Genomic DNA, 107,041 nt, shown 5'->3' on the forward strand with positions numbered 1-107,041 from the left:
ACCGTGCCTGCTCCCACACTGCGACGCCTCGCGAGCGCGCCCCTCGTCAGGAGCAGATCTGGGTAATGATATAGCCAAGGTTGATGCGCCTGTCAAGAACAAAGTAAGAACATGAGATTGTCCTCACCACACCCGCGCCGTCATCACCGGCCTCGTGCCGGTGATCCCGATCGGAAGAGCGCGGCGCTTCACAGCAGCGGGATGGCCGGCACAAGGCCGGCCATGACGGGGAGAGGATGGACGCGGAGCGCTCGTCTCCTATCCCACAGCCCTCATCCTGAGGAGCAGCGAAGCTGCGTCTCGAAGGAGGCTCCAGCGCGCACGGGAGACGCCCTCGTCCTTCGAGACGGTCGCACAGCGACCTCCTCAGGATGAGGGCTGTGGGGGCACGGCAGCCGGGGATGGCCGGCACAAGGCCAGCCATGACGCGGAGTGTTGCAGCAGAAGTGTCATTCTGACCAAGACAAACAGCATGCCATTCGGCTTCAAAGCCCATGGTCTCCAAGTGCCATTCGAGAACTTCAGGTGCTCCCTGAATGGAGCCGAATTTAAGCAAAACGGGGTGCGACAGAATTGAGCAGGAACTTTTTTCGTAGAAAGTCGCGAAAAAATATACGCGGCAAAACAAGACCTTAACTTCTTGTTAACGATTACATCGCTCCGGCCCCACCGCCTGTAGCCCCTTCGGGGTGCTTCTCAGGGCCATGAAGGTTTGATAGGTTCCTCTCCATTCAAAGGGGTATTTATCCCCTTCAGAAATAGGGGGCTCCGATGAATCTGGCATCGAACCTGGACTGGGCGTCCAAGCTCAACATCGCTGCTGTCTGCGCATCCTTTTCCTTCATTCTCGTCGTCGTGACAGGTCTCTTCTAGGATCGCGCCTGACTGCCCGAAACCTTGTTTTTTATTCTTCCACGCTGCCGCTTCGGCAGCGTTTTCATGTCTCCGGGCAGGCTATGTCCGTGATGCTCCAGGACATGACGTTGATCTCCATCTGACACTGCGCCAGTTTGGGACCCTCGGCCGTCTTGAGACAGACCTTCTCCCCGACGGCGAACATCTTTCCCTGCGCGCGGCAATAGCACTCGAGCGGATTGTGAGAGGGGGCCTGGGCCGTCTGGACCGTAGGCATCTCGTGGGCCAGGGCCGGGGCTGCCGCAACGAGACCGAGAAAGACAACAACGCTGCGCATGAGACGCCTCCGTATGTCGTTTCACGGAAGATGCTCATCCCGTCGCAAGGCCGCGTCAAGCCTCGATCAGCGCCATCGCTCCACCGCCCGGTCGTCGGCCTCCTTCGCCTCGACCCAGGCTCCGACGGTCCCGTCCTTGAGATGCTCGCGCTTCCAGAACGGAGCGTGGGTCTTCAGATAATCCATCAGGAAGGAGGCGGCCTCGAAGGCGGCCTGCCGGTGGGCGCTGGCCGCGAGGACGAGCACGATCTCCTCCCCCGGCCCGATCTTGCCGAAGCGATGGATGACCGTGAGGCCCAGAAGCGGCCAGCGGGTCAGCGCCTCATCGGCGATGCGTCCGATCTCGGCCTCCGCCATGCCTGGATAATGCTCGAGTTCGAGGGCCGTGAGCCGCCCGCCCTCGTCCCGGCACAGGCCCGTGAAGGCGACCACGGCACCGATATCCGCCCTCCCCCGGGTCAGAACGGCCGTCTCGTCGGCGGTATCGAAGGGTTCGGCCTGGATGCGGATGGTTGCCGTCATCGGTTTTGAACTAGAGCATCGGACCCGAAAGTGGACTTGCACTTTTGGGATTCACCCGATGCTCTACTCTCTGAAGAGCGCATCGTTCGGGGCGGAAAACCGGGTCCACTTTTCCGCACGATGCTCTAGCCTCCCGTCATCGGCGGGAAGAAAGCGATCTCCCGGGCGCCGGCGATCCGGGCGTCGGGCTTCACGTGGACATGGTCGACGGCGGCGCGGACGACGCCCTCGTTCTCGAAGGCATATTCGTATTCCTCGCCCCGGCCCTTCAGCCAGCGCACCAGATCGGCCACCGTATCGATGCCCTCCGGCAGGGCCACCTGCTCGTCGGTCTTGCCGACCCGCTCGCGCACCCAGGCGAAATAGACGAGCTTCATGACCCTAGCCCTCGTCCACGAGATGACGGATGCCGTTCTTGAAGTAGTCCCAGCCCGTGTAGATCGTCAGGATGGCGGCGATCCAGAGCAGGATCGTGCCGATGAGGATGTTGTTGGGCAGCACCGTCTCGCCGGCAGGACCTGCGATCAGGAAACCCAGGGCCACGAGCTGGAGCGTCGTCTTCCATTTGGCCACCCGGCTGACGGGTACGCTCACCTTCAGCTCGGCCAGGAACTCCCGCAGGCCCGAGACCAGGATCTCGCGGCAGAGGATGACGATGGCGGCCCAGAGCGCCCACCCCCTGATGGTGCCGTCGGCGACCAGCATGAGCAGGCTCGCGGCCACCAGAAGCTTGTCGGCGATGGGGTCCAGCATGCGCCCCAGGGCCGATTGCTGGGAAAAGGTCCGTGCCACATAGCCGTCGAGGTAATCGGTGATCGCCGCCAAGGCGAACACGAACAGGGCCAGCCAGCGGGACCAGTGGTCCTCGGGCCAGAACAGGAGACCGACCACGGCCGGCACCGCGACCAACCGACCGTAGGTCAGCATGTTCGCAAGGTTGAAAGCCTTCGAGCGGCCCAAGGAGGAAACGGTCTTCATGACACCTGCAGGAAGCATAAGGATGGTCCGTCCGTCAATCGGAGGGGCTGCCGTTGCGCACCGCCGCTATTCCGCACGCACGGCAATGTGAAACGAGCCTGTCCGCTCCAGCCGATATCCATGTCTATCCCCGCTCGTGGAAGAAGTCGTAGACCGCACGGGCCGTTGCGGCATTCACCCCGGGCGCCTTCATCAAGTCCTCCAGGGCTGCCCGCTGGATCGCCTTGACGGTTCCGAAATGGTGCAGGAGCGCGCGTTTGCGAGTGGGCCCGATGCCGGCGATCTCATCGAGCGGGTTCTTCACCAGCTCACGCTTGCGCTTGGCCCGGTGCGCCCCGATGGCGAAGCGGTGGGCCTCGTCGCGCAGGCGCTGCACGAAATAAAGCGCGGGATCCCGCGGCGGCATCTTGAAGGGCGGCTGGCCCGGCTTGAAGAAGGTCTCGCGCCCGGCATCGCGATCTCGCCCCTTGGCGATGCCGACCAGGGCCACGTCGTCCTCGCTGACGCCCACCTCGGCCAGGGCCTGCCGCGCCGCCTCCAGCTGCCCCTTGCCGCCGTCGATCAGGACCAGATCGGGCCATGCGGGAAAGGAATCGTCGTGGGTCTGATGGTCGGCCTCGCCGCGCGGCTCCTCCTTCACCAGGCGGGCGAAGCGGCGCTGCAGCATCTCGCGCATCATGCCGTAATCGTCGCCGGGCTTCAGGTCCTCGGACTTCATGTTGAAGGTGCGGTAATGCTGCTTCATGAAGCCGTTGGCGCCCGCCACCACCATGGCGCCCACCGCGTTGGTGCCCATGATGTGCGAGTTGTCGTAGACCTCCACGCGCCGCGGCGCCTTCGACAATCCGAAGGCCTGCCCCAGGGACACGAGAAGCTTCTGCTGCGAGGACGTGTCGGCAAGGCGTCGGCCCAGCGCCTCGCGGGCGTTGCGCAGCGCATACTCGATGAGCTGGCGCCGCTCGCCGCGCTGGGGCGCGTGGATCTCGACCCTGGTCTCGGTCCGGGTGGACAGGGCCGCCGCCATGAGCTCGGCATCCTCGATCTCGTGGGAGAGCAGGATCAGCCGGGGAGCGGGCTTGTCGTCGTAGAACTGCGCCATGAACGAGCTGAGGACCTCCTCGCGGCTCATCGACTTGTCGGCCTTCGGGAAGTAGGCCCGGTTGCCCCAGTTCTGCCAGTTGCGGAAGAAGAACACTTCCACGCAGAACTGTCCGGCCTGCTCGTCGAGGGCGAAGACATCCGCCTCCTCCACCGACTGCGTGTTGATGCCCTGCACGCCCTGGATGGCCGACAAGGCAGCCAGACGGTCGCGGCAGCGCGCGGCGCGCTCGAATTCCAGCTCCTCGGCCGCGGCTTGCATCTCGTCCGTGATGCGCTGCTTCACCGCGTTCGACTTGCCCGACAGGAATGCCCGCGCCTCGGAGACCAGCTCGGCATAATCCTCGCGCGAGATCTCGTTCGTGCACGGTCCCGAGCAGCGTTTGATTTGATAGAGCAGACAGGGCCGCGTGCGGTTTTCGTAATAGCTGTCGTTGCACGAGCGCAGCAGGAACGCGCGCTGCAGGGCATTGATGGTGCGGTTCACCGCCCAGACGCTGGCGAAGGGTCCGTAATAATCGCCTTTGCGCTTCCTCGCGCCGCGATGCTTCACGAGCTGCGGCGCCTCATGGTCGGCGGTGAGCAGGATGTAGGGCAGCGACTTGTCGTCACGCAGAAGCACGTTGTAGCGGGGCTTGAGCTGCTTGATGAGGTTGGCTTCGAGCAGCAGCGCCTCGGTCTCCGTCGCCGTGGTGACGAACTCCATCGAGGTGGTTTCGCCGATCATGCGGGCGATGCGGTTGGAGTGCGCCTGCCCCCGCGCATAGGAGCCGACCCGGTTCTTCAGGCTCTTCGCCTTGCCCACATAAAGCACGTCGCCCTTGGCATCGAGCATGCGGTAGACGCCGGGCGCATTGGGAAGGGTGGTCCAGAAATGCCGGATGACCTCGGTGCCGCGCTGGACCGAGCCCGGATTGGCCTCCAGGTCGAACTCGACATCCGAACCGCTTTCGACGGCGACGGATTCGTCGTCTTCCTCATTGTCCAGAATATCGGGTGGAACGTCGTTGGTGGTGTTGCGACTCATGGGGGAGATTTAGGCATTCCCGGCCGCGCAGGAAAGTCCTTCTGCCGGGGGCGTTACTCGTGCCCGCATCAGATCGAGGGGAGCGCGACCTTGAAGAGCGGAGTTCGCTCAGCGGTTGGCCGATCAACGTCCAACCCGCGATACGTCATCACCGGCCTTGTGCCGGTGATCTCAATTGGAAAAGCATGGCGCTTCACGGCATCGGGATGGCCGGCACAAGGCCGGCCATGACTGGGGGAGCCAGGGATCAGACGATGGCGAAGTCGAGATGGCTCAACTTGAGGTTCTTCGCCAGCTTGGCGATCTCGATGGCTTCCTTCGCGCCGGAGCCGTCCGCATCGTAGGACAGAATGCCGGTCTTCTTGTCGTAGACGATATAGTCGTTCTTATCCCCGGCCTGCTTGCCGAGCTTGAGGAACTTCTTGTTCAGCACGGCGGGCGCCGTTTCCGTCCCGGCCTTTCCGAGCTTCTTGAAGATCGCGTTGTCGAGCCAGATCTTGTCCTCGCCCGGCTTGAAGTCGGTGATCGTGTCGAAGTTCACCTTACGATCGGTCTTGGCTGTGCCGAGTTTGGAATTGAACACGAACACGTCCGCGCCGTTCAGGCCCGTGAGCTTGTCGTTGCCGTAGCCGCCATAGAATTTGTCGTCGCCCTCGCCGCCAACGAGCACATCCTTACCTTTGGTGCCGAGGCGCGTGAACCCGAATGAGCCCGATGGATCGGTTTCGGGAGGAGCCACATATCCTGTGCTGAAGACTTGGAAGTGACTCGTGTACTGGCCTTGCGCGAAGTTTAACCAGCCCACCAATAGGCTGCCGTCCTTCAGAACCTCCATATCTAGACCGTATTGCTGGCCGTCTCTGCTCTGATGCGCGAGGATTGGCGCCGTAACGACTGAGCCTGTCGCCGAATAGGTGCCGATGTAGGCATCCATATTACCTTCATCAACATCCGCGATGCCTAGTATGAAGCCTCCCTCAGGCAATGCCTCAATTCTGTCTATATAGCTAGAACCATCTGCATCTTGGTGGAGGATCACCTCCCCCCCTATGAGCGCTCCGGTCGAGCTGACTATTTGCCCCTTGATTGCCTTCGACCCACCTAAATATGCCTCATCCCATGCAACAACGAAATTGCCATTCGCGAGACCAACAACTGAGGCTCCGGGAGATACGTGACCTACTTGTCCAGGAGCTACAACGTCTGGCAGGTTCTTGATAAGGGTCTCGGTCGCCGTGCCACTGGGAAGCCGCAGATAGGCCTTGATGACAGTTCCCGTTTCGGATACGGCAGCCTCCTCGACCACCGTGACAAAGCCGCCGCCTCGCAATCCGGCAATCGAATTCTCATCCCAGGCTGAAATGTTAGAAGTCGTGCCGGGGTTACCATTGCGGTCGAAGATGATGGTATTGGTGCCCCCATCTTCATAGCTCATCGCATAGCCACCATTGGCAAGGGTCGTAAGCCTTGGGAAACTTGCATTGGTCGAACCGATCTGGATGGGAGCTTTGAAGGCCGATCCGTCCGAATTGAATATCCCTGTTTCCGCGTAGGAAGTTGCGAGAGATCCGTCAGGCTTATATTCCCAAGCAACTGCGAAGCGTCCATCTGGAAGGGCCTTGACTGCACGGGAATCAATGTTTCCGCCGGTAAAAGATTTTATGAGAAAGCTCTGACCAATCGCTACTCCGGCAGGAGAGTAAACTTGGCCGATATAGTCTTGGGCATCCGCGCCGGACCTGACTTGAAGGACAACAATATTTCCGTCGGCAAGGACTGCGAAAGGGGTGTAATTGTTTTCCGAAGTGCTTTTCTGCCATTCGGGTGCGGTACGGGTCAAGGTCATGTTATTTAAACTCCTGTCTGATATATAACATCATTATGTTTTAGCTTGGCAGAAGTCTACTTTTCGCTGGTTTCCTTTCGCAGATGGCCTGCCTAGACCGCCCGCCGCATCCGGTCTAAACGGCTAAGCTCCTGCGAATTCAGCGGAGCCAAATCATGCGCCTGTCGATCGTCACGTCAGCCGTCGTCGCGGCCCTGGTGGGATTCGGCAGCACGATCGCCATCATCATCGCGGCCGCCCAGGCGGTGGGGGCCGATGCGGCGCAGACCTCGTCGTGGGTGGCGGCCCTGTGCCTGTCCATGGCGGCGACCGCCGGGTACTTGAGCGTCCGCTACCGAATGCCCGTCGTGACCGCCTGGTCGACGCCCGGTGCCGCCCTAATCGCGGCCTCGACCGGGATCTCCATCCATGCGGCGGTGGGCGCCTTCCTCCTGGCCGGCGGCCTGATCGTGCTGGCGGGTTTCATCAGGCCGTTCGGGCGGATGATCGAACGCATTCCCACGTCCATTGCCGCCGCGATGCTGGCGGGTGTCCTGCTGCAGTTCGTGGTGGGCGTCTTTCAGAGCGCCCAAGGCGCGCCGGGCCTCGTCCTGCCCCTGGTCGGCATCTTCCTGGTGGTTCGCCTGTTCAACCCGGCGCTCGCCGTGCTGGCGGTGCTTTTCGTCGGCCTCGGCATCGCCTTCGGGGGCAGTCTGGCCCGGCCGCTCACGTCGGACCTCACCCTCTCCACCCTCACCTTCATCGCCCCCGCCTGGGACCTCACGGCCCTGATTGGGCTCGGCCTGCCCCTGTTCCTGGTGACCATGGCCTCGCAGAACCTGCCGGGCTTCGCGGTGCTCAAGGCCTCCGGCTACGAGCCACCCTCCAGCCCGATTCTCGCCGTGACGGGCTTGGCCTCGATCGTCACGGCCTTCTTCGGCGCCCATACGAGCAACCTCGCGGCGATCTCCGCCGCGATCTGCACCGGGCCCGATACGCACCCGGACCCGAAGAAGCGCTGGATGGTCGGCCCATTCTATGCCTTGAGCTATCTCGTCTTCGCCGCGTTCAGCGCCGCCCTCATCGGCCTGATCGCCGCGCTGCCGCCCGAACTGATCAAGACCGTCGCGGGCCTGGCCCTGATGGGAGCCTTCATGGGCGCGCTGAGCTCCGCCCTCTCCGAGGATTCCAAGCGGTTTCCGGCCATCGTCACCCTCGTGGTCACGGCCTCCGGCCTCACCCTGTTCGGCATCGGCTCGGCCTTCTGGGGACTGGTGGCCGGTCTCGTGACGCTCGGGCTCGATTTCGTGGCCCTCGCCTTGCGCCGACGCGGCTGATCTGGACGGCGGCCTCCGTTAAGCTTAATACTTCGTTACGAAGAACAAGAACGGGGGCTCTCATGGCGGGGACGAAGCATGCGAGGCGGCTGGCCGCCCTGGTCCTGACGGCGGCCTTGGGAGCCTGCCAGGGGCCGCTCGGCGGTTCGCCGGAAGGTGTTCCGGTGGCCCTGGAAAGCATCGATGGGGCTCCGGCCCCCATCCGCACGGCCCTCGTCGACGAACTGACCAATGCCGCCACCGACCGCAAGGTCGATCTCGTGGGTGCCAGCGCCCAGGCGCGCTACCGGGTCCGCGGCTATCTGTCGACCTCGACGGAAGATGGGGAAACCAAGGTGGCCTATGTCTGGGACGTGTTCGATTCCCAGAAGCGCCGGGCCAAGCGCCTGGCCGGATCGAGCCCCGTCCCCGCAGCCTCGATCTCGGCGCTCGACAAGGCCGCGCTCGCAAAGCTGGCGCAGGCCAGCATGGACGAGATCGCCGAGTTCCTGACGGCTTCGAAGTCGGAAACCGCCTCTGGAGCTGCGGCCGCGCCCGAAGCACCTATTCAGACGGCGGAGGTCTCAGGTGAGGAACCCGCAGTGGCGATGCAGTGAGTGCATGGCAACACGCCAAACTTGCAGCGGATTGGAAGCCTTCCGTGTATTGTGACGGCTTCGTAACGCTGCTAAGAGCCTTGCGCCCAGCCGTGCAGGGATTATGGCATTGCGCAGCGGGTGTTATCGGTCACTCGAAGCCAAAGTTGCTTGCATGAAGCTCGTTGCGGGAAATTCCAATCGTCCGCTGGCGGAGGCCATCTCCGCCTATCTCAATGTTCCGTTGGCCAAGGCCCAGGTCAAGCGCTTCGCGGACATGGAAGTCTTCGTGGAGATTCAGGAGAATGTACGCGGCGAGGATGTCTTCATCATCCAGTCGACCTCGTTCCCCACGAACGACCACCTGATGGAGCTTCTGATCATCACGGACGCGCTGCGCAGGGCCTCGGCCCGCCGCATCACGGCGGTGATCCCCTATTTCGGCTACGCCCGGCAGGACCGCAAACCCGCCGCCCGCACCCCCATCTCGGCCAAGCTCGTCGCCAATCTCATCGCCCATGCGGGCGTCGACCGGGTGCTGACGCTGGATCTCCATGCGGGCCAGATCCAGGGCTTCTTCGACATCCCGACCGACAACCTCTTCGCCGCCCCGACCCTTGCGCGCGACATCAAGGAGCACCTCGAGGGCGGCAACCGCATGGTGGTCTCGCCGGACGTGGGCGGCGTGGTGCGCGCCCGCGCGCTCGCAAAGCGGATCGACGCCCAGCTGGCCATCGTGGACAAGCGCCGCGAGCGCCCCGGTGAGTCCGAGGTGATGAACATCATCGGCGACGTGTCCGGCCGCTCCTGCATCCTCGTCGACGACATCGTCGATTCCGGCGGCACCCTGGTGAACGCGGCCGACGCCCTCCTGGCCAACGGAGCCAAGGAAGTCTACGCCTACATCACCCACGGCGTCCTCTCCGGCGGCGCAGTGGCCCGCATTGCGGGTTCGCGCCTGAAGGAGCTCGTGATCACCGATTCGATCATGCCGACCGAAGCCGTGAAGGTCGCTCACAACATCCGCGTGATCTCCATCGCGTCCCTCATGGGCGAGGCCATCGGCCGCACGGCGACGGAAAGCTCGGTGTCGAGCCTGTTCGATTAGGCGAGCGTGCTTCCTTAAGATTCCTTGCCGGGACACCGGGGAAGCTCTCCCCTTGTCATGGCCATCCCCGGACTTGATCCGGGGATCAGTCCCGGCCCTCCCGCTTCTGTGAAGCGCCGTGCCTGTCCAATCGAGATCACCGGCACGAGGCCGGTGATGACATGAGAGAGCCCATGTCGGACGAGCCCCCTCAATGCCGCCGGATCGCCGGCTCCGTGCCGAACCTGGAAAAATCCTCAGGTTTGAGTTCCCGCATCTCGCCACGCACATACAGCATCCAGCGTCCGTCCTCGGTCTGATAGATGGCATAGAGAGGGTTGCCGTGAACGGCCTCCCCATGGCTCCGAAAGGCGAGGACGACTTCCTTGAAGATCTGCATCAGGCAATAGCAGGCTCCCAGCATCATGGCCGGAAGCGAGATCAGGCACAGGGCCTTGATCCAGTCCGAGGATGCATGAAATTTCGACAATGCGTCGGCCAGAACGCTGTAGGACGGGTCCATTGGCGGCTCCCCAGTGAAGCAGCCACCAGCGGAATGCTGGTGGCCGGGAGCTGATAGACCGCCTGAAGACGGCCGCATTGACCTTTGGGCTTTCGCCTTGGACATGCGCCAACACCTCCCGGCCATAGGGCGAGGAGGCATCGTTTGCGGTCGATGCCGACGACCGCTTCAGGAGGGGCTATCAGACCCCGGAACCGGGTGCGCCCGTCTCTGTCATGGAGATAACACGCGAAGGTGGTGAGGGGTCAATGGTCGGTAAGGCAGTCCCTCTACGTCATGGCCGGCCTCGTGCCGGTCATCCCGATCCGGTGAGACTCGGCGCTTCAATCGATCGTGATCACCGGCACAAGGCCGGCCATGACGTCGGTGGGGCTCCCCCTCTCCGCGCCATTCCCTCTGACCAAGCGGCTTTCTTGCATTCCAGGGCGCTTTCCCCTATAAGCCGCCTCGCGCCCGCTCGACACCCTTGGAGGCACGGGCGCGGACCTCATGGCCGCCGGCTGGTTCTTCAAAGAGCCCGGGCGGCCATCGGTTTTTAACCACCATTTTAAGGACCACGACCATGAGCGAAATTAAGCAGATCAAGGCCGTGGCGCGCGACCGGGCCGGCAAGGGGGCCGCCCGGGCCGTTCGTCGCCAAGGCCAAGTTCCCGCCGTCATCTACGGAGCCGGCCAGCCGGCCCAGGCGATCGCCCTCGACTTCAACCAGACCAAGCAGCTGATCTTCGCTGGTCACTTCCTCACGACGATCTTCGAGATCGACGTCGACGGCAAGACGGTCCGCGCCATTCCGCGCGACTACCAGCTCGACCCGGTGCGCGACTTTCCCGTGCACGTCGACTTCCTGCGCCTTGCGCAGGGTCAGGCGATCAAGGTCGTGGTTCCGGTGCACGTGGTCGGCCAGGAGAAGAGCCCGGGCCTGAAGCGCGGCGGCGCTCTCCAGATCGTCGAGCACTCGGTGGAACTGCTCGTTCCGTCCGACTCGATCCCGGACTACATCGAGGCTTCGGTCGATGGTCTCGACATCGGCTCCTCGATCCACCTGAACGACATCAAGCTGCCGAACGGCGCCAAGGCGACCTCGGCCGAGAACGTCACCCTCGTCACCGTCGTGGCCCCGACCGGCCTGAAGGAAGAGGAAGCGGCTCCGGCAGCTGCCGAAGGCACTGCCGCCGCCTAACTGGCGCGATCGGGCGTTCAAGCCCATCGATAGGCTTCGACGCTCCGACCGCAAGGCCGGAGCGTTTCTTATGAGCAGGACAAGCGATGCGCCTCTTCGTCGGCCTCGGCAATCCCGGATCGCGCTACGCCAGGAACCGCCACAATATCGGTTTCATGGCCGTGGACGAGATCGCGCGTGCGCACAACGCAGGGCCCTGGCGCAAGCGTTTCCATGCGGAAACGGCCGACGCGGTGATCGGCGGCGAGAAGGTTCTGCTGATCAAGCCGCAGACCTACATGAACCTGTCCGGCCAGGCGGTGGGAGAAGCGCAGAACTTCTTCAAGATCCCGCTGCACGACGTGACGGTCTTCTACGACGAACTCGACCTCCCCCCGGCCAAGCTGCGCGTGAAGATCGGTGGCGGCAATGCCGGCCATAACGGCCTGCGCTCGATCTCGGCCCATTGCGGCAACGATTACCGCCGCGTGCGCCTCGGCATCGGACATCCGGGCCACAAGGCGCTCGTGCAGAATCACGTGCTGGGCGATTTCGGGAAGAGCGAAGAGGCCTGGGTCAACGACCTGTGCCGGATCATCGCGGACAACGCCGCCCTCCTCGCCAAGGGAGAGGACGGAAGTTTTCAGAACAGGGTCCACCTCGCCATGGAGGCAAGAGGCTGGACGGACGTGAAGCGGCCCGGCGAAAAGGCCGCTGATCGTTGAGATTTCACGCCGGCGCTCGACCGGCCAGACACAAGGAGTGAGGCCATGGGCTTCAAGATGGGCATCGTTGGCCTGCCGAACGTGGGCAAGTCCACCCTCTTCAACGCGCTGACGCAGACCGCGGCCGCGCAGGCCGCCAATTATCCGTTCTGCACCATCGAGCCCAATGTGGGCGACGTGGCCGTGCCGGACGAGCGGCTCGACCAGCTCGCTTCCATCGCAAGCTCGGCGCAGATCATCCCGACCCGCCTCACCTTCGTGGACATCGCGGGCCTCGTGCGCGGCGCTTCGCGCGGTGAGGGCCTCGGCAACCAGTTCCTCGCCAATATCCGCGAGGTCGACGCCATCGCTCATGTGGTGCGCTGCTTCGAGGACACGGACATCACCCATGTCGAGGGCAAGATCGACCCGATCGCCGATATCGAGACCATCGAGACCGAGCTGATGCTGGCCGATCTCGACAGCCTCGAGAAGCGCGTCACCGCGCTCGAGAAGAAGGCCAAGGGCAACGACAAGGAAGCCAAGGAAACCCTCGACCTCGTCAACCGCACCCTGCCGCTTCTTCGCGACGGCAAGCCCGCCCGGATGGTGGAGCGCAAGCCCGAGGAGGAGCGCCTGTTCCAGATGCTCGGCCTCCTGTCCTCCAAGCCGGTTCTGTACGTCTGCAACGTCGAGGAAGCCTCGGCCGACAAGGGCAACGAATTTTCTGCGCGCGTGTTCGAGCGGGCCAAGGAGGAAGGCGCCAAGGCCGTGGTCGTCTCGGCCAAGATCGAGAGCGAGATCGCCGTTCTGCCGCCCGACGAGCAGAAGGAATATCTCGAAGCCGTGGGCCTTGAGGAGCCCGGCCTCAACCGCGTGATCCGCGCCGGCTACGAGCTGCTGGGCCTCATCACCTATTTCACCGTCGGTCCCAAGGAAGCCCGCGCCTGGACGATCACCAGGGGCACCAAGGCTCCTGCCGCCGCCGGCGTGATCCATACGGATTTCGAGAAGGGCTTCATCCGCGCCGAGACCATCGCCTATGCGGACTACACCGTCCTCAAGGGCGAAGCAGGCGCGCGCGATGCGGGCAAGCTGCGGCTGGAAGGCAAGGAATACACCGTGCAGGACGGCGACGTGATGCACTTCCGGTTCAATACCTAAAACCTCGGGCGTTCCTTCCTCATGGCCGGCCTCGTGCCGGCCATTTGCGTCCTGACCACCACGGTTCCATCCGTATTCTGAAATGCTGGTTTGCGAACCCACACCAACCTGAGCCCTCATCCTGAGGGCCGCCACAGGCGGCGTCTCGAAGGACGAGGGCGCCTCCCGTGATCTCTGGACGATCCTTCGAGACGCCTGCTGCGCAGGCTCCTCAGGATGAGGTCGGAGGTGTGAGAAGCGAGATTATCGGCACGAGGCCGGTGATAATAAAAAGGGTCGAGAGCCCCCTCCCCAACCTGACAATTTCCTGAACGCGCGCTTTTTCGTCCGTTCAGGGCCGCCATGCGACAAAGCCCGCATCAAGGATGTGATCCATGCAGGCTTTATTCGATACCTTCGTCTCTCCCGGGCTCGGCCAGGCCGAATTCTTCGTCGGCGTACTCACGGCCTGCGGCTTTCTCATGATCGGCATTTCGGCCCTGCTTCCCAAGAGAGGCGCCGACAAGCTCGAATGGTGGGAACGATAAAGCCCCTTCAGGGGAGGTGCAGCGCCTTCGGTCCGATCCCCAGGCCGATCTGCAGGCTCTCCGCGATGCGGCGCGCCCGGTCCACGAAGAAGGCCGCCACATCCGGCTCGCAGATTTCGCGAGCCGTTGCCTCGAACAATGACAGCCAGCGGGTGAACAGCTCCGGCGTCAGCTGAAGGCCGAAATGCGCCGCCTGGGGCTTGCCCTGGTAGCGGCCGGTCCTGAGCGCAATCGAGGACCAGAAATCCACCATCAGCGCCAAGTGCCGGCTCCAGCGGCCGGACAGCGCCTTGTGGAAGATGGGGCCGAGTTCCGGATCGCGGATCACCCGGTCGTAGAAGGTCTCCACGAGCTCGCGGATCAGCCCCTCCGAGACGCCCTCGGCCGGACTGATGATCGGGATGCTGCGGCCTGTGGCGGCTGAATGGGCCAAGGTACCTTTCTCCTGCTCGATGTGCCCCGGACATGGACGCGCGCCCGGCCTGGGTCAACCTGCCCATAAAGGACGAATTGTCCCTTGCGCGATGATCCAGATCAATCCGGATCGTTCCGAAACCTTGAGCGTTGACGCCTTGTCATCTTCAATGCGACGTCATGCAGCTTCACCATAGACACGACTGGAACCTTACCCCCTCCGAGGCCATCGCCCTTCAGCAGCAGCTGAGAACGGAGGTCGTGTCCGACCGGCCCATCGATCTCGATGCGGTCAGGCTCGTGGCCGGCGTCGACGTGAGCGTGAAGAACGAGCAATCCCAGGCGGCCATCGTGGTGGTCACCTATCCGGGCTTCCTGCCGGTCGAGACCGTGCTGGCGCAGCGCCCGACGCCCTTTCCCTATGTTCCGGGCCTCCTGAGCTTCCGCGAGGGGCCTGTTCTCGAAGAGGCTTTCGAGAAACTGAAATCCGAGCCGGACGTGTTCCTCTTCGACGGCATGGGCATCGCCCATCCCCGGCGCATCGGCATCGCCAGCCATATGGGCCTGTGGCTGCAGCGTCCGACGATCGGCTGCGGCAAGACGCTCCTGTGCGGTCGCTACAAGGATCTGGGCGAGGAGAAGGGCTCGGCCGCACCTCTGGTCGACCGCAAGGAGACCATCGGCGTGGCGCTTCGCACCCGCACGGCCAAGAACCCGATGTTCATCTCCCCCGGGCACCTGGCCGACATCCCCACGGCCGCGGAACTCGTGCTGCGCTGTTCTCCAAAGTATCGCTTGCCCGAACCGATCCGCCTGGCGCACAACGCAGCCGGACAATTCAATCCCCTTCCGGCCTGACCCTAGGGCGATACGCTCAAAACGCATCGATCGAGACCATGCCCCGTTACGCTTTCGAAGATTTCACGCCCGGCTCCACCTGGATGCTCGGCCCCACCATCGTCACGAAGGAGGCACTGCTCGCCTTCGCGCAGGAATACGACGCGCAGCCCTTCCACGTGGACGAGATCGCGGCCAAGGACAGCTTCATCGGTACGCTCATCGCCTCTGGGTGGCATACCTGCAGCATCAACATGCGCCTTCTGGCCGACGAGGTGATTCTCGATTCCACCTCCCTGGGCTCACCGGGGATCGAAGAGGTGAAGTGGCTGAAGCCCGTGAGGCCGGGCGATGCCCTGCGCTCGCGCATGACGATCCTGGAAAGCCGCCCTTCGGCGAGCCGCCCCTCCCTCGGGCTGGTGCGCTTCCAGTTCGAGATGTTGAACCAGCAGGACGAGGTCGTCTTCGCGCAGAAGAACTGGATCATGTTCGGCCGCCGCGATGCGGAACCCGTCAGGGGATCCGGCCCCGGCGCCCTGTCCGCGGCCGCCGCCGCCATGCCGGACCACGCACCCAAGCGGGAGCTGCCGCACATCTCCTCCAATCCGTATTTCGAGGATCTCGTGATCGGCGAGACGGAGGAACTGGGGACCTATACGTTTACCCCCGACGACATCATCGGCTTTGCCCGTCAATTCGACCCGCAGCGCTTCCATGTGGATGCGGAGGCCGCGAAGGACAGCCTGTTCGGCGGCCTCTGCGCTTCCGGCTGGCATACGGCGAGCGTCTGGATGAAGCAGATGGTCGGTTACCGCGACCGCATCCGCGCCTATGCGCTCAGCCATGGGGCGCGGGCCGCGCGGCTCGGCCCCTCCCCCGGCTTCTCCAACCTCAAATGGCTCAAGCCCGTCTATGCGGGCGACACGATCACCTATCGCTCGACCGTATCCTCCAAGCGCGCCTCCGCGTCGCGCCCCGGCTGGGGCCTCGTGTTCCACCACAACACGGGCACGAACCAGCACGGAGACGAGGTGTTCGCCTTCGACGGCATGGTGTTCTGGGAGAGGCGGGACTAACCCGCCCTCGAAGCCTCCGCTCGCGCCTTGGTTTCCTGGTCGAGGATCGTTCTGATCCTGGCGAGAACAGGATGAGCCGACGTGTGCTTCTGCCCGTATCCGAGATTGAACGCGTAGTCGAAATCCGCAGGGTTCCGGCCCTGATTGTGCTGGAGGATCGTCTCCAGCTTGTCGAGCCCCTTGGCGAGGATGGCCTCGGGCGACGAGGCCGCCTCGTATTCCTCCCACAGGGCCAGGATCTCGGCCCGCTTTTCCGGGTGAAGGGCCTTGGTCAGGATGTCCAGATCGGCTCTTTCCTGAGCGGATTTGTCGAAGCCTTCCGTCTGCAGAACCGCGGGAATATCGCCGCTCAGCGCTTCGCCGAGATCGTGAACGATGCAGAGCTTGATGAGGTGCAGAAGATCGATGTTCTCGAATTCGTCCGAGAACACCAGCGCCATCAGGCACAAGCGCCACGTATGCTCGGCCGTGCTCTCGGGGCGCCCCGTCGACGTGTAGCCGCTGCGCAGGGTGCTCTTGAGCCTCTCCGCTTCCCGCAGGAATTCCAGCGTTCCCAGGAGGCGGTCACTTGCCATCTGTGTGGCTCCTTGGTGCCCCTTACTCAATTGTCCCAAGCCTCATCATGAGGAGCGAAGCGTCTCGAAGGACGAGGCGCTTCCAGAGATCACTGGAACCTCCTTCGAGACGCCGCTGCGCGGCTCCTCAGGATGAGGACCATGTGATGACAGATACTCTCTAATGTCCCTCGAAGCTCACGAGGCTGCGTACTTCGACGCCGAGGTCGCGCAGCTTCTTTGCGCCGCCGAGATCGGGCAGATCGATGATGAAGCAGGCGGCGACGATATTGGCGCCCATCTGGCGAAGCAACTGGGTCGCCGCGACCGCCGTGCCGCCGGTGGCGATGAGGTCGTCCACGAGGATCACGCGCTCGTCCTGGCCAATGGCGTCCGTATGGATCTCCATCTCGTCGACGCCGTATTCGAGCGAATAGGCGATCCGCACCGTCTCGTGGGGCAGCTTGCCCTTCTTGCGGATCGGCACGAAGCCCGAGGAGAGCTGGTGCGCGATGGCGCCGCCCAGAATGAAGCCACGCGCCTCGATCCCCGCCACCTTGTCGACGCGCCCGCCCGCGAAGGGGTGGACGAGTTCGTCCACCGCGCGGCGGAAGGCGCGCGCGTCGCCCAGCAGGGTCGTGATGTCCCGGAAGACGACGCCGGGCTTCGGATAATCCGGGATCGACCGGATCGCGGCTTTCAGGTCGGTGATGAGGCGCTGGTCCATGTTTGAGCCTGCCATAGGTGAAAATGTTGAGGTTATCCGAGGAGCTGTGCCATGGCCGAACAACCCTCCCGAACCGTTCTGACCGACATCGACGTCCCCTTTGGAAGCCTTGTTCTCTTCTTCGTCAAGGCTTCACTCGCGGTGATCCCGGCCGCGATCATCGTGAGCTTCATCCTGGCGCTTATCAGCTGGATCGTCGGTGCAATCTTCGGCGTCGGCCACATGGGCTGGATGATGCGCTAGACCGCCGCCTTCAGAACCCTGCCTGCCACTGCGTCGAGCTTCTTCAGAAGCTCGGGATCGCGAGCCGAGGGAGCCGTCATGATGGCGCCATCGAGGGCCCGGTCCGAACCGACGGGACAAGGCTCATGCTCAGCCGGAAAGTCCCGGGCGACGCGGGCGATCAGGCCAGCGACCTTCGTGGCGTTCTGGTGCGCGACGGCGACCACGGAGGCCACGTCCACGTTGTCGTGCTCCTCATGCCAGCAATCGTAGTCGGTCACCATCGCGACGGTCGCATAGGTGATCTCGGCCTCGCGGGCGAGCTTGGCTTCGGGCATCGCCGTCATCCCGATCACGTCGTAGCCGAGATTCTTGTAGGTCATCGACTCGGCATAGGTGGAGAATTGCGGACCTTCGATGCACACGAGCGTGCCGCCGATGGTAAACGGGATCTTCTCGGCCACCGCCGCATCGGCGATGCGCTGGCGCAGCACGGGCCCGACCGGGTGTGCCATGGGCACATGGGCGACGCAGCCCCGGCCGAAGAACGAGCTTTCGCGCCTGTGGGTGCGGTCCACGTACTGGTCCACCAGCACGAAGAAGCCTGGATAATACTCGTCCTTGAACGAGCCGCAGGCCGAAACCGAGATCAGGTCGGTGACGCCGGCGCGCTTCATCACGTCGATATTGGCCCGGTAATTGATGTCGGACGGCGACAGGCGATGGCCGCGCCCGTGGCGCGGCAGGAAGGCGATCTCGGTCTTGCCGATACGGCCGATGCGCAGCACGTCCGACGGCTCGCCCCATGGCGAGTCGATGCGCACTTCGCGCATATCCTCGAGCCCCGGCAGGTCGTAAACCCCCGATCCGCCGATGATGCCTAGAACCGCCTTCGCCATCTCACGTCCTCGCCTGCCTTGGACTCACGGTTCTTCATAGCCGACGGCACGGCTTGCCCCAAGCCTCCCGCTCGCCTAGGCCCCCTGTCCGGTCAGAGGGATTGCGGCGATCTCGTCCGTCACGAGGCAGGGAAAGAGCGTCTCGCGCACGAGCCTGATCTGTCGGACAGGCGCCGTGATGGAAACGGGCAGGCTCTCGATTCGTGCGACCGCGTCGTCCGGTATGGCGGCATTCGTCCGGTAGCGCGCCAGGGTCGAATGGATCAGGTCGTAGATGATCGGCTTCTGGCCCGGCGGCGGCGGGATCTCGTTGACGATCCTCTGACGGATGGCGTCGATCAGGCCGGTCTCCTCGCTGGCGGTTGCGATGATGGCCGTGTTTGTGACCTTGAGGCGGTTGAAGCGCAGTTCCAGGGCCGGATGGCCTGTGCAGAGCTCCTCCAGGATGTCTTTGGCCTGCCGGGCGATGCTACGCCAGTAGGCGTCCTTGTCGAAATCGCCCTTCACCATCACCAGCGGATAGATGGTGACATGCAGCCCGGGCTTCGGACCCACATGCAGGGGCTCGGGCCAGAGTTCCACGAAGCTCCGTTGAACCTCCGCGAAGGCCTCCCTGGTCTCGGGCTCCAGGCTGGGTTGGACATGGTAGGCGAGGCAGGGCAGGCCCCAGATATCGTCGGCGATCGTCTGCAACATGGGATCGGGATAAACTCGGCCTGGCATCCTGTCACTAGCGCATCGTGCGGACCCGGAGGGCCGCGTCAGCGAAAAGTGGACCCGGTTTTCGCTAGCGCGGCCCGCTGGATCCGTCCCGAACGATGCGCTCTTCAAAGAGTGGAGCATCGGATGAATCCCAAAAGTGCAAGTCCACTTTTGAGTCCGATGCTCTAGCGGTTCGGGCAAATCCTTTAGGACAGACCGAAGACTGAGCCGCTTCCGTTGATCTCGATCGGAAGAGCGCAGCGCTCTACGGAAACGGGATGGCCGGGACAAGCCCGGCCATGACGGCAGAGGATGTCATCCCCTTGGCACCAGCCTTAGAGGCTCCCCTTGGCACCAAAAAGAAAAAGGCCCCGCTTCGGGGCCTTGATCCTGGTCTTTAGGGATTGTGCGTCATCGGAGGCGTGGCGTGGCCTTCGACCTCGCCGCCCACCCGGGCCCAGACCTTCTTCTTGGTGAAGTAGAGCAGGCCCGACAGGACGATCAGGAACAGGATGACCTGGAAGCCGAGGCGCTTGCGTGCTTCGAGGTGCGGTTCCGCCGTCCACATCAGGAAGGCCGTCACGTCGCGGGCGTACTGCTCCACGGTCTCGGGCACCTGAGGCTGGCCGGCCTCGTTCTTCGGGTACTCGACCTGGCCGTCGCTGAGCGGCTTCGGCATCGCGATCACGTGGCCCGGATAGTAGTGGTTGTAGTGACCACCCTGGGGCACGGTGAAGCCCTGCGGAGCCTCCTCGTAGCCGGTGAGCAGCGCCGTCACATAGTCAGCGCCGTTCTCGGAATACTGGCGGAACACGTCGGTGATGAACCAAGGGAAGCCGCGCTCGTAGGTGCGGGCCTTGGGCATCAGGGACAGGTCCGGCGGAGCCTTGCCGCCATTCGCCGACGCGGCGGCATTCTCGTTCGGGAACGGAGCCGGGAAGCGATCGGCCGGGCGGCCGGGACGCTCGAACATGTCGCCGGCTTCGTTCGGACCGTCCTGGACCTTGTATTCCGCCGCCAGGGCACGGACCTGGGCCTCGGAGAACTCCGGACCACCGGGCTGGTGCAGGTTGCGGAAGGCCACGTAGTTCAAGGAGTGGCAGGAGGCGCAGACCTCCCGGTAGACCTTGAAGCCGCGCTGGAGCTGGGCCCGGTCGAAGGTGCCGAACGGTCCCTGGAAGCTCCACTTCTGGGCTGGCGGGACCGGGGTCTCGCCGGCCGCGAAGGCCGGAGCGGCCAGGCCGAGGACGGCGGCTGCGATGAGAAGAGTACGCTTCATCATAGTTTCTGTTTCCTCGACTCTCGCGTCAGCCCTTGGAATGCGGTTCGGGATTGGCGCCGGCCGGAATGCCCGCTCCGCCGTTCTGAACGCCCATGACGGATTCGAGGATCGAATTCGGCAGCGGCAGCGGACGCTCGACGAAGCCGAGCACCGGCAGGATGATCAGGAAGTGGGCGAAGTAGTAGACCGTGCAGATCTGGGACGCGATCACGTACCAGCCCTCGGCCGGGCGGGAACCCAGCCAGCCGAGCAGGAAGCACACGACCACGAAGATCCAGAAGAACTGCTTGTAGAGCGGGCGGTAGGCCGTGGAGCGCACCTTGGAGGTGTCGAGCCAGGGCATGAAGCACCAGATCACGATGGCCGAGCCCATGGCGATCACGCCGCCGAGCTTGTCGGGAATGGCGCGCAGGATCGCGTAGAACGGCAGGAAGTACCATTCCGGAACGATGTGCGCGGGCGTCACGGCCGGGTTCGCCGGGATGTAGTTGTCCGCATGGCCGAGATAGTTCGGCATGTAGAACACCCAGTAGGCGAAGAAGATCATGAACACGACGACGGCGAACACGTCCTTGATCGTCGCGTAGGGGGTGAAGGGAACCGCGTCCTTGCCCGACTTGATCGGAATGCCGGTCGGGTTGTTCTGCCCAGGCACGTGCAGCGCCCAGATGTGCAGGATCACGACGCCCGCGATCATGAAGGGCAGCAGGTAGTGCAGGGAGAAGAAGCGGTTGAGCGTCGGGTTGCCCACCGAGTAGCCGCCCCAGAGGTAGCTCACGATGGTCTCGCCGACGACAGGGATCGCCGAGAAGAGGTTCGTGATCACGGTGGCGCCCCAGAAGCTCATCTGGCCCCAGGGAAGCACGTAGCCCATGAAGGCGGTGGCCATCATCAGGAGGAAGATGATCACGCCGAGGATGTAGAGAACCTCGCGGGGCGCCTTGTAGGAGCCGTAGTAGAAGTTCCGGAAGATGTGGACGTAGACGGCGACGAAGAACATCGATGCGCCGTTGGCGTGCAGGTAGCGGATCAGCCAGCCGTAGTTCACGTCGCGCATGATGTGCTCGACGGACTGGAAGGCGAGGCCCGCGTTCGGGGTGTAGTACATCGCCAGGAACACGCCGGTCACGATCTGCGCGACGAGCATGAACACCAGGATGGCGCCGAAGGTCCAGAAATAGGTCAGGTTCCGCGGAACCGGGAACGCAATGAAGGACGAATGAATGAGGCCTGCGATGGGCAAACGGCTCTCGAACCACTTACCGAAGGCGCTCTTGGGAACGTAAGTTGTGGGATGTGCGCTCATGGATATCGCCTGATCGTCGCTTTCAGTTACGCCGTGGCTTCTTGGCCGATCACGATCTTCGTGTCCGACGCGAAGGTATAGGGCGGAATCGGCAGGTTGATCGGCGCCGGGCCGCCGCGGACGCGCCCGGAGGTATCGAAGATCGAGCCGTGGCAGGGGCAGAACCAGCCATGATACTCACCCTGCTGGCCGAGCGGCACGCAGCCGAGATGGGTGCAGTTGCCGTAAACGATGAGCCACTGGGCCTTGCCTTCCTTCACGCGGGCCGAGTCGGGCTGCGGATCGCGCAGGGAGGCGACGTTCACGTCCTCGGCGGCCTTGATCTCCTCGGCCGTGCGGTGACGGATGAAGATCAGCTTGCCGCGCCAGAAAACCTTGACGATCTGCCCTTCGGCAATCGGGGTCAGGTCCACCTCGACGGGGGCGCCGGCAGCCACCGTCGCCGCGTCGGGCGCCAGGGACTGCACGAAGGGCCATACCAGGGTGGCTCCGCCGACAACGGCAGCTGCGCCCGTGGCGATGTAGAGGAAATCGCGCCGTGTCGGCTCAGCGACATGAGTGGTGGTCTCGGCCACTTGGCTCTCCAGCATTGGTCAAAAAACGAGAACCGCGCATCGGCAATACCTTGGGAACCAAGGCATTTGGCACACGAGGTCCACAATGGAACAAGCATGCGCGGCGACGCGCGCGCAATGCGACTGGGAGTCGCCGCGCGGTGGCTCTTTGGCACGGCCAAGCCCGGCTGTCCATAGCCGGATTGGAGTTGTTCCAGCCTGTGGCGCAAAATGCCGCCGCGGTTGCGCCCTCAAGAGCTCCCTTGACGACGGGGCCCGATGACCCGATGAGGGGCCCATGCCCCGTCTCGCCATCTACCAGCCGGACATCCCACAGAATACCGGCACCATGCTGCGCCTCGCCGCCTGCCTCGGCGTGCCGGTGGACATCATCGAACCCGCGGCCTTTGACGTCTCCGACCGGAACCTGCGCCGCTCCGGGATGGACTATCTCAACCACGTGGCGATCACGCGGCACATCTCCTGGCGCACCTTCGAGGACTGGCGGCGGGAATCCAAGGGCCGCCTGATCCTGACCACGACCAAGGGCGCCGTTCCTTACGCCGATTTCGCATATCGGGCCGACGACATCATCCTGGTCGGTCGCGAATCCGCCGGCGTGCCGGAGGAGGTCCACCAAGCAGCCGATGCCCGCGTGGTCATTCCCATGCAGCCCGGCCTGCGCTCCCTCAACGTCGCCGTGACCGCCGCCATGATCCTCGGCGAGGCGCTACGGCAGACGAACGCCTTTCCTCATCCTTCTCTTCCAGAAACCTGAAGCGACATCATGACCGACAAAGCCGACATCGAGCGCCTGCAGACGGAGGCTCCCCGCTGGTTCGCCACCCTGCGCGACCGGATCTGCGCCGCGTTCGAGGCCCTGGAGGACGAGGTGACGGCGCCCCTCCCGGCGGAGGCCTCCGAGCCCGGCCGGTTCCAGCGTACGCCCTGGGAGCGCAAGGACCATAGCGGAGCCCCCGGCGGCGGAGGCGTCATGTCCATGATGCGCGGCCGCGTGTTCGAGAAAGTGGGCGTGCACGTCTCGACCGTACATGGGGAATTCGCGCCGGAATTCCGTGGCCAGATCCCGGGCTCGGATCAGGATCCGCGCTTCTGGGCCGGCGGCATCTCGCTCATCGCCCATCCCTGGAACCCCAATGTTCCAACGGTTCACATGAACACCCGCTTCGTCGTCACCACGAAGGCGTGGTTCGGCGGCGGGGCGGACCTCACCCCCGTGCTCGACCGCCGGCGGACCCAGGACGATCCCGACACGGTCGCCTTTCACCAGGCCATGGAAGAGGCCTGCCGAGCCCAGGCGCCGGAAGGCTCCTACGAAAAGTACAAGACGTGGTGCGACGAGTACTTCTTCCTCAAGCACCGCAACGAGCCGCGCGGCATCGGCGGCATCTTCTACGATTACCACTGGACCGGAAGCCCGGATGAGGACCTGGCCTTCACCCGCCAGGTGGGCGAGGCCTTCCTCAAGGTCTATCCCGAGATCGTCCGGCGCAACGTCACCAAACCCTGGACGGAGGAAGACCGCATCGAGCAGCAGGTGCGGCGTGGGCGCTACGTGGAGTTCAACCTGCTCTACGACCGCGGCACGATCTTCGGCCTGAAGACCGGCGGCAACATCGCGTCGATCCTGTCCTCCATGCCGCCGACGGTGAGGTGGCCTTAAATCCGCTCCAGAACCCGCCCGAGCAGATCCTTCGCATAGGTCTCGTCCGTCCGGCAGCCCTCGGCCAGCCAGGCTTGGCGGGCCTGGGCGAGCAGCTGCCCGATCCTGGGGCCCTTCGGAACACCGCCCTCGATCAGGTCGGCGCCCCGCAAGGGAAAGACCGGCACCGGCTCGGCGCCGGCGTGAAACAGGTCGAGCGCCTCGCGGGCCTCGGGATGCACAACCGGACGCGGCTCTCCCGCCGTGGCAGCGAGAACGGTCCGGAGGGTGTCGAGATCGTGGTCCGCCGCCAGGCGGCGGATGGCGGCGGCGTCCAGGGGCAAGGCCCAGGTCTTGAGCAGGCTCAGGAGGCCGGCATAGGCGGCGAGCTTCTTGTGCTCATCGTTGGAAAGCCGAAGGCGCTCCCGCAGACGCTCCGCATCCTCCTCGACCATGACGGCGAGCGCGGCCAGTCGCCAGATCGGAACGGGATCGTCCCGGTCGGAGGCAGCGACCCGGCTGAAACGCCCAAACTCGGCGACGCCGTCGAGAAGCCACGTGAGGAACCCGTGATCGGCCATGAGGCGGATGGTGTCTTCCGCACGACGGGCGACGATGAGCTTCAGGAGTTCGTGGCGGATCCGCTCCTTCGAGAGGATCGCCAGTCCCTGGCGCTCGGCACCCGACGCGTCGAGCCCCTCCGGGTCCGGATCGCCTTGCGCGTATTCCGCGTGGAAGCGGAAGAAGCGCATGATGCGCAGATAATCTTCGCGGATGCGGGTATGAGCGTCGCCGATGAAGCGGACGCGTCGGGCCCTCAGGTCCGCAACCCCGTCGGTGTAATCGTGGAGCCGCCCGTCCAGGCCGAGCGAGAGCGCATTGATGGTGAAATCGCGCCGCCTCGCGTCGCGCACGAAATCGCGGCCGAAATGCACGACCGCATGTCGCCCATCGGTTTCCACATCCTCGCGGAGGGTCGTGATCTCGTAGGGCTCGCCCTCGACGATCACCGTGATCGTGCCGTGCTCGATCCCGGTCGGCACGGCCTTGAAGCCGGCCGCCTCGGCGCGTGCCGCGATGGCTTCGGGCAGCAGGGTGGTGGTGCAATCCACCTCGGTCACGGGCCTGCCGAGAAGGGCGTTGCGCACGGCGCCGCCCACGATGCGCGTCTCCTGCGCGTCGTCGTTGAAGACCTCAAGGAGGCGGCGCAGCGCCGGGCGTTCGAGAAGACCTGCGAGGGCCCGTTCGTCGAGATTGTCCATCACTCGAAATGTCCCGGTATGACACGCCCGTTCTCAACATGTGTCGGCACATAGGCGCCGGTCCGGCGCTCGTCCACGAGGCCCGTGACGATCAGCGACAGGACCACGAAGCCGAGGCCTGCGATGGTGAGCCAGAGCGACTGACTGCTCCAGTGCGACCACAACAACGGATCGCGGCGGCGGATGACGAGATAGGCACCGAAGAGAACGAAGGGCAGGAAAAACAGTACCAATCCCTGAACAACTGCCCGCGTCATGAACCGTAGAGCCTCTCGTACATGTTGCGGATGATCCCCGCCGTGACACCCCAGATGTAGCGCCCATCGTAGGGCATTGCATAGTAGCGGCGCACCCGGCCCTTCCATTCGCGGGAATGCAGCTCGTGACGGGCGGGGTCCATGAGGAAGCCGATCGGCACCTCGAAGGTATCGGCCACCTCGTCGTGGTTGAGGTTGAGGGTGTAGGAGGGAGAGACCCGCGCCACCACCGGCATGACGAGATAATTCGTGGTGGACAGATAAGCGTCGAGGTAGCCCAGCGGGCTGATGAAACGGCTGTCGAGGCCAATTTCCTCCATGGCCTCGCGGCAGGCCGCCGCCAGGACGGAGGCATCTTCGGGATCGACCCGCCCGCCGGGAAAGGCGATCTGCCCCGAATGCTGGCGCAGATGCGCCGAGCGTTCGGTCAGAAGCAGCATCGGTTCCTCGCGCATGACCACGGGAACGAGGACCGCCGCCGGCTTGGGCGTCAGGGGATGGGCCAGGGGCACGTTGTCGAGGCTGTGATCCCCCCGCGGATTGGCGAGGGCCTCGTCGGGATGCGGCGGTTCGGACCGCAGCCGCTCGACCGCACGGGTCAGGAAATCGGGCGCATCATGGGGGGCAAGGCGCATCAGAGTGCGCCCCATTCGTCGATGGAAGCCATGTGGAAGAAGATACCATTGGCCATGACACCGAAGCTGCCAACGCCGTCCAAGTGCCGTTCCTCACCCATCGCGACGAGATCCAGCGCCAGGGATCGGGTCACCAAAGCCCAGAGTTCACCCCGAACCTTAACGTAAGGCTTCACGCCGCCATGGGCGTCCCGGTCGAAGCGCAAGGGGTGCTCCGGCCCGACCTGCACGAGGTCGTCCACATTGGTGCGGAAGGCGATCTGGCGGCCGTCGCCTTCGCCCTCCACGGCCATCTCGACCGCGAGGAACGGCGCATCCTCGACCGTGATCCCGACCCGCTCGACCGGGGTGACGAGCACATAACGCTCCGGATCCTTGCGCAGGACCGTCGAGAACAGCTTCACGAGAGCCGGGCGGTTGATGGGCGTGCCCATGTAGTGCCACGTTCCGTCGGCAGCGATGCGCATGTCGATCTCGCCGCAATAGGCCGGGTTCCAGCGCTCGACCGGCGGCGGTCCTTTGCGTTTGGCTTCAGGCCCGAGCGCCTCGGCGAGACGGGCCAGGGCATTGCCGGGAATGGGGGATGAATGTTCGGTCATGACGCAAGCGTGAACAGGAATCTTGAACTTATGGATCGACGAACGGCCGCTGATTGTTACTTGCTAGTGCATCGTGCGGAAAAGTGGACCCGGTTTTCCGCATCAACGATGCACACACTTTAGGAAGAAGCATCGGATCCGATCCCAAAAGTGGGTCCACTTTTGGGTCCGATGCTTTAGAGCATAGAGTCCCCGGCTGTCCCGTCCACTCCGTTCCCTCCGATGATGCGGCGCAACGACCCTTGCATCTCGACACGGAACAAAGGCAGACTAGCTACCGGGGGCAATTGCGAACGAGGAGAGTGACCTCATGACGGCCAGCATTGCTCAAGCGCCTACCGCATTGGACGACGCGATCATCCGCAACGCGGAGGCGACCCTTGAGACTGTCGGCCGCGCCCGGGAGGCCATTCACACGGTCATCTTCGGCCAGGAGGACGTGGTCGACCTGACCCTGATCACCCTTCTCGCAGGCGGCCACGGCCTTCTCGTGGGCGTTCCGGGCCTCGCCAAGACGAAGCTCGTGGAGACGCTCGGCACCGTGCTGGGCCTCGACGCCCGCCGCATCCAGTTCACGCCGGACCTGATGCCCTCCGACATCCTCGGCTCCGAGATCCTCGACGAGGGCGCCGACCGGCGCCGCTCCTTCCGCTTCGTGAAGGGGCCGGTCTTCGCCCAGCTCCTGATGGCCGACGAGATCAACCGCGCGAGCCCGCGCACCCAGTCGGCCCTGCTCCAGGCCATGCAGGAGCATCACGTTTCCGTGGGCGGCGAGCGGCACGACCTGCCGCAGCCGTTCCATGTGCTCGCGACCCAGAACCCCATCGAGCAGGAAGGCACCTATCCCCTGCCCGAGGCCCAGCTCGACCGCTTCCTGCTCGAAATCGACGTGGGCTATCCGACCCGCGATGCCGAGCGGCGCATCCTGATCGAGACGACGGGCGCCGATGAGCACAGGCCCCAGGCGGTCATGAATGCCGAGGCTCTCATGAACGCCCAGCGGCTCGTCCGCCGCCTGCCGGTCGGCGAGAGCGTGGTCGATGCGATCCTCGATCTCGTCCGCTCGGCCCGCCCCGAAGGCGACGGCGTCGACGGCGTGACCGACAAGATCCTATGGGGGCCCGGCCCCCGTGCCAGCCAGGCCCTGATGCTGGCGGTGCGCGCCCGCGCGCTGATCGAGGGCCGTGTGGCCCCCTCCATCGCCGACGTGGTGGCGCTCGCCGAACCGGTTCTCAAGCACCGCATGGCGCTGACCTTCTCCGCCCGGGCCGATGGCGAAACGATCAAGAGCGTCGTCGGCCGGCTCACCTCGCGGCTGGCAGGCTAGGATCATCGTCATGGCCCGTGTCCGGGTCCTTCCCGAAAGCGCCCGCTCGCCGGGACGCAGCGAAACCGAGAGCGCGCTCGCCCTGGCCGGCCGCATGCCGCATCTCGTGCTCGAGGCCAGGCGCGTGGCCGCCAACCTCGCGCACGGCATCCACGGCCGCCGCCGCGCCGGCACCGGCGAGACCTTCTGGCAGTTCCGCCCCTTCGTGACCGGAGAGGCGGCGCAGCGGATCGACTGGCGCCGCTCCGCCCGGGACGACCGGCTTTATGTGCGCGAGCGCGAGTGGGAAACGGCCCAGACGGTCTGGTTCTGGATCGACCGTTCCGCCTCCATGGGCTACGTCTCGGATCTGGCGCAGGCACCCAAGATCGAACGCGCCATCGTGCTCGGACTTGCGCTTGCCGACTGCTTCGTCGAAGCCGGTGAACGGGTCGGCATGCTGGGCCTCATGCCGCCGCGCGCCACCCGGCGCATTGCGGAGGCCATGGCCCAGAACCTGGTGAATGACCGCTCCGCCCTCGAGGAGGACCTGCCGCCGCAGGCGCCCGTCGCACCGCAGCACGAGGCTGTGCTGATCAGCGATTTCCTGTCGCCCATGCCCGACATCACCGCCATGGTCGAGGCCATCTCGTCGCGCGGGGCCCGGGGGCACCTCGTGATGATCGTCGATCCCGTCGAGGAGACCTTCCCGTTCCAGGGACAGGCGGTCCTGCACGATCTCGAGGACGGTGTTTCCCTGCGCATCGGCGATGCGATCTCCTGGGGCCGGGCCTATCGCCTGCGGATCGAGCAGCACCGGGAGGAGCTTCAGGCGCTCGCCCGCCGCCGCGGCTGGACCCTGACGATCCATCGCACCGACCGTCCCGCCAGCGAAGCGGCGCTCCGCATCATGACCCTGGTGTCGACGTCGCGCGGCATCGGCGTGGGAGGGCGTTGAACGATGTTCGGCCTTCCCCTGACCTTCACCGTCCCGCTCGTCCTGACGGCCCTTGCGGCCCTGCCAGCCATCTGGCTGCTTCTGCGCATTACGCCGCCGCAGCCGAAGCGCGTGGATTTTCCGCCTCTCAAGATTCTGGCCGACCTGCGGCCCGAGCAGGAGCTGCCCGCGCGCACGCCCTGGTGGCTCCTGCTGCTGCGGCTTCTGCTCGCCGCGTTCCTCATCCTCGCGGCGGCCGGTCCGATCTGGAACCCGCTGGCGGAAGACAACAACCGCTCGCCGCTTCTGATGGTGCTCGACAACGGCTTTGCCGCCGCGCACGACTGGCGCGACCGCATGAACCTCGCTTCCGAGCGCATCGAGGCGGCGGGGCGAAACGGACGCACCGTCGCGCTCGTGGCAACCGCGGAAGCACCCGCCGCCATCGAGCCCACCAGCCCGGCCACCGCTTTGGAGCGGCTGCGCTCCCTCAAGCCCCAGCCGCATCTGCAGGACCGGCAAGCCCATCTCGAGTCCATCAGGCGGTTCCTGGAATCGACGCCCGAGGTCAACATTGTCTGGATCAGCGACGGGGTCGCCGGCGTTGACGGTCAGGGCTTCATCGACGGTTTGGCGCAGATGGCGAACGGGCAGCGGATCACCGTTCTGAAGGAGGAGCGCGCTCCCGCCCTCGCCATTGCCGGCGTGGAAAATGCCGGCGGTCAGCTCAACGTCAGGCTCGTGCGGCCCGAGCCGAACGGACGCGATGCCGGCACGGTGCGCGCCCTCGATCTCAAGAGCCTGCCGCTCGCCGACATGCGCTATTCCTTCGATCCGAATGCAACCGAGACGAGTGTCGCGTTCGACCTTCCGACCGAGATCCGCAACGCCATCGCGCGCGTCGAGATCCTCGGCGAAGGATCCGCCGGTGCCGTGCATCTTCTCGACGAGCGCGGCAAGCGCCGCCGCGTCGGCCTCGTCTTCGGCGGGACCTCCGACCAAGCGCAGCCTCTTCTCTCGCCGCTCTACTACATCGAGCGCGCATTGGCGCCCTATTCGGAGATCCGCAACGGGCGCGGCGCGGTCGCCGACGCGGTGAACCAGCTCATCGACGAGCAGGTGTCCGTTCTCGTGCTCGCCGATGTGGGCGGACTCGATCAGGAAACACTCGGCAAGGTCACGGCCTTCGTCGAGCGCGGCGGCATGCTGCTGCGTTTCGCGGGCTCAAGGCTCGCCGCCGGAAACGACGAACTCGTGCCGGTACGCCTGCGGCGGGGTGGCCGCAGCCTGGGCGGCACGCTCTCGTGGGATACGCCGAAGACCTTCGCGCCCTTCACCCGCGAAAGCCCCTATTTCGGCCTCCCGGTACCGGAGGAAATCGGCATCCGCCGCCAGATCCTCGCGGAGCCGGACGGCGACCTGCCGGCGAAAACCTGGGCGTCGCTCGCCGACGGCACGCCCATCGTCACGGCCGACAAGCGCGGCGACGGCCTGATCGTGCTCTTCCACGTCACCGCCGACACCACCTGGTCGAACCTGCCCCTGTCGGGTCTCTTCGTCGACATGCTGCGCCGGACCACGGCTCTCGCGGGCGCGCCCGGCGACGTGAATGCGGAAGCCCGCAATGCGGAGAACGAGACCGTGGCCCCACGACTGACCCTCGACGGATACGGCATCTACGCCTCGCCTCCGGCGACCGCCCGTGCCATTCCGCGCAACTATGCGGAGCGCGCGACGGGAGAGCATCCGCCGGGCTTCTACGGGCCGGTGGATTCGAGCCTCGCGGTGAATGCGCTCCTGCCGGGCGACCGGCTCGCGCCGCTGAATTACACCCCCCTCAACGCGCGGATCGCTCCGCTCGCCGGAGCGCAGACCATCGACCTGCGCACGCCGCTCTTCATGGTCGCCCTGGCACTCCTGCTCATCGACACCCTCGCGTCCCTGTGGCTCGGCGGGCACCTGTCGAACCTCACCGGCCGCCTGCGCCGGGCCGGTGCGACGGCAGCCATCGTCCTGGGGGCGTTCCTGCTCCTCAACCCGGCCCCCGACGCAAGCGCGCAGGAGCGCCGGTCGTCCATGACGATGGAGAGCACCAATCCGGCACTCGTGACGCGCCTGGCCTATGTCATCACGGGCGACTCGCAGGTCGACGACACGAGCAAGGCGGGCCTGGCGGGACTGACGCAGGTGCTGAGCCAGCGCACGGCCCTGTCGCCCGGCGAGCCCATCGGCATCGATCTGTCGCGGGACGAGGTGGCCTTCTACCCGCTGATCTACTGGCCCATCGTCGCGTCGCGGCCGGCCCCGTCGGAGGCCGCGATCCGGCGGCTCGACGCGTTCATGAAGGGCGGCGGCACGGTGATCTTCGACACCCGCGATGCCTTCGGCAACCGCCCGGACGGCGCCCCGACGGCGGAAGGGCAATACCTGCGCCGGATGCTGGCGAGCCTCGACATTCCCGAGCTCGAGCCCGTGCCGTCCGACCACGTGCTGACCAAGACCTTCTACATCCTCGACAGCTTCCCCGGCCGCTACGCCACGGGACAGACCTGGGTCGAGGCCCTGCCGCCGGCCCCCGAGGGCGAAGCCAGTCGTCCCGCCCGCTCGGGTGACGGCGTCTCGCCGATCATCATCACGTCCAACGACCTCGCTGCCGCCTGGGCCGTGGGCCAGCGGGGCGAGTGGCTCTACCCGGTCGTCGGCAGCGACCCGCGCCAGCGGGAATTCTCGTATCGCAGCGGCGTCAACATCGTCATGTATGCGCTGACCGGCAACTACAAGGCCGATCAGGTGCACGTGCCGGCCCTGCTCGAACGCCTCGGGCAGTAAGGGGATCATCTTTGCTCTCGATCGGCTTCTCCCCCCTTGTCCCGACCTACGCCCTCTGGGCCCTCGGCGCGGTCGTCGCCCTCATGGCGATCCTGGCGCTGGTGTCCCGCGGTCCCGTGGCGATCCTGCGGGCGGTGGCCCTCGGGCTCGTGCTCCTCGCCCTCGCCAACCCGGCCCTGGTGCAGGAGGACCGGGAGAAGGTGAAGGACATCGTGGCGGTGGTCATGGACCGCTCGACCTCGCAGACGCTGGGCGACCGGCCGGCCATGACCGACCGGGTCAGAGCCGAGCTGGAGCGGCGCTTCGGTTCGCTCGCCGACGTGGAGCCCCGCTTCATCGAGGCCGATGACGGCAACGGCGACGACGGAACGCGCCTGTTCACCGCCCTGTCCAACGGATTGGCCGACGTGCCGCCGGACCGGCTCGCCGGCGTCATCTTCGTCACCGACGGCGTCGTGCACGACATTCCCTCCTCCGTGGAAGGCCTCGGCTTCAAGGCGCCGCTCCACGCCCTCATCACCGGCCGCCCGGACGAGCGCGACCGGCAGATCAAGCTTCTGGAAGCGCCGCGCTTCGGCATCGTCGGCAAGGACCAGACCATCCGGGCGCAGATCATGGAGCGCGGCGGCACGGGCTCGGCGCTCGTCACCGTGCGGCGCGACGGGCAGGTCCTCACCCGCCAGCAGGTGCCGGCCGACACGCCCTTCTCCCTCGACGTGCGCATCGAGCATGGCGGCACCAACGTGGTCGAGCTCGAAGTCGAAGGCCTGCCCGACGAGCTGACCCAGGCCAACAACCGGGCCGTCGTTCCCATCGAGGGCATCCGCGAGAAGCTGCGCGTGCTGCTGGTCTCCGGCGAGCCTCATGCGGGCGAGCGGACCTGGCGCAATCTCCTCAAATCCGACGCCAACGTGGACCTCGTCCACTTCACCATCCTGCGTCCGCCGGAGAAGCAGGACGGCACGCCGATCAACGAGCTCTCGCTGATCGCCTTCCCGACCCGCGAGCTGTTCCAGCAGAAGATCAAGGAATTCGACCTGATCATCTTCGACCGCTACGCGAACCAGAGCATCCTGCCGTCCAGCTATTTCGAGAACATCGTGCGCTACGTGCGCGAGGGCGGCGCGATCCTCGTGGCGGCGGGGCCCGAATTCGCCAGCTACGGCAGCCTCGCGCAGACGCGGCTCGCCCCGATCATCCCCGGCCAGCCCAACGGCAGCATCGTCGAACAGCCCTACAAGGCGCACATCACCGAGACGGGCGACCGCCATCCGGTCACCCGTGACCTGCCGGGCTCCGAGCAATCGCCGCCGGCCTGGGGCGAGTGGCTGCGCATCATCGGCTCGCAGGTGCAGTCCGGCGACACCCTCATGTCGGGAGCCAACGACCTGCCGCTCCTCGTGCTGCGCCGGGAGGAGAAGGGCCGCGTGGCGCTGCTGCTCTCCGACCATGCCTGGCTCTGGGCGCGGGGATACCAGGAGGGCGGGCCGCATCTCGACCTGCTGCGCCGTCTCGCCCACTGGCTCATGAAGGAACCCGCCCTGGAGGAGGAGGCGCTTCGCGCCAGCGCCCAGGGACGCACCATCCGCATCGAGCGCCAGACCATGGCCGAGACGGCCGATCCGGTCACCCTGACGGCGCCGAGCGGCGCGGAAAGCAGCATCCCGCTCAACGAGAGCCGTCCCGGCCTCTTCACGGCCCAGGTGGAAAGCCGCGAACTCGGGCTCCACACGCTCCGCTCGGGCGACCTCATCGCCTTCGTGAGCATCGGACCGGCCAATCCGCGCGAGCTGATGGACGTGTTCAGCAATACGGAGGCCTTGAGCGCGATCGCGGAAGCGACCGGCGGGTCGGTGCGGCGGGTCGCCATGGCGGGCGATCAGAGCATCACGGTCCCGCGCATCCTGGCGGTGCATTCCGGCACCCGCCTGTCCGGCGGCGACTGGATCGGGATCAGGCCCAGCGACAGCGCCATCGTCCGCGGCGTGTCCGTCTTCCCGATGGCGCTCGGCTTCGTCGGCCTGGTGCTCCTGATCGGCTCGACGCTCGCCGCCTGGCTGATCGAGGGGCGCCGCAGGGCGTAGGTGGGTCGCAAACCCCGAATGCGGCGTTCGACAAGGACCGGCGATGCGTCCACCACCACGTCATCACCGGCCTCGTGCCGGTGATCCCGGTCCGAAGAGCGCCGCGCTTCACACAATCGGGATGGCCGGCACAAGGCCGGCCATGACGTGGAGGGTAACGGAAGCCGTCGGGTTATTCGTTTGAATCAGGCAGCGGAGTCACCAATCCCTTCGCCCCGGCCATCGCCCCCTCGACCAGCTCCAGGGCCAGGAAGCGCGCGGGATTGACCGGGCCGGGAAGCTGCAGTTGCTGCGGCGGGATGCGCTTGAAGCCGAAGCGGCTGTAATAGGGCTCGTCGCCTACGAGCAGCACCAGGGTATCGCCCTTGGCCCTGGCGGCATCGAGGGAGCGGCGCATCAGGGCCGCGCCGATGCCGCGGCTCTCGAAGGCGGGCTCGACCGTGAGCGGCCCGAGCATCAGGGCCGGGACCTCGCCGGCTCTCACCGGCGTCATGCGCACGGAGCCGACGAGCAGCGTGCCGACCATGGCCGTGAAGGACAGGTCGAGCCGGTGGGACGCCCCTTCCCTCAGGCGCGAGGCGGTGCGGGCGAAGCGCCCCGGGCCGAAGGCGCGCTCGTGCAGGCGCTCGATGGCCTCAGAATCGATGGGTTGTTCGGTGCGGATCAGGAGCGAGAGCTCGGTCATGACGGACTCGGGACGAGGAAACGGGAATGGCGGCTGGATGAATCTCAGCCCTGTCGTCGTCGCAGAATCCGGGTGGTGGTCATGAGCTCGGCGTTTGCTTGATGCGCTAGGCCATAGCAGCGTCGGGAACGCCACGCAAACCCTCTCTTACCAGGTGGCGGAAGCGGGTTGCCCTTTGAGGATTTCGGCTAGGCGGTTGCGCGTGGCCACGGTGGTGCCCTCGGGCAGGCGGTCGAGAGGGAAGAAGCCCGCCTCGGCGATCTCCCGGTCCGGCCGCTTGACCTCCAGCACGTTGAAGCGCCGGATCACGTAGACCAGCACGTGGTCGCGCCGCGAGATCCTGCGGTTGAAGAAGACGCCGAACAGCTCGGGCGTCCCGTCCATGGCGATGCAGGCCTCCTCCCGCAACTCGCGATCGAGGGCGTCGAGAGCCGTCTCGCCGGTCTCGACCCCTCCCCCGGGCAGGTGCCAGCCAGGAACATAGGTGTGGCGGATGAGGAAGACCTGGTTCCGGTCGTCGAGAACCACGCCGCGCACCCCCAGCGTCATGCCGCGGGAAAAGCGCCAATAGGTGTGAAGGCCCCAGGAGACGAAGCGCGCGCCCCTGCGGGGCGGATGGGAGTCAGACATCGAACCAGGCAATCATAACAAGATTACGGAAGGATGAATGTAGTCATTCATCCATTGCATAGCTGTTCCGGCAAATCGGCACGTGACCTGCATTATACGAAGGTCTAAGACAGGGCCAACCAAAGGTGTTCCAATGTTTCTCGCGCTGATCCTGTCCCGTCTCAACCGTTCCGCCCGCTTCTCCTGGTCCCCGGCCCTCAACCTCGAGGACCGTTCGATCTACTCGACCCTGATCCCGGGCGCACAGTACTAATTTCCAAACCCCTCCTGCACTCGCAGAAGGGCTTGGCGAAAGTCCGATCTCCTGTTTAGAATGTTTCTAAACAGGAGCGGGTATGAAGTCTCTGTCCGAATTGTCAGAGCGCGAGGTTATCGCGCTTGCCATCGCCAACGAAGAGGAAGATTCGCGGATCTACCAGGATTTCGCGGACCGCCTTCGTGTCGATTTCCCCGCCTCGTCCGATATTTTCAACGACATGGCCGAGGAAGAGCGGGCCCATCGCAATTCCCTCTACGATTTCTACCGCGCCCGCTTCGGCGAGCACCTCCCGCCCATCCGCCGGGAGGACGTGCGCGGCTTCCTGAAGCGCCGTGCCGTCTGGTGGAGCGCCCATCTCGACCTCGACCGCATGCGCCGCGAGGCGGAGGTCATGGAGCTTCAGGCGGCGAATTTCTACGAAAAGGCCGCCCAGCAGACTCTCGACGTGTCCGTGCGCGAATTGTTCACCAAGCTTGCGGAGGTCGAGCGCGGCCACGAGCGCAAGGCCAGCGAGCTGCACGCCGCACACCTGACCGAGAACGCCGAGGCCGCCGAGGAACATGCCCGCCGCCGGCTCTTCGTGCTGCAATACGTGCAGCCGGGCCTCGCCGGGCTCATCGACGGCTCGGTCTCGACGCTCGCCCCCCTGTTCGCCGCCGCCTTTGCCACCCAGAACAACTGGGAGACCTTCCTGGTCGGGCTTGCCGCCTCCGTGGGCGCGGGCATCAGCATGGGCCTGACGGAAGCGCTCTCCGACGATGGCGAGATCACCGGACGCGGCTCGCCCTGGCTGCGCGGCCTGGTCTGCGGCGTCATGACGGCGGCCGGCGGCCTCGGCCACACCCTGCCCTACTTGGTGCCGGATTCCTGGCCCAACGCCTTCCTCCTGGCCACCAGCATCGCGGCCCTGGTCGTGGCGGTCGAGCTCGTGACGATCTCGTGGATCCGGACGCGCTACATGGAAACACCGTTCTGGAGCGCGACCATGCAGGTCGTGTTCGGCGGCGTTCTGGTGCTTCTCGCCGGTATCTTCATCGGCAGCGCTTGACGCGGGGAGCTGCGCGCGCGAACTCTCGCTTCCGCTCGCATCAATCCGGCCGCCATGTTCCGCATCGCTCACCTGACCGACCCCCATGTGGGACCGCTGCCCCGGCCGCGCCTCAAACAGCTCCTCAGCAAGCGCCTGACCGGCTGGTACAACTGGCATCGCAGCCGGCACGGTCTGCACGACATGGAGCTCCTGGCCGAGCTCGTCGCCGACATCCACGCGCAGCAGCCCGACCACATCACCTGCACGGGCGACACCTGCAATATCGGCCTGCCTGACGAGTGGAAGACGTCGCGCGTCTTCCTCGAAGGGCTGGGCGACCCGTCCCGCGTCACCTTCGTGCCGGGCAATCACGATGCCTATGTCCGTGGCTCGCTCGAAGGCCTGATGCGGGAGATCGCCCCCTGGACCCGGGGCGACGACGGCCGCGAGGGAACCTTCCCCTATCTTCGCCGCTACGGGCCCGTCGCGATCATCGGCCTGTCCTCCGCCATCCCGACCCTGCCGTTCGTGGCGAGCGGCCGGGTCGGGTCGAAGCAGATGAAGGTCGTCGAGGACATTCTGGGCGAGCTGGGCCGCGATCCCGGCTGCTTCCGGATCGTGCTGATCCACCATCCGCCCCATGTCGGCGGCGCCGAAGCGGGGCGCAATCTCACGGATGCGCGGCGCTTCGAGAAGATGCTGTGCCGGGTCGGCGCGGAACTCGTGCTGCACGGGCACAATCACGTGGGCTCGCTCGCCCATCTCGACGGTCCGCGCGGCCCCATCCCGGTCATCGGTGCGCCCTCGGCTTCCGCCCGGGGCGGGACCCTGACCCACAAGGCCGGCTATCATCTCTTCACCATCGGGCGGGACGAGACAGGCTTTCTCCTCACGGCCGAGCTTCGCGGCCTGAAGCCTGACGGGAGCGTCGGAGGCATGGGCATGCTCTCGCTCGCACGCATTCGCAAACCGACGGACAAGCTTTGATCCACAGAGCTCCCCAAGCTTAGCCAATTCCCAAGCTTATCCGCATCGACTGAAGGGTCTCTGTTCGGAGCAAAACTCGCCTGTACTTCTTTCTTCAAGGCCTTCATTCCGCCTGATGCCGGCGCAATCGGATCAATTGGCAATATATCCTTAGCTTTTCTGGAACCGCTCCGGTCGCACTCCGTTGAACGGTTGCAGCAGCCACCCATGCCCTTCGCAAGCCTGCTCGGCTTCGCACGGTGTTCTGCGATTCCGGAAACTGGAGTTAACCCGATGAAGAAGTATCTTCCTCTCGCAGCCTTGCTTGCATCCGTCTCGGCCGTTCCGGCCTCTGCCCAGATCATGGACAGCCAGACCTACCGCACGATGGCGTCCCAGGCGGATGCCTTCGAGATTGCCACGAGCCAGCTTGCCCTCGAGCGCTCGCGCAACCCGGTCGTGCGTCGTTACGCCGAGAACATGATCAGGGATCACGGCATGACCAGCCAGGCCCTGAATGGCGGCCGCCCGGTCTATTCCGCGTCCGGTGAGTTCCTCGGCGGCACCGTGGGCGGCACGCTCGCGGGCGCGGGCATCGGCGCTCTCGTTGGTGGCCCGGTGGGTGCGGCTGTCGGCGCCGGAGTCGGCGCGACGGCAGGAGCCACGGCCGGCGCGGCCACGGCCGGTGCTCCGGGGACGGCCGGCGGCACGGCGACGGGCGCTCTGGCCGGTGCAGGCGTCGGAGCCCTGGTGGGCGGTCCGGTCGGCGCCGCCGTCGGAGCCGGTGTCGGCGCGACCACGGGCGCTGCGGCGGGAACCGCAGCCGATGTGCAGGCGACCGGCTCCGTGACCCCGGTGCGCCTCGGCGTCCCGCTTCCGCCGGACAAGATGGCCATGCTGAACCAGCTCGCCTCGACCTCGGGCCCGCAGTTCGACCGCCTCTATGGCCAGGCCCAGCGCATGGCTCACCAGGAGGCCTTGGCTCTCCACTCGGGTTATGCCCAGGCCGGCAACGATCCGTCCCTGCGCCAGTTCGCGGCCTCGGTGGTTCCGCATCTCGAGCACCACGCGGCCGACGCTCAGCGTCTTCCGGGCGGCACGACCCGTCGCCGCTAAGTCGTTTCGCAGTTGAGCACTTTGGCGGCGGGTCCTCAGGGCCCGCCGTTTCCATGTTCGCCGAAAGCGCTATCCGCATCCTGTCCGCGACCGGTTGCGGTGCCCCTTCGAAGGTGTAGGAAGAGGGCAGCAGGTCCTGAACCCCGGACCTTGTCCCTTCACTCTCCGACCTTCGTGAGCTTCCATGGCCTACGTCATTCCCGCGCCTTCGATTCCCGCCCTTCCCGTTGCCGGCAGCACCGACCTGTTCCCGGTCCGCCGCGTCTATTGCGTCGGCAGAAACTATGCGGCCCACGCGCGGGAGATGGGCGGCGACCCGACCCGCGAGCCGCCGTTCTTCTTCATGAAACCGGCCGATGCGCTCCAGCCTGTCGGGGAAGGCGAAACGGCGGACCATGCCTATCCGCCGAAGACCGGGAACTACCATTTCGAGATCGAGATGGTGGTGGCTCTCGCCAAGGGCGGGCGCGACATCCCCGTCGAGCAGGCCCTCGACCATGTCTTCGGCTATGCGGTCGGCCTCGACATGACCCGCCGCGACCTTCAAGACGAGGCCAAGCAGCTTCGCCGTCCATGGGAGCTCGGCAAGGCGGCCGATCACTCGGGCCCGGTCGGCCCGATCCATCCGGTCTCGCAGGTTGGACACCCGGCAGCAGGATCCATCTCCCTGTCGGTGGACGGGGCGACGAAGCAGACGGCGGACCTGTCCGACATGATCTGGTCCGTCGCCGAGCAGATCGCCTACCTCTCCTCCTATTTCGAACTCGCGCCCGGCGACGTGATCTTCTCCGGCACGCCCGATGGCGTCGGGGCGGTGACGAAGGGCCAGACCATGGTGGGGGCCGTCGAGGGCCTCGGTGAGATCAAACTGCGGGTCGGGTGAGGTCGGCCCCGCCGCCCCTTGCCTTTTTGTCAAGTTTGGCTGTTACTGCGTCACGGTGCGGCCCGGGACGGCCGCCGTTACATCAGGCCTCGGCGCGAGCCGGGGCCCACGAACAAGGGAACGACTATGACATTCGTTAAGACCGTCGGCTTGGCCCTTCTCGGTTCTGTTCTTGCGATCGGCGGAGCCGCCGCCCAGGAGAAGACCGTCAAGATCGCTACGGAAGGCGCTTACGCGCCGTGGAACTTCACCGGTGCAGGCGGCAAGCTCGAAGGCTTCGAGATCGACCTCGCCAACGACCTGTGCGCCCGCATGAAGGTGAAGTGCGAAATCGTCGCCCAGGACTGGGACGGCATCATTCCCGCCCTCACGGCCAAGAAGTACGACGCCATCATGGCCGGCATGAGCATCACCGACGAGCGCAAGAAGACCATCGACTTCGCCGGTCCTTACGCCAACTCCCCGAACGGCTTCCTCGTCGCCAAGGATTCGCCGCTCGCCAAGATGCCGGGCACCGGAGAGGCCTTCAACCTCACGAGCCAGCAGGCCGCCGCCGAGAAGGCCATCGACGCCTACAAGCCGCTGCTGAAGGGCAAGACCATCGGCGTCCAAGGCTCGACCATCCACGCGAACTTCGCCGACAAGTACCTGAAGGGCACGGCCGAGATCCGCGAGTACAAGACCACGGAACAGCATGACCTCGATCTCGCGGCCGGCCGCATCGATGCGGTGCTGGCCGACGCGACAGCCATCATCGGCACTCTCGAGAAGCCCGAGTTCAAGGATTACGCCCTGGTCGGCCCGTCGATCACCGGCGGCCTGCTCGGCGCCGGAGTCGGTGTCGGCCTGCGCCAGGGCGATACGGAGCTCAAGAAGAACTTCAACGAGGCAATCCAGGCGGCGATCAAGGACGGCACGATCCAGAAGCTGTCGATGAAGTGGTTCAAGATCGACACCACTCCCCGGAGCTGATCGTCCAGCATCAAGCTGGGAAAGCACCCTCTCACGTCATCACCTCCCTGGACTTGATCCGGGAACCCAGCCGGTGATCCCAATCCTGAAAGGCATAGCGCCTTTCCAATCGAGATGGCCGGGACAAGCCCGGCCATGACGTGGCAGGTGACCCTCATATCCAAGGCGCGGCTCCGGCCGCGCCTTTTTTGTAGCGAGCAGGCGCAACTGCGACCGAATTCGCCAGCTTGGGCGCTTTATTCAGCATGTTTAGCACTTGCGCGGGCTTGGCTTTTGAATGTTAGCTTCTGGACGCGCGATGAGGGCTGCGACCTTCATCCGACAACAGGATCAGTTGAAGCTGACCAGAGGGAAGACGATGACATTCTTCAAGACATTGGGTCTCGGCCTGTTGGCCTCCGCTTTCGCCATCGGCGGAGCCGCGGCCCAGGAAAAGACCGTCAAGATCGCCACGGAAGGCGCCTATGCGCCGTGGAACTTCACGGGCGCGGGCGGCAAGCTCGAAGGCTTCGAGATCGATCTCGCCAACGACCTGTGCGCCCGCATGAAGGTGAAGTGCGAGATCGTGGCCCAGGACTGGGACGGCATCATCCCGGCGCTCCAGGCCAAGAAGTACGACGCCATCATGGCCGGCATGAACATCACCGATAAGCGCCTCGAGACGATCAACTTCTCGATTGCCTACGCGGCCACCCCGCACGGCTTCGGCGTGATGAAGGATTCCCCCCTCGCCAAGCTGGCCGGGACCGGCACGACGGTAAACCTCGACAAGGATCCGGAAGGCGCCAAGAAGGCGATCGAGGCCTGGAAGCCTCTGCTGAAGGGCAAGACCGTCGGCGTGCAGACCTCGACCGTGAACGCCCAGTTCGTGGAGACCTACCTGAAGGACACGGTCACGATCCGCGAGTACAAGACCACGGAGCAGCACGACCTCGACCTGTCCGCCGGTCGCCTCGACGCGATCTTCGCCGGCCAGGGTGCCCTGAAGGCCACGCAGGAGAAGCCTGAGTTCAAGGACATGGTGATTGCCGGCACGGGGATGCGCGGCGGCCTGCTCGGCCGCGGCGTCGCCGTCGGCATGCGCAAGGAGGACACGGAACTGAAGAAGTCCTTCGACGACGCGATCCAAGCCGCGATCAAGGACGGCACGATCAAGACGCTGTCCGAGAAGTGGTTCAAGATCGACGCGACCCCGCAGGCCTGACATCAGGCATCGGCCCGACGGTGACGAACGCTTTGGGATCCATCCGATCCCTTAGCCTACTGGCAAGAAAGCCCCGGTTCCTGCTACACGGCCCGGGATATGATCCGGCACAGGGCCGGATTTGACGGATCCTGTCTCCCCTCGCCCTCTCGGTGAGGGGAGACATATTCAGGAAAGTTGAAGCGTGCAGCAACTGAGCTATTTCGAGCTCGTCGGGTTCGGCCCCAACGGTTGGGGATGGGCTCTTCTCACCGCGGCGGGGATGACCATCGCCGTCGCCTTATGCGGCTTCCTTGCGGGCTCCGTCGTCGGGACCCTGGTGGCCTGGGGGAAGATCGGCGGCAACCTCGTGATCCGAAGCGTGGCGGACGGCTACACCACCGTCCTGCGCGGCATTCCCGATCTTCTCGTCATCTACCTCTTCTATTTCGGCGGCTCCGCGGCGCTTGGCGCCATCGGCAGCCTGTTCGGGGCTGAAGGTTTCATCGGCGTGCCCGCCTTCGTCACCGGCGCGCTCGCCATCGGCATCGTGTCGGGCGCCTATCAGGCGGAGGTTTTCCGCGGCGCCTATCAGGTCGTGAGCAAAGGCGAGATCGAGGCGGCCCGCTCCGTGGGCATGCACCGCTGGCTGATGTTCCGCCGCATCATCGCCCCCCAGGTCCTGCGCTACGCCATTCCGGGCCTCGGCAACACATGGCAGCTGGTGCTCAAGGAATCGGCTCTGATCTCCGTGACGGGCCTCGTCGAGCTGCTGCGCCAGTCGCATATCGCGGCGGGCTCCACCCGCCGGCCGTTCGACTTCTACATCACGGCGGCGATCCTCTATCTGCTCATCACCTGGGTTTCGACCTACCTGTTCCAGCGCGCGGAGGCTCACTCGATGCGTGGCATGCGGAGGGCTTCCTGATGGACTTCGCCTTCATGCGGGATTGCTTCCTGACCCTCCTGGGCGGGGTGCCGCTGACGCTGAACCTCGCCTTCATGTCGGTCGCGCTCGGTGCCGTCCTCGCGATGCTGCTCGCGCTCATGCGGATGTCGCGGGTCAAGGTGCTCGACTGGCCGGCGCAAGCCTATGTGTTCGTGTTCCGGGGAACGCCCCTGCTCGTGCAGATCTTCCTGATCTATTACGGCCTCGGGCAGTTCCGGCCGACGCTGCAGGAATGGGGATTGTGGACGTTCTTCCGCGAGCCCTATTGGTGCGCGGTGCTGGCGCTCACCCTCAACACCGCCGCCTATGCCAGCGAGATCATCCGCGGCGGCCTGCAATCGGTGCCTCACAACCAGGTCGAAGCCGCCAGGGCCTGCGGCATGTCGGGCTTCCTGCTCTTCCGCCGCATCGTCTTCCCCATCGCGGTCCGACAGGCGCTTCCAGCCTATGGCAGCGAGATCATTCTCATGGTGAAGGCCACGTCGCTGGCATCCATCATCACCATGATGGAAGTGACCGGCCTTGCCGCGAAGCTCATCTCGCAGACCTTCCGCGCGGTCGAAGTCTTCATCGTGGCGGGCCTGATCTACCTCATCCTCAACTTCATCATCACACGCATCATCATGGCCATCGAATGGTGGCTCTCGCCGCATCTGCGCCGCCCCCCGGCCATCGAGCCGCGTCTGGAGGCCGCCCATGTCTAACGGAGTTGCATCCTTGTCGACCCAAACTGCGCCTTCCGAGGCCGCTGCTGCCGTCTCCGTCAACAATCTCCGCAAGAGCTTCGGAAGCCTCGAAGTGCTCAGGGGCGTGTCGCTGAGCGCGAAGGAAGGCGACGTCATCTCGATCCTCGGCGCCTCGGGCTCCGGCAAGTCGACCATGCTCCGCTGCATCAACATGCTGGAGGTGCCCGATTCCGGCGAGATCCGCATCGGCGGCGAGACCATCGGGCTCAGGAAGGGCCGCAAGGGCATGGAGCCCGCCGACCAGCGCCAGGTGGACCGCATCCGCTCACGCGTCGCCATGGTGTTCCAGAGCTTCAATCTCTGGTCCCACATGACGATCCTGGAAAACGTGATCGAGGCGCCGGTGCATGTGCAGAAGCGCCCGAAGGCCGAATGCATCGCCGAGGCCGAGGAGCTGCTGAAGAAGGTCGGCATCGTCGACAAGCGCAACCAGTATCCCTCGCACCTCTCCGGCGGCCAGCAGCAGCGCGCGGCGATCGCCCGGGCGCTCGCCATGCATCCGAAGGTGATGCTGTTCGACGAGCCGACCTCCGCGCTCGACCCGGAACTCGTCGGCGAGGTCCTGCGCGTCATGCGCTCGCTCGCCGAGGAAGGCCGCACCATGCTCGTGGTGACGCACGAGATGGGCTTCGCCCGCGACGTGTCGAACCGCGTGGTGTTCCTGCACAAGGGCGTGGTGGAGGAGGAAGGCGCGCCGACCCAGGTGTTCGGCGCTCCGAAATCCGAGCGCTTCAAGCAGTTCATCTCGAGCCATCGCTAGAACGACGGCCTTGATGACGCGCTCTCCCGTCATGGCCGGCCTTGGGCCGGCTATCTCAATACGGTGAGGCTCAGCGTTTCATATGATCGAGATCACCGGCACAAGGCCGGTGATGACAAGAACGGCGCTGTCTGAAGAAGGCCTGAGAGGCCGCTTCATTACCGCTCGTCCACCCGAACGGCCGTGCCGTCGATCTCGACCGGTCCGCGCTTGGGCGTTCCCAGGTGCTCGTGGATGATCCGAAGGTTGCGCTGGTTGGCCTTGAAGAACACGTCGAATACGTCACCCGCCAGCGGGATGGCACCGATGGCCGTGTCGAACGCCACGTTGCCGATCATGCGCGCGATCTTCCAGCGCGGCAACCCGAGCTGACGGGCCTCCCAGATGATGTAGCTGGCGAGAGCCGCCGAGATCAGATCGCCGACACCGGGCACGAGGCCGAGCACGGCATCGAAGCCGACGCGCCGGTTCAGGCCGGGGATGAGCACGGCGTTGTCGAGCAGTTTGGCAACGAGCGTGACGCGCGCGATCGCGTCGGCCTGCGTCGGGCCGGCAGTCTTGATGGCGTCGAAAACAGCGCTGCGAGCAGTGGTCATTCCGATCTCCGAGCGGCCAATCCCATGACTGGCACAACGGGCACTGATGTGTGCATTCCGGCCCTCTTCTGCAAGATTCAGGCTGCGTTACCCCATAACTCATCCATAATTTCCTCTCATAGGATTCCTTGCAGGACAAAGCTTTTTCCCGCCATCGGCAGCCTGCGGACGCGCAAACCCGGATAGGTGTTCTTGCCTAAGGCCAAGCTCACTTTAGGTCACCGTGCCTAACGCTGCGACCTGAACCGTCAACATCGACCAACAAGCAGCGAGTGCCGTCGGGAGACCCTTTCGGCGTCAGCAACTTTGTGGGGGCTCGGAAAGGGAGAACCTGATGAGCACCGATGCCCAATTGCGTCACGTCGCCAGGGTGGGCGTCGTGACGGGCGCATTCCTGCTGGGGCTCTCCCCGGCCGCGCTCAAGGCCAATGACGGAGACGGCGGGATCGTCCCTCCCGCGCAATATGCCAGCCTGCCGTCCAACGAACGCCTCGACGATGCCGACGTGACCGGAAGCCTGCCGGACGCCAAGACTCTCCCCGGTTTCGCCTCGCTCGTGGCGCATGGAACCATCACGCTGCGCGACAGCGCTCCGACCGATTGCATTCCAGGTGTCTTGCGCGAAGTCGTGGCTTCCGTGGCGGAGAAGTTCGGCCCCGTGAGCGTCGAGTCGACCCATCGCAGCCGCGGCCGCAACTGGCGTGCGGGAGGGGCGCGCCATTCCCTGCACCTCGCCTGCCGCGCGGTCGATTTCCGGGTGCAGGCCCGTGCGCGGGGCGTCATGGCCTATCTGCGGGGGCTCCCCCAGGTCGGCGGCCTCAAGATCTATCGAAACGGCATCATCCACATCGACAACGGAGAGCGTCGTTCCTGGTGACGCTCCATCCAGTCTTGGGTACAACAGCAGGATGTTCGAGAACTTCACGCACCGCCAAATCGAAACCTCCGGGGCCGTCATCAATCTCCGCCACGGTGGAAGCGGACCACCCGTTCTTCTGCTGCACGGGCATCCGCAGACGCATGCCATGTGGCACAAGGTGGCACCGAAGTTGGCCCAAAATTACACGATCGTCTGCGCCGATCTGCGCGGCTATGGCGACAGTTCCAAGCCTCCGACGACGGCGGATCACGAGCCCTATTCCAAACGCGCCATGGCGCGCGATCAGGTCGAGGCGATGCAGGCCCTCGGCTTCGAGCGCTTCGCCATCGTCGGCCACGACCGCGGCGGGCGCTGCGCCTACCGCATGGCGCTCGACCATCCGGACCGGATCGTCGCGCTGTCGGTCCTCGACATCATTCCCACGGCAGAGCATTTCCAGCGCACGGACATGGCCTTCGCCATGGGCTACTGGCACTGGTTCTTCCTCGCCCAACCGCATCCCATCCCCGAGCGCCTGATCGCGTCGGATCCGGACGTGTTCTATCTTCGCCGCGGGCGCTCGCTCTTCGATGAAGCGGCGCTCGCCGAATACCGCCGCTGCTACACCAACCCGGAAACGATCCACGCCATGTGCGAGGATTACCGGGCCGGCGCGACCATCGACATGCGTCTCGACGAAGAGGACCAGAAGGCCGGACGTCGCATCGCCTGTCCGGTGCAGGCCCTCTGGGGCCTGAAGAACGGGCTGGAGCGCTGGTACGACGTTCTCGCCGTGTGGCGCGACTGGGCCGACAGCGTGGAAGGCCACGGCATCGATTGCGGCCATTACCTCGCCGAGGAAGCGCCGGAGGAGACGCTGGCGGCTTTGGAGCCGTTTCTGGCGAGAGCTTTTGCTCGTAAATAGGACCTAAGCCCTCATCCTGAGGGGATTGCGCCAGCAATCCGTCTCGAAGGACGAGGGTGTCTCCAGTGCTCTCTGGACGATCCTTCGAGACGCCTGCCCCGCAGGCTCCTCAGGATGAGGTGAGTGCTTTATGAACCAGCCTTCGCGAACGGCGCGATGGTGATGCCGTTCGCCTCCAGCTTCGCGCGAACCGTCCGCGCCATGGCGACGGCGCTCGGCTCGTCGCCATGCACGCAGATCGTGTCGATCTCGACCGGGATCCGCTTTCCGGACACCGTCGTGATCGCCCTGTCCTGGACGGCGCGGAGAATGCGCTCGGCTGCGAATTCCGCGTCGTGCAATACGGAACCGGGCTTCTTCCGGCTGGTAAGCGTGCCATCGTCCTCGTAGGTGCGATCGGCAAAAATCTCGCGTGCGACGTTCACGCCGATCTGCTCGGACGCCTTCTCCATCAGCAATCCGGGCATGCACACGTTGACGAGGCCGGCGTCGACGCCCCTGATGGCGCGGGCGATGGCGAGAGCGAGATCCATGTCCTCGTTCGCCATGTTGTTGAGCGAGCCATGCGCCTTCACGTAGGTGACCTTGTGCCCTGCAAGCGCCGCGAGAGCCTGCATGGCGCCGATCTGGTAGGCCACCATGCGTTCGATCTCCGCCGGGCTGTCGCCACGGATCACGCGGCGGCCGAAGCCGTGCAGATCGTTGAAGCCCGGATGCGCCCCGATGGCGACGCCCTTCTGCTTCGCCATCTCGGCCGTGCGGAACATGATGGACGGATCGCCCGCGTGATAGCCGCAGGCGATGTTGGCCGAGGAGACGATGTCGAGCATCGCCGCGTCGTCTCCCATCAGCCAGGGGCCGAAGCCTTCGCCCATGTCGCAGTTGAGATCGATGATCATGTCCGTCACACCAGAACAGGTTGGGCCGTCTGCTGGCCTACATGGAAGATGCGCTTGTAGCGCTCGATTTCCGCCTTCGGCCCCATGGCCTTCGTCGGATTGTCGGAGAGTTTCACCGTCGGCCGGCCATTGGCCGAGATGACCTTGCAGACGATGGATATCGGGTCGAGCGCACCGTCGGGAGCGAGGCCGCGAAAATCGTTGGTGAGAAGCGTGCCCCAGCCATAGCCCATGCGCATGCGCCCGCGGAAATGCCGGTGGATCCGCTCGATCACGTCTACATCGAGCCCGTCGGAGAAGATCGCGAGTTTGTCCTTCGGATTCTGTCCGCGCTGGCGCCACCATTCGATGGCCTCCTCGCCGCCCTCGATCGGGTCCTTCGAATCCACCCGAATGCCTGTCCACGACGCCACCCATTCGGGCGCATTCTGCAGGAAGTTCGTGGTGCCGTAGGTATCGGGCAGGATCACGCGCAGGTTGCCCTCGTAATCCTGCTGCCAATCCGCCAGCACCCGATAGGGCGATTCGGCGAGCTCCTCGTCGCTGTCGGTCAGCGCCGCATAGACCATCGGCAGTTCATGGGCGTTCGTGCCCACGGCCTCGACCTCGCGGCGCATGGCGATGAGGCAGTTGGACGTGCCGAGGAAGGATGGACCAAGCCCCTCGATCATCGCCTGCACGCACCAGTCCTGCCACAGGAAGCCGTGGCGGCGGCGCGTGCCGAAATCGGAGATCGACAGGTCGGGAAGCTGCTTGAGCCGCTGGATCTTCTCCCAGACCCGCGTCATGGCGCGGGCGTAGAGGACCTGAAGCTCGAACTTGCCCATGCCCTTGAGCACGCCGCGCGAGCGCAACTCGTTGAGGATGGCGAGAGCCGGGATCTCCCACATGGTGGTCTCGATCCAGCGGCCGTGGAAGGTCAGCACGTATTGGCCGTCCTCCTTTTCGAGCAGGTATTCCGGAAAGCGGAAGGTCTCGAGCCAGTCCATGAATTCCGGCGAGAACATCTGCCGCTTGCCGTAAAAGGTATTGCCGCGCAGCCAGGTGGATTCGCCCCGCGTCAGGGAGAGACTGCGCACATGGTCGAGCTGCTCGCGCAGCTCCCCGATGTCGATGATGTCGCCCAGGCGGATGCGGGTGGTGCGGTTATGAATGCCGAACGTGACCTGCACGTCCCGGTGGCGGCGAAAGATCGTCTGCGCCATCAGGAGCTTGTAGAAATCCGTATCCAGGACGGACCGGACGATCGGGTCGATCTTCCAGGTATGGTTATAGACCCGGGTCGCGATGTCCACCATCGCCTGCTCCTTGCCACTCAAAGGAGGCGAGACAATAGCGAAGGGGCGTCCGGGATGAAAGAGCGCCGGCTACAAGACTTCCATGCAGCCCTGTCAGGGCGGCAGGACATCGACCTGGATCGACGCGTAATAGGCCGCCACATCGGCGATATCCTCGTCCGACAGATCTTTCGCTACAATGTTCATGGATTCGTTCTTGCGGTCGCCCGAGCGATAGGCCTCCAGACTCCTCGTGAGATAGCTTTCGACCTGACCGGCCAGATTGGGCGCTTCCGGGTTCTTCGAGAGACCGTCGAGACCATGGCAGCCCTGACAGGTGGTGAGCTTCTGGCGCCCTGCCCTGGCATCTCCGGCAGAGGCTGGATCGACGGCAAGGCCGCCCAGGAGGAGACCCGCCAGGGCGAGAGCATGGATCGGTTTCATGATTGCTGTTCCGAGGAGAAGCGGGTGCCCCATGTGAGGCGCCCGTCGAGAAGTGCTCAACGTCCTTCGTAGGAGATGCGGTAGACGGCTCCGGCCGTATCGTCCGAGACCAGGAGAGAACCATCGGGCAGCATGGCGACGTCGACCGGCCGCCCGAGATATTCGCCGTTCTCCGTCAGCCACCCTTCCGCAAAGACCTGCGGCTTGTCGGCTGTGCCGTCCGGCTTGATCGGCGTGAACATGATCCGCGCCCCGATCGGCTTGGTGCGGTTCCAGGAGCCGTGCTGGGCCGAGAAGATGCCGCCCTGGTAGGTCTGCGGGAACATCTTGCCCGAATAGAACATCATGCCGAGATCGGCCGCGTGCGGAGCCATCTCGGCCTGCGGGCCGACCACGCCGGCCGGAACCGGATCGTCCTTGTACTCGACCGTCCGGACGGTGCCGCCGCCATAATAGGGGAAGCCGAAGTTCTGTCCCATGTTGGCGATGCGGTTGAGCTCTCCGGGAGGCTGGTCGTCGCCCATGCCGTCGACCTGATTGTCGGTGAACCAGAGAGACTTGTCGGCGGGGTTGAAATCGATGCCGACCGAATTGCGGATCCCCGTCGCGTAGACCTCGCGGTTCTTGCCGTCCTGGTCCATCCGGATGATGCCGCCGATGCCGACCTCCTTATAGAGCCCCATCTTGTCCTTCGGCGGCACGTTGAAGGGCTGGCCGAGCGCGACATAAAGCTTGTTGTCGGGACCGATCCTGCAGACGCGGGCGGTGTGATTGAAGCTTTCCTCCGCCGGCGGGATGAGGTCTCCCTGCTTGGCGACGACGAAAGCCGCCACGTCCGGGCCTTCGTAGAAGAACTCGGCGGCCGGGAACTGCAGCACCCGGTTCTGTTCCACCACGTAGAGAACGCCGTCGCGCGAGAAGCAGACGCCGTTCGGAATCTTGAACGACACCGATGGCGCGAATTGCTTGACCTCGTCGGCCACGCGATCCTTGTCGCGGTCCGTGACCACATAGACATTGCTCTTGCGCGTGCCGACGAAGACCACGCCTGCATTGGGGCCCACGGCCATGTGGCGGGCATCGGGCACGATGGCGTAGAGATCGATCTTGAAGCCGGCAGGGAGCTGGATCTTCTCCAGATTCTTCCGGATGGCGTCGGCGCGGCGACCTTCCTGGGGGATCGGCCGCGGCTCAGCGGTTCCCGTGCTCTGGAACGACGAGAGCTTTTCCAGATTGCCGGTCGGCGTCTGGGTGGCAGGCTGGGCGAAACTCGAGGACGCGAAAGCAACAATCGAAACTGCGGCAAGCAGGACGAACTTCATTGTTTTCTCCCTAAGACTGCCCCCGACGACTTGTTCTGACGAGCGCCGGACTTATGCGATCCGGATCGATTATTGGTTTGCGCAGCATACCTAAGCTTGTCATGGAGAGGTAGATTAAATCGATGCAAAGAAAAGGGGCCGCATGCGGCCCCTGAACATTTCACGCTGCAACAGAAGTCAGCTCAGGTTGACCTTGGCCTGATCGCCGGGTTTGGGCTGCTCGCCGGTGATGGCGGCCTTCGCATAGCCGTAGAGATGCACCAGGGTCGAGGACGGACTGTCCCAATATTCGCCCTTGGCCGGGTGAACGCGGATCAGGGCGATCTGCGGATCGTCCACGCCTTTCGGGAACCAGGCACGCAGGGGCTCCGACCATTTCTTCTCGATCGTCGCCTTGTCGCGCACGATCTCGGCCTTGCCGGTCACCGACACATAGGTCTGGCTGCTCGGATCGGAATAGGCGAGGTTGACCTCGTTGTCGCGGGAGAGTTCCGTCGTCTTGGGCGACTGGATCTGAGTGAAGAACCAGAGGTCGCCATGCTCGTCCGCTTCCTGGTTGTGCATGGGCCGGCTGTGAAGCGTACCGTCCGTATCGACGGTGGTCATCATGGCGATCTTCACGTCCTTGATCAGCTCATAGAGCTTTCCGGCATTCGGATCGTTATGGCCGTGCTGGTGCATCCTCGTCTCCTCGATCTTGCTTGACAGATTCTCGGGAACGATCATCGAAGGCAGAGCCGCGACCGGTCGACCCGGCTCCCGAGGGGTCCGGTGAACAACGGACAAGGTGCAGTTTGGTTCGGGATATTGCCCCCGGGCTGCCGGGAGCGTCTTAACGTACGCGCTCTCGGCCTATACATGAGGAGTAGAAACCTCGGAGCCATTCAGGAGACATCATCGTGGCAATTACCCGTGAGCACGTACTGCAGGCTCTGTCGACCGTTCCGGTCGATGCAGGCGGAACCAACCTCGTCGCGTCGGGCCGCCTGTCCGACGTGGTGGTGGACGATGCGGGCCGGGTCATGTTCTCGATCACCATCGAGCCGTCAGAGGCGGCGGCCATGGAGCAGGTGCGTCAGGCCGCCGTCGCGGCCGTGCAGGGCCTCCCGGCCGTGAAGGGGGTCTTCGCCAGCCTCACTGCCGACAGGCCGGCCGGCTCCGGAGCATCCTCCCCTTCCCCGTCCGCGCCGCAGCATCCGAGGGCCGCGGCCCAACCGAGGAACCAGCGCATTCCGGGCGTGCAGCATGTGATCGCCGTCGCGTCCGGAAAGGGCGGCGTCGGCAAGTCGACCACTGCCGCCAACCTGGCGCTCGGCTTGAAGGCGCTGGGCCTGAAGGTCGGCCTGCTCGATGCGGATATCTATGGCCCCTCCATGCCGAAGCTTCTCGGCATCCACGGCAAGCCGCGCCTGCTCGAGAACCGCATTCTCGAACCCATGCAGGCCTACGGCCTCAAGGTCATGTCCATCGGCTTCCTCGTCGAGGAGGAGGCGGCCATGATCTGGCGCGGGCCGATGGTGATGTCGGCGATCACCCAGATGCTGCGGGAAGTGGCCTGGGGCGATCTCGACGTGCTCGTCGTCGACATGCCGCCCGGCACGGGCGACGCGCAGCTCACCATGGCGCAGGCGACGCCCCTGGCCGGCGCAGTGATCGTCTCCACGCCGCAGGACCTCGCGCTGATCGATGCGCGGCGCGGCGTCTCCATGTTCAAGCGCGTCGAGATCCCGATCCTCGGCATCGTCGAGAACATGGCGACCTTCGTCTGCCCCCATTGCGGCCAGAGCTCCCATATCTTCGGACATGGCGGCGCGCGTGACGAGGCCCAGCGCCTGGGCGTTCCCTTCCTGGGCGAGGTTCCGCTCAACATGACGATCCGCGAGCTGTCGGATGCGGGCCGGCCGGTCGTCGTCGCCGACCCTGATGGGCCGCATGCGAAGATCTACAAGGACATGGCGCAGCAGGTCTGGACGTCGCTTACGGGCGGCGCAGCCGCACGACCCGCGCCGCGCATCGTGATCGAGTGAACGGGTCCGGCATGAGGCCGCCTCCCACTCTCGGTGCTGTGCTTGCGGGAGGCCTTTCGCGGCGCATGGGCGGAGGAGACAAGGTCCTTCGCACCGTCGGCGCGCTCACGCTCCTCCAACACGCCACGCAGCGCCTCGCGCCGCAATGCGACGGCATGATCGTCAACGCGAACGGCGACATCTCCCGCTTCGGGACGTCGCCCCATCCCGTCGTGCCGGATTCGATTGGAGGTCATCTGGGTCCGCTGGCCGGCATCCTGACGGCTCTCGATTGGAGTGCCGCCCATCGGTCCGACATAGAATGGGTCGTCAGCATTCCAGGAGACACGCCGTTCATCCCGCTGGACCTGGTCGGGCGGCTGCATGGCGCGCGTATCGAGTCAGGAGTGCCCCTCGCCTTCGCCTCGTCGGGCACGCAGGTTCATTTCGCCGTCGGCCTCTGGCCCGTTTCCCTGCGGCAGGATCTGCGTCGGGCGCTCCTGGAAAAGGACATCCGCAGCGTCCGAGAATGGGCGGGGCTCCACGGATATGCGCAAGCCTCATGGCCCATCGCGCCGGCCGATCCGTTCTTCAACATCAACACGCCTGACGATCTGGCCGAGGCGGGCCGGCTGGCGCAGCAAGGTGGCGCAGGATGACCGAACTCGATCTATCCGGACTGAAGTGTCCGCTGCCCGTCCTGCGCACGCGAAAAGCCCTGCTCTCCATGGCGCCCGGCGAAAAATTGCACGTCGTCTGCACGGATCCCCTCGCGGGGATCGACGTGCCCAACCTGATCCGGGAAACCGGCGATGTTCTGGAAGAGCAAAAGCAGGAAGCCTCCCGGATCAGCTTCCTGATCCGCAAGGCCGGTCCATCCAAATGAAAAGGCCCGGCATGTGCCGGGCCCGTTCAATCGCTTTTCGATCAAGGATTTTTGCGGAGCGAATCCTTGATGCCGCCGACGGTGTTCTGGATCTTGCCTTCGGCCTTATCCATCTTGCCTTCGGCTTCCATCTTCGAGTCGCCAAGAGCCTTGCCCAGACCTTCCTTGATGCGACCCTTCACGGTCTTCATGCTGCCTTCGGCGCGATCGTTATCCATGGTGCTTCTCCTGAAACTGGACTTCAGTTGAGGCAACGCCGGTCTGAACGGTTGGTTTCAATGAAAGACCGCCTGCGACAATGCTGTTCATGAATGGGTAAAATGACCCACCGTCAATCAAAACCTTGCCTATTATTCGCCCCTATACGAGACACCAATTTATAATTTCGAGTCTATTTCGAACGCACTGCTGTGCAGTCTTCGTGCGAATTCTTCCTTTTGTACGACGAAAGCATCACTCGTTTTCGCATCAGGTCCCCATTCCTTCCCGTCCGGAGTGGGGTGGACAATCAATTTCAGGACACTAATTCGGACCCGTCATTTATATGTTATAAAGTCATACAGGAACTGCCCGTGTCCGCAGCTCAACAACGTCCTCAGCGGCCGCCGCCCAGGACCTCCCGAAACGGGAGCAACCGTACTGTATTGAGGAACTCGGCTCATTCCATGGACCGGGTCGCCCTTCTGGCCCATCAGCTGAGAACGCCACTTTCGGCCATCAATGCCTTGGCTCAAGGCCTGATCCGCCGAGCCGACCGGCTGAGCATCAACGACATCCGGGCAAAAGCCGAGAAGATCTGGCGTGCGAGCCTGCGCCTCGACGAGCTGATCGACACGATCCTGTCCTATACCCGGGCGACCGCCGGCGGGATCGTGCTCAATCCGAGCGAATTCAACCTGGAAGAACTCATCCGCCGAGCGTGCCGCGAACAGGGAGGACAGGAGCCTGAACGCGTGTTCCAGCTCCATGTTCGTGGATTGCCGGAGATCATCATCGGCGACCCGATCCTGTTGGAGCAGGCCCTCGTCATCGTCCTGTCGAACGCCATGAAATATTCCCGGTCCGATCAGCCGATCGATGTCTCGGCCCGCAAGAGGGGCAGCATGATCCGCATCGTTGTCAAGGATCGCGGGATTGGCATCCCGGAGCGGGACCTGCCCTTCATTACGCAGCCCTTCTTCCGTGCTCAGAACGTGAGGAGGCTCCCCGGCACAGGACTCGGCCTGAGCCTCGCCTGGTACATCCTCAAGCTCCATGGCGGAAATCTGGAAATCGAGAGCCACGAAGGGCACGGGACCAAGATCACGATGGTCGTGCCGGAAAAGAATACGACCGGTCTCAGCTATTCCATATGAGCATTGGTCACGGGCGGATGAGAATGCACCGGAAGTCGTTCACGTTCGTGAGGGTCGGTCCGGTCATGACAAGCCTGTCGAGCTGTGCGAAGGCTGTGTAGGCATCGTTCCCGTCCAGGTACGCCGCCAAATCGATTCCCTTCGCGCGGGCGCTCTCGAACAGGGCGCCGTCGAACCAGGCACCCGCATTGTCCTCGGAGCCGTCGATGCCGTCCGTATCGCAGGCGATGGCCGCGATCCTGTTCTCATCCTTCAAGGACAGGGCGAGGGACAGCAGGAACTCGGCGTTGCGTCCCCCTCGCCCCTGCCCGCGCACCGTCACGGTCGTCTCGCCGCCGGACAGCAGGACGCACGGCGCTCTGGCCGGCTCCCCATGCAACAGGACGGAACGCGCGATGCCGGCCATGACGCGCCCGACCTCCCGCGCCTCGCCTTCGAGCGCATCGCCCAGGATGAGCGGCGTCAGTCCCAGCTCACGGGCTCTGGCCGCAGCTGCGTCAAGCGCCATCTTGGGCGTCGCCAGCATATGCACCGCGCCGCCGGCCACAGGTTCGGTGACGGCATTGGACCGGATGGTTCGAAGGACGTGGTCAGGCACGTCGATGCCGTATTTGCGCAGGATTCCGAGAGCCACGTCGGGATCGACACGCTCGGGAATCGTCGGGCCGGAGCCGATGCTGCCGGGATCGTCGCCTGGGACGTCAGAGATCAGATAGGTGACGAGCTGCGCCTTGCCGATGGCCGCCGCAAGCCTGCCGCCCTTGATGGCGGACAGCGACTTTCGCACCAGGTTCATCTCCCCGATGGGCGCACCCGATTTCAACAAGGCCCGATTCAGATCCTGCTTGTCGGCGAGCGTCACTCCTTCGGCCGGCAGCGACAGGAGCGCCGAGGCTCCGCCGGACATGAGACACACGACGAGATCGTCGGGTCCGGCCTCCCGAGCCAGGGCCAGGATGCGCCCGGCGGCCTTCAGCCCGGCCTCGTCGGGGACCGGATGCGCGGCTTCGACTACCTCGATGGTTCGCGTCGGCACCGCGTGCCCGTACCGCGTGACCACGAGTCCCTCACAGGTTCCTCCCACGCGGGTCCAGGCCTCCTCGAAGGCCGCCGCCATGCGGGCCGAGGCCTTTCCGGCCCCGAGGACGATCGTTCGCCCTTTCGGCCGGGGCGGCAGGCGGCCGTCGAACTGGCCGTCCGGGAGCGCCGCCTTCAGGGCGGCATCGAACAGAGCTTTAAGGATTTCGGCATCGTTTGGCATGGCGCCACTTTACGTCAGAAATTCCGCGCGTGAAGCCTGAAGCGGCGGATTGCGCACAAGCAGCCTCCATCCTTGTCAAAGATCTTGGACCTCGCCGCGCGATCATGCTTAAAGACCGGCAATTAGCCGTCTCACGATCTTCTCGCTCTTCCAAGGATGACCATGACGCCCCTCTCACAGATGCCGCTGCAAGCGGCACGCTCCGTTCGCGTGGTGCTGACCGACATTGACGATACCATCACGTCGGAAGGCATGCTGACCGCCTCGGCCTATGGTTCGCTGGAAGAGCTGCATCGCGCAGGCTTCATCGTCATTCCCGTGACGGGCCGGCCGGCGGGATGGTGCGATCACATCGCGCGCATGTGGCCGGTGGACGCGGTGGTGGGAGAAAACGGCGCCTTCTTTTTCCGCTACGACCGCGAGCGCAAAAAGATGCAGCAGCGCTTCTGGGCGAGCCCGGAGGAACTGAAACGCAATCGCGCGAAGCTCGATGCCATCGAGGCAGAGGTGCTCGCAAGCGTCCCCGGTTCGGCTCTCGCCAGCGACCAGGCCTATCGCGTGGCGGATCTCGCCATCGATTTCTGCGAAGACGTTCCGGCCCTTCCGGAATCGGAAGTGGACAGGATCGTGTCCATTTTCGAGCGCGCGGGCGCGCAGGCCAAGGTCAGCTCGATTCACGTGAACGGCTGGTTCGGCGACTACAACAAGCTGAGCATGGCCAAGACCCTTTTGGCCGACGTGTTCGGCATGGATTGGGAAGAGGCCAAGAAGGCCGTGGTCTATGCGGGCGACTCGCCCAACGACGAGCCCATGTTCGCAGCCTTCCCCTTAAGCGTCGGCGTCGCCAATATCGAGGCCTTCGCCCATCGCCTGACCAGCAAACCCGCCTATATCACGAGGGGCCATTCGGGCGACGGCTTCGCCGAGCTCGCACGCCTGCTGCTGGACGCAAGACGCAGGTAAGGAACGGCCCAGATGAAGCTCGTCACCTGGAACATTCAATGGGGCCTGGGCTGTGACGGCAAGGTCGATCTCGCGCGCATCGTCGACGCGGCGCGTTCGTTCTGCGACGCGGACGTGTACTGCTTCCAGGAGATCTCCCACGGCTTCGCCGCGCATGACGGCCATGAGGATCAGCCGGCGCATCTCGCATCGCTCCTGCCCGGCTATGCCGCGATCTTCCGCCCCGCCGTCGAGATGAGGAACGGCGATGGCGGTCCGCAGCTCTTCGGCAACATGATCCTGTCGCGCCTGCCCGTGCAGCAGGTCACGAGCCACATGCTGCCCTGGCCCGCCACCGAGGCGCGCAGCATGCAGCGGCAGGCGCTGGAAGTCGTCGTCGCAGCCGATGCGGGACCGATCCGCGTCACAACCTGCCATCTCGAATATCACTCGCACGAGCATCGCCAGGCGCAAGTCCAGCGCCTGCGGGACTTGTACGAGGATGCCGCGGAGCGGGCCCGGCTTGCGTTTCGCGATGCCTCGGACGGACCTTACCGAACGCTCCCGGCTCCCGTCGGGACCATCATCTGCGGCGACTTCAATATCGAGCCTGACGATCCGCTCCATGCGGAGATGCAGCGGCCCTTCACATCGGATGTTCCGGCTTTCGTGGATGCCTGGACGGCGCGGCACGGGACGAGCCCGCATCCGCCGACCACGGGCGTCGCGGACCATCGGCAATGGCCCCAGGGACCGCATTGCCGCGACTACATCTTCATTTCCGGCGATCTCGCCAATCGGATCGGCGATGTCGCCGTCGACGTGGAAACCACCGCGTCCGACCACCAACCGGTGGCCATCACGCTGGACGCTTAGAAGCATCCGGCAATGTCGCGGGCAATCGCGTCTCAACCGCGCGGGATGCGAACGGCGCAGCGAGTTCGCTCATGACGGCAAGGCGGTTCAAGCTGCCATGCGGTGACGGTCCGCCACAGCCTCGCGGATATGCCGCGCCAGTTCCTGCACGACGTGATTCCCGCCATCGCGCGGCAGGTAGAGATTGACCATGAAAGGCGGCAAGGCCGGCAGGCCCGATTCAGGTCCCAGAACGTCGAAACCGCTCGGCACGGTCGAAGCCATCCAGGCCATCACGGCAATGTCAGCCGCCACCGTCGCCACCTGCGCCGAGGTGTTCGTCACCTCAGAGACCGAACGCCATTCGATACCGGCCTTCTGCAGCGCCTCGCGGATTGGCGCGCGGAAGGCGCAATCCGAGCAGCCGATGGAAACGGGCAGCGGGCGCTGGCGCGCCGCATCGCCGCCGCGAGCGCCGACCCAGACGAGACGGTCCATCACGAGGTTCTGACCGTCGGGATCACAGGCCATTTCGGTGGCGAGAACCACATCGACCTTCCCGCCATAAAGCTTCGAGCGCAGGGACACGCTGGAGCCGCTGTTGAGCGAGATCTGCACGCGGGGATAACGGCGCGCGAAATCCTTCAAGAAGGTCGGCAGATAGGTGGTGATGATGTCGCTCGGAATGCCGAGCCTCACCTCGCCCTCGAATTCAGGCGTCGTCATCTCGGTCCAGATTTCATCGTTGAGGGCCAGCATCCGCTTCGCCCGTCCGAACAGGCGCTCGCCGGCGGTCGTGAGCGTCATGCCGCGCCGGTCCCGGGTGATGAGCTCCTCGCCCAACGTTTCTTCCAGGCGCTTGATCTGCTGGCTCACCGCCGCCTGGGTCAGGTTGAGAACTCCTGTGGCGGCCGTCATGCCGCCGGCATCCACCACCGCTACGAAGGCCCTGAGCAGACTGACATCGAGATTGCGGGCCATGACCGACCTCAATAAATGATCCTTATTCTCAATATAATGAACATTCGTTTCTCTTATGCAAGTAGGAGCCCCATACTCTTTTCATCGAACTTGAGGAGACAGCCATGACAGCCCATGCCACATCCTGCGATTGGACCGCTGAGCAGCCGGCCCCGAAGCCCTCACGGATCAAGAGCCTCTTCGCGGCCCTCATGCACGAGATCGAGGTTCGCCGGGCCCTGCGCCACGTCAGCTCCCTCGACGACGCCATGCTGCACGACATCGGCCTCACGCCCGGCAATATCGAGGATGCCGTCCGGTGCGGCCGGCATTAATCTCCCTGTCTGGGCGCGAATACGGTCACGGCCGCGGGCCGGATCGAGAAATGGGCGGGCGTCTGGGTCACGATCTCGCCATCCGCATTGATGGGCCTCGGCTTGCGCGTGCGGATGTCGAACTCCTTGGCCCGGACGGCCCTCACCTCTTCCCAGGCGCCATGCTGCCCGTGGCGGAACGAGCGCGCCATGAGAGCAAGCTTCCAGGCCCGATCCAGCTCCAGGCTGTAGAGATCGAGATGCTGGTCGTCGATGGCCGCGTCCTTCTCGACCGCATTCCCGCCGCCGTAGAAACGCCCGTTGCCGACCGCGATCTGCAGCGTCTTCACGCGTACGGATTCGCTCTCGCTGATGATCGTGGCCCGAAAGGGCTTGGCCTGCGCCAGCACTTTCAATGCCACGAGCGCATAGCCAAGCCGTCCCCAGCGGCGCTTGATGTCCCGCGTCAGCTTCTGCGCCAGCTCCGCCGACAACCCGAGGCTCGCCACGTTGAAGAAGGGCTCCCCGTTGACGAGCCCGAGATCGATCTTGCGTGTCGCACCATCGGCGATGACAGCGGCGGCGCCGTCGAGGTCGAAGGGAATACCAAGGGTCCGGGCGAGATCGTTGGCCGTGCCCATTGGCAGGATGCCCAAGGGCAGACGGGCCTCGATAACCCCCAAGGCCGCCGCATTGATCGTGCCGTCGCCGCCGCCGACGATGGCGCAATCCACGTCCTTTGCATATCTGACGATCAGGGGGGAGAGATCCTCCCGGCGACCGCACTCCAGATGAACGGGCTCGATGCCATGGTCCTTCAGCCGCTCGATGGCCATGTCGCACTGAACGGCGCCGCTGCGGCTTTTGGTGTTGACGATCATAAGGGCGCGGCGGGACATGGACCATCACATGGATAAGCTTGAGGCGACCTGCAAGGGTCGCCGGCGAAGCGGGGCCGGTGAATAACCCGCCTTCCCGGCTTTCGTTCACATTGCGCACGAAGAAGAGTTGCCATCCTCGATTTTAGGCTCAATAACCCTGCTTCCCAAGGAGGCCCGACGCATGACCCTCACCGTTGCGTTCCAGATGGATCATATCCGAAGCATCAAGATTGCCGGCGATACCGGCTTTGCGCTGATGCTCGAAGCCCAGCGGCGCGGACATCGGGTCCTGCACTATACACCCGACCGCCTGTCCCTGCGCGACGGCACTGTGATCGCTATGGCGGAAACCATCGAAGCGCGCGACGTGGAAGGCGATCATTTCACCCTGGGCGAGCCTGAGCGCGTCGATCTGTCCACCGTCGATGCGGTGCTCATGCGCCAGGATCCGCCCTTCGATCTCGCCTATATCACCGCCACCCATTTCCTCGAGCGCATCCATCCGAAGACGCTCGTGGTCAACGATCCGACCCATGTGCGCAATGCTCCGGAAAAGATCTTCGTCACGCATTTCCCGCACCTGATGCCGCCCACCCTCATCTCCCGCGACAAGCAGGAGATCGAGGAGTTCCGGCGTGAGCACGGCGACGTGGTGATGAAGCCGCTCTATGGCCATGGCGGCGCGAGCGTGTTCAAGGTCGGACGCGAGGATCCGAATTTCGGGTCGCTCTACGACCTGTTCTCCAACCTGTTCCGCGAGCCCTGGGTGATCCAGCGCTTCCTGCCCAAGATCACCGAGGGCGACAAGCGCATCATCCTCATCGACGGCGAGGCGGCGGGCGCGATCAACCGGGTGCCGGCGGCCAACGATATCCGCTCCAACATGGTGCGCGGCGGCGCGGCCAAGCCCACGGACCTGACGCCGCGCGAGCGCGAGATCTGCGAGACCATCGGCCCGGATCTCAAGCGCATGGGCCTCATCCTCGTGGGCATCGACGTGATCGACGGCAACCTCACCGAGATCAACGTGACGGCTCCCACGGGCATCCGCGCCATCAAGCGCCTGGGCGGCCCGGATCTCGCCGTCACGGTATGGGATGTGATCGAGAGCAAGGTGAAGCGCTGACATCCTCCACTGTCATCCCCGCCAAGGCGGCGATCCATAACCGCCGACGGAGCCTTGCTCCATGAGGCCTGCGTTTATGGGTTCCGGGTTCGCCTGCGGCGCCCCGGAATGACAGGAGCGTGTTCTTAAGCCGCCAGTTCCGCAATCACCGCATTGAGCACCGGAAAGCCCTTCGGCGTCACGGCGAGGCGTGAGCCGTCATAGCGGACCAGCCCCTCCTCTTCGAGGATCCGCAGGCCGCGCTGATTGAGCGTCTTGCCGGTGAATGCCTCGAAGCGCCGTGAATCGACGCCTTCCTTCAACCGAAGGCCCATGAGCAGGAACTCGTCGCCCTCGGCCTCGGAGGTCAGGACCTCCTCGTCGATGACCCCATGGCCTTCGCGCTCCACCCGCTCCAGCCAGGTCTCCGGATGCTTCTCCGTGGCGGTCGCGAGCCGCGCATTTCCGGTGACGAGGCGTCCATGGGCGCCGGGACCGATGCCCGCATATTCGCCATAGCGCCAATAGAGCAGGTTGTGGCGGGATTCCGCTCCGGGCCGGGCGTGGTTCGAGATCTCGTAGGCCGGGAGCCCGTGTTTCTCGCACACGTCCTGCGTGATGTCGTAGAGCGCGCGGCCGGTCTCCTCGTCGGGCACCGTGATCTTCCCCGCATCGTAGAGACGCTGATACCAAGTGCCCGGCTCGATGGTGAGCTGGTAGAGCGACAGGTGCTCGACCGCATGGGAGATCGCCTGCTCCAGCTCCGCGCCCCATGCTTGGGGTGTCTGACCGGGCCGCGCATAGATAAGGTCGAAGGAATAACGCTCGAAGATGGAGGCGGCGATCTTCACCGCCCCCAGGGCCTCGTCGACCGAATGCATGCGCCCCAGGCGCTTCAAGTCCGGATCGTTGAGCGCCTGGACGCCGAGCGAGACCCGGTTGATGCCCGCATGCCGGTAGCCACGAAAGCGCTCGGCCTCGACGCTGGTGGGATTGGCCTCCAGCGTCACCTCGGCCCTGGGATCGACGGCCCAGGCCCCGCCGATGGCATCGAGGATCGCACCCACGGTTTCCGGCTTCATCAGGGATGGCGTCCCGCCGCCGAAGAAGATGCTCGTGACCGTCCGTCCCGGAATGCGTGCCGCCGTATGGGCGATCTCCCGCCGGAAGGCCGCCAGAAACCGCTCCTGATCCACCGGCTGATGGCGGACATGGCTGTTGAAGTCGCAATAGGGGCACTTGGAGGCACAGAAGGGCCAGTGGACATAAACGCCAAAGCCCACATCGCGCGTCGGATGATCGATCATAGGGCGTATATGGCAGGTCGGAGGGCGAACGTCACGGGTGCCGGTGTCGCGCAGGACAAGCCTTCGGTGTCGTTCCCGGCCGAAGCGGAGCGAACGGGAAGGGAATCCACTTACACGCTCAGCGCCAGGGGATCCCCTTCCCTCGCCTGCGGCTCGCCGGGGATGACAACGCGCGGACCACTGCAAAGGATTTCCGGACCTCTTCACTCACAAGGTTGTTCTCCTCTACAGACCCTTCCGTTCTGGTCTCCGACGCTGCGGGGCCCTATGATCGGCAGGCAAAGAGTCAGGAACCCACCATGCGGCATTGGCGCGGCCCGTTCGACCGGCAGGGCTATCACCACGGCAATCTGAAGGAAGCGCTCATCGAGGCGGCGCAGCGCTTCATTGCCGAGCGGGGGATCGGTGGGTTCACGCTCGCCGATGCGGCCAAGCTGGTCGGCGTCACGCCGGCGGCGCTCTACCGTCATTTTCGCGGCCGGGACGCCCTTGTGGCCGAGGTCGCCTTCCGCGGCTACGACGAATTGGCGAAGCGGTTGGGCCGAGCCCTGCAGAGCGAGGGCACGGCGCTGGAGCGCTTCACCCGGATGGGCGAGGCCTATCTCGCCTTCGCCGAGCAGGAGCCGGGCTTCTACACGGCGATGTTCTCGGCCAAGCCCACCGACGGGGAGGCTTCCTGCGGCCCCTTCTGGGCCAAGAGCATCCAGAGCGGCGGCAAGCCCGTCGGGAACGCTTTCGATTTCCTGGTCGAAGCCCTGTCTCAGACGTTCCCCGAAGGCTTCCAGAGCGTCGACGTCCGCTTCATCGCCATCGAGGTCTGGGCGCTGTCCCATGGCATCGCCACGCTCGATGCCGCCGGCCAGCTGCCCAAGGGCCCCGGCCTGCCGGACAAGTACGAGTTGCTCCGGGCCGGTGTACTGGCCCTGGTTCATGGCGCCCTGAAGGAGCGCTCGGACACCTCGTCGAAATAATCGAAGAAACCTCTCTTGAAAGCGCCGAAATCGATCCGCATGTTAATGTTGTTAGCATTAACATAGGGACCTCCAATGTCTGACTCTGCCTCCGCCGCCTGGAACGCGGGCCCGCATACGGGCCCCTGGAACAACGGCGCTCAACACCGCCGCTGCGGGCGCAGGCCCGGTCGCGGCCTGGAGATCGCCGGCATCATTCTGGGCTTCATCTTTGTCTGGCCGCTCGCGCTGGCCTATCTGGTATGGAAAATGTGTGGATATCCGAAATACGATGAGGCCAAGGCCTTCGTCCGCGACACCCTTGGCCGAGCGCGGGACGACTTCTTCGCCTCGCGCGGCCCTGCCGGGTTCGGTGGTTTCGCCAGCACGGGCAATGCGGCCTTCGACGAATACCGTCGCAGCGAGCTGGAGCGCCTCGAAGCGGAGCGTCGCAAGCTCGACGAGGAGGCCCGCGACTTCCGCAACTTCGTCGAGGAGCTGAAGCGGGCCAAGGACCGCGAGGAGTTCGACGCCTACATGGCCAAGCGCCGCGGCAACGGCACGACAAACGTCTGATCGGCCTGACAAAATTACTGGAGCGCCCCCCGGGGGGCGCTCCATTCCGTATCTGGCGGATCTGTCCTGACCGCTCAGATCACGAAGAAGTCGCCCGCCCCTACGGCTTTCTTGGGCAGCTTGGCGATGGCGATCTGCGCCTTGGCGCCCGTTCCGTCCGGGTCGTAGTAAAGAACGCCCTTGCCCTTATCCCAGATGATCCGGTCGTCACCATCGTGAGCCTTGGAGCCGGAATAGAAGGCCTTGGATGCCATCTTCTTGGGTGCCGCCATCGTACCGGCCTTGCCGAGGCCTTTGAACACCGCGTCGTCGAGCCAGATATCGTCGTCCTTGGCGCGGAAATCCGTGATGGTATCGACGTTCGTCTTCTTGTTCGGTGCCGTGTTGAACACGAACACGTCCTTTCCGGCCCCGCCCGTCAGGGTGTCCTTGCCGGCGCCACCGGCGAGGGTGTCGTTGCCGCCCATGCCGCTGAAGATGTCGATATCGGCACCGCCCACGAGATAATGGGCGAAGTCATTCCCCGTCACGTTCTCACGGGCGACATCGCCGACCTGCACCGTCAGGGTCTGGGTGTGAGAGAACCCGGTGCTCCCAACCACCTTCACGGTGACCGTGTGGCTCGTGGCCTGCTCATAGTCGAGCTTGAGGCCGTCACGGACCTTGAGCTGCGCCCCTTCGAGCACAAAACGGCCACCCGCGTCGTCGATCAGTTGGTATTGGACGGAGCCAGTCTGTTGTTGGGTCACATTGGCGAGGGAGAGTTCGCCAATGAACGTGCCTGTAGCGGCTGCCTCGGCGATGGGGCCGCCGCCGAGAGCCAGCTGCGGCGGCGCGATACCGGCGAAATGGCCTTGGTAGATGGTGTCCTGACTAGTGCCCGACACAACGGCCCAGGTCACAACCCAGGTTCCGTCGCTAAGAGCTGTCACGGTAGGATGGACGGTAGCGGAATTAATCTCCGCTGTATTCACCTGCTCAGCAGGCCCTACAGCAACCCCGGAAGCGTAGTATACTTGGGCCCAAACCGTGCTGAAGGTCGCTTCATATGTTGTTGACCATACAGTGACCCACCCTCCCCCTGGCAGCGCGGCCACTGAAGAACCGGTGACCTCATAGTCATTATGAGATAGATCGCCGGTGATTTTGATTTCCTGCCCAATTCGACTAAGCGCCATGGTCTCACCCTTCGAAAGGTAGATTTATGGTAACGTTATTTAAAAACGTTACCGTGAGCGCTAGCAGAATTTTCCGCCTGGGTCGAGCGTCAGGTTTTCCAAGCGAGCAGTTGTCGTGATGGCAAATCTCAGGTCCTCCTGAGACACCCGGCCGCCAGCTTCAGGAACGCCCGCGCCCGGTGGGAGAGGCCTTCCGGCTCGGGCTTCGACCAGTCGATGCCGTGCTTCTCCTCCGACGAGATTTCCCCGAAAGTCTCGGAGAAACCATCCGGCTGGAACATGGGGTCGTAGCCGAAGCCTTTGTCGCCGCGCGGGGGCCACACGACTTGGCCGAACACCCGCCCCTCGAACAGCTCCTCGTGCCCGTCGGGCCAGGCGATGACGAGGGCGGAGACGAAATGGGCCCTGCGATCCGTCGCCTCTCGCTTCGAAAGCTCGCGCTCCACCCGCTCCATGGCGGCATGAAAATCTCTCTTCGGCCCGGCCCAATCGGCCGTGAACAGGCCAGGAGCCCCGTCCAAGGCATGCACGCACAGGCCGGAATCATCCGAAAATGCCGGCAAGCCTGTGGCCTTGGCCGCCGCATGGGCTTTGATGGCGGCATTTTCGGCGAACATGTGCCCCGTCTCGTCTGGAACGGGCAATCCGAGTTCGCCCGCCGAGACGGCCTCGATGCCGAACGGCGCGAGCAATTCCTGCATCTCGCGCAGCTTGCCGGCGTTGTGGGTGGCGATGACGACCTTGCCGGTGAGGGGGCGGTGGGTGCTCATGCGATGGCCTTCTTCTGCAGGTCCACGAGTTGTGCCACGCCCGCCTTGGCAAGCCGCAAGAGGCCCAGGAACTCCTCCTCGGTGAAGGGCTTGCCCTCGGCCGTGCCCTGCACTTCGACGATCCCGCCCGAGCCCGTGATGACGAAATTGGCGTCGGTCTCGGCGGCGGAATCCTCCGCATAGTCGAGATCGAGAACCGGCTGCCCCTTGTAGATGCCGCACGAAATGGCCGCCACGGGCTCGCGCAGGGGGTTGATCGAGATGATCGAACGGTTCTGCATCCAGGTGAAGCATTCGTGCAGCGCCACCCAGGCGCCGGTGATGGAGGCGGTGCGGGTGCCGCCATCGGCCTGGATCACGTCGCAATCGACGACGATCTGCTTTTCACCGATGGCCGGCAGGTTGACGACGGCGCGAAGCGAACGGCCGATGAGGCGCTGGATTTCCTGGGTACGGCCAGACGGCTTGCCGGAATTGACCTCGCGGCGGGTGCGCTCGTGGGTGGCCCGGGGCAGCATGGAATATTCCGCCGTGACCCAGCCGCGTCCGGTGCCGCGCAGCCACGGCGGGCCCTTTTCCTCAAGGGATGCGGTGCAGATCACCTTCGTGTTGCCGAAGGACACGAGACAGGAGCCTTCCGCATAACGCGCGACGCCACGCTCCAGGGTGACGGGGCGCAGTTCGTCGGGGGCGCGGTTGGACGGACGCATGGCGGTTTCTCCTGAAAGATCTTGCGATTCCCGCCTGTTTGAGGCCGCGAGAACGATTAGGCAAGCGCAAGGCTTGCCTACGAGGCCTCCGATCCGCACATAATATCGACTTGCAGGGTGGAATTGTGGGAGCGTAGAACCCTTCGGATGCATCCAACCGGTCCTTTTTCCCATCTGTCGGAAACCCGCGCCATCGCGGAGCTTAACGACCGTTCCCGTGAGATCTTCCGCCAGATCGTCGAGAGCTATCTCATGACCGGCGAGCCCGTGGGCTCGCGCCATCTCTCGCGCATCCTGCCGATGACGCTTTCACCGGCCTCGATCCGCAACGTGATGGCGGACCTGGAGGCCGCGGGCCTGATCTTCGCGCCCCATACCAGCGCGGGCCGTCTGCCGACCGAAACAGGTCTGCGTTTCTTCGTCGATGCCATGATGGAGATCGGCGACGTCACATCCGAGGAGCGCTCGCGCATCGAGGCGCAGATGCGGGCGGCCGCCTCGGGCCATACCTTGGAAACGGCCCTTGCCGAGGCCTCGGCCCTGCTGTCGGGGGTCTCGCGCGGCGCCGGCGTCGTCGTGACCTCGAAGTCCAATGCCCGCCTGAGGCACATCGAATTCGTGCGGCTCGACCCCACCCGCGCCCTGGTCGTGCTCGTCTCCGAGGACGGCTCGGTGGAGAACCGCCTCCTCGATTTGCCTGCGGGCCTGCCGGCCGGCGCCCTGGTGGAGGCGGGCAATTTTCTCAATGCCCGCATCCAGGGCAAGACGCTCGGCGACATCAAGCGCGAGATCCAGACCCGCCGCGAAGACATGGAGCGCGAGCTCGACGTCCTCACCGCCCGGCTCGTCGAAGCGGGACTTGCCACCACCGTGGGCCCGGCGGATTCCCGCCAGCTCATCGTGCGCGGCCAAGCCAACCTCCTCGACGACCTGAAGGCCGCGGAGGACCTGGAACGGATCCGCCTGCTCTTCTCCGACCTGGAAACCCAGACCGACGTGATCGACCTCCTGAGCCGCGCCGAGGGCGGCGAAGGCGTGCGCATCTTCATCGGCTCGGAGAATAAGCTCTTTTCGCTCTCCGGCTCCTCGATGATCGCCGCCCCCTTTCGTGACGGCAGCCAGAAGATCGTCGGAGTTCTCGGCGTCATCGGCCCGACGCGCCTCAACTATGCGCGCATCGTCCCGATGGTGGATTACACCGCCAAGGTGATCACGCGCATTCTGGAGCGGGGACGGTAAGACTCCCGCCCGTTCGGCGGCGCCGACATATCGTGGTGCCACAAGGGAACCATCCTGGCCCGAAGCGTTAAACCTCCTGTCCGCGAACGCGGCCTATGTTCCCATCGATGGAGGAGGTTTCCTTGAAGACAGCAGCGATCATCGCCGGCGCCGGTCTCATGATGCTCGGCACCCTTGCCCAGGCCCAGACCAGCGGCACTCCCGGCTCTCCGTTCCCGAACGCCGCCCCGCACGAAGTGCAGATGATCAACGGCGTGCCCTGCCGCACCATTCTCGACCGCGAGAGCAACACGCGCATCCCGGTTCAGTGCGCCAGCTCGGCCGGCATGATCGGCATGGACCCGACGACGACCGGAAGCGTCCTGATGGCTCCCGCCGGCCGGGCCCCTGTGTCCGGCACGCCAGCCTCCGCCTTCCCCACGGCAGCCCCTCATGAAATCCGCGTCATCAACGGCATTCCCTGCCGCACCGTCCTGGTCCAGGGCACCGATCAGCGCGTTCCCGTCGAGTGTGCCGCACGGTAACCGCTACGCTTTGTCCGGCAGGCGCGGACATCCTGTTCTGCGCCTGCCTCGACCTCGATGAAAACCGCTCGCATGAGCGCCTGAATCGCGCCCTTGGACCTGACAACGCGTCCTAACATGGGCAGCGGAGCTTCGATGGCCGCGCCGATCCGAGCGGGAGCTCCACGAGCGGGCACCTGCATTTTGGCGGATGGAAGCGATCATCGTCACGAAGTGGCGGATTTTCCCAACGGGCACGAGCTTCCCGCCCGCACCGGCCTGGATATCTGGCCTCCCTTGGCTTTGGGGGCCACCCCTGCTATTGCGACCTGAACATTCTTATATTTGCAGAATTATGACCGCTCGCACCTTCGACAACATCCGCAACTTCTCCATCGTGGCCCATATCGACCACGGCAAGTCGACGCTCGCCGACCGCCTGATCCAGACCACGGGAGCGCTGACGGCCCGTGAGATGACGGAACAGGTGCTCGATAACATGGATATCGAGCGCGAGCGCGGCATCACCATCAAGGCACAGACTGTCCGCCTGGAATACAAGGCTCAGGACGGCAAGACCTATATCTTGAACCTCATGGACACCCCTGGCCACGTGGACTTCGCCTACGAGGTCTCCCGGTCGCTCGCCGCCTGCGAGGGCTCGCTGCTGGTGGTGGACGCCTCCCAGGGCGTGGAGGCGCAGACGCTCGCCAACGTCTATCAGGCCATCGACGCCAATCACGAGATCGTGCCCGTCCTCAACAAGATCGACCTGCCCGCCGCGGATCCGGACCGGATCAAGGAGCAGATCGAGGAGGTGATCGGCATCGACGCCTCGGACGCGGTGCCGATCTCGGCCAAGACCGGCATCAACATCGAAGGCGTGCTGGAAGCCATCGTCCAGAAGCTGCCGCCGCCGAAGGGCGACCCGGACGCGCCGCTCAAGGCCCTCCTGGTCGATTCCTGGTACGATGCCTATCTCGGCGTGGTCGTGCTCGTGCGCATCGTCGACGGCACCATGAAGAAGGGCCAGACCATCAAGATGATGGGCACGGGCGCATCCTATGGGCTCGACCGCGTCGGCGTGTTCAACCCGAAGATGACCGAGCTGGCGCAGCTCGGCCCCGGCGAGGTCGGTTTCTTCACCGCGTCGATCAAGGAAGTCGCCGATACCCGCGTCGGCGACACCATCACCGACGAGCGCAAGCCGACGGCGGAAGCGCTTCCGGGCTTCAAGCCCGTGCAGCCTGTGGTGTTCTGCGGTCTCTTCCCGGTCGATGCCGCGGACTTCGAGAACCTGCGCGCCGCCATGGGCAAGCTTCGCCTCAACGACGCGAGCTTTTCCTACGAGATGGAGACCTCGGCAGCGCTGGGCTTCGGCTTCCGCTGCGGCTTCCTCGGCCTTCTGCATCTCGAGATCATCCAGGAGCGCCTGGAGCGCGAGTTCAACCTCGACCTCATCTCCACGGCACCCTCCGTGGTCTATCACCTGCGCATGCGCGACGGCTCGACCAAGGAACTGCACAACCCGGCCGACATGCCGGACGTCATGCAGATCGAAGCCATCGACGAGCCGTGGATCCGTGCCACGATCCTGACGCCCGACGACTACCTCGGCGCCGTGCTCAAGCTCTGCCAGGATCGCCGCGGCGTGCAGATCGACCTCAACTATGTCGGCAAGCGCGCCATGGTGGTCTACGACCTGCCGCTCAACGAAGTGGTGTTCGACTTCTACGACCGCCTGAAATCGGTCTCGAAGGGCTATGCCTCCTTCGACTATCACATCTCCGATTACCGCGAGGGCGACCTCGTGAAGATGTCGGTGCTGGTCAACGGCGAGCCGGTGGACGCGCTCTCCATGCTCGTACACCGCACCCGCGCCGAAGGCCGCGGCCGCGCCATGTGCGAGAAGCTGAAGGAGCTGATCCCGCCGCACATGTTCCAGATCCCTGTGCAGGCGGCCATCGGCGGCAAGATCATCGCCCGCGAGACCATCCGCGCTCTGCGCAAGGACGTGACCGCCAAGTGCTACGGCGGCGACGCCTCCCGTAAGCGCAAGCTCCTCGACAAGCAGAAGGAAGGCAAGAAGCGGATGCGCCAGTATGGCAAGGTCGACATCCCGCAGGAAGCCTTCATCGCCGCGCTGAAGATGGATAACTGATCTCCGGTTTCAATCGACGCGAGACACCTTGCAAAGCGCGCCGGCCATCACCGGCGCGTTTTTTCGTTCGAGCAGCTCACGGGCGCGGGCGGGAACCGGCCCCACATCCCAGAGTTCAACACAGGCACGGGGCCTCGGCCTGACGAATGGTCGTATGCTGAAGGAACGGGGTCTTCGGACGCCGGGCTTCGGCTCGTCCGTTCCGACCGAACCTTTCGCAAACCGCACATCCGAGCCACAGGATCTCACTTTTCAGGAGAACCCATGCCTTCGTCCCTGCGGGCCACGCTGCCGACGCTTTTCGCCCTTCTTCTCGGCTACGCTCTCATGCAGATCGGCAATACCCTGCAGGGCACGCTGCTCAGCGTGCGCGGGAGCATCGCGCAGTTCACGCCGACGGAGATCGGCGCCGTGGGCTCCGCCTTCTGGGGCGGGATAGTGGTGGGCTCTCTCTACGCGGGGCGCGTGATCCAGCAGGTGGGCCATACGCGGACCTTTGCCGCGCTTGCGGCCATCGCCGCCTCGACCGCCCTGCTGCATCTGCTCGTGATCAATCCGCCGGTCTGGATTGCCGCACGCGCGGTGACCGGCTTCTGCTTCGCGGGATTGTTCATCGTCGTCGAGAGCTGGCTCAACGCCGCGGCCGACGCGCAGACGCGCGGGCAGGTTCTGAGCGTTTACGGAATGACGGGTCTGATCGCCGGGATTGGAGGGCAGATGCTTCTGCCCGCAGGCGATCCTTACGGCTATCGGCTGTTCTGCTTCGTCGCCATTCTGATCTCGCTCGCCCTCGTGCCTACGGCCCTGTCGCGGGCGACCGCGCCCGCCCACGCCGTCAGCGACACGAAGATCAATCTGAGGCAGCTCTACAGGCAATCGCCCTTCGGCGTGGTGGCAGCGGTTCTCTGCGGCATCACCACGAGTTCGTTCTTCGCGCTCGGCCCGATCTGGGCTCAGGAGCGCGGCCTGGATACGGTGGAGATCGCCATCTTCATGGCCTGCGGCACGCTGGGCGGCTTTGCCACCACCTATCCTCTTGGTTGGCTGTCGGACCGCATGGACCGGCGGCACGTCATCATTGGTGCCTCGGGCATGGCGGCGGCAATCCTTCTCGCGCTCATCCACTTCGTGCCGCCGACGGTCTCGGTGTGGCTGCTCTTCCTCTATGTCGCCATCTTCGGCGGCAGCGTGATCCCCACCTACAGTATCGTCACGGCGCATGTGAACGACATGGTGAAATCCGGCGAGTTCGTGGCTGCCGCCGGCGGTCTCCTGATCCTGCAAGGTATCGGCGCAGCCATCGGCCCGGTGATCTCGGGCATGGCCATGACGGAGTTCGGACGGCTCGGCCTTCTCTATGTCGTCATCACAGCCCAGGCTCTCATGGCGATCTGGGGCGCCTATCGCAGCTTGCAGCGCGCCTCGCTCCCAACGGAGGAAAAGGAAAGCTTCGTGCCGGAGCCCACCGTTCCGGTTGGAACGCAGCTGGAGGCGCCGTAGGCGCCCCGGCCGATGGCGGGTTTACTTACACGAGGAGCGACTGACCGCCATCGATCCACACCGGCGTGCCGGTGATGTGACGTGCACGATCGGAAGCGAGGAAGAGCACGAGTTCGGCAACCTCCTCGCTCGTGCCGGGCTCCTTGCCGGTCAGCGGGATCGAACCGGCCGGGTACTCGGCTGGAACCTCGGCCTCCTGCGTATGCCGCTTGTCGGTGTTGTCGGAAATCTCGGTGTCGATCTTGCCGGGACAGACCACATTCACGCGGATCTTGTGCTTGGCGAGCTCGACCGCCAGCATCTGCGTCATCGCGACCTGGGCCGCCTTCGTGGCGGAATAAGCGGTCGCGCCGGCGCTCGTGAAGGTGCGGGATCCATTGATGGAAGCCGTGACGACAATCGAGCCTCCGGCCTTCTTCAGATGCGGTACGGCATAATGGAGCGTGAGATAGGTGCCGCGCAGATTCGTGTTGATCGTGCGGTCCCATTCCTGAGGCTGAAGCTCGTCGATGGGAGCCCAGACGCCGTTGATGCCCGCGTTGGCAAAAACGATGTCGAGCCGGCCGTAGGCCTGCACCAGATCGGCCACCGCCTTGCGCATCTGGCCTTCATCAGCGACGTCGGCCACCAGCGCCATGGCCGTGCCGCCTGCCCGCTCGATCTCCTCTGCGACCTCTCGGATTTCATCGTCAGTGTGGCTCAGCACACCGACCATGGCGCCCTCACGCGCGAACCGCAGGGCTGTCGCCTTCCCGATGCCCGAACCTGCCCCCGTGATGAGCGCGACCTTGCCTTGGAGCTCCATGGTGCTGCCTTTCCTTCGGATGGGATTGTCCTGTCCCTGAACCGGAGGAAGAGCGGCTTGTTCCCATTGCTCTACGCCAAGCCCACGCGTCGCCCGGAAGCATCGGTGACCGGCTCGCCGTCTTCCTTGACGAACTCGCCCTGCTGCGGCGGCAGGATGTCGATCACACGCTCCGACGGGCGACAGAGCCTGACCCCGAGGGGCGTAACCACGATGGGCCGGTTGATCAGGATCGGATGCGCCATCATTGCATCGAGGAGTTGATCGTCGCTCAAGGAGGGGTCGTCGAGCCCAAGCTCCGCATAGGGAGTCCCCTTCTCGCGGATCACGTCGCGAACGCTCATCCCCATGCGTGCGATCAGCTGGCGCAAGAGCAGGCGCGTCGGTGGCGTCTTCAGATATTCGATGATGTGCGGCTCGATCCCGGCATTGCGGATCAGACCCAAGGTGTTGCGGGACGTCCCGCATTGCGGGTTGTGGTAGATGATCACGTCCATGACCGATCCTTGCAATTGCGTGAAACCATTCGTCGTTATGCCATCATAGGTCAAGGACGGCGAACAACCGGCACCGTTCGGAGAGGTCAGCTCTGACAGGCTGCCCTGCCCTGCACCTTCAACCGTGCTAGGAGGCGCCATGTGAGAGCATCGTAGGCCTCGCGTGTTTCGACCCCGGAGAGGGACAATTCGAGCACCCATTCGCTCGAGAGCGGCACGATCAGGGTCTCGACCGTCATGGCATGCGAAGCGGCGGGCAGGCTGGCATCGATCCAAGTCGCCGACCAACGCGTTGCCCCTGCCTCCGAGGACAACGACACCGACTGCGCCGGCCGGCCCAGCATCCGCTCGTAATCCCGCTGCAGGGCGGCGGCATCGCGGATCGCGAGATCGGGCTGCGGCATGTCGCGAAGCTCATCGGCCGAGCGCAGTGCGATCGAGAGATCCGCATTCGACACGACGGCCTTCAGGCCAGCTTCCGTGAGACGCCATTCCTCCGGCAAGGCGAAGGAGAAGCAGAGATCCGGCGCCACTCTGCCGGAGACCTGTGTCTGGTGCGTGGCAGCGTCGAACCGCGCCTGGATCGGCTCGGTCCCGCCGACTCCGTCCAGCGGATCGTTGGCCGCCTGCGCCATGGGGGCCATGGCAAGGCCCGCCACAAGAGCAAGTCTGCCCGACCATACTCCCCGCCACATCATGCTGCCCACAGGACCCTCCAGGGGGAACGACCCCTCACGTCATGGGAAACGCCCTGGAACTGCAACGGTTGCCTTGAAATCCGACGGCGGAACAGCGGCGGGTGAATCAGCCGCCGCTCAAGAAGAAAGGCGGGCCGAAGCCCACCTTTCCTGTAATCAGCCGCGGGCACGCGCACGGATCATGAAGGTGTCGAAGGCGTACTCGGCCACCTGGAACCAGAGATATTCCTCGCCGCGGAACGCCTTGTAGCTGTCGTAGATCTTCTTGAAGTCGGGGTTCTTGGCCGAGATCTCATCATAGACCTCGTTGGCGGCCTTGTAGGCTGCTTCCATGATCTCCTGCGAGAAGGGGCGCAGCTGCGCGCCGTTGCCGATCAGGCTGCGCAGGGCGGCCGGATTCTTGGCATCGTACTTGGCCTGCGTGTCGACGTTCACATAGCCTGCTGCTGCCTGGACCGCGGCCTGGTAGTTTTTCGGCAGCTCGTTCCATTTCTGCAGGTTGATGTAGAAATGGATGGCGGGACCACCCTCCCAGAAGCCCGGATAGTAGTAGTACGGCGCCACTTTGTTGAGGCCGAGCTTCTCGTCATCGTAAGGCGCAACCCATTCGGCGGCATCGATGGTGCCGCGCTCCAGGGACGGGTAGAGATCGCCGCCGGCGATCTGCTGCGGCACGACGCCGAGCTTGCCCATGATCTGACCCGCGAGGCCGGCGATGCGCATCTTGAGGCCCTGGAGGTCCTGAACGGTCTTGATCTCCTTCCGGAACCAGCCGCCCATCTGCACGCCCGTGTTGCCTGCCGGCAGAGCGTAGACGTTGTGCTTGGCGTAGAAGTCGTTCAGCAGCGCATTGCCGTTGCCGTGATAGAGCCATGCGTTGGTCTGGCGGGAGTTGAGGCCGAAGGGCAGCGTGGTGCCGATGGCGAAGGTCGGATCCTTGCCCACGTAATAGTAGGAGCAGGTATGGCCCATCTCGACCGTTCCGCCGCCGATGGCATCGAGCGCCTGCGGAGCACCGACGATCTCGCCGGGCGCGAAAGTCTGGATGATGAACTTGCCGTCGGTGGCTTCCGCGACGAGCTTGGCGAAGGTCTCGCCGCCGCCGAACAGGGTGTCGAGGGATTTCGGGAAGGCCGAGGTCAGGCGCCAGCGAACTTCCGGGTTCGACTGGGCGATGGCGGGCTTCGCGACGGCTCCGGCGGCGGCACCGAGGGTGGCGGCCTGGAGGAATGCACGACGTTTCATGAGCGTCCCTTTCGTTCGTTGACGTTTCAAGGCGCACATGAGACAGAAAGTTTCAACGCGACGCACTCAAACGAATAGTTGAGACGCCCCTATAGCGACACGAGGGAAAGAAGGGAGGGCTTCCGAAGCAGGGACTTCATGCGTTCAGCGCATGCGTGAGCAGGTTCCAGAGCAAGGCTTGGAACCTGCGGGCGATCAAATGGACAAAGTCGTCAGAAAATCAGCTCGCCCGCGCCCCAGGCGATGAGGATCAGGATCACGAAGCCCAGGAGGAACAGGCCGAACAGGACCTTGGCGACGGTCTTGGCGCCGGATGCGACTCCCGTGAATCCCAGGGCGCCGGCGACCAGCGACACGACGAGAAAGATCAGGGCCCATTTCAGCATATCCGCACCTCGACTTCATACAGCTCAGCTGAAGACAATAAGCGCCGGCGCCCGATCCGGTTCCGAACAGGCTCCTGACAGATGCCTGGCAGCTCCTGTCAGATGACGACCGTCACCTTCTCGGCCGCGCGGGTCAGAGCCGTGTAGAGCCAGCGGCTGCGATGCTCGCGGAAGGCGTAGGACTCGTCGAAGAGCACGAGGTCGTCCCATTGCGAGCCCTGGGCCTTGTGCACGGTGAGGGCATAACCGTAGGTGAACTCGTCCGACTCCTTGCGCAGGACGAACGGCACCTCCTCTTCCGTCCCCTCGAAGAAGGCCTTGTGCACGGCCACCTCCACGGAACGGCGGCGGGCATCGTCATCGGGCAGCACATCCATGCGGATGAAATCGTTGCGGATGCCGCGCAAAGCCTGGATGCTCCAGGTGCCGCCGTTGAGCAGACCCTTGGTCTTGTCGTTGCGCAGGCAGACGAGCTTCTCGCCCGCCGCCGGCATGGGATCGCGGTAGCCGTTCAGTTCGCGCAGGCGCGTGTTGTAGAGGCGCCGGGTCTTGTTGAGGCCGACCAGCACCTGATCGGCCTCCATGACGGCGGCGGCGTCGATCTCGCGGCGGCGGATGATGCGGCTCTCGCCATAGGTGCCCGGCTCCAGCCGTCCTCCCTCCCTGACCTGCATCGACAGATGAATGATGGGATTGTCCTTGGCCTGCCGGTGGACCTCCGTCAGCATCACGTCGGGCTCACCCTCCGTGAAGAAGCCGCCGCCCTTCACCGGCGGCAGCTGCGCCGGGTCACCGAGCACGAGAACGGGTTGACCGAAGGACAAGAGGTCGCGACCCAGCTCCTCGTCGACCATGGAGCATTCGTCGATGATGATGAGATCGGCCTTGGAGGCCGGGCTCTGGCGGTTGAGCACGAATTGCGGACCGTTCTCATCCGATTCCCGCGAGCGGTAGATCATCGAATGGATCGTCGATGCGTCGGTGCAGCCCTTGGTGCGCAGCACGAGTGCTGCCTTGCCCGTATAGGCGCCGAAAGCCACCTCGCCGTCCACGTTCTCGGCAATGTGCTTGGCGAGCGTCGTCTTGCCCGTGCCGGCGTAACCGAAGAGACGGAACACCGGGCGGTCGCCACGGCGAAGCCACTCGGCGACGGCTTTCAGGGCGGCGTCCTGTTGCGGCGACCAGGTCATGCGGATTTCGCCTCGCGATGCAGAGAGTAGAGCAGGCCCAGGATGATGATCCCACTGCCGAGGAAGACGTAAGGATCGAGCGCCTCGCCATAGAACTGCCAGCCGACGAAGGCGATCAGCGGGATGCGCATGAAATCGAGCGGCACGACCATGGTGGCGTCGCCCCGCCGGTAGGCATTGGTCAGGCAGTAATGCGAGAGCAGGCCGCCGACACTGATACCGACGAGGCCGAGTGCATGCGACGGCTGCACCTGGAGCCAGAAGGCCCGGCTCACGCCCACGAGGTTCATCGGCAATTGCAGCAGGTTCATGAAGAACAGGATCGAGAAGGTGCTTTCCGTCATCGTGAGGCGCTTGGTCAGGATCGCCACGAGGGCGAAGCTGAACGCGACGCCGAGCATGAGGAAACTGGCCGGCTGCAAGGTTTCCAGCCCCGGACGCAGGATCACGAGAATGCCCGCGAAACCGAGCACGATGGCCACGAGACGGCCGCGCGTCATCTGCTCCTTGAGCAGCGGAATCGCCAGCAGGGCGACCCAGGCCGGCGTGGTGAATTCAATCGCGAAGACCGTCGCGAGCGGCAGAAGCGTGAGGGCGAAAGCCCACCCGTCGGTGCCGAGGAAATGCAGGACGTTTCGCGCCAGGTGCAGCGGGAAGCGACGGGGCTTCAGACCGGACCGCAGCTCCGGCTTGAAAAGCGCGAGCGCGAGGAGGATCAGGACGCCGGCGGCGTTGCGCACGGCCAGCATCTCGAAGATCGAGAAGGTGGGCGCAAGCGTGCGCACCGCGATGGCGGTTGCGGAGAAGGAGAGGAGCGCGCCGCTCATCCAGAGGACGACGGCGAGGATGCTGCGATGGGGCAAGGCGGTCCAACCGATGTGAGGCCTCCTCGCTTAACCCGGCTCGACGATTGCGTGAAGCCTCCATCGTCATGTGACCTGCAGCGACCAAGGCGCACACGACGCATGAACGCGAGAACGGGTCGCGAGGGGAGATCCGGTCATCACCTCACGCACGAGTCATGGCACGTGATTCTCGACGCATGCGACGACATGCGGACCTGTTTTCGACTCCGCTCGACGATTTTTTTGGCGCTTCATGCGCGACGTCTCCGACCGGTGCGGGAACCGCTTTCGACCCTCTCCAAGTGGAGAGGTTTTTGAACGCGACGTTGAACGCGCCTGAACACGCTCGAATACTCGGAGGACGTTTAACGTCTTCTTTATCATTGATCTAAGTCACTGCCATGAAAAAGCTTTTTCGATCGCCACGATAGCGCTCGATCATGGAGAGCGATGTCGACGGCACTGAGGAAGAGTCTCTAACTGCCTCATCTTGAACCCGATATTGAGTCTTCGATCTGCAAGAGCAGAGAGACTTGCCGAGCAAAATATCCACAGAAAAAGTGGCCGTTCTACTGTCTAGACTTTTCGATAATCGGAACCCCGTTGGTATAACGACGTTGCCTTGCAAGCGTGACGGTTGCACGCGAAGGCCCTTGAAGGAGGCGGCAATGCCGACAGATACCAAGAACCCGCTGACGATGCTGTTCACGGGTGACACCGGTGCGACCAGCACCAAGAAGACCGCTAAGAAGAGCAGCGCACGCCGCAGCTCGACGAGCACCGCCAAGAAGGCCGGCACCAAGAAGGCCGCTGCCAAGAAGACGACGGCCAAGAAGACGGCTGCGAAGTCGACCTCCCGGTCGGCCGCAAAATCTTCGGCCAAGTCCGGCGCAAAGAAGACCACTGCCAAGAAGGCAGTCGCCAAGAAGACCACGGCGAAGTCCGCTGCCAAGAAGACCACGGCCCGTTCGTCGGCCAAGTCGGCAGCGAAGAAGACCACTGCCAAGAAGACGGTCGCCAAGAAGACCACCGCTCGGAAGGCTCCGGCCAAGTCGGCAGCAAAGAAGTCCACGGCTCGTTCGACTTCGGCTCGTTCGACTTCGGCCCGTTCGACCACGGCTCGGAAGACGGCTGCTCGCAGCACCAGCCGCAGCGCGGCGAAGTCGCCTGCGAAGTCGCGCAGCGCCTCCAAGTCGACCACGAAGCGCGCCGCTGCCGCTTCGAGCCGGACCTCCGCCACAAAGAAGTCGGCCAAGGTCGCGAAGCGGTCCTCGAGCGCTCGCAAGAGCCCGTCGAAGTCGCGCAAGCGCTAAGACGCCCATGCCGCAAGCGCCGGGATGGGATCGCTCCTGTCGCCCGGCGCCTGCGCATAGAAAATCGCCCGGCGAAAGCCGGGCGATTTTGCTTTAAGGGGCTGCGGACCGATTATCGGCCCGTGCTCATCGGGTCGCTGCCGCCCCAATAGGGCGTGGCGTTGTAGTAGCGGTGGACGTGCTCTTCCCATTCGCGATCGTACGACGCGTCATGGCCCTCCGCACTGCGGCGGGGCGCGCCGCGCAGCTGATCCTCCGAGAGGTTCAGCTCATAGGCATCGAGCTCCGTATTGTATTTCAGGACGCTCCAGGGAAGTGTGTAGTATTCCTCGCCGAGTCCCATGAAGCCGCCGAAGCTCATGACCGCATAGGCGACCTTGCCGGATCGCTTCTCGATCATCACGCGCTCGATGGTTCCGATCTTCTCGCCGTCCGTGCGGCGCACCGGCGTTCCTTCGACCTTGTCGCTGGCGATCAGGCTGTGAGTTTCGCGAACATCGCTGCTCTGTGCCGTCGTCTGCATCACTGCGCTCCCTTCCTGTGTGAGATCCAAGGCACCGGACCCAAAAGAGGACCCGGCTCAGGGGTCAAGTCCGATGCTTCATGTTAAATCGGCGCATCGTCCATGCGGAAAACCGGATCCATCTTTCCGCACGATGCGCCAAGGCAACGCTCGGGTTGAAAAGCAGGTTCCGGTTCGGGGCAGAAAGTCCAGGCTTTCCAAGACTTTTGCGAGGACATGGGGAGACCGTGCGGCACCCGCACCGGCGTTCATTCCATGCATCCGTTCTTGAGAACGCCCCTCCAGATCCCCGTGCTGAGCTCGCCGTATGCCCCCCACCTCGAGGCAAGCGCTGCCGTAGGACCCCCCCTCCCCGACCTCACGTTGACCCACGTTTACGAAACTTGAGGATTAAGGAGAGTGCCATGGCGGTTCGCCAGAAGCCGGTCGGGGACCAGGTCGTCGTCATCACTGGCGCATCGAGCGGCATCGGACTTGCGACGGCTCATCTGTTCGCCGAATGCGGCGCCAAGGGCCTCATCCTGGTCGCACGCAACGAGGATGCCCTTCGCAAGATCGCCGACGAGCTCAGCCACGGGAGAACGCGCGCGATCGCGGTCGCTGCCGACGTCAGCAAGCGCGAGGACCTGGAACGGGTGTCGCGCACGGCCATCGAGACCTTCGGCGGCTTCGACACCTGGGTGAACGATGCCGCAGTGGCCATCTACGGGAATCTCACCGACATCCCGATGGAGGATCAGCGCCAGCTCTTCGACGTGAACTATTGGGGCGTCGTCAACGGTTCGATGATCGCGGCGGAACACCTGCGCGGGCGAGGCGGCACCATCGTCAATGTGGGCAGCGTCCTGTCCGAGCGGACCATGATCCTGCAGACCCAATATTCGGCGGCCAAGCATGCCGTGAAGGCCTTCACGGACGGCCTGCGCATGGAGCTTGCGAACCAGGAGGCGCCGATCTCGGTCACGCTCATCAAGCCGTCCTCCATCGACACGCCGTATGTCGAACATGCCCGCAACTATCTCGACCGGGGCAACGCCGTTCCGCCGCCGTCCTACGATCCGCATCTCGTCGCCAAGGCGATCGTGTACGCCGCCGAACATCACCGCCGCGAGATCACCATCGGGTTCGGCGGCTGGGTCATCGGCGCCATGGGCAAGGTCGCGCCGCACCTCATCGACAAGGCGATGGAATGGACCGGCTATTCTTCGCAGACCACCGATCAGCCCGAGCGCCCCGGAATGCGGGACAACCTCTATCGCGCCCGCCAGGACGGCGACATGTACTCGTCCCTCCCCGGCGAGCCGCGCAAGACGAGCCTGCTCCTCGAAGCGCAGTTGCACCCCTTCGCGACGGCCGCCGTGCTGGCCGGGCTCGCAGCGGGCATCGCGGCCCTGTTCCTGCCGTCCCTGACGGCGAGCCCACGCCCGAAGCGGTTCAAGCGGCCGACGCCGCGCTACCAGCCCACCATGCGCCGCACCGGCAACGGTCACGACAAGCGCACGTTCGGTCCCGGCCACGTCAGCCAGCGCGGCCCCAACGAAGGCCGCCCGCAGCCGAGGCATTGAGGATTGGCTCTCCACGTCATCACCGGGCTTGTCCCGGTGATCCCGACGGCATGGAACGCCGAGCCTCACCGCATCGGGATGGACGGGACAAGCCCGGCCATGACGTGGGATCCTTCAACGCGCCCCCTCAACCTTCGAAAGAGCGACAAGATGGCCGCATCCGGTCCGTTCCGAACTCGACGCCTCCAGGCTAGCCTTGCCGCATGATTCCGATTCGCTCTCTCGCCATCGCGCTCGCGCTTCTCGCCGGCGGCTCCGCCGTCGCCCAGGACAAGGGCACTCTCAACCCGAAGCCGCTGCCGCCGCTCGCCAATCCCGATGATCCCAATCTCGCGGCAAAGGAACTCTTCGGTCGGCGCACGACGCCGGCCGATCTTCGCTCCCGCTCCATCGGCGGTTATGCCCGGGGATGCATGGCGGGCGCGGCCGCGATCCCGATCGACGGCGACAACTGGCAGGTCATGCGCCTGTCGCGCAACCGCAACTGGGGCCATCCGCAGATGATCGGATTCCTGCAGCGGTTTGCGACCCGTCTTCCGAGCATCAACGGATGGCCCGGCCTTCTCGTCGGCGACATCTCGCAGCCGCGCGGCGGGCCGATGATCACGGGCCACGCCTCGCACCAGATCGGCCTCGATGCCGACATCTGGCTCACGCCTATGCCGAACCGCCGCCTCTCGCGGGCCGAGCGGGAGGAGATGTCGGCCACCAACGTCGTGCGCGACGACCTGCTCGACATCGATCCGGACAAGTGGACGCCGCAGCACACCGCACTCATCCGCGCGGCCGCCCAGGAACGCAGCGTCGCCCGGGTCTTCGTGAACCCGGCGATCAAGCGGGCCCTCTGCCGCGAGGCGGGCGCCGACCGCTCCTGGCTGACGAAGGTGCGGCCCATCTGGGGCCACAACTACCATTTCCATATCCGCCTCGCCTGCCCGGCCGGCGACGCCGGCTGCTCGGACCAGGACCCGCCGCCGAACGGCGACGGCTGCGGCGCGGAGCTCAACGCGTGGTTCACGCCGCAGATGCTGCATCCGAAGCCCGGCAAGCCCCGTCCGCCCCTGACCCTGGCGCAACTGCCCAACGAATGCCGCAGCGTTCTCGAAGCGCCCTGACGCCCGCTTGAAACAGGAACGGCCTGCGTCCCCGGAAGGACGCAGGCCGTTCTTTCAGACTTTCGGAAAGCGACTGTGCTTATTCGGCCGCGACGCCGACGCCGATCTGGCACGACACGCCCGTGCCGCCGAGGCCACAATAGCCGTTCGGGTTCTTGGCCAGATATTGCTGGTGGTAATCCTCGGCGAAGTAGAACGGCCCCGCATCGAGGATCTCGGTCGTGATCGGCCCGTAGCCCTTTGCGGCAAGCGCGTCGCCGTAGGCCGCCCGGGAAGCCTCAGCGGCCTTCCTCTGCGCCTCGTCGAACACGTAGATCCCGGAGCGGTACTGGGTGCCCATGTCGTTGCCCTGGCGCATGCCCTGGGTCGGATCGTGGTTCTCCCAGAAGGTCTTCAGCAGGGTCTCGTAGGAGATCACCTTCGGGTCGAAGACCACCAGCACGACCTCGTTGTGCCCGGTCAGGCCGGAGCAGACCTCCTCGTAGGTCGGGTTCGGCGTGATGCCGGCGGCATAGCCCGCGGCGGTGATCCAGATGCCGTCGCCCAGCTGCCAGAACTTGCGCTCCGCGCCCCAGAAGCAGCCGAGGCCGAAGACGGCCTTCTCCATTCCCTCGGGATAGGGCGGCTGGAGCGCACGATGGTTGATGAAGTGCTTTTCGGCCGTCGGGATCGGGCTGGTGCGGCCCGGCAGAGCCTCGGCGGCATTCGGCAGGTCGAGTCGTTTGCGGAAGCTGAACATGGAGGTCCCTCGCGTGACCTCGCTGATGTAAGCACTCCTGCGCGTTTTCGGGAGAGCCTAAACCGTCACCTTCCCGTGAAAGAGCGGGCTCAGCGGCCGGCGAGATAGCCGATCGGTTCGAGGGGCTTCTGTCCGAGCCACATCAGCAGCGCCCCCAGCAGGAAGGCCGTGACCGACGCGGGCATCTGCAGGACGTAGGTGGCGATCGGATCCCACAGCCAGGGGTAGCCGCGCTGCGCGATGCTGCCCTCCAGATCGGCCAGCCCGTTGGGAGACAGGATTCCTGCCACCTTGCCGATGGATTCGAACGATACAGCATTGTTGACGATGGATCGTGTGCCGTCGATCACCAGTCCAATAAACCCCGCCGCGATGAGCAGGAGGCCGAGGCTACGCGCTAGGAACTTCAAGGGAGGATACCTCTATGAACAGAGGGGAATTATCTAGAGCGTTTTGTCGCAATGGCAAAGGCGATTCAGGCTAATTTGTCATAAGTTCGGTCTTGCCTTTCCCCCCGGTTTGGCGATACACGAGCGCTCCGCTGACGAGAACGCGGAGAACCTGACCGGCCTGTCCCATACGACGAGGCCGAGGTTCCTGGAGCCTTGTGAGGCTCATGCTGGAGGGGTGGCCGAGTGGTTGAAGGCGCACGCCTGGAAAGTGTGTATACGGGAAACCGTATCGCGGGTTCGAATCCCGCTCCCTCCGCCATTATCTAAGCACCTGAAAGTTTTATATTTTCTCTTCCCAGGCGCTTTCTTCTAAGTGCCCGAATTCTTGTGCCAATTTCGACGGAGACATTCTCTGAGAAGCGTTCTCTTGGCTTCGGAGAAGGCCCTTTCGACCCTAATTGCGCCTCTCTTCTCCGCCTGAAAATCACCCAGTCCGGTTGTGGCGTGACGTGCGGGTGCGCGGCGTTCCCTTGGACCAATGATTGCATTTCGTCCGATAACGGAGCTTCGACCAAGGTCCGAAATCTGCCATTTCCGGATGTTCCCGGATTCCGTTCGCACCGGCCCTAATATTGTTAAAGGCCAAGCTAAGCCCAGCAGCGAAACAATCTCTTTAGACCGGGCACTCCGCATAGCTTGATGCTCACCGGGCCGATTGATGCTACAATTGAACCCAGAGGCATAAGGGGCTCGCCACCTGGGAGATTGGTGCGTGTGCCTGGAGCGTCTGATCCGAATGCTGGCAGCCGTCATCGTGCTGACGGCCTGGGCCTCAGTGAGCGCTTCGGACACGGCCTCCAAGACGGACCCGCACCGGTACGTGACTTCAATTGCAATCACCGGAGCCATCGGTCCTGCAACCGCCAAATACGTCCGGGACACACTGCTCGCCGCAAACCCTCAACAGGTCGAGGCCGTCATCCTGCGCCTCAATACCCCAGGAGGATTGGCCACAAGCATGCGTGAGATCATCGCGGACGTGCTGGCCTCGCCCGTGCCGGTCATCGGCTTCGTGGCTCCCGCCGGAGCCCATGCGGCCAGCGCAGGTACCTATATCCTTTACGCGGCCCATGTAGCCGCCATGGCGCCCGGCACCAATCTCGGGGCTGCAACCCCGGTGCAGATCGGCGGCCCATCCACGCTCCCCTCTCCAGAACCAGCAAAGGACAAGGACGGCAGTAACCACTCCGGTTCAGAGACGAAGGATGCCATGAGCGCGAAGATGACCAATGATGCGGTCGCTTTCATCAGGAGTCTCGCCGAGCTTCGGCACCGGAACGCCGATTGGGCGGAAGAAGCTGTGCGAGAGGCGGCCAGCCTCTCGGCGCAGGCGGCACTGGGCAAGGGCGTGATTGATCTTGTGACCCAAACGCCGGAGGAATTGCTCACTCGTATTGATGGACGCGAAGTGCAGGTGCTGGGCGAGCGCCGGCGGCTCGCCACCGCCAGCCTCCCGATCCGCCATGAGGAACCGAGCTGGCTCATTCGGCTGCTCGCGACGATCACCGACCCGAATGTCGCCTTCATCCTCATGATGGTCGGCGTGTACGGCCTCATCTTCGAATTCAGCAATCCCGGGACGGTCGCGCCTGGCGTAACCGGCGCGATCTGCCTCGTCCTTGGCCTGTATGCCCTGAACATGTTGCCAGTGGACTATACCGGCCTCGCGCTGATGCTGCTTGGCCTTGCCTTCCTGGTGGCGGAAGCCTTCAACCCGACCGCGGTTCTGGGCTTGGGCGGTCTTGGGGCTTTCCTGCTCGGGGCCATGATGCTGATCGACACCGACGCGCCCGAGTTCCAGATTTCCTGGACGGTCCTCGGAGGAGCCCTGGCAGCCAGCTTCGGACTCCTCACACTGACGCTCGGCTATGTCTGGCGGGCACGCCACCAGCCGATCCGCACCGGCACCCCTGCCATGCTCGGGCAGCCTGCAGAAGTGCTCGACTGGACAGGCCAGGAGGGCCATGTGCTCGCCCTCGGCGAGCGCTGGCAGGCACGAGCCTCTCAGCCTCTAACCCCGGGCGAGCATGTCCAGATCGCTGGGATCCAGGGCCTGATGCTTGAGGTGCGCCGCACGCCGGCAGCAGCCATGAGTTCGGGAGGACAGCCATGATCTTTGATTATGTCGCCTATCTGGTCCTCGCATTGCTCATTGTGGGCTTTCTGGCTGCGGCCATCCGGGTGCTGCGGGAATACGAGCGCGGGGTCGTGTTCACCCTCGGTCGGTTCACGGGCGTCAAGGGTCCCGGACTGATCATCCTTGTTCCCTTCGTGCAGCAGATGGTCAGAGTTGATCTGCGGGTGATCGTGCAGGACGTGCCGCCCCAGGATGTCATCTCCCGCGACAATGTCTCGGTGAAGGTCAATGCTGTGATCTACTTCCGGATCGTTGACCCCGAACGGGCGATCGTCAAGGTCGAAAACTACATGGCTGCGACGAGCCAGCTGGCGCAGACCACCCTGCGCTCGGTGCTGGGCAAGCACGAACTCGACGAAATGCTGGCGGAGCGCGATCGTCTCAATGCCGACATCCAGCAGATCCTTGACCAACAGACGGATGCCTGGGGGATCAAGGTCGCCAATGTGGAGATCAAGCATGTGGATATCAACGAGAGCATGGTCCGTGCCATTGCAAAGCAGGCCGAGGCCGAGCGTCTGCGGCGAGCCAAGGTAATCAACGCCGAAGGGGAGCAACAGGCGGCGGAGAAGCTCGTGGAAGCCGGACGACTGCTCGCGGTTGAGCCGCGTGCCATGCAACTGCGCTACTTCGCGGCTCTGCACGATATTGCCAGCGAGCGCTCATCGACCATTGTATTCCCGCTGCCCATCGACCTTTTGGCTCAACTCCGGAACGGGGTCGCGAGCCAGATCGTGGATCCTTCGAACGCAGCCAGCTCTCAAGACAGTGCTCGTGAATCAGGGGTGGCCAGCCTTGGAGCGAAGCGCGCCTGAGGATCCCGTGCCGGCAGATGCAGGCAGGCGAAGCCTCGTCTGCATGTAAAGGATCGTGCCAATCCAATTTCGGGACTGAATGTCGGCTCAGGGTCAGGAACAGAGATTACATACGTTTTCGGAACGTCCGGTTTGATGAGGATTGCTGCCTTCGAGCTGAGGTCTCAGGCGTGCCAGTTCCAGACCTTACGAAACTTCTGAGGCCCCGCTATTTTGCTCCTGCGTCGGAGAGTGATGACCAATGGGCTGCGGCTTGCACGAGGTCCGCATCGCTGACCTGCGCCAATGGCCCGGCGATCTTCACGGCCTGAGTCTTCCGGCCCGGGCGCGTGATCAGGATCACGGCGTCGATGTCGGCACGCCCCTTGAGGCAACGATCATCGCGGACTGCAATAAAGCTTTCGTGCTTTCGCCATGCGTGGCCTCTCGCCTACAGCGCGTCAACACAGCAGGGTGCATGATGTCCGGCAAGATACGGCTACTCGGCAGCATCCGGCACATTCGTCGGCTTGTCCTCCAGGGCAGACGCGATGGCTTCGTCGACCCGCTCCAGCCAAATGAATTCAAGCCGCGCCCGCGTATCCTCGGGGATATCCTCGAAGTCGCGCCGATTGCGGGCCGGGAGCATCACCCGGGTGAGCCCCGCCCGCGCGGCCGCCGTGACCTTTTCCTTGATCCCGCCCACCGGTAGGACAAGCCCGCGCAGGCTGATCTCCCCCGTCATGGCCGTGTCGCTGCGCACCGTTCGGCCCGTCAGAAGCGAGACCAGCGCCGTGAACATGGCCACGCCCGCACTTGGGCCATCTTTCGGAGTGGCTCCCGCGGGAACGTGGATGTGGATGTCGCTCTTCTCGAACAGGGCGGGATCGATGCCGAATGAAGCGGCGCGACTCTTCATCAGGGTCATCGCCGCCTGTGCGCTCTCACGCATCACATCGCCGAGTTGCCCCGTGAGAATAAGGCCGCCCTTGCCTGGCGCACGGCTGGCCTCAATAAACAGGATGTCGCCGCCCACCGGGGTCCACGCCAATCCTGTGGCGACCCCTGGCACGCTGGTGCGCATCGCCACCTCGTCCTCGAAGCGGACCGGACCGAGGATTGCGGGGAGCTCCCCGGCGTCGATGCGCACGTGCTCGGCGCTGCCCTCGGCGATCCGCACGGCGGCGTGGCGCAGGGCCCGGCCGATCTCGCGCTCCAGGTTCCGGACGCCGGCCTCGCGGGTGTAATCCCGGATGATCCGGCGCAAGGCCTCGTCGCTGATCTCGGCCTGCTCGGCCTTAAGCCCGTTCGCCTCCAGCTGGCGCCGAACCAGGTAGCGCCGGGCAATCTGAAGCTTCTCGTCCTCGGTGTAGCCAGCCAGAGTGATGATCTCCATGCGGTCGCGCAGGGGCCCCGGAATGGTGTCGAGCATGTTGGCGGTGGCGATAAACACCACGCGCGAGAGGTCGAACGGAACGCCCAAATAGTTGTCGCGGAAGGTGGCGTTCTGCTCAGGGTCGAGCACCTCCAGCATGGCCGCGGAGGGATCGCCCTGGACGCCGCGTCCCATCTTGTCGATTTCGTCCAGCATCAGCACGCAATCGCGCGCGCCAGCCTTCCTGATCGCCTGGATGATATTGCCCGGCAAAGCGCCCACATAGGTGCGCCTGTGACCGCGGATCTCCGCCTCGTCGTGGACGCCGCCGAGGCTGACCCGCACGAAGGGCCGCCCCATGGCACGGGCAATCGACTGCCCAAGGGACGTCTTGCCGACGCCGGGCGGACCAGCAAAGCACAGGATCGGCGCCTTTCCGTTCGGGGCGAGCTTGCGCACGGCGAGATATTCGATGATGCGCTGCTTGATCTTCTCAAGCCCGAAATGGTCCTCGTCGAGAACGCGGCGCGCCTCCACGATATCGATGGGTTTCTCCTCGGGCAGGGCCCAAGGCAGTTCGACCAGCCAATCGAGGTAGGTCCGGATCATCCCGGCCTCCATGGCGCCTTCCGGCATGCGCTCGTAGCGGTGCAGCTCGCGGCGGGCCTGCTCCTCTACCTCCGGCGGCATGGTGGCTTTCGCAATCTTCTCTGTGAGTTCCTGAACCTCTTGGCCGCGCCCGTCGCCCTCGCCCAGCTGGCGCTGGATCGCCGCCATCTGCTCGCGCAGGATCACCTCGCGCTGACGTTCGTCCAGGGTGGCCCGGGTCTGACGGCCGATCTCCTGCGTCAGGCGTAGGACCTCGATCCGTTCGGCCAGCAGGCGGGAGACCTTGTCGAGCCGCGCGGTGAGATCAATGGTTTCCAGAAGCTCCTGCTTCTGGTCAGCACCGACATCGAGATAAGCCGCAACGAGGTCCGCCAAAGTCCCAGGCGTGGTGGCGGCCTGCACCGTTCCAACGAGCTCCTGTGGCACCTGCGGCAGGAGCTGCAGCGCCTCAAGTGCCTGCTGCCGGAGGTGAAGAAAGCGGGCCTCGATGTCCGGTGTCAGCATCCCCGGCTCCTCGATCCGGAGAACCCGCGCCACGATGAACGGCCGCTCCTTCACGAACTCGGTGACCCGGAAGCGCTGCTCGCCCTGGAGGACGACATGGTGCGTGCCGTCAGGTGCATTCACGTAACGCAGGATGTTGGCGACGGTGCCGGTTCTGTGCAGATCAACCGCGGCCGGATCGGCCAGCTCCGCGTCCCGCTGCATCAGGAGGCCGATCTGACGCTCCTCCCTCACCGCCTGCTGGGCCGCGGCGATGGAACGCTCACGGCCGAGCGCAATGGGGAACACAGTTCCCGGAAACAGGACCGTGTTGCGCACGGGTACGATGAGAACGCCATCCGGTGGAAGAGCGTTCGCGGAGTTGTCCGAACCAGGGCCTGTACCGTCCTCGGCCGCGCGCGGCATATCATGTGAGACGATCATGACGGATGCTCCTCAAACCGCTTTGCGGAGGCTGATAACCAGGCACCCGTCTCCGGCGGCACGCCGGACGGCGTCATAGCGACCTGGCGGCAGGGGAATGCGCCGCTCGAACCGGCCCTGCGGCAGCTCCAGCCGGTGGATCACGGCGGTGCGCAGTTGCGGCGGCAGAACGCGGCGACCGGCGACCACGAGGGTTCCGTCCTCGATCACCGTCTCGACCTGGTCCGGCGCCACGCCGGGCAGAGCAATGAGGATGAGAACCTCCTGCTCGGTCTCAAGCACGTCGACGGGGGGTTCCCAGGCGGGTCGGCGGGTCGCCGAGGGCGGTTGGAACATCTGCCGGTGCAGCCGCTCGGCGCGGGCAAGGGCCTCAATCGCTTCCGAGAGCATCCAGTCTGCCGGATCTCGCATGGCCACGCATACCTTAGCTTGTGGTCCGGGCCCGGGGTCTGTTCTTCCGCGTCAGGGTCGCGGACGCTCCGGGGACAAGACCGATTGGAGCATGCAACCTCGTCAATGCATCGGCAGGCCGTTTGGTTCGTGATTGCGAAACGCATGAATCAAAATCGATGTCACCGGCACGCTGCCCATGGAGGCGTTCGCCCTGACGGTCAACCCGTGCGGCATCAGGGCTCAACATGGCTGGACCGATCGGTGAGAGATGGTGTCGGTGCTGCCCCGGCAGAAACCATGCGGACCAACGAACCGAGACCCGATGACATCGACCCGGCGGACGAAGCCAGCCTGGAGTCGTTTCCCGCCAGCGATCCGCCAGCATGGACCGGGACGCATCTCGGCCCTTCTTCATCGCACGAGAGAAGCGTGGACGGTCTGGAACCATGCTCTTGAGGAGGTGGCCCAACTGGCGGACGGGACAGACTCGGGCTTGTCCTCACGGATACGGTCGCTGAAGCACGCTGAGCCAGATGGTGCCTGACAGGTTGTCCGCGACCATGGCCAAACCGTAGTCAGAAGGATACGGACCAATGAGCCTGCGGGAGATCGTCTGCGAGATCTTGGACCTGTTTCGCGAGACCCACTTGCGGCCCGGTGCCCGGATCACGAGTGCCACCCTGGATCACCGCTTCGGCACGGATCCCGGGGTCGCGGTGGCCATCGCGGAGCTGAAAGACGCAGGCTTTCTCATCACCCCTGACGCTGAGACGGTCGAACTAACCGCGAAAGACTTTGATGCGATCCAGGGCCGTAGTTTCCACCCGGAAGACGACTGACCACCGGCATCGGCTGCTCTGTGATGCAAGGGTGGGCTGATGGAAGTTGGCCCACGCTGTTTGGTTCCAGCCACGTACCTTCCCTCAGGAATCGACCGGTATGCGTATAGGCCCTCGCAACTGTTACCTTCCACAAATCGCGCCGAAGCGGTGTGCTGCGGCGAGCGTCTGCTGAAAACACAGAACGCCCGACCACAGCGCGGGATAGCCAGCATGGAGGCATACCATGGCAAACGGATTGTGTGACATCTGTGGTGTCCGGCCTGCGACCGTTCGAGCGCAGGTGGTCAGCAACGGCCAGCGTCAGACCATGGAGCTCTGTGACGTCGATTACCGGCGTTTGGCGCGGCAACAGCGGCCGAGTTCGCCGCTGGAGTCCCTCTTCGGCGAGCGCGGCAGCCTGTTCGACGACTTCTTCGGCGACGATTTCTTCGGCGAGAGCCCGCGCGGCAGCGCAGGGAGATTTGCCGATGAGCCTTCCGACACCGGAGATGGCGGCACGCCCATTCCGGTCCGGTCCGGACGTGGACGCACCCGCGGCCGCGGCGCGGCAGCAGGCGTGGCGGACCGTCTGAGCGAGCATGCTGAGGAGATTCTCCAATCGGCTGCCCGGCGGGCCGGGGACTTCGGGCGCCGTGAGGTCGACACCGAACATCTCCTGCTCGCTCTGACCGAAAGTGACGTCGTCCGCACCATCCTCGACCAGTTCAAGGTCTCCCTCGACGATCTGCGCAATCAGATCGTCCAGGAAAGTCCGCGCGGCGACTTCAACCCGGAAGAAGGCGGCGAGATCGGCGTCTCGCCCCGGGTGAAGAGTGCTCTCTCGCGCGCCTTCTCGGTCTCCGGCGAGTTCGGTCACTCCTATGTCGGACCCGAGCACCTGCTCATCGGCTTGGCCGAGGAGGGGGAAGGCATCGCACCTGATGTCCTGAACCGCTACGGCCTCACGCCGCAGGCCATCCGTCAGCAGGTCACCAAGGTGGTCGGCCGCGGCGCCGAGGAAGGGCGCGTCGACACGCCCACCAACACCCCCAACCTCGACAAGTACTCGCGCGATCTCACCAAGCTCGCCCGCGACGGTAAGCTCGATCCAGTGATCGGCCGCGCCAAGGAGATTGAGACCACCATCGAGGTGCTGGCCCGGCGCAAGAAGAACAACCCGGTCCTCATCGGCGAGCCGGGTGTCGGCAAAACCGCCATCGTCGAAGGTCTTGCCCAGCGCATCGTTGCGGGCGAAGTGCCGGAGAGCCTGCGCGACAAGCGCCTCGTGGAATTGTCCATCAACTCCATGGTGGCCGGCTCCAAGTATCGGGGCGAGTTCGAGGAGCGCGTCCAGCAGATTCTCAAAGAGGTTACCGAGCGCGAGGACGAGCTCGTTCTGTTCATCGACGAAATCCACACCATCGTGGGCGCCGGGCAGGGCGGCGGCGAAGGCGGGCTCGACATCGCCAACGTGTTCAAGCCTGCACTCGCCCGCGGCGAACTCAACCTGATCGGTGCGACGACGCTGAACGAGTATCAGAAGCACATCGAAAAGGATGCCGCCCTGGAGCGCCGTTTCCAGCCGGTGTTTGTGCCCGAGCCGACTGTCGCCCAGACCATCATGATCCTGCGAGGGTTGCGGGATACGCTTGAGGCGCACCACAAGGTCACGATCACAGACGAGGCCATTATTGCGGCGGCCGAACTGTCCGACCGCTACATCACCGGACGCTTCCTGCCCGACAAGGCCATTGATCTGATCGACCAAGCCGCCGCCCGGGTGAAGATCTCGGCCACCGCCCGGCCTGTGGACGTGCAGGAAATGGAGGCCGAGGTACGCCAGCTCAAGCGCGAGCAGGATTACGCCTCCTCCCGCAAGCACTTCGACCGCGCCTCGGAAATCCAGGCCCGGCACGATGCCCGCAACAAGGACCTCCAGGACGCCACCGAACGTTGGCGGCGGGAACGCGGCTCGGCCTCGACTGAGGTACGCACGGAACATATCGCACAGGTGGTGTCCAAGCTCACCGGCGTGCCCGTCAACGAACTCACAACCGAGGAGCGCCAGCGCCTCGTGAAGATGGAAGAGCGCCTGCACCAGCGCGTGATCGGTCAGGAGGAGGCGGTCAGGGCGGTCAGCGACGCCGTGCGTCTGGCGCGCGCTGGCCTGCGGGAGGGGCGCCGACCCATCGCGACCTTCCTGTTCCTCGGCCCCACCGGCGTCGGCAAAACGGAGCTGGCGAAGGCTCTCGCCGAGACCGTCTTCGGCGAGGAGGACGCGATGATCCGCCTCGACATGTCGGAGTACATGGAACGCCACGCGGTCGCCCGCCTGATCGGTGCGCCTCCCGGCTACGTCGGCTACGAGGAGGGCGGGCAGCTGACCGAGCGTGTGCGCCGGCGCCCCTACTCCGTCGTGCTGCTGGATGAGATCGAAAAGGCCCACCCGGACGTCTACAATGTCCTTCTGCAGGTCTTCGACGACGGTCGCCTGACCGACGGCAAGGGTCGCGTTGTGGACTTCACCAACACGATCCTGATCGCCACGTCGAACCTGGGTTCCGACATCATCCAGCGCCACCTCAACCTGCGCGGCACAGCCGAAGACGATCAGGCCCGTCTGAAGCGCGAGTTGATGGATGTGCTGCGCGGCCATTTCAGGCCGGAGTTCATCAACCGCATCGACGAGATCATTGTCTTCCATGCCCTGGCGCGGAGCGAGATCCGCTCCATCGTCGAGCTCCAGCTAGAGCGGGTGAAACACACCGCCCATGGCCAAGGCGTCGAGCTTGATATCGACGGCAGCCTTGTCGACCAATTGGCGGCCGCCGGCTTCCGGCCGGAGTTCGGAGCCCGCGAACTGCGGCGCCTCATTCGCTCCGAGCTGGAGACCCAGCTTGCCCGCGCGATGCTGGCAAACGAGGTTCAGGAAGGTGACCGGGTGCTCGCGCGCTGGGACGGAGACCAGCAGAGGGTGGTGCTGGAGCCTCAGCCCAAGGCAGAGGGTGCGACAAAGGCCACGGCCGCGACCGATGACCACCGCAATGCGGTCGAGCTGGACCGGGAAGCCCAGCGCGGGGCCGGCAACAGCAGGACGGCCGCCGAGTGAGGACAAGGAGGCGCACCTGGCAGCACGCGCGGCGAAGCAAGCACCTGAGTTCGGCAGATCACACATGAGGCAGCTATCGGACGAGGGAGACCGCCCCAGGACGGAGCGAGACGATCCCCGCTCCACGATGGGAACTGGCCGGCCCGCGAGGACCATGGACCGCGCCCTGCGCGAGACCCGCGAGGCTTGGCCCGGCCTGAGCACCTACGAGCGTTTCGAGCAGATGATCTCGCTGGTGCTAACCAGCCTTATCGGGCTGGTGATCGCGGCCGCAGTGATCCACCTGGGCTTCCGCATCCTCATGCTGGTGCTGTCCGGACTTCTCGACCCGGCGGAGACGGGCGTGTTCCAGGCAGTCTTTGGCATGATCTTCACGGTACTGATCGCCCTGGAGTTCAACCATTCGATCATCAGCATCCTTCACCGCAAGGAAAGCATCGTGCAGGTGCGCACAGTGGTGCTGATTGCCCTGCTGGCGCTCGTGCGCAAATTCATCATCCTGGATGCGAGCAAGACCGACCCGCTCACCATCCTCGGACTGGCCGCGGCTATCCTGGCACTTGGCTCGGTCCATTGGCTCGTGCGCGACCAGGACAGGAAAGATACCGCCGAGCCGGATCAGGCCCGAGGGACTGCCGATTAGGCCGGAGCAGCTCCTGAATTTCAGTGCGGCCACTCGGCCCGATCGTTTCATACTGTGAAAAACAAGGCTCCTCATGCTAGCCATTGACCCTCGCGACGAGCAGATGTTTCCGAAATTTGGGACTGCGGACATCAGCCGCCTGCGCCGCTTCGGCGAGATCCGACGCCATGCGGCAGGTGAGCCGCTCTTTGTCACCGGCGATGTTGCTCCGGGCATGTTCGTCCTCATCACCGGCTCAGTCCGGGTCGATCAACGTGACCCTTGGGGACATCTGTCCCCCATTGTCGAGCTGGGACCCGGCGACTTCGTCGCCGAGGTGGGCCAATTGTCCGGCCGCCCGTCGCTGGTCGATGTTCACGCCACCGGCAATGTGGAGGCGCTTCTCATTCCGCCCGAAAACTTGCGGGCCTTGATGATCGCCGAACCCGCACTGGGCGACAGGATCATGCGGGCGCTCATTCTCAGGCGCATCGTGCTGATCGAGACGGGCGCAGGCGGTCCGGTCCTGATCGGTCATGAAACCGATCCCGGTGTGGTTCGCCTGCAAGGTTTCCTGGCCCGCAACGGCTATCCATGCCAGGTGCTGGATCCCGCCCATGACCGTGATGCGGCGACCCTCATCGAGCGCTACACGCCGGATCAGAAGAACCTACCCCTCGCCGTGTGCCCTCAGGGGGCGATCCTCAGGAATCCGTCCGAGCGCGATCTGGCGCAGGCACTCGGCATGGTGCCCATCGATGCTCCGGATCGAACCTATGACGTTGTGGTCGTCGGCGCGGGGCCTGCCGGTCTCTCGACGGCAGTTTACGCCGCATCGGAGGGATTGTCGGTCATCGTCCTGGATGCGGTCGCCTTTGGCGGCCAAGCGGGCGAGAGTGCCCGAATCGAGAACTATCTGGGGTTTCCGACCGGCACGCCTGGCCGCGAGCTCGCGGCACGCGCTTTCGTCCAGGCGCAGAAATTTGGCGCCGAGATGGTGATCCCGGCCGAAGCAGTCGGCCTCGATTGCTCGCAAATACCGTATGGCATTCAACTCGCTGACGGCCGGCGGATCAAAGGCTCCACAGTGGTTGTCGCCTCGGGCGCCCGCTATCGACGGCCTGACATTCCTCGCCTGCGGGAGTTCGAGGGACGCGGCGTATGGTACTGGGCCTCGCCCATCGAAGCACGCCTGTGCCGGAACGAGGAAGTGACCCTTGTGGGTGGTGGCAATTCTGCCGGGCAAGCGGCGGTGTTTCTGAGGGACTTCGCCGCGAAGGTATGGATGTTGGTCCGTGGGCCCAGTCTCGCCGAGAGCATGTCGCAATACCTGATCGACAGGATTGCGGCTGCAGATAACATTGAAGTGTTGACCGAAACCGAGATCACCGCCATCTCGGGTTCGCCGGAGGGGCAGCTTGAGCACGTCTGGTGGCGCAACCGCGTCACCGGAGCGGAGAAGGAGAAGCCGATCCGCAACGTGTTCATCTTCATCGGCGCAGATCCGGCAACGGGCTGGCTCAAGGGCTGCGGCGTGGGCCTGGACGCCAACGGCTTCGTTCGCACAGGTGCCGCTCTCCCAACCACCGGCATAATGGAAGAAAGCGGTCCAAGACGCCCCTTTCCGCTGGAAGCGGAAGTCGCCAATGTGTTCGCGGTCGGTGATGTTCGTGCGGGATCAGTGAAGCGCGTCGGCTCCGCAATTGGTGAAGGCGCGGGGGTGGTGGCTCATATCCATACCGTTCTCTCAAATGCATCTGTGCCGCTACCTACGGCAAGGGAGCGCAGGGAGCGAGGCTGATGAACGCCAGCTTGCCCCAGCTCATCACACAGGCTCAATTGCCGGGCCCTTGTGAATATGTCCAAGGCCTCAAACGGGACCATTGCGGCGCGTTTTATGGCGCTCATCGATCAGGGGACGGCAAGTCTGCTCAATGGCCTTAATCGCTAGATCAAGCCGCCTCCTGAGAGTGTCACCGCCCTTTTCACCCCAGCCAATCGCCGCTTCCCATTGGTTGCGCCTCGCTTCCTCCGAGCCCGTCTGCTCCTGGCCGTAGGAGCGGATCAGGTTGTGGGCCGAGTCGATGACCTCGCTGTGAATGGCCCGAATCTCCTCGAAGGGCTGGGCGGCCTCCTCTCCAAAATAGGCCATGAAGCGGTACCGACTCGCTTGGAGCTCGGAAAACACTTGGCTCTCCTTGGTCAGACGGTCAACGGGCGTGAAGATCTCGCCCCGTTCAAGCTCCTCGTCCTCCAGTCTCGTTCTAGGGCGATCATCCTCCTCACCATCGTTGTCATCCGAGGCGGGAAAGCGCGCCCATGTTAGGATGTCCCTAGCCCGGTAGAACCCCGCTAGCACCTCCTCGGCGAGCTCAGTCTTGCGCCGGCCGACCATCTCGGTCCGCCAGGCATTGAGCCCGCGGACGCCGGCCCAGCCGGCGACGACGGCTGCCAGGCCTGTCATGAGGTTGGCCAGCGCCGAGATCCATTCAGGCGACAAGATTGCCTCCTTGGGTGAGATCCTCGATCCTTCCGATCACTCATTCCACCATATCGTGAGCACAGATTTTGGAGGTTGGTAAGCAGCGATTTCGCGTCAGCGTGAGCAGCCATTTCAGGTGCTCATGAGCGCCCTTCGCGAGCACCGGGACGCTCGGCCGCCCCCTCTGGCCTTCGCCCCAGAATGCGATCGGGTTTCCCGAAGAACGCGGGAGCCAACGCGGTTGTCCATCGGCGCCACCACCTCCATCGGATCCCCACGGGTCGGCGCTTTCGCCACGTTGTCGGCAACAAGCTTTAGCTGCTGATACCAGTCCAACAGGTTGATCAAAGGATGCTGGTCCACGATCGCGGTGATGTCCCCGGAAATGGTTGTCTTGCCGGCGAGCCGGAACTGGCGCGCCAGCCGCTCCGCCGTGTCGAACAGGTGCTCGTGTCCTTTCCTGGTTTCGAAAATCGCGGCGACTTCCTTGAAGAACTGACGCTTGCGACGAGAGCGCTCCTCAGGCGCCAAGGGCCACTCGTCGTAATAGCCCTGCTCGATCCGTCTCCGAACCTCCCAAAAGAGACCAAGCCTTGGCTCAGTTGGGGCGAGCCCAAAGATATTGTACGGGTTGGCGTCAAGAACCCTGGTGCCGGACGGGAAATCATATTGGATAGCGGCTACGAACTCGGCCTCCTCGCGCGTGCCGGCCTCCACGACTATCGACGACGTCCCGCAGTTGTTCGGCAGAAAATAGTGGACACGGAATTCCAACCTGGTCTCCACACATGTGAACACAGCTTCAAAACCAGACTTCATTTGCCCCTTTGCAACCGTCTGCCGCTCCAATCCTGCCACCCAAAGAGTGACGGCGGCGCGTAGGTGCAAGGTCATCAGAAGCTGCCTCTGCGGCGCTCCTTTACTGCCAGCACGAGCACCGCGTTGAGCGAATCTCCATCCGTATCTCCCAACTAATTGCAGAGGCCTAGCGATCCCTCTGCGACGGCTCGAGGCCTGCGGAACCCTGACCGCAGTGTCGCTCAGCCGGATGATTGAGAGTTTCCTCTCCAACCAGATGTTCTCTTCAGAGCCCGCAATCTAGCCCGTTCGGCTTCAGGTGGTGATCCGCCGCATCTCGGGTGAGCCATTCTGCTTTCACGAGAATACCTATTAGGAGGTCCTGTATTGAGCCATCATGTCCGCAGCTTCGCGGCCTGCTCGGGCTGCGCCGTGGCAGGCTGAAGTAGTGTCGGATCGTAATTCTGTTCTTCCGGACTGCGATCATGGGGCCAAAGCGCTCGGACATCCTCGGGAAGAGCATCCCGCACTTTTCCAAGTTGCCCTTCCGAAACATGCTGGGACAGCACACTGAATACGGCTTGTGCGGCATCGCGAGGATCGACGGGCCGAACGGGCCCGAGGTTCTCGGCAACACGCGTGAGGAACTCGTCTTCGGAGCGATAGCGCTCGGGTTGCACCTCAGGCCGCCATTGATCGTAGTAGACTCCGCGCACTAAAATTGGCAGTTCTGCTCCGAGATGGACGGCGAGCTCCAGCGGAATACGATCGCGCACGGCTCGCAGCACCCCGCCCAGCACATGCCAAGCAACCTGCTTGTCGGACCCCACGAGCTCAGTGATCTTGTTGAGCCAGATATGGGTGATCTGAAGGGTCTTGTCGAAGACATCGAGTCCGTTCGCACTCATGATGAGCCTTCCCTATTCAATAATCGCGGACGGTAAAATGCACTTATCTGTGAGGGCCCCGGTATTGAACTGAATGACAATCGCCGGGATGACGTTCCCACGGGCTGTCCCTGAGGAAGCACCCGGTCTGCCCAGAAGAAGACCACCAGTAATGACACTGAGATTCTCTAATTTCTCTTTGGAGCGGGCATGCTTATCCGGAACATCACAATCTCAGCATCGTTTCCGAGAAGACAGGACAAGAACCGAAGAAGGGCGGCCATGACCAAACTCGGGCGCAAAGACGAATCGCAGAAAAGCAAGCACGGTGGCAACTACAGTGGCCACCACAACAAGGACAACGATCAACCCAAGAGCCCACGCGGTGGCGGCAGCAGCCAAGCTGCGGGTAAGGACCCTCACCGGGGAGATCATGGGCGTCACCGCTGAGGCATCATCGGTTAGGAACTTGGGTCGGCGAAGCCTCAGTCGAGCGGCTGGTCCGCAACCAGCCGTCATGTGCATTACGTCTGCTCAAATCGCAAAGGCCTGGACTCAAGACCTGCGATGATCGGCAGGGTTGGTGTCGGCAGGAAGGCGGAAGAGCTTTGCAACCTGATCGCGACCGAAGAGGGAGCGTTGGGCCCGCTCTTCTGACTTGAAGCGCTGGAGCAGTTCGGGTGCATCCTCAGGGACAGCCCGGGGGAACGGTCGCATGATCGACGGAGATGCCCCTCTCGGCCATCATCTCTTCTAGGGTCCGCAGGATGAGATTGTAAGCGAGATACAACCGGACGCACAGCAGGGTCACCGAGCGATCAAAGTGACGGCGTTTGGCGAAAGGGTCTGGGTTCCAAGCCTAATGACAGCCAAAGCTACAGGCGGCATTGTTGCCCCACAATTCCTTATGCTCTCCTATTTCAAGAGGATGATACGGGCATCGCCTCCACGCTCCAGCACATTGAGAGCCATATCCTGCTCATGCCGATGCAATCTCAGGACGAAGCTTGATGCATTCAGGCGCAGCCCTTTGATCAAAACGTCACCTAGGAAATCCGGCAGAATCGGATCGTTGAAGCGGACGGTGTTGCTTTGGTAGTCGAGTTCCAATCCTAAGCTGGCCTGGAGGAGCGCAAACGGCGTTGCCGCAGCCCAAGCCTGCGGCGAGCAGGCCACCGGATACGCTGTCGGTCCACGATGGCGCCGGCGCGTGAAACCGCAGAACAGCTCGGGCAGACGGCGGGACTCCTGATAGGTGGCCACCTCGAACAAGGCCTTGAAGACTCGCGACGCCTCAGCCTTCAAGCCATACCGTGCGAGCCCCAGGGCGATCAGCCCGTTGTCATGGGGCCAAACCGAGCCGTTGTGATACGACATCGGATTGTAGCGGGCTTCGCCTCGCGCCAGGGTACGAATGCCCCAGCCGCTGAACAAATCGGGGCTCAGCAGCGTCGCGGCAACCCGGCGGGCGCGCTCCGGATCGGCAATCCCGGCAAACAAGGCATGCCCGGCATTTGACGTCCGTACGCGACAAGGCCGCTTGGCTCCATCGAGCGCTAAGGCGTAGGTGCCGATCTCCTCGCACCAGAACGCGGCCTCGAACTCCTCCCGAAGGTTGCCGGCTTCCCTGGTAAGTCTGTCGCCGAGGTCGTGCCGATGGAGTGCATGCGCAAGCCGCGCCGCCGCCTGCTTGGCCGCGAAGACGTAAGCCTGCACCTCGCACAGGGCGATGGGGCCCTCGGCTCCCGAGCCATCGGCGTGGAAGATGGAATCGTGGCTGTCCTTCCAGCCCTGGTTGGCAAGCCCCTTTTCAGTTTCCCGATGATACTCGATAAAGCCATCGCCGTCGCGGTCGCCGTACTCATCGCACCAGCGCAGGGCCGCTTCGATATTCGGCCAGATCGCCTCGATGGTTTCGCGATCACCAGTGCGCTCGTAGTACTGACCGGCCAACATGACGAAAAGGGGGGTAGCGTCTACAGTGCCATAGTAGCGCCGGAACGGCACCTCACCAAGCTGGGCCATCTCGCCCAGGCGGCGCTCGTGTAGGATCTTGCCGGGCTGAGCGTCCGCGGCAGGATCAACCTCGGTGGCCTGCATCTCGGCCAAGTGGCGCAGCACGCCCCTGGCAATCGCTGGATCCGCCCACAGGAGCATCATTGCTGTGATAATCCCGTCGCGTCCGAAAACTGTGCTGTACCAGGGTATACCGGCATACGGATACAACCCGTGCTCAGTCGGTGTGGCCAGCATGTACATGTCTGATGATGATCGCGAGATGATCTCGTTGAACAGACTATTCGAGGTCTTCACCCTGGTGATCTGTCGTGTCGCCGCCCGCAAGGCCCGGCGGTTGTCACGCAATGCTCTGAGGAAGTTCGGTGCGCTGGAACTAATAGCCTCCCCAGGCTTCTGCTCCTCACACGCCACCGTGACCAGGACTGAACGGCGCTCGTCGGGCTCCAGGGCGATCTCGTAGATAACCCGGTCGGCCCCGAGTCGCGTGGGCCATGGCTCGAAGCGCAGCATGGTCTGCCGCACGATTCCGTCGAGTCCCTCATAGCTGAAGACGACGCGATCGGGAGCCAACGTCTCGACGGAACGGCGGCCGCGACCGGCCCGCTGCATTCCCCGGACCTCGAACAGATCCCGAAAGTCGGCGGCGAAACGACATTCGAGGTGGAAGACGCGGCGGTGAGTGTCGTAGTTGCGAAGGCCAATCCGCTCGTAGAGAACCCCCTGCCAAAGGAACTTTGTCCGGTTGAGCGCGATGATATCGCGCGGGAGCGCGGTTTCCGCTCCAGGCCGTATGTCAGGGTTCGTCAGATCAACAGTGAGTGCCGCGTTGTCGTCCTGGATGACCGAGCCCAGCAGCAGGGGCCGCTTGCCGTCAAACCGCAACTCGAACCGTGACAGGTAACGCGTATCCTGAAAGAACAATCCTTCCGGACTGGGCTGCATGATGCCACAGTCTCCATTGCTATCGAGCACGGCAAAGGCGTCGCCGGTCTTCAGCGTTCGCAAGGTGCGCTCGACTAACGAGTTCTGCGCCTCGATGTAGCCTTCGGAAAGTTGCTCCAAGACCGGCTCTGTGTGGTCCGAAGACGGCCCGGTGACACGATCGTTCATACCGACCCCCATTGCTGTTGACGCGCTAGTAACATTCGTCTCTACCAACATCATCCCCTATGCATGTTGCTGGGGAACAACGTTCGAAAGAACACCTGAGCCACTGCTCGCGATCTTCCGAGATGTCATCGCCGGCCTCGCAACTCGGCTGATCGGCTGAGGGCGTTTGCAGGATATGCCGGTGACGTTAGCCTGATTGGACTTGGGGCGGGACTTCGGTTGAGCAAGAGCTTATAGGCGGCGAGATAGCCTGCCACCATGCGGCACACGGTGAAGTGCTGCTCGAAATGAGCCCGCACAGCAGAGCGGTTGATAGCGCCAACGGTCTCAACCGCAGCGACGGCCTCATCAACAGATTCAACCACTCGTCCTGACGCGCCGTCGGCAATAACTTCAGGCACTGAACCGTTGCGCCAAGCGATCACAGGCGTGCCGGCCGACATGGCCTCGATCATCACGAGGCCAAACGGCTCGGGCCAGTCGATCGGGAAAAGAAGAGCGAGTGCATGCCCGAGGAAGTCGCATTTGGCACCCTCGTCGATCTCCCCAACGAACTCGACGAGCGGATGATCCAGCAGCGGGCGGATGACCTCGAAATACTCCTGGTCCGCCTTGTCGACCTTGGCAGCGATCTTGAGCGGGACACCTGCGCGTGTGGCAATCTCGATGGCCCGGTCGGGCCGCTTTTCGGGCGAAATGCGACCAAGGAAGGCGAGATAGTCGCCGCCACGGGCATCGAACGGGCAAACGGTTGAAGGCAGGCCGTGATGAACAGTCGCGAGCCAGCTCACGTCTGGCGGCATGGGGAGCCGCTGACTGTCGGAGATGGACACCAGCGGCATCTCGCGAAAGGTTCGAAACACCGGCATGAAGTCGGGCCAATCAAGTCGTCCATGCAAGGTCGTGACGCACTTGTGGGCGATGTCCCGGAACAACACGTGCTGGAGGAGGTCGACGTGGAAGTGGATCACGTCGAAGGCATCCGCGCGGGCCCGGACCTCGTCGAGCATCACCAGATGGCTCGCGGTATGATCGCGAATGCCGGACAGGCGCAGGCTGCAGGGGGTACAGGGAACAAGATGAGCCGATGTCACGGAGTCGCCGCTCGCGAAGAGTGTCACCTCGTGTCCCTGAGCCACCAACTCCTCTGTGAGCCAGGAGACAACCCGTTCGGTGCCGCCGTAGAGTTTGGGCGGCACGGCTTCTGCCAGCGGGGCGACCTGTGCGATACGCATTGAGCGCTTCTTTCTACGATCAAGAGGCGTGGGTTATTCAGGAGCCGGGGATCTCACCAGCAGCGATGCTTCGATGACCTCGGGCACGCAGCATCGGCATGGGCCTGGCCAAGACCGAGCCCCCGGCGCAAGCTGCTGATTGCGGCGGCGCGGTGGGCTTCACCGATCACCGCACCGGGTGGGACCGAAGGGACGATGTTCCACCCTGCCCTGCTCCAAGTCGGACGGCGCTCATGCCGCCGGCCGTCGTGTGCGGGCTTGGCTGAACAGGCCGATCATGTCGCGGTTGAAGGCCGGGATGTCATCGGGCATGCGGCTGGTCACGAGATTGCCGTCGACGACGCTTGCCTGGTCGACCCAGTTGGCTCCAGCGTTCTCCAGATCGGTTTGGAGTGATGGCCAGGACGTCATGCGCCGCCCCCGCATCTTGCCGGTCTCGATCAGGGTCCAGGGACCATGGCAGATGCTGGCCACCGGCTTTCCGGCATCAACAAACGCCTGCACGAAGGCGATCGCGTTGTCATCCATCCGCAGCCTGTCGGGATTGATCACCCCGCCTGGCAGCAGAAGGGCATCGAAGTCGTCAGGCTTCGCCTGGTCGAGGGGCACATCAACGGCAACCTCATCGCCCCAATCGGTAAAGTTCCAACCCCGCGCCCGGTCGCCTTTGGGCGAAACGACCAGGGTTTCGGCCCCGGCCTCATCCAAGGCCCTTCGGGGTTCGAGCAGTTCGACCTGCTCAAACCCGTCCGTGACCAGAATGGCTACCTTCATCCCGTTCAGGTTTCCGTCTGCCATGTATCCGTCTCCGTTCAATGCGAGGTGGGCTGATGCGGGCAGTGCCTCATGAGCACAGCCCCGTCTGCCCGCACGAGGTGGGGAGAAACACCCGGACTGCTACGATTTCTCTTAGCCAGTCCGAGCCAAACCTGCCCGATGAGTGGTCGGTCGAGCCAAGTCATCCGTGTTGAGAAATGATAGGCAGCAGGGTGCCGTTCCTAGGGACTATCACTGAGGGAGCAACCGTCATGGTCAGAGAGGCATCGCCATGGTAGGCAATTGCCTAACGCTGGATCACGGATGCTTTTGTTGCATCACTGGTTAGCCACAGGATCTGATATCAGCTGTGCCCAAATGGCAGGCCGAGTGTTGCAGCCATCACTGTCCGCTACACCGGATTGGCCCGTGCGACGTGAAGACCCGTCCGCCTGCAGACAGGGCGCCCGGCAGCGGCGATCGGCGCACGCAACAGCCACAACCGGCTGGATGCGCCGCCGAAGAGGGCCGCGGGTCAGTCGCGCTCTGCTGGGTTGCTTCGTGGGCGACGCGACCACCCGGGTTGATGCGGGCGATGGCTGGTGCGCTGAGAAACGCTCGTGACGCTTCAGCCCCGCAGTTCGGGCATGCGCATGGGTCCTGGAACCGCGCCATGGGCTGCATCGCAGTGAACGGCCCGCACCCTCGGCACTCGTAGTCGTAGATCGGCATGGCGCCCTCACGTTCGAGCTCGTTCGGCGAGATGGCACGCAGGCCGAGCGCGTGACTGCCCGCCCGGCCCGGTCTGTCACGCGGCGGGCTTGAGAACCACCTTGGTCCAGCCCTCGTCGCGCGCGTCGAAGTGCTGGTAGGCGTTCGGTGCCTCGCCCAGCGGCAGCTCATGCGAGATGATGAAGGACGGCTTCGCGCGGCCAGTCGAGATCAGGTCTCGCAGCTGCCGGTTATAGGCCTTGACGTTGCACTGGCCGGTGCCGATCGTCTGACCCTTGAACCAGAAGAGACCGTAATCGAAAACGATCTCGCCCTGCTTGTAGAGCGGGTCCTGGGGAGCCGGATCCTGGGGCACATAGACGCCGACCACGCCGATGCCACCGGTGAATTTCACCGACCTTACCAAGTCGTTCATGGTCATGTTGGGGTGCTCGTGGCCCTGTGGGTCGTGGGCCTGGTAGCCGACACACTCACAGCCACGGTCGGCGCCGATGCCGTTCGTCAAAGCAAGGACTTGATCCACCGCGGAGCCCTTGGAATCGTCAATGGTCAAGGCCCCGATCGACTCTGCGAGGCGCAGACGGTCGGGATGGCGGTCGACGACCATGACCATGCAGGCGCCCTTGATCATTGCGGAGTGGGCCGCCATGAGGCCGACCGGCCCGGCCCCGTAGATGACGACCGACTCGCCGGGACGCAACCCTGCAAGTTCGGTGACGTGCCAGCCGGTTGGGAAGATGTCGGCCAGCATCACATAGTCGTTTTGTCGTTCCTCCGCGTCCGGTGGCAGCTTCAGGCAATTGTAGTCGCCGTAGGGGACGCGAAGAAGGTCGGCTTGGCCGCCCCGATACGGTCCCATATCGGCGAAGCCGTACGCGGCGCCGGCCATGTTCGGCACGACACTTCGATCCGCCGTGGTCAGGCAGAACGCGCTCAAGCCGCGCTCGCAGTTCTTACAGAACCCGCAGCCGATGTTGAAGGGGATGGCGACCCAGTCCCCAACCTTCACTCGATCGACCGCGCTGCCCACTTCGGCCACCTGACCTAGGTTCTCGTGCCCGAACACGCCGCCGCGCGGGAAGTCGGTCCGGCCCTCATACATGTGCAGGTCGGAGCCGCAGATGTTGGTGCTCGTGATCCGCACCAGGACGTCGGTCGGCCTCTCGATCCGCGCGTCGGGCACGTCCTGTACCGCAACATCGCGCGGCCCGTTATAGACAACTGCTCTCATCGTGTTCTCCCAATCTGAAGCCGCATGCTCGGTAGGCGCAACTCGTCACCTTGACGATGGCGTCGCGGGGAGGTCGTCAGGGTTCGTGGCTCATGAACGTCTGCGCTGAGGGGAAGTGCTGCGGATGATCCCTGAGGGACGTTCCCTTTGTTTCGATGTGGCGCGGTTCTCCCGCGCTGCCGACCTCTAGCGAGAACAGCAATTTGAGCGGGACATTCCTGCTGGGCGGTCAGGTTTCGGGCCTGTCTGACACCTGAGGCACCTTCGGCCCCGGGCTGGGCGACTTGAACCCTGCGGAGGTTGCGACCAACACGGCTTGTGACAGGGTCTGTACACCAAGCCGCTGCATGACGTGAGCCCGATGGGTCTCTACCGTCCGAGGGCTGAGGCCGATGGATTCGGCGGCGTGAGCGGGGAAGACGGACATGGCCAGGGGCCCGCCGAGCAGGGCCAATGGGGATCGCCTGGAAAGATGCATGAGGATCTTACAATGCGGGGCTGGAACCGTCATCTCCCGTCAGGCTCGCAAGAGCAAGTGCCAAGGCGTAGGCGTCGAATGGCTTCTCCCATGTCGCGACGTCTCGATACTCGGCTGGCAGGAAGGCTTGGCTGTAGCCGGTCGCAAAGATGAAGGGGATCGCTCGCGCCCTGAGAAAATCGGCGACCGGGAACACCAGTTTGCCATGCAGCTCAATGTCGAGAACGGCAATGTCGATCCTTGCAGAGGCCAGCAAGACCAGCGCCGTCTCCGGGTTTGGAGCTGGTCCGACCACCGCCGCCCCAGCTTGCTCCAGAACTTGTGCGATGTCGTCGGCAATGAAGTACTCGTCCTCGACGATCAGCACGTGGCGGTTGATCAAATTTGCTTGCGACCTTGATAAGGTCATGGGCTTTCCTCGTCCTGTTCCTGGCTGTCTCAGAGCTTCGATGGGGCATGTGGCCCGGCCGATCCCCAGCGGTCCCGGCGCAGCCACATGCCCATTCGCGCAGTGTCATGGATGAGGATGAACTCGGCATCCGGTGGTTACCGGGGATGGTTCCGTATCCTTGCCGCGGCCTGCGGGCGATCAGGTCCTGGTGGAACTCAAGGTTCGTCGGATCCTTCGTCATGGCTCAATTGCGGGCGGGCATGCACGCCCGCCAGGGCGGCGATCCGCACAAGTTCAGGGATCGTCCTGGCGCCCAGGCGCTGCATGACATGAGCGCGGTGGGTTTCCACCGTGCGCGGGCTGAGGCCGATGGCCCGGCCGATCTGCTTGTTGGTCTGGCCGGCCAGCAGGCCCTCCAGGACCTCGCGCTCGCGGACCGGCATCTCGGCGATGAGCCCGCGGGCCCGGTTGGCCTCCTGGTCGTGCTCGTCGGCCTGGGAAATGTCAGCGGCGGCCGACGCAAGGGCGGTCAGCAGCTCATCCGGAGCATAGGGAACCGGCAGGAAGTCCACCGCGCCGGTCTTCATCACCTGCACCGCAGACTTTACATCGCTCTGGAGCGCGCCCAGCACGATCACCGGCAGGCCGATGCGCCGGGCCTTGAGCTCCCGCGGGATGGTCAGGCCACCCGCCTCGGGCTGACGCATGTCGAGCACCACGCAGCCGGCCGCGAGCGCCGGGGCCGCCTCCAGGAACGCCTTGCCGGACGGGAAGGCTCTCACGTCATAGCCGGCGTCGCGCAGCCCTCGCGTCAGATCCTGACGCGAGGGCTCGTCGGCATCGACCACATAGACGAAGCGCCCGTCATGGCGGGTGATGTCCTGGGCAACGCCGCCGGCGCGGCGGATCCGGCCCTGCGCGTCACGCATGGGGAAGAAG

General features: G+C 64.3%; 108 protein-coding genes, 1 tRNA gene and 1 pseudogene. 50 read left to right on the top strand and 60 right to left on the bottom strand.

From position 1 onward, the window contains the following. Positions 1-937: 937 nt before the first annotated feature. From DDF70_RS15360 to DDF70_RS36605, 6 genes are all read right to left on the bottom strand, one after another. A complete protein-coding gene (locus tag DDF70_RS15360) occupies positions 938-1,192 on the bottom strand; it encodes a hypothetical protein (RefSeq protein WP_114945739.1) in 255 nt (84 codons plus the stop codon). A 66-nt stretch (positions 1,193-1,258) separates the two neighbouring features. Continuing rightward, a complete protein-coding gene (locus DDF70_RS15365; protein WP_114945740.1) occupies positions 1,259-1,714 on the bottom strand; it encodes a molybdenum cofactor biosynthesis protein MoaE in 456 nt (151 codons plus the stop codon). A 125-nt stretch (positions 1,715-1,839) separates the two neighbouring features. Next, on the bottom strand, positions 1,840-2,091 hold the full coding sequence (gene moaD / locus DDF70_RS15370; protein ID WP_114945741.1) for a molybdopterin converting factor subunit 1: 252 nt from the start codon (positions 2,089-2,091) through the stop codon (positions 1,840-1,842). Between the two features lie 4 nt (positions 2,092-2,095). Beyond that, a complete protein-coding gene (pgsA, locus tag DDF70_RS15375) occupies positions 2,096-2,692 on the bottom strand; it encodes a CDP-diacylglycerol--glycerol-3-phosphate 3-phosphatidyltransferase (protein ID WP_114945742.1) in 597 nt (198 codons plus the stop codon). A gap of 124 nt (positions 2,693-2,816) precedes the next feature. After that, a complete protein-coding gene (gene uvrC / locus DDF70_RS15380) occupies positions 2,817-4,817 on the bottom strand; it encodes an excinuclease ABC subunit UvrC (protein WP_114945743.1) in 2,001 nt (666 codons plus the stop codon). 247 nt (positions 4,818-5,064) lie between these two features. Beyond that, positions 5,065-6,663: a M10 family metallopeptidase C-terminal domain-containing protein gene (locus DDF70_RS36605; RefSeq protein ID WP_162820424.1), complete on the bottom strand. Its 1,599-nt coding sequence runs from the start codon at positions 6,661-6,663 to the stop codon at positions 5,065-5,067. A 155-nt stretch (positions 6,664-6,818) separates the two neighbouring features. Between DDF70_RS36605 and DDF70_RS15390 the strand changes: the two genes are divergently transcribed. From DDF70_RS15390 to DDF70_RS15400, 3 genes are all read left to right on the top strand, one after another. Beyond that, the gene (locus DDF70_RS15390) at positions 6,819-7,979 is read left to right on the top strand and encodes a benzoate/H(+) symporter BenE family transporter (protein WP_114945745.1); all 1,161 of its coding nucleotides are present in this window, start codon (positions 6,819-6,821) and stop codon (positions 7,977-7,979) included. Between the two features lie 62 nt (positions 7,980-8,041). Then, on the top strand, positions 8,042-8,575 hold the full coding sequence (locus tag DDF70_RS15395; RefSeq protein ID WP_114945746.1) for a hypothetical protein: 534 nt from the start codon (positions 8,042-8,044) through the stop codon (positions 8,573-8,575). A gap of 154 nt (positions 8,576-8,729) precedes the next feature. Next, complete coding sequence (locus tag DDF70_RS15400; protein ID WP_114945747.1) at positions 8,730-9,662, top strand: ribose-phosphate pyrophosphokinase; 933 nt, start codon at positions 8,730-8,732, stop codon at positions 9,660-9,662. Between the two features lie 190 nt (positions 9,663-9,852). On the opposite strand, the gene DDF70_RS15405 is transcribed toward DDF70_RS15400, so the two are convergent. Then, entirely contained in the window at positions 9,853-10,164 is a 312-nt protein-coding gene (locus DDF70_RS15405) for a hypothetical protein (protein ID WP_114945748.1), read from the bottom strand. Between the two features lie 562 nt (positions 10,165-10,726). On the opposite strand from DDF70_RS15405, the gene DDF70_RS15410 reads away from it, so the two are divergent. From DDF70_RS15410 to DDF70_RS36610, 4 genes are all read left to right on the top strand, one after another. Continuing rightward, positions 10,727-11,344 carry a 50S ribosomal protein L25/general stress protein Ctc gene (locus DDF70_RS15410; protein WP_114945749.1) on the top strand — a complete coding sequence of 206 codons (618 nt, stop codon included), beginning with the start codon at positions 10,727-10,729 and terminating at the stop codon, positions 11,342-11,344. Positions 11,345-11,430: 86 nt separating this feature from the next. Continuing rightward, positions 11,431-12,048 carry an aminoacyl-tRNA hydrolase gene (pth, locus tag DDF70_RS15415; protein ID WP_114945750.1) on the top strand — a complete coding sequence of 206 codons (618 nt, stop codon included), beginning with the start codon at positions 11,431-11,433 and terminating at the stop codon, positions 12,046-12,048. A gap of 45 nt (positions 12,049-12,093) precedes the next feature. Beyond that, complete coding sequence (ychF, locus tag DDF70_RS15420) at positions 12,094-13,191, top strand: redox-regulated ATPase YchF (RefSeq protein ID WP_114945751.1); 1,098 nt, start codon at positions 12,094-12,096, stop codon at positions 13,189-13,191. 374 nt (positions 13,192-13,565) lie between these two features. Next, complete coding sequence (locus DDF70_RS36610) at positions 13,566-13,718, top strand: hypothetical protein (RefSeq protein ID WP_162820425.1); 153 nt, start codon at positions 13,566-13,568, stop codon at positions 13,716-13,718. A gap of 7 nt (positions 13,719-13,725) precedes the next feature. On the opposite strand, the gene DDF70_RS15425 is transcribed toward DDF70_RS36610, so the two are convergent. Then, positions 13,726-14,151: a group III truncated hemoglobin gene (locus DDF70_RS15425; protein ID WP_114945752.1), complete on the bottom strand. Its 426-nt coding sequence runs from the start codon at positions 14,149-14,151 to the stop codon at positions 13,726-13,728. Positions 14,152-14,312: 161 nt separating this feature from the next. Between DDF70_RS15425 and nfi the strand changes: the two genes are divergently transcribed. Together nfi and DDF70_RS15435 are read left to right on the top strand one after the other, a co-directional pair. Beyond that, a complete protein-coding gene (nfi, locus tag DDF70_RS15430) occupies positions 14,313-14,990 on the top strand; it encodes a deoxyribonuclease V (protein WP_114945753.1) in 678 nt (225 codons plus the stop codon). A gap of 38 nt (positions 14,991-15,028) precedes the next feature. Then, positions 15,029-16,045 (top strand): MaoC family dehydratase, encoded by a 1,017-nt coding sequence (locus DDF70_RS15435; RefSeq protein ID WP_114945754.1) that lies wholly within the window; start codon positions 15,029-15,031, stop codon positions 16,043-16,045. Here the strand turns inward: DDF70_RS15435 and DDF70_RS15440 are convergent. Continuing rightward, on the bottom strand, positions 16,042-16,620 hold the full coding sequence (locus tag DDF70_RS15440; RefSeq protein WP_114945755.1) for an HD domain-containing protein: 579 nt from the start codon (positions 16,618-16,620) through the stop codon (positions 16,042-16,044). The two genes, DDF70_RS15435 and DDF70_RS15440, sit on opposite strands and share 4 nt — an antisense overlap. A 160-nt stretch (positions 16,621-16,780) precedes the next feature. After that, positions 16,781-17,326 carry an adenine phosphoribosyltransferase gene (locus tag DDF70_RS15445; protein WP_114945756.1) on the bottom strand — a complete coding sequence of 182 codons (546 nt, stop codon included), beginning with the start codon at positions 17,324-17,326 and terminating at the stop codon, positions 16,781-16,783. A gap of 51 nt (positions 17,327-17,377) precedes the next feature. On the opposite strand from DDF70_RS15445, the gene DDF70_RS15450 reads away from it, so the two are divergent. Next, complete coding sequence (locus DDF70_RS15450) at positions 17,378-17,569, top strand: hypothetical protein (RefSeq protein WP_114945757.1); 192 nt, start codon at positions 17,378-17,380, stop codon at positions 17,567-17,569. Here the strand turns inward: DDF70_RS15450 and DDF70_RS15455 are convergent. The 5 genes from DDF70_RS15455 to petA form a co-directional block, all read right to left on the bottom strand. Then, positions 17,566-18,447 carry an S-methyl-5'-thioadenosine phosphorylase gene (locus DDF70_RS15455; RefSeq protein ID WP_114945758.1) on the bottom strand — a complete coding sequence of 294 codons (882 nt, stop codon included), beginning with the start codon at positions 18,445-18,447 and terminating at the stop codon, positions 17,566-17,568. The two genes, DDF70_RS15450 and DDF70_RS15455, sit on opposite strands and share 4 nt — an antisense overlap. A 75-nt stretch (positions 18,448-18,522) precedes the next feature. Further along, entirely contained in the window at positions 18,523-19,143 is a 621-nt protein-coding gene (locus DDF70_RS15460) for a 2'-5' RNA ligase family protein (protein ID WP_114945759.1), read from the bottom strand. A gap of 403 nt (positions 19,144-19,546) precedes the next feature. Then, entirely contained in the window at positions 19,547-20,431 is an 885-nt protein-coding gene (locus DDF70_RS15465; protein WP_114945760.1) for a cytochrome c1, read from the bottom strand. Between the two features lie 25 nt (positions 20,432-20,456). Beyond that, entirely contained in the window at positions 20,457-21,737 is a 1,281-nt protein-coding gene (locus DDF70_RS15470; protein WP_114945761.1) for a cytochrome b, read from the bottom strand. Positions 21,738-21,763: 26 nt separating this feature from the next. Next, complete coding sequence (gene petA, locus DDF70_RS15475; RefSeq protein WP_114945762.1) at positions 21,764-22,327, bottom strand: ubiquinol-cytochrome c reductase iron-sulfur subunit; 564 nt, start codon at positions 22,325-22,327, stop codon at positions 21,764-21,766. Positions 22,328-22,589: 262 nt separating this feature from the next. On the opposite strand from petA, the gene DDF70_RS15480 reads away from it, so the two are divergent. After that, the gene (locus DDF70_RS15480) at positions 22,590-23,069 is read left to right on the top strand and encodes a tRNA (cytidine(34)-2'-O)-methyltransferase (RefSeq protein WP_114945763.1); all 480 of its coding nucleotides are present in this window, start codon (positions 22,590-22,592) and stop codon (positions 23,067-23,069) included. Between the two features lie 9 nt (positions 23,070-23,078). After that, on the top strand, positions 23,079-23,975 hold the full coding sequence (gene hemF, locus DDF70_RS15485) for an oxygen-dependent coproporphyrinogen oxidase (protein WP_114945764.1): 897 nt from the start codon (positions 23,079-23,081) through the stop codon (positions 23,973-23,975). On the opposite strand, the gene DDF70_RS15490 is transcribed toward hemF, so the two are convergent. Genes DDF70_RS15490 through DDF70_RS15505 form a run of 4 tightly spaced genes read right to left on the bottom strand, consistent with a single transcriptional unit; the run spans position 23,972 to position 26,707 of the window. Further along, positions 23,972-25,216 carry a CCA tRNA nucleotidyltransferase gene (locus DDF70_RS15490; protein ID WP_114945765.1) on the bottom strand — a complete coding sequence of 415 codons (1,245 nt, stop codon included), beginning with the start codon at positions 25,214-25,216 and terminating at the stop codon, positions 23,972-23,974. The genes hemF and DDF70_RS15490 overlap by 4 nt on opposite strands. Next, positions 25,216-25,473, bottom strand: coding sequence for a DUF6111 family protein (locus DDF70_RS15495; RefSeq protein WP_114945766.1), 258 nt, complete (start codon positions 25,471-25,473; stop codon positions 25,216-25,218). The genes DDF70_RS15490 and DDF70_RS15495 overlap by 1 nt, the downstream gene beginning before the upstream one ends. Then, a complete protein-coding gene (locus tag DDF70_RS15500; protein ID WP_114945840.1) occupies positions 25,470-26,108 on the bottom strand; it encodes a CoA pyrophosphatase in 639 nt (212 codons plus the stop codon). Before DDF70_RS15500 ends, DDF70_RS15495 begins: the two co-directional genes overlap by 4 nt. Continuing rightward, a complete protein-coding gene (locus DDF70_RS15505) occupies positions 26,108-26,707 on the bottom strand; it encodes a DUF1285 domain-containing protein (protein ID WP_114945767.1) in 600 nt (199 codons plus the stop codon). Before DDF70_RS15505 ends, DDF70_RS15500 begins: the two co-directional genes overlap by 1 nt. Positions 26,708-27,017: 310 nt before the next feature. Between DDF70_RS15505 and DDF70_RS15510 the strand changes: the two genes are divergently transcribed. Genes DDF70_RS15510 through DDF70_RS15525 form a run of 4 tightly spaced genes read left to right on the top strand, consistent with a single transcriptional unit; the run spans position 27,018 to position 33,863 of the window. Continuing rightward, on the top strand, positions 27,018-28,034 hold the full coding sequence (locus tag DDF70_RS15510) for an AAA family ATPase (RefSeq protein WP_114945768.1): 1,017 nt from the start codon (positions 27,018-27,020) through the stop codon (positions 28,032-28,034). A gap of 10 nt (positions 28,035-28,044) precedes the next feature. Continuing rightward, positions 28,045-28,971, top strand: a complete 927-nt coding sequence (locus tag DDF70_RS15515; protein WP_114945769.1) for a DUF58 domain-containing protein — start codon at positions 28,045-28,047, stop codon at positions 28,969-28,971. A gap of 3 nt (positions 28,972-28,974) precedes the next feature. Next, positions 28,975-31,779, top strand: coding sequence for a DUF4159 domain-containing protein (locus DDF70_RS15520; RefSeq protein WP_114945770.1), 2,805 nt, complete (start codon positions 28,975-28,977; stop codon positions 31,777-31,779). 11 nt (positions 31,780-31,790) lie between these two features. Then, positions 31,791-33,863, top strand: coding sequence for a hypothetical protein (locus DDF70_RS15525; protein WP_114945771.1), 2,073 nt, complete (start codon positions 31,791-31,793; stop codon positions 33,861-33,863). A 172-nt stretch (positions 33,864-34,035) separates the two neighbouring features. Here DDF70_RS15525 and DDF70_RS15530 read toward each other — a convergent pair whose 3' ends face one another. Both DDF70_RS15530 and DDF70_RS15535 read right to left on the bottom strand, forming a co-directional pair. Next, positions 34,036-34,548: a GNAT family N-acetyltransferase gene (locus DDF70_RS15530; RefSeq protein WP_114945772.1), complete on the bottom strand. Its 513-nt coding sequence runs from the start codon at positions 34,546-34,548 to the stop codon at positions 34,036-34,038. Between the two features lie 147 nt (positions 34,549-34,695). Further along, positions 34,696-35,178: an NUDIX domain-containing protein gene (locus tag DDF70_RS15535; RefSeq protein ID WP_114945773.1), complete on the bottom strand. Its 483-nt coding sequence runs from the start codon at positions 35,176-35,178 to the stop codon at positions 34,696-34,698. Positions 35,179-35,513: 335 nt separating this feature from the next. Between DDF70_RS15535 and mbfA the strand changes: the two genes are divergently transcribed. The 9 genes from mbfA to DDF70_RS15580 all read left to right on the top strand — a co-directional run bounded on the left by mbfA (position 35,514) and on the right by DDF70_RS15580 (position 44,042). After that, positions 35,514-36,485: an iron exporter MbfA gene (gene mbfA, locus DDF70_RS15540; protein WP_114945774.1), complete on the top strand. Its 972-nt coding sequence runs from the start codon at positions 35,514-35,516 to the stop codon at positions 36,483-36,485. Positions 36,486-36,539: 54 nt separating this feature from the next. Next, on the top strand, positions 36,540-37,454 hold the full coding sequence (locus DDF70_RS15545) for a metallophosphoesterase family protein (protein ID WP_114945775.1): 915 nt from the start codon (positions 36,540-36,542) through the stop codon (positions 37,452-37,454). A gap of 273 nt (positions 37,455-37,727) precedes the next feature. Beyond that, positions 37,728-38,549, top strand: coding sequence for a DUF4142 domain-containing protein (locus DDF70_RS15550; RefSeq protein ID WP_114945776.1), 822 nt, complete (start codon positions 37,728-37,730; stop codon positions 38,547-38,549). A 184-nt stretch (positions 38,550-38,733) separates the two neighbouring features. Then, a complete protein-coding gene (locus DDF70_RS15555; protein ID WP_114945777.1) occupies positions 38,734-39,432 on the top strand; it encodes a fumarylacetoacetate hydrolase family protein in 699 nt (232 codons plus the stop codon). Between the two features lie 126 nt (positions 39,433-39,558). Further along, entirely contained in the window at positions 39,559-40,404 is an 846-nt protein-coding gene (locus tag DDF70_RS15560; RefSeq protein WP_114945778.1) for a lysine/arginine/ornithine ABC transporter substrate-binding protein, read from the top strand. 358 nt (positions 40,405-40,762) lie between these two features. Then, positions 40,763-41,608 (top strand): lysine/arginine/ornithine ABC transporter substrate-binding protein, encoded by an 846-nt coding sequence (locus DDF70_RS15565; RefSeq protein WP_114945841.1) that lies wholly within the window; start codon positions 40,763-40,765, stop codon positions 41,606-41,608. Positions 41,609-41,792: 184 nt separating this feature from the next. Further along, entirely contained in the window at positions 41,793-42,515 is a 723-nt protein-coding gene (locus tag DDF70_RS15570; protein ID WP_114945779.1) for an ABC transporter permease, read from the top strand. Beyond that, complete coding sequence (locus tag DDF70_RS15575) at positions 42,515-43,240, top strand: ABC transporter permease (protein ID WP_114945780.1); 726 nt, start codon at positions 42,515-42,517, stop codon at positions 43,238-43,240. The genes DDF70_RS15570 and DDF70_RS15575 overlap by 1 nt, the downstream gene beginning before the upstream one ends. After that, on the top strand, positions 43,233-44,042 hold the full coding sequence (locus DDF70_RS15580; protein ID WP_114945781.1) for an ABC transporter ATP-binding protein: 810 nt from the start codon (positions 43,233-43,235) through the stop codon (positions 44,040-44,042). The genes DDF70_RS15575 and DDF70_RS15580 overlap by 8 nt, the downstream gene beginning before the upstream one ends. Positions 44,043-44,200: 158 nt before the next feature. Here DDF70_RS15580 and DDF70_RS15585 read toward each other — a convergent pair whose 3' ends face one another. Next, positions 44,201-44,638: a DUF4112 domain-containing protein gene (locus DDF70_RS15585; protein ID WP_114945782.1), complete on the bottom strand. Its 438-nt coding sequence runs from the start codon at positions 44,636-44,638 to the stop codon at positions 44,201-44,203. Between the two features lie 334 nt (positions 44,639-44,972). On the opposite strand from DDF70_RS15585, the gene DDF70_RS15590 reads away from it, so the two are divergent. Both DDF70_RS15590 and DDF70_RS15595 read left to right on the top strand, forming a co-directional pair. Then, on the top strand, positions 44,973-45,515 hold the full coding sequence (locus tag DDF70_RS15590) for a D-Ala-D-Ala carboxypeptidase family metallohydrolase (protein ID WP_114945783.1): 543 nt from the start codon (positions 44,973-44,975) through the stop codon (positions 45,513-45,515). A gap of 31 nt (positions 45,516-45,546) precedes the next feature. Continuing rightward, complete coding sequence (locus tag DDF70_RS15595; protein ID WP_114945784.1) at positions 45,547-46,422, top strand: alpha/beta fold hydrolase; 876 nt, start codon at positions 45,547-45,549, stop codon at positions 46,420-46,422. A gap of 128 nt (positions 46,423-46,550) precedes the next feature. Here DDF70_RS15595 and DDF70_RS15600 read toward each other — a convergent pair whose 3' ends face one another. From DDF70_RS15600 to DDF70_RS15620, 5 genes are all read right to left on the bottom strand, one after another. Further along, the gene (locus tag DDF70_RS15600; RefSeq protein ID WP_114945785.1) at positions 46,551-47,321 is read right to left on the bottom strand and encodes a LamB/YcsF family protein; all 771 of its coding nucleotides are present in this window, start codon (positions 47,319-47,321) and stop codon (positions 46,551-46,553) included. Positions 47,322-47,326: 5 nt separating this feature from the next. Then, complete coding sequence (gene pncB / locus DDF70_RS15605; RefSeq protein WP_114945786.1) at positions 47,327-48,619, bottom strand: nicotinate phosphoribosyltransferase; 1,293 nt, start codon at positions 48,617-48,619, stop codon at positions 47,327-47,329. A gap of 93 nt (positions 48,620-48,712) precedes the next feature. Then, entirely contained in the window at positions 48,713-49,042 is a 330-nt protein-coding gene (locus DDF70_RS15610; RefSeq protein WP_245435506.1) for a c-type cytochrome, read from the bottom strand. A 56-nt stretch (positions 49,043-49,098) separates the two neighbouring features. Continuing rightward, positions 49,099-50,364, bottom strand: a complete 1,266-nt coding sequence (locus tag DDF70_RS15615; protein WP_114945788.1) for a PQQ-dependent sugar dehydrogenase — start codon at positions 50,362-50,364, stop codon at positions 49,099-49,101. A 177-nt stretch (positions 50,365-50,541) separates the two neighbouring features. After that, positions 50,542-51,045 (bottom strand): pyridoxamine 5'-phosphate oxidase family protein, encoded by a 504-nt coding sequence (locus DDF70_RS15620; RefSeq protein WP_009763670.1) that lies wholly within the window; start codon positions 51,043-51,045, stop codon positions 50,542-50,544. A 218-nt stretch (positions 51,046-51,263) separates the two neighbouring features. Between DDF70_RS15620 and DDF70_RS15625 the strand changes: the two genes are divergently transcribed. Genes DDF70_RS15625 through DDF70_RS15635 form a run of 3 tightly spaced genes read left to right on the top strand, consistent with a single transcriptional unit; the run spans position 51,264 to position 53,256 of the window. Continuing rightward, the gene (locus DDF70_RS15625; protein ID WP_114945789.1) at positions 51,264-52,391 is read left to right on the top strand and encodes an Mrp/NBP35 family ATP-binding protein; all 1,128 of its coding nucleotides are present in this window, start codon (positions 51,264-51,266) and stop codon (positions 52,389-52,391) included. Between the two features lie 11 nt (positions 52,392-52,402). Next, entirely contained in the window at positions 52,403-53,029 is a 627-nt protein-coding gene (gene mobA, locus DDF70_RS15630; RefSeq protein WP_114945790.1) for a molybdenum cofactor guanylyltransferase MobA, read from the top strand. Next, positions 53,026-53,256: a sulfurtransferase TusA family protein gene (locus DDF70_RS15635; RefSeq protein WP_114945791.1), complete on the top strand. Its 231-nt coding sequence runs from the start codon at positions 53,026-53,028 to the stop codon at positions 53,254-53,256. Before mobA ends, DDF70_RS15635 begins: the two co-directional genes overlap by 4 nt. Before the next feature lie 41 nt (positions 53,257-53,297). On the opposite strand, the gene DDF70_RS15640 is transcribed toward DDF70_RS15635, so the two are convergent. After that, positions 53,298-53,474, bottom strand: coding sequence for a CsbD family protein (locus DDF70_RS15640; protein ID WP_114945792.1), 177 nt, complete (start codon positions 53,472-53,474; stop codon positions 53,298-53,300). Between the two features lie 447 nt (positions 53,475-53,921). On the opposite strand from DDF70_RS15640, the gene DDF70_RS15645 reads away from it, so the two are divergent. Next, on the top strand, positions 53,922-54,611 hold the full coding sequence (locus DDF70_RS15645; RefSeq protein WP_114945793.1) for a sensor histidine kinase: 690 nt from the start codon (positions 53,922-53,924) through the stop codon (positions 54,609-54,611). Positions 54,612-54,618: 7 nt separating this feature from the next. Here the strand turns inward: DDF70_RS15645 and DDF70_RS15650 are convergent, their stop codons facing one another. Then, positions 54,619-55,872: a glycerate kinase type-2 family protein gene (locus DDF70_RS15650; RefSeq protein ID WP_114945794.1), complete on the bottom strand. Its 1,254-nt coding sequence runs from the start codon at positions 55,870-55,872 to the stop codon at positions 54,619-54,621. Positions 55,873-56,034: 162 nt separating this feature from the next. Here DDF70_RS15650 and DDF70_RS15655 point away from each other — a divergent pair, with 162 nt between their 5' ends. Further along, positions 56,035-56,835 (top strand): HAD-IIB family hydrolase, encoded by an 801-nt coding sequence (locus DDF70_RS15655; RefSeq protein ID WP_114945795.1) that lies wholly within the window; start codon positions 56,035-56,037, stop codon positions 56,833-56,835. Between the two features lie 12 nt (positions 56,836-56,847). Beyond that, complete coding sequence (locus DDF70_RS15660) at positions 56,848-57,690, top strand: endonuclease/exonuclease/phosphatase family protein (protein WP_114945796.1); 843 nt, start codon at positions 56,848-56,850, stop codon at positions 57,688-57,690. A gap of 87 nt (positions 57,691-57,777) precedes the next feature. Here the strand turns inward: DDF70_RS15660 and DDF70_RS15665 are convergent, their stop codons facing one another. Then, positions 57,778-58,650: a LysR family transcriptional regulator gene (locus DDF70_RS15665; protein WP_114945797.1), complete on the bottom strand. Its 873-nt coding sequence runs from the start codon at positions 58,648-58,650 to the stop codon at positions 57,778-57,780. Positions 58,651-58,754: 104 nt separating this feature from the next. On the opposite strand from DDF70_RS15665, the gene DDF70_RS15670 reads away from it, so the two are divergent. Next, positions 58,755-58,964 (top strand): DUF1127 domain-containing protein, encoded by a 210-nt coding sequence (locus DDF70_RS15670; RefSeq protein ID WP_114945798.1) that lies wholly within the window; start codon positions 58,755-58,757, stop codon positions 58,962-58,964. Here DDF70_RS15670 and DDF70_RS15675 read toward each other — a convergent pair. Further along, entirely contained in the window at positions 58,961-59,842 is an 882-nt protein-coding gene (locus tag DDF70_RS15675; protein ID WP_114945799.1) for a lipid kinase, read from the bottom strand. The two genes, DDF70_RS15670 and DDF70_RS15675, sit on opposite strands and share 4 nt — an antisense overlap. Positions 59,843-60,005: 163 nt before the next feature. Between DDF70_RS15675 and gshB the strand changes: the two genes are divergently transcribed. Beyond that, entirely contained in the window at positions 60,006-60,950 is a 945-nt protein-coding gene (gshB, locus tag DDF70_RS15680; protein ID WP_114945800.1) for a glutathione synthase, read from the top strand. A 125-nt stretch (positions 60,951-61,075) separates the two neighbouring features. On the opposite strand, the gene hemW is transcribed toward gshB, so the two are convergent. After that, positions 61,076-62,236 carry a radical SAM family heme chaperone HemW gene (gene hemW, locus DDF70_RS15685; protein WP_114945801.1) on the bottom strand — a complete coding sequence of 387 codons (1,161 nt, stop codon included), beginning with the start codon at positions 62,234-62,236 and terminating at the stop codon, positions 61,076-61,078. A 299-nt stretch (positions 62,237-62,535) separates the two neighbouring features. Here hemW and DDF70_RS15690 point away from each other — a divergent pair, with 299 nt between their 5' ends. Further along, positions 62,536-63,207, top strand: a complete 672-nt coding sequence (locus DDF70_RS15690; RefSeq protein WP_114945802.1) for a TetR/AcrR family transcriptional regulator — start codon at positions 62,536-62,538, stop codon at positions 63,205-63,207. A 75-nt stretch (positions 63,208-63,282) separates the two neighbouring features. After that, on the top strand, positions 63,283-63,762 hold the full coding sequence (locus DDF70_RS15695) for a DUF2852 domain-containing protein (RefSeq protein WP_114945803.1): 480 nt from the start codon (positions 63,283-63,285) through the stop codon (positions 63,760-63,762). A 74-nt stretch (positions 63,763-63,836) separates the two neighbouring features. Here DDF70_RS15695 and DDF70_RS38760 read toward each other — a convergent pair whose 3' ends face one another. The 3 genes from DDF70_RS38760 to rph form a co-directional block, all read right to left on the bottom strand. Then, positions 63,837-64,664, bottom strand: coding sequence for a M10 family metallopeptidase C-terminal domain-containing protein (locus DDF70_RS38760; protein ID WP_162820426.1), 828 nt, complete (start codon positions 64,662-64,664; stop codon positions 63,837-63,839). 404 nt (positions 64,665-65,068) lie between these two features. Continuing rightward, positions 65,069-65,710, bottom strand: coding sequence for an RdgB/HAM1 family non-canonical purine NTP pyrophosphatase (rdgB, locus tag DDF70_RS15710; RefSeq protein WP_114945806.1), 642 nt, complete (start codon positions 65,708-65,710; stop codon positions 65,069-65,071). Then, positions 65,707-66,420 carry a ribonuclease PH gene (gene rph / locus DDF70_RS15715; RefSeq protein WP_114945807.1) on the bottom strand — a complete coding sequence of 238 codons (714 nt, stop codon included), beginning with the start codon at positions 66,418-66,420 and terminating at the stop codon, positions 65,707-65,709. The genes rdgB and rph overlap by 4 nt, the downstream gene beginning before the upstream one ends. A 147-nt stretch (positions 66,421-66,567) precedes the next feature. Here rph and hrcA point away from each other — a divergent pair, with 147 nt between their 5' ends. The 4 genes from hrcA (at position 66,568) to DDF70_RS15735 (ending at position 71,823) form a co-directional block, all read left to right on the top strand. Next, positions 66,568-67,659, top strand: a complete 1,092-nt coding sequence (gene hrcA, locus DDF70_RS15720; RefSeq protein WP_114945808.1) for a heat-inducible transcriptional repressor HrcA — start codon at positions 66,568-66,570, stop codon at positions 67,657-67,659. A gap of 122 nt (positions 67,660-67,781) precedes the next feature. Then, positions 67,782-68,183, top strand: a complete 402-nt coding sequence (locus DDF70_RS15725) for a hypothetical protein (RefSeq protein ID WP_114945842.1) — start codon at positions 67,782-67,784, stop codon at positions 68,181-68,183. Between the two features lie 334 nt (positions 68,184-68,517). Beyond that, a complete protein-coding gene (gene lepA / locus DDF70_RS15730) occupies positions 68,518-70,323 on the top strand; it encodes a translation elongation factor 4 (protein WP_114945809.1) in 1,806 nt (601 codons plus the stop codon). A gap of 264 nt (positions 70,324-70,587) precedes the next feature. Beyond that, a complete protein-coding gene (locus DDF70_RS15735; protein ID WP_114945810.1) occupies positions 70,588-71,823 on the top strand; it encodes an MFS transporter in 1,236 nt (411 codons plus the stop codon). 25 nt (positions 71,824-71,848) lie between these two features. Here the strand turns inward: DDF70_RS15735 and DDF70_RS15740 are convergent, their stop codons facing one another. The 9 genes from DDF70_RS15740 to DDF70_RS15780 all read right to left on the bottom strand — a co-directional run bounded on the left by DDF70_RS15740 (position 71,849) and on the right by DDF70_RS15780 (position 79,325). Next, positions 71,849-72,628, bottom strand: coding sequence for an SDR family oxidoreductase (locus tag DDF70_RS15740; protein ID WP_114945811.1), 780 nt, complete (start codon positions 72,626-72,628; stop codon positions 71,849-71,851). Positions 72,629-72,699: 71 nt separating this feature from the next. After that, positions 72,700-73,125 carry an arsenate reductase (glutaredoxin) gene (gene arsC, locus DDF70_RS15745; protein ID WP_114945812.1) on the bottom strand — a complete coding sequence of 142 codons (426 nt, stop codon included), beginning with the start codon at positions 73,123-73,125 and terminating at the stop codon, positions 72,700-72,702. An 86-nt stretch (positions 73,126-73,211) separates the two neighbouring features. Beyond that, positions 73,212-73,832: a hypothetical protein gene (locus DDF70_RS15750; protein ID WP_162820427.1), complete on the bottom strand. Its 621-nt coding sequence runs from the start codon at positions 73,830-73,832 to the stop codon at positions 73,212-73,214. Positions 73,833-73,979: 147 nt separating this feature from the next. Beyond that, positions 73,980-75,068 (bottom strand): TRAP transporter substrate-binding protein, encoded by a 1,089-nt coding sequence (locus tag DDF70_RS15755; protein ID WP_114945814.1) that lies wholly within the window; start codon positions 75,066-75,068, stop codon positions 73,980-73,982. 212 nt (positions 75,069-75,280) lie between these two features. Continuing rightward, complete coding sequence (locus DDF70_RS15760; RefSeq protein WP_114945815.1) at positions 75,281-75,454, bottom strand: DUF1328 domain-containing protein; 174 nt, start codon at positions 75,452-75,454, stop codon at positions 75,281-75,283. A gap of 98 nt (positions 75,455-75,552) precedes the next feature. Further along, a complete protein-coding gene (locus tag DDF70_RS15765) occupies positions 75,553-76,644 on the bottom strand; it encodes an ATP-dependent DNA helicase (RefSeq protein ID WP_114945816.1) in 1,092 nt (363 codons plus the stop codon). Continuing rightward, positions 76,641-77,507, bottom strand: coding sequence for a DMT family transporter (locus tag DDF70_RS15770; RefSeq protein WP_114945817.1), 867 nt, complete (start codon positions 77,505-77,507; stop codon positions 76,641-76,643). The genes DDF70_RS15765 and DDF70_RS15770 overlap by 4 nt, the downstream gene beginning before the upstream one ends. A 370-nt stretch (positions 77,508-77,877) precedes the next feature. Next, the gene (locus DDF70_RS36620) at positions 77,878-78,795 is read right to left on the bottom strand and encodes a hypothetical protein (protein ID WP_162820428.1); all 918 of its coding nucleotides are present in this window, start codon (positions 78,793-78,795) and stop codon (positions 77,878-77,880) included. Between the two features lie 119 nt (positions 78,796-78,914). After that, positions 78,915-79,325 carry a PRC-barrel domain-containing protein gene (locus DDF70_RS15780; protein WP_114945819.1) on the bottom strand — a complete coding sequence of 137 codons (411 nt, stop codon included), beginning with the start codon at positions 79,323-79,325 and terminating at the stop codon, positions 78,915-78,917. 404 nt (positions 79,326-79,729) lie between these two features. Between DDF70_RS15780 and DDF70_RS15785 the strand changes: the two genes are divergently transcribed. Continuing rightward, the gene (locus DDF70_RS15785) at positions 79,730-80,890 is read left to right on the top strand and encodes an SDR family oxidoreductase (protein WP_114945820.1); all 1,161 of its coding nucleotides are present in this window, start codon (positions 79,730-79,732) and stop codon (positions 80,888-80,890) included. Positions 80,891-81,093: 203 nt separating this feature from the next. Next, positions 81,094-82,005 (top strand): penicillin-insensitive murein endopeptidase, encoded by a 912-nt coding sequence (gene mepA, locus DDF70_RS15790; RefSeq protein WP_114945821.1) that lies wholly within the window; start codon positions 81,094-81,096, stop codon positions 82,003-82,005. Between the two features lie 79 nt (positions 82,006-82,084). On the opposite strand, the gene msrA is transcribed toward mepA, so the two are convergent. Beyond that, positions 82,085-82,744 carry a peptide-methionine (S)-S-oxide reductase MsrA gene (gene msrA, locus DDF70_RS15795; protein WP_114945822.1) on the bottom strand — a complete coding sequence of 220 codons (660 nt, stop codon included), beginning with the start codon at positions 82,742-82,744 and terminating at the stop codon, positions 82,085-82,087. 89 nt (positions 82,745-82,833) lie between these two features. Beyond that, positions 82,834-83,154 carry a PetM family of cytochrome b6f complex subunit 7 gene (locus tag DDF70_RS15800; RefSeq protein WP_114945823.1) on the bottom strand — a complete coding sequence of 107 codons (321 nt, stop codon included), beginning with the start codon at positions 83,152-83,154 and terminating at the stop codon, positions 82,834-82,836. A 211-nt stretch (positions 83,155-83,365) separates the two neighbouring features. On the opposite strand from DDF70_RS15800, the gene DDF70_RS15805 reads away from it, so the two are divergent. The 3 genes from DDF70_RS15805 (at position 83,366) to DDF70_RS15815 (ending at position 86,148) form a co-directional block, all read left to right on the top strand. Next, positions 83,366-83,455, top strand: a tRNA-Ser gene (locus DDF70_RS15805). Positions 83,456-83,932: 477 nt separating this feature from the next. Then, positions 83,933-85,309 (top strand): NfeD family protein, encoded by a 1,377-nt coding sequence (locus DDF70_RS15810; RefSeq protein ID WP_114945824.1) that lies wholly within the window; start codon positions 83,933-83,935, stop codon positions 85,307-85,309. Further along, complete coding sequence (locus tag DDF70_RS15815) at positions 85,306-86,148, top strand: slipin family protein (protein WP_114945825.1); 843 nt, start codon at positions 85,306-85,308, stop codon at positions 86,146-86,148. The genes DDF70_RS15810 and DDF70_RS15815 overlap by 4 nt, the downstream gene beginning before the upstream one ends. A 478-nt stretch (positions 86,149-86,626) precedes the next feature. Here the strand turns inward: DDF70_RS15815 and lon are convergent, their stop codons facing one another. Both lon and DDF70_RS15825 read right to left on the bottom strand, forming a co-directional pair. Further along, complete coding sequence (gene lon / locus DDF70_RS15820) at positions 86,627-89,038, bottom strand: endopeptidase La (RefSeq protein ID WP_425374081.1); 2,412 nt, start codon at positions 89,036-89,038, stop codon at positions 86,627-86,629. Positions 89,039-89,050: 12 nt separating this feature from the next. Continuing rightward, entirely contained in the window at positions 89,051-89,455 is a 405-nt protein-coding gene (locus DDF70_RS15825; RefSeq protein ID WP_114945826.1) for an Hsp20/alpha crystallin family protein, read from the bottom strand. Positions 89,456-90,024: 569 nt separating this feature from the next. Here DDF70_RS15825 and DDF70_RS15830 point away from each other — a divergent pair. The 4 genes from DDF70_RS15830 to DDF70_RS15845 all read left to right on the top strand — a co-directional run bounded on the left by DDF70_RS15830 (position 90,025) and on the right by DDF70_RS15845 (position 95,784). Then, positions 90,025-90,270, top strand: coding sequence for a hypothetical protein (locus DDF70_RS15830; protein WP_114945827.1), 246 nt, complete (start codon positions 90,025-90,027; stop codon positions 90,268-90,270). A 226-nt stretch (positions 90,271-90,496) separates the two neighbouring features. After that, positions 90,497-93,361, top strand: coding sequence for an ATP-dependent Clp protease ATP-binding subunit (locus tag DDF70_RS15835; protein WP_114945828.1), 2,865 nt, complete (start codon positions 90,497-90,499; stop codon positions 93,359-93,361). Between the two features lie 127 nt (positions 93,362-93,488). Further along, a complete protein-coding gene (locus tag DDF70_RS15840; protein ID WP_114945829.1) occupies positions 93,489-94,004 on the top strand; it encodes a phosphate-starvation-inducible PsiE family protein in 516 nt (171 codons plus the stop codon). Between the two features lie 73 nt (positions 94,005-94,077). After that, a complete protein-coding gene (locus tag DDF70_RS15845; protein ID WP_114945830.1) occupies positions 94,078-95,784 on the top strand; it encodes an FAD-dependent oxidoreductase in 1,707 nt (568 codons plus the stop codon). A gap of 69 nt (positions 95,785-95,853) precedes the next feature. Here the strand turns inward: DDF70_RS15845 and DDF70_RS15850 are convergent, their stop codons facing one another. The 12 genes and pseudogenes from DDF70_RS15850 to DDF70_RS15905 all read right to left on the bottom strand — a co-directional run. Beyond that, entirely contained in the window at positions 95,854-96,483 is a 630-nt protein-coding gene (locus DDF70_RS15850) for a hypothetical protein (protein ID WP_114945831.1), read from the bottom strand. A 114-nt stretch (positions 96,484-96,597) separates the two neighbouring features. Continuing rightward, positions 96,598-97,314, bottom strand: a complete 717-nt coding sequence (locus tag DDF70_RS15855) for a hypothetical protein (RefSeq protein ID WP_162820429.1) — start codon at positions 97,312-97,314, stop codon at positions 96,598-96,600. A gap of 344 nt (positions 97,315-97,658) precedes the next feature. Next, positions 97,659-98,171, bottom strand: a complete 513-nt coding sequence (locus DDF70_RS15860; RefSeq protein WP_114945833.1) for a DUF2267 domain-containing protein — start codon at positions 98,169-98,171, stop codon at positions 97,659-97,661. Positions 98,172-98,856: 685 nt separating this feature from the next. Beyond that, positions 98,857-98,961, bottom strand: a pseudogene (locus DDF70_RS15865) (IS6 family transposase); the annotation flags it as partial. A 104-nt stretch (positions 98,962-99,065) separates the two neighbouring features. After that, positions 99,066-101,279 (bottom strand): amylo-alpha-1,6-glucosidase, encoded by a 2,214-nt coding sequence (locus tag DDF70_RS15870; RefSeq protein ID WP_114945844.1) that lies wholly within the window; start codon positions 101,277-101,279, stop codon positions 99,066-99,068. A gap of 125 nt (positions 101,280-101,404) precedes the next feature. Continuing rightward, positions 101,405-102,514 carry a glycosyltransferase family 4 protein gene (locus DDF70_RS15875; RefSeq protein ID WP_114945834.1) on the bottom strand — a complete coding sequence of 370 codons (1,110 nt, stop codon included), beginning with the start codon at positions 102,512-102,514 and terminating at the stop codon, positions 101,405-101,407. 231 nt (positions 102,515-102,745) lie between these two features. Next, on the bottom strand, positions 102,746-103,312 hold the full coding sequence (locus tag DDF70_RS15880; RefSeq protein WP_114945835.1) for a type 1 glutamine amidotransferase domain-containing protein: 567 nt from the start codon (positions 103,310-103,312) through the stop codon (positions 102,746-102,748). A gap of 360 nt (positions 103,313-103,672) precedes the next feature. After that, positions 103,673-104,173, bottom strand: coding sequence for an FmdB family zinc ribbon protein (locus DDF70_RS39220; protein ID WP_114945836.1), 501 nt, complete (start codon positions 104,171-104,173; stop codon positions 103,673-103,675). Next, complete coding sequence (locus tag DDF70_RS15890; protein WP_114945837.1) at positions 104,079-105,233, bottom strand: glutathione-independent formaldehyde dehydrogenase; 1,155 nt, start codon at positions 105,231-105,233, stop codon at positions 104,079-104,081. Before DDF70_RS15890 ends, DDF70_RS39220 begins: the two co-directional genes overlap by 95 nt. Positions 105,234-105,462: 229 nt before the next feature. Then, positions 105,463-105,744, bottom strand: a complete 282-nt coding sequence (locus DDF70_RS15895; RefSeq protein ID WP_114945838.1) for a LuxR C-terminal-related transcriptional regulator — start codon at positions 105,742-105,744, stop codon at positions 105,463-105,465. Further along, entirely contained in the window at positions 105,719-106,120 is a 402-nt protein-coding gene (locus DDF70_RS15900) for a response regulator (protein ID WP_114945839.1), read from the bottom strand. The genes DDF70_RS15895 and DDF70_RS15900 overlap by 26 nt, the downstream gene beginning before the upstream one ends. Positions 106,121-106,317: 197 nt before the next feature. Further along, on the bottom strand, positions 106,318-107,041 hold a 724-nt coding region (locus DDF70_RS15905), incomplete at its 5' end, for a response regulator transcription factor (RefSeq protein WP_162820431.1).

The organism is Microvirga calopogonii, from assembly GCF_003347665.1.
GTDB lineage: Bacteria > Pseudomonadota > Alphaproteobacteria > Rhizobiales > Beijerinckiaceae > Microvirga > Microvirga calopogonii.

Coding starts and splice junctions, on each gene's coding strand:
- DDF70_RS15360 (WP_114945739.1), bottom strand. CDS start 1,192: ATGCGCAGCGTTGTTGTCTTTCTCGGTCTCGTTGCGGCAGCCCCGGCC.
- DDF70_RS15365 (WP_114945740.1), bottom strand. CDS start 1,714: ATGACGGCAACCATCCGCATCCAGGCCGAACCCTTCGATACCGCCGAC.
- moaD (WP_114945741.1), bottom strand. CDS start 2,091: ATGAAGCTCGTCTATTTCGCCTGGGTGCGCGAGCGGGTCGGCAAGACC.
- pgsA (WP_114945742.1), bottom strand. CDS start 2,692: ATGAAGACCGTTTCCTCCTTGGGCCGCTCGAAGGCTTTCAACCTTGCG.
- uvrC (WP_114945743.1), bottom strand. CDS start 4,817: ATGAGTCGCAACACCACCAACGACGTTCCACCCGATATTCTGGACAAT.
- DDF70_RS36605 (WP_162820424.1), bottom strand. CDS start 6,663: ATGACCTTGACCCGTACCGCACCCGAATGGCAGAAAAGCACTTCGGAA.
- DDF70_RS15390 (WP_114945745.1), top strand. CDS start 6,819: ATGCGCCTGTCGATCGTCACGTCAGCCGTCGTCGCGGCCCTGGTGGGA.
- DDF70_RS15395 (WP_114945746.1), top strand. CDS start 8,042: ATGGCGGGGACGAAGCATGCGAGGCGGCTGGCCGCCCTGGTCCTGACG.
- DDF70_RS15400 (WP_114945747.1), top strand. CDS start 8,730: ATGAAGCTCGTTGCGGGAAATTCCAATCGTCCGCTGGCGGAGGCCATC.
- DDF70_RS15405 (WP_114945748.1), bottom strand. CDS start 10,164: ATGGACCCGTCCTACAGCGTTCTGGCCGACGCATTGTCGAAATTTCAT.
- DDF70_RS15410 (WP_114945749.1), top strand. CDS start 10,727: ATGAGCGAAATTAAGCAGATCAAGGCCGTGGCGCGCGACCGGGCCGGC.
- pth (WP_114945750.1), top strand. CDS start 11,431: ATGCGCCTCTTCGTCGGCCTCGGCAATCCCGGATCGCGCTACGCCAGG.
- ychF (WP_114945751.1), top strand. CDS start 12,094: ATGGGCTTCAAGATGGGCATCGTTGGCCTGCCGAACGTGGGCAAGTCC.
- DDF70_RS36610 (WP_162820425.1), top strand. CDS start 13,566: ATGCAGGCTTTATTCGATACCTTCGTCTCTCCCGGGCTCGGCCAGGCC.
- nfi (WP_114945753.1), top strand. CDS start 14,313: ATGCAGCTTCACCATAGACACGACTGGAACCTTACCCCCTCCGAGGCC.
- DDF70_RS15435 (WP_114945754.1), top strand. CDS start 15,029: ATGCCCCGTTACGCTTTCGAAGATTTCACGCCCGGCTCCACCTGGATG.
- DDF70_RS15440 (WP_114945755.1), bottom strand. CDS start 16,620: ATGGCAAGTGACCGCCTCCTGGGAACGCTGGAATTCCTGCGGGAAGCG.
- DDF70_RS15445 (WP_114945756.1), bottom strand. CDS start 17,326: ATGGACCAGCGCCTCATCACCGACCTGAAAGCCGCGATCCGGTCGATC.
- DDF70_RS15450 (WP_114945757.1), top strand. CDS start 17,378: ATGGCCGAACAACCCTCCCGAACCGTTCTGACCGACATCGACGTCCCC.
- DDF70_RS15455 (WP_114945758.1), bottom strand. CDS start 18,447: ATGGCGAAGGCGGTTCTAGGCATCATCGGCGGATCGGGGGTTTACGAC.
- DDF70_RS15460 (WP_114945759.1), bottom strand. CDS start 19,143: ATGTTGCAGACGATCGCCGACGATATCTGGGGCCTGCCCTGCCTCGCC.
- DDF70_RS15465 (WP_114945760.1), bottom strand. CDS start 20,431: ATGATGAAGCGTACTCTTCTCATCGCAGCCGCCGTCCTCGGCCTGGCC.
- DDF70_RS15470 (WP_114945761.1), bottom strand. CDS start 21,737: ATGAGCGCACATCCCACAACTTACGTTCCCAAGAGCGCCTTCGGTAAG.
- petA (WP_114945762.1), bottom strand. CDS start 22,327: ATGCTGGAGAGCCAAGTGGCCGAGACCACCACTCATGTCGCTGAGCCG.
- DDF70_RS15480 (WP_114945763.1), top strand. CDS start 22,590: ATGCCCCGTCTCGCCATCTACCAGCCGGACATCCCACAGAATACCGGC.
- hemF (WP_114945764.1), top strand. CDS start 23,079: ATGACCGACAAAGCCGACATCGAGCGCCTGCAGACGGAGGCTCCCCGC.
- DDF70_RS15490 (WP_114945765.1), bottom strand. CDS start 25,216: ATGGACAATCTCGACGAACGGGCCCTCGCAGGTCTTCTCGAACGCCCG.
- DDF70_RS15495 (WP_114945766.1), bottom strand. CDS start 25,473: ATGACGCGGGCAGTTGTTCAGGGATTGGTACTGTTTTTCCTGCCCTTC.
- DDF70_RS15500 (WP_114945840.1), bottom strand. CDS start 26,108: ATGCGCCTTGCCCCCCATGATGCGCCCGATTTCCTGACCCGTGCGGTC.
- DDF70_RS15505 (WP_114945767.1), bottom strand. CDS start 26,707: ATGACCGAACATTCATCCCCCATTCCCGGCAATGCCCTGGCCCGTCTC.
- DDF70_RS15510 (WP_114945768.1), top strand. CDS start 27,018: ATGACGGCCAGCATTGCTCAAGCGCCTACCGCATTGGACGACGCGATC.
- DDF70_RS15515 (WP_114945769.1), top strand. CDS start 28,045: ATGGCCCGTGTCCGGGTCCTTCCCGAAAGCGCCCGCTCGCCGGGACGC.
- DDF70_RS15520 (WP_114945770.1), top strand. CDS start 28,975: ATGTTCGGCCTTCCCCTGACCTTCACCGTCCCGCTCGTCCTGACGGCC.
- DDF70_RS15530 (WP_114945772.1), bottom strand. CDS start 34,548: ATGACCGAGCTCTCGCTCCTGATCCGCACCGAACAACCCATCGATTCT.
- DDF70_RS15535 (WP_114945773.1), bottom strand. CDS start 35,178: ATGTCTGACTCCCATCCGCCCCGCAGGGGCGCGCGCTTCGTCTCCTGG.
- mbfA (WP_114945774.1), top strand. CDS start 35,514: ATGAAGTCTCTGTCCGAATTGTCAGAGCGCGAGGTTATCGCGCTTGCC.
- DDF70_RS15545 (WP_114945775.1), top strand. CDS start 36,540: ATGTTCCGCATCGCTCACCTGACCGACCCCCATGTGGGACCGCTGCCC.
- DDF70_RS15550 (WP_114945776.1), top strand. CDS start 37,728: ATGAAGAAGTATCTTCCTCTCGCAGCCTTGCTTGCATCCGTCTCGGCC.
- DDF70_RS15555 (WP_114945777.1), top strand. CDS start 38,734: ATGGCCTACGTCATTCCCGCGCCTTCGATTCCCGCCCTTCCCGTTGCC.
- DDF70_RS15560 (WP_114945778.1), top strand. CDS start 39,559: ATGACATTCGTTAAGACCGTCGGCTTGGCCCTTCTCGGTTCTGTTCTT.
- DDF70_RS15565 (WP_114945841.1), top strand. CDS start 40,763: ATGACATTCTTCAAGACATTGGGTCTCGGCCTGTTGGCCTCCGCTTTC.
- DDF70_RS15575 (WP_114945780.1), top strand. CDS start 42,515: ATGGACTTCGCCTTCATGCGGGATTGCTTCCTGACCCTCCTGGGCGGG.
- DDF70_RS15580 (WP_114945781.1), top strand. CDS start 43,233: ATGTCTAACGGAGTTGCATCCTTGTCGACCCAAACTGCGCCTTCCGAG.
- DDF70_RS15585 (WP_114945782.1), bottom strand. CDS start 44,638: ATGACCACTGCTCGCAGCGCTGTTTTCGACGCCATCAAGACTGCCGGC.
- DDF70_RS15590 (WP_114945783.1), top strand. CDS start 44,973: ATGAGCACCGATGCCCAATTGCGTCACGTCGCCAGGGTGGGCGTCGTG.
- DDF70_RS15595 (WP_114945784.1), top strand. CDS start 45,547: ATGTTCGAGAACTTCACGCACCGCCAAATCGAAACCTCCGGGGCCGTC.
- DDF70_RS15600 (WP_114945785.1), bottom strand. CDS start 47,321: ATGATCATCGATCTCAACTGCGACATGGGCGAAGGCTTCGGCCCCTGG.
- pncB (WP_114945786.1), bottom strand. CDS start 48,619: ATGGTGGACATCGCGACCCGGGTCTATAACCATACCTGGAAGATCGAC.
- DDF70_RS15610 (WP_245435506.1), bottom strand. CDS start 49,042: ATGAAACCGATCCATGCTCTCGCCCTGGCGGGTCTCCTCCTGGGCGGC.
- DDF70_RS15615 (WP_114945788.1), bottom strand. CDS start 50,364: ATGAAGTTCGTCCTGCTTGCCGCAGTTTCGATTGTTGCTTTCGCGTCC.
- DDF70_RS15620 (WP_009763670.1), bottom strand. CDS start 51,045: ATGCACCAGCACGGCCATAACGATCCGAATGCCGGAAAGCTCTATGAG.
- mobA (WP_114945790.1), top strand. CDS start 52,403: ATGAGGCCGCCTCCCACTCTCGGTGCTGTGCTTGCGGGAGGCCTTTCG.
- DDF70_RS15635 (WP_114945791.1), top strand. CDS start 53,026: ATGACCGAACTCGATCTATCCGGACTGAAGTGTCCGCTGCCCGTCCTG.
- DDF70_RS15640 (WP_114945792.1), bottom strand. CDS start 53,474: ATGGATAACGATCGCGCCGAAGGCAGCATGAAGACCGTGAAGGGTCGC.
- DDF70_RS15645 (WP_114945793.1), top strand. CDS start 53,922: ATGGACCGGGTCGCCCTTCTGGCCCATCAGCTGAGAACGCCACTTTCG.
- DDF70_RS15650 (WP_114945794.1), bottom strand. CDS start 55,872: ATGCCAAACGATGCCGAAATCCTTAAAGCTCTGTTCGATGCCGCCCTG.
- DDF70_RS15655 (WP_114945795.1), top strand. CDS start 56,035: ATGACGCCCCTCTCACAGATGCCGCTGCAAGCGGCACGCTCCGTTCGC.
- DDF70_RS15660 (WP_114945796.1), top strand. CDS start 56,848: ATGAAGCTCGTCACCTGGAACATTCAATGGGGCCTGGGCTGTGACGGC.
- DDF70_RS15665 (WP_114945797.1), bottom strand. CDS start 58,650: ATGGCCCGCAATCTCGATGTCAGTCTGCTCAGGGCCTTCGTAGCGGTG.
- DDF70_RS15670 (WP_114945798.1), top strand. CDS start 58,755: ATGACAGCCCATGCCACATCCTGCGATTGGACCGCTGAGCAGCCGGCC.
- DDF70_RS15675 (WP_114945799.1), bottom strand. CDS start 59,842: ATGTCCCGCCGCGCCCTTATGATCGTCAACACCAAAAGCCGCAGCGGC.
- gshB (WP_114945800.1), top strand. CDS start 60,006: ATGACCCTCACCGTTGCGTTCCAGATGGATCATATCCGAAGCATCAAG.
- hemW (WP_114945801.1), bottom strand. CDS start 62,236: ATGATCGATCATCCGACGCGCGATGTGGGCTTTGGCGTTTATGTCCAC.
- DDF70_RS15690 (WP_114945802.1), top strand. CDS start 62,536: ATGCGGCATTGGCGCGGCCCGTTCGACCGGCAGGGCTATCACCACGGC.
- DDF70_RS15695 (WP_114945803.1), top strand. CDS start 63,283: ATGTCTGACTCTGCCTCCGCCGCCTGGAACGCGGGCCCGCATACGGGC.
- rdgB (WP_114945806.1), bottom strand. CDS start 65,710: ATGAGCACCCACCGCCCCCTCACCGGCAAGGTCGTCATCGCCACCCAC.
- rph (WP_114945807.1), bottom strand. CDS start 66,420: ATGCGTCCGTCCAACCGCGCCCCCGACGAACTGCGCCCCGTCACCCTG.
- hrcA (WP_114945808.1), top strand. CDS start 66,568: ATGCATCCAACCGGTCCTTTTTCCCATCTGTCGGAAACCCGCGCCATC.
- lepA (WP_114945809.1), top strand. CDS start 68,518: ATGACCGCTCGCACCTTCGACAACATCCGCAACTTCTCCATCGTGGCC.
- DDF70_RS15735 (WP_114945810.1), top strand. CDS start 70,588: ATGCCTTCGTCCCTGCGGGCCACGCTGCCGACGCTTTTCGCCCTTCTT.
- DDF70_RS15740 (WP_114945811.1), bottom strand. CDS start 72,628: ATGGAGCTCCAAGGCAAGGTCGCGCTCATCACGGGGGCAGGTTCGGGC.
- arsC (WP_114945812.1), bottom strand. CDS start 73,125: ATGGACGTGATCATCTACCACAACCCGCAATGCGGGACGTCCCGCAAC.
- DDF70_RS15755 (WP_114945814.1), bottom strand. CDS start 75,068: ATGAAACGTCGTGCATTCCTCCAGGCCGCCACCCTCGGTGCCGCCGCC.
- DDF70_RS15760 (WP_114945815.1), bottom strand. CDS start 75,454: ATGCTGAAATGGGCCCTGATCTTTCTCGTCGTGTCGCTGGTCGCCGGC.
- DDF70_RS15765 (WP_114945816.1), bottom strand. CDS start 76,644: ATGACCTGGTCGCCGCAACAGGACGCCGCCCTGAAAGCCGTCGCCGAG.
- DDF70_RS15780 (WP_114945819.1), bottom strand. CDS start 79,325: ATGCAGACGACGGCACAGAGCAGCGATGTTCGCGAAACTCACAGCCTG.
- DDF70_RS15785 (WP_114945820.1), top strand. CDS start 79,730: ATGGCGGTTCGCCAGAAGCCGGTCGGGGACCAGGTCGTCGTCATCACT.
- mepA (WP_114945821.1), top strand. CDS start 81,094: ATGATTCCGATTCGCTCTCTCGCCATCGCGCTCGCGCTTCTCGCCGGC.
- msrA (WP_114945822.1), bottom strand. CDS start 82,744: ATGTTCAGCTTCCGCAAACGACTCGACCTGCCGAATGCCGCCGAGGCT.
- DDF70_RS15810 (WP_114945824.1), top strand. CDS start 83,933: ATGCTGGCAGCCGTCATCGTGCTGACGGCCTGGGCCTCAGTGAGCGCT.
- DDF70_RS15815 (WP_114945825.1), top strand. CDS start 85,306: ATGATCTTTGATTATGTCGCCTATCTGGTCCTCGCATTGCTCATTGTG.
- lon (WP_425374081.1), bottom strand. CDS start 89,038: ATGATCGTCTCACATGATATGCCGCGCGCGGCCGAGGACGGTACAGGC.
- DDF70_RS15830 (WP_114945827.1), top strand. CDS start 90,025: ATGAGCCTGCGGGAGATCGTCTGCGAGATCTTGGACCTGTTTCGCGAG.
- DDF70_RS15835 (WP_114945828.1), top strand. CDS start 90,497: ATGGCAAACGGATTGTGTGACATCTGTGGTGTCCGGCCTGCGACCGTT.
- DDF70_RS15840 (WP_114945829.1), top strand. CDS start 93,489: ATGGGAACTGGCCGGCCCGCGAGGACCATGGACCGCGCCCTGCGCGAG.
- DDF70_RS15845 (WP_114945830.1), top strand. CDS start 94,078: ATGCTAGCCATTGACCCTCGCGACGAGCAGATGTTTCCGAAATTTGGG.
- DDF70_RS15860 (WP_114945833.1), bottom strand. CDS start 98,171: ATGAGTGCGAACGGACTCGATGTCTTCGACAAGACCCTTCAGATCACC.
- DDF70_RS15870 (WP_114945844.1), bottom strand. CDS start 101,279: ATGAACGATCGTGTCACCGGGCCGTCTTCGGACCACACAGAGCCGGTC.
- DDF70_RS15875 (WP_114945834.1), bottom strand. CDS start 102,514: ATGCGTATCGCACAGGTCGCCCCGCTGGCAGAAGCCGTGCCGCCCAAA.
- DDF70_RS15880 (WP_114945835.1), bottom strand. CDS start 103,312: ATGGCAGACGGAAACCTGAACGGGATGAAGGTAGCCATTCTGGTCACG.
- DDF70_RS39220 (WP_114945836.1), bottom strand. CDS start 104,173: ATGAGCTGCCGCTGGGCGAGGCACCGAACGCCTACCAGCACTTCGACG.
- DDF70_RS15890 (WP_114945837.1), bottom strand. CDS start 105,233: ATGAGAGCAGTTGTCTATAACGGGCCGCGCGATGTTGCGGTACAGGAC.
- DDF70_RS15895 (WP_114945838.1), bottom strand. CDS start 105,744: ATGACGGTTCCAGCCCCGCATTGTAAGATCCTCATGCATCTTTCCAGG.
- DDF70_RS15900 (WP_114945839.1), bottom strand. CDS start 106,120: ATGACCTTATCAAGGTCGCAAGCAAATTTGATCAACCGCCACGTGCTG.